107 protein-coding genes and 3 tRNA genes (2 of these 110 only partly in view) are annotated in these 113,022 nt (G+C 60.9%); 68 read left to right on the forward strand and 42 right to left on the reverse strand.

Features of this window, described 5'->3' with window-relative positions:
• A protein-coding gene (locus tag EI293_RS15790) for a LamG-like jellyroll fold domain-containing protein (RefSeq protein ID WP_125439508.1) crosses the window boundary here: on the forward strand, positions 1-1,124 show its 3' end. The gene continues 4,966 nt to the left of window position 1, outside the view; the window shows 1,124 of its 6,090 coding nt (coding positions 4,967-6,090); its start codon lies beyond the left edge, outside the window; its stop codon occupies positions 1,122-1,124.
• Positions 1,125-1,196: 72 nt separating this feature from the next.
• Here the strand turns inward: EI293_RS15790 and EI293_RS15795 are convergent, their stop codons facing one another.
• The 4 genes from EI293_RS15795 to EI293_RS15810 form a co-directional block, all read right to left on the reverse strand.
• Positions 1,197-1,538: a hypothetical protein gene (locus tag EI293_RS15795; RefSeq protein WP_125439509.1), complete on the reverse strand. Its 342-nt coding sequence runs from the start codon at positions 1,536-1,538 to the stop codon at positions 1,197-1,199.
• 77 nt (positions 1,539-1,615) lie between these two features.
• Positions 1,616-2,173, reverse strand: a complete 558-nt coding sequence (locus tag EI293_RS15800) for a YceI family protein (RefSeq protein WP_125439510.1) — start codon at positions 2,171-2,173, stop codon at positions 1,616-1,618.
• 46 nt (positions 2,174-2,219) lie between these two features.
• Positions 2,220-2,738 (reverse strand): hypothetical protein, encoded by a 519-nt coding sequence (locus EI293_RS15805; protein ID WP_125439511.1) that lies wholly within the window; start codon positions 2,736-2,738, stop codon positions 2,220-2,222.
• Positions 2,739-3,112: 374 nt separating this feature from the next.
• Positions 3,113-4,300: a helix-turn-helix domain-containing protein gene (locus EI293_RS15810; RefSeq protein ID WP_170170398.1), complete on the reverse strand. Its 1,188-nt coding sequence runs from the start codon at positions 4,298-4,300 to the stop codon at positions 3,113-3,115.
• A 64-nt stretch (positions 4,301-4,364) separates the two neighbouring features.
• Between EI293_RS15810 and EI293_RS15815 the strand changes: the two genes are divergently transcribed.
• From EI293_RS15815 to EI293_RS15845, 7 genes are all read left to right on the forward strand, one after another.
• Positions 4,365-4,832 (forward strand): hypothetical protein, encoded by a 468-nt coding sequence (locus EI293_RS15815; RefSeq protein WP_125439513.1) that lies wholly within the window; start codon positions 4,365-4,367, stop codon positions 4,830-4,832.
• 195 nt (positions 4,833-5,027) lie between these two features.
• A complete protein-coding gene (locus EI293_RS15820; RefSeq protein WP_125439514.1) occupies positions 5,028-5,888 on the forward strand; it encodes an AraC family transcriptional regulator in 861 nt (286 codons plus the stop codon).
• Positions 5,889-6,020: 132 nt separating this feature from the next.
• Positions 6,021-6,431, forward strand: coding sequence for a DUF983 domain-containing protein (locus tag EI293_RS15825; RefSeq protein ID WP_246010676.1), 411 nt, complete (start codon positions 6,021-6,023; stop codon positions 6,429-6,431).
• Between the two features lie 87 nt (positions 6,432-6,518).
• Positions 6,519-7,844 carry a carboxylesterase family protein gene (locus EI293_RS15830; RefSeq protein ID WP_125439515.1) on the forward strand — a complete coding sequence of 442 codons (1,326 nt, stop codon included), beginning with the start codon at positions 6,519-6,521 and terminating at the stop codon, positions 7,842-7,844.
• Positions 7,845-8,110: 266 nt separating this feature from the next.
• On the forward strand, positions 8,111-9,598 hold the full coding sequence (locus tag EI293_RS15835; protein WP_125439516.1) for a serine hydrolase: 1,488 nt from the start codon (positions 8,111-8,113) through the stop codon (positions 9,596-9,598).
• 198 nt (positions 9,599-9,796) lie between these two features.
• Positions 9,797-11,146 carry an alpha-amylase family glycosyl hydrolase gene (locus EI293_RS15840; protein ID WP_125439517.1) on the forward strand — a complete coding sequence of 450 codons (1,350 nt, stop codon included), beginning with the start codon at positions 9,797-9,799 and terminating at the stop codon, positions 11,144-11,146.
• 43 nt (positions 11,147-11,189) lie between these two features.
• Positions 11,190-12,086 (forward strand): WG repeat-containing protein, encoded by an 897-nt coding sequence (locus EI293_RS15845; RefSeq protein ID WP_125439518.1) that lies wholly within the window; start codon positions 11,190-11,192, stop codon positions 12,084-12,086.
• A gap of 11 nt (positions 12,087-12,097) precedes the next feature.
• Here the strand turns inward: EI293_RS15845 and EI293_RS15850 are convergent, their stop codons facing one another.
• The 3 genes from EI293_RS15850 to EI293_RS15860 all read right to left on the reverse strand — a co-directional run bounded on the left by EI293_RS15850 (position 12,098) and on the right by EI293_RS15860 (position 15,447).
• The gene (locus EI293_RS15850; RefSeq protein WP_125439519.1) at positions 12,098-13,681 is read right to left on the reverse strand and encodes an N-acyl-D-amino-acid deacylase family protein; all 1,584 of its coding nucleotides are present in this window, start codon (positions 13,679-13,681) and stop codon (positions 12,098-12,100) included.
• A 330-nt stretch (positions 13,682-14,011) separates the two neighbouring features.
• Positions 14,012-14,800: a class D beta-lactamase gene (gene blaOXA / locus EI293_RS15855; protein WP_170170399.1), complete on the reverse strand. Its 789-nt coding sequence runs from the start codon at positions 14,798-14,800 to the stop codon at positions 14,012-14,014.
• 68 nt (positions 14,801-14,868) lie between these two features.
• Positions 14,869-15,447 (reverse strand): YdeI/OmpD-associated family protein, encoded by a 579-nt coding sequence (locus EI293_RS15860; RefSeq protein WP_125439521.1) that lies wholly within the window; start codon positions 15,445-15,447, stop codon positions 14,869-14,871.
• A gap of 136 nt (positions 15,448-15,583) precedes the next feature.
• Between EI293_RS15860 and EI293_RS15865 the strand changes: the two genes are divergently transcribed.
• From EI293_RS15865 to EI293_RS15875, 3 genes are all read left to right on the forward strand, one after another.
• Entirely contained in the window at positions 15,584-16,537 is a 954-nt protein-coding gene (locus tag EI293_RS15865; RefSeq protein ID WP_125439522.1) for an aldo/keto reductase, read from the forward strand.
• Positions 16,538-16,805: 268 nt separating this feature from the next.
• Positions 16,806-17,303 (forward strand): GNAT family N-acetyltransferase, encoded by a 498-nt coding sequence (locus tag EI293_RS15870; RefSeq protein ID WP_170170400.1) that lies wholly within the window; start codon positions 16,806-16,808, stop codon positions 17,301-17,303.
• Between the two features lie 99 nt (positions 17,304-17,402).
• Positions 17,403-18,116, forward strand: a complete 714-nt coding sequence (locus EI293_RS15875) for a DUF421 domain-containing protein (protein ID WP_125439524.1) — start codon at positions 17,403-17,405, stop codon at positions 18,114-18,116.
• Between the two features lie 12 nt (positions 18,117-18,128).
• Here EI293_RS15875 and EI293_RS15880 read toward each other — a convergent pair whose 3' ends face one another.
• Positions 18,129-19,304 (reverse strand): serine hydrolase domain-containing protein, encoded by a 1,176-nt coding sequence (locus EI293_RS15880; RefSeq protein ID WP_125439525.1) that lies wholly within the window; start codon positions 19,302-19,304, stop codon positions 18,129-18,131.
• Between the two features lie 75 nt (positions 19,305-19,379).
• Here EI293_RS15880 and gloA2 point away from each other — a divergent pair, with 75 nt between their 5' ends.
• On the forward strand, positions 19,380-19,769 hold the full coding sequence (gene gloA2, locus EI293_RS15885; protein ID WP_125439526.1) for an SMU1112c/YaeR family gloxylase I-like metalloprotein: 390 nt from the start codon (positions 19,380-19,382) through the stop codon (positions 19,767-19,769).
• A gap of 55 nt (positions 19,770-19,824) precedes the next feature.
• Here the strand turns inward: gloA2 and EI293_RS15890 are convergent, their stop codons facing one another.
• Entirely contained in the window at positions 19,825-20,169 is a 345-nt protein-coding gene (locus EI293_RS15890; RefSeq protein ID WP_170170401.1) for a hypothetical protein, read from the reverse strand.
• 108 nt (positions 20,170-20,277) lie between these two features.
• Positions 20,278-20,472, reverse strand: coding sequence for a hypothetical protein (locus EI293_RS15895; RefSeq protein WP_125439528.1), 195 nt, complete (start codon positions 20,470-20,472; stop codon positions 20,278-20,280).
• Positions 20,473-20,600: 128 nt separating this feature from the next.
• On the opposite strand from EI293_RS15895, the gene serA reads away from it, so the two are divergent.
• A complete protein-coding gene (gene serA, locus EI293_RS15900; protein WP_125439529.1) occupies positions 20,601-22,502 on the forward strand; it encodes a phosphoglycerate dehydrogenase in 1,902 nt (633 codons plus the stop codon).
• Positions 22,503-22,597: 95 nt separating this feature from the next.
• Here the strand turns inward: serA and EI293_RS15905 are convergent, their stop codons facing one another.
• A complete protein-coding gene (locus tag EI293_RS15905) occupies positions 22,598-22,693 on the reverse strand; it encodes a T9SS type A sorting domain-containing protein (protein ID WP_125439530.1) in 96 nt (31 codons plus the stop codon).
• 89 nt (positions 22,694-22,782) lie between these two features.
• Here EI293_RS15905 and EI293_RS15910 point away from each other — a divergent pair, with 89 nt between their 5' ends.
• Positions 22,783-23,376, forward strand: coding sequence for a macro domain-containing protein (locus EI293_RS15910; RefSeq protein ID WP_125439531.1), 594 nt, complete (start codon positions 22,783-22,785; stop codon positions 23,374-23,376).
• A 60-nt stretch (positions 23,377-23,436) separates the two neighbouring features.
• Positions 23,437-23,928 carry an FG-GAP repeat protein gene (locus EI293_RS15915; protein ID WP_125439532.1) on the forward strand — a complete coding sequence of 164 codons (492 nt, stop codon included), beginning with the start codon at positions 23,437-23,439 and terminating at the stop codon, positions 23,926-23,928.
• 81 nt (positions 23,929-24,009) lie between these two features.
• On the opposite strand, the gene EI293_RS15920 is transcribed toward EI293_RS15915, so the two are convergent.
• Both EI293_RS15920 and EI293_RS15925 read right to left on the reverse strand, forming a co-directional pair.
• Positions 24,010-24,288 carry a T9SS type A sorting domain-containing protein gene (locus tag EI293_RS15920; protein WP_125439533.1) on the reverse strand — a complete coding sequence of 93 codons (279 nt, stop codon included), beginning with the start codon at positions 24,286-24,288 and terminating at the stop codon, positions 24,010-24,012.
• Positions 24,282-25,658, reverse strand: coding sequence for a D-alanyl-D-alanine carboxypeptidase (locus EI293_RS15925; RefSeq protein ID WP_125439534.1), 1,377 nt, complete (start codon positions 25,656-25,658; stop codon positions 24,282-24,284). The genes EI293_RS15920 and EI293_RS15925 overlap by 7 nt, the downstream gene beginning before the upstream one ends.
• A gap of 132 nt (positions 25,659-25,790) precedes the next feature.
• Here EI293_RS15925 and EI293_RS15930 point away from each other — a divergent pair, with 132 nt between their 5' ends.
• The 3 genes from EI293_RS15930 (at position 25,791) to EI293_RS15940 (ending at position 29,778) form a co-directional block, all read left to right on the forward strand.
• Positions 25,791-26,651 carry a T9SS type A sorting domain-containing protein gene (locus EI293_RS15930; RefSeq protein ID WP_125439535.1) on the forward strand — a complete coding sequence of 287 codons (861 nt, stop codon included), beginning with the start codon at positions 25,791-25,793 and terminating at the stop codon, positions 26,649-26,651.
• 142 nt (positions 26,652-26,793) lie between these two features.
• Entirely contained in the window at positions 26,794-27,354 is a 561-nt protein-coding gene (locus tag EI293_RS15935) for a hypothetical protein (RefSeq protein ID WP_125439536.1), read from the forward strand.
• 33 nt (positions 27,355-27,387) lie between these two features.
• On the forward strand, positions 27,388-29,778 hold the full coding sequence (locus EI293_RS15940) for a GAF domain-containing protein (RefSeq protein ID WP_125439537.1): 2,391 nt from the start codon (positions 27,388-27,390) through the stop codon (positions 29,776-29,778).
• 156 nt (positions 29,779-29,934) lie between these two features.
• Here EI293_RS15940 and EI293_RS15945 read toward each other — a convergent pair whose 3' ends face one another.
• The 3 genes from EI293_RS15945 to EI293_RS15955 form a co-directional block, all read right to left on the reverse strand.
• A complete protein-coding gene (locus EI293_RS15945) occupies positions 29,935-30,609 on the reverse strand; it encodes a phosphatase PAP2 family protein (protein WP_125439538.1) in 675 nt (224 codons plus the stop codon).
• Between the two features lie 117 nt (positions 30,610-30,726).
• Positions 30,727-30,808 (reverse strand) — tRNA-Leu (locus tag EI293_RS15950).
• A gap of 131 nt (positions 30,809-30,939) precedes the next feature.
• Positions 30,940-31,656, reverse strand: a complete 717-nt coding sequence (locus EI293_RS15955) for a phosphatase PAP2 family protein (RefSeq protein ID WP_125439539.1) — start codon at positions 31,654-31,656, stop codon at positions 30,940-30,942.
• A 76-nt stretch (positions 31,657-31,732) separates the two neighbouring features.
• On the opposite strand from EI293_RS15955, the gene EI293_RS15960 reads away from it, so the two are divergent.
• Positions 31,733-32,383: a class I SAM-dependent methyltransferase gene (locus EI293_RS15960; RefSeq protein ID WP_170170402.1), complete on the forward strand. Its 651-nt coding sequence runs from the start codon at positions 31,733-31,735 to the stop codon at positions 32,381-32,383.
• A gap of 144 nt (positions 32,384-32,527) precedes the next feature.
• Complete coding sequence (locus EI293_RS15965; protein ID WP_125439541.1) at positions 32,528-34,360, forward strand: M61 family metallopeptidase; 1,833 nt, start codon at positions 32,528-32,530, stop codon at positions 34,358-34,360.
• Between the two features lie 129 nt (positions 34,361-34,489).
• Here EI293_RS15965 and EI293_RS15970 read toward each other — a convergent pair whose 3' ends face one another.
• Complete coding sequence (locus tag EI293_RS15970) at positions 34,490-35,656, reverse strand: glucose-1-phosphate adenylyltransferase family protein (RefSeq protein ID WP_125439542.1); 1,167 nt, start codon at positions 35,654-35,656, stop codon at positions 34,490-34,492.
• A gap of 75 nt (positions 35,657-35,731) precedes the next feature.
• Positions 35,732-36,385, reverse strand: a complete 654-nt coding sequence (locus EI293_RS15975; RefSeq protein ID WP_125439543.1) for a hypothetical protein — start codon at positions 36,383-36,385, stop codon at positions 35,732-35,734.
• Positions 36,386-36,504: 119 nt separating this feature from the next.
• Between EI293_RS15975 and EI293_RS15980 the strand changes: the two genes are divergently transcribed.
• From EI293_RS15980 to EI293_RS16030, 11 genes are all read left to right on the forward strand, one after another.
• The gene (locus EI293_RS15980) at positions 36,505-37,074 is read left to right on the forward strand and encodes a hypothetical protein (RefSeq protein WP_125439544.1); all 570 of its coding nucleotides are present in this window, start codon (positions 36,505-36,507) and stop codon (positions 37,072-37,074) included.
• Between the two features lie 108 nt (positions 37,075-37,182).
• Entirely contained in the window at positions 37,183-38,199 is a 1,017-nt protein-coding gene (locus EI293_RS15985; protein WP_125439545.1) for an MBL fold metallo-hydrolase, read from the forward strand.
• Positions 38,200-38,348: 149 nt separating this feature from the next.
• Positions 38,349-39,830 (forward strand): sodium:solute symporter, encoded by a 1,482-nt coding sequence (locus EI293_RS15990; protein WP_170170403.1) that lies wholly within the window; start codon positions 38,349-38,351, stop codon positions 39,828-39,830.
• 112 nt (positions 39,831-39,942) lie between these two features.
• Entirely contained in the window at positions 39,943-40,425 is a 483-nt protein-coding gene (locus tag EI293_RS15995) for an energy transducer TonB (RefSeq protein ID WP_170170404.1), read from the forward strand.
• A gap of 134 nt (positions 40,426-40,559) precedes the next feature.
• A complete protein-coding gene (locus tag EI293_RS16000; RefSeq protein WP_125439547.1) occupies positions 40,560-42,392 on the forward strand; it encodes an ABC transporter ATP-binding protein in 1,833 nt (610 codons plus the stop codon).
• 21 nt (positions 42,393-42,413) lie between these two features.
• Positions 42,414-43,103, forward strand: coding sequence for a hypothetical protein (locus EI293_RS16005; RefSeq protein WP_125439548.1), 690 nt, complete (start codon positions 42,414-42,416; stop codon positions 43,101-43,103).
• Between the two features lie 38 nt (positions 43,104-43,141).
• Positions 43,142-43,645, forward strand: a complete 504-nt coding sequence (locus tag EI293_RS16010) for a hypothetical protein (RefSeq protein WP_125439549.1) — start codon at positions 43,142-43,144, stop codon at positions 43,643-43,645.
• Positions 43,646-43,719: 74 nt separating this feature from the next.
• Positions 43,720-44,151 (forward strand): YcxB family protein, encoded by a 432-nt coding sequence (locus EI293_RS16015; RefSeq protein ID WP_125439550.1) that lies wholly within the window; start codon positions 43,720-43,722, stop codon positions 44,149-44,151.
• Positions 44,151-44,699 carry a hypothetical protein gene (locus tag EI293_RS16020; protein ID WP_125439551.1) on the forward strand — a complete coding sequence of 183 codons (549 nt, stop codon included), beginning with the start codon at positions 44,151-44,153 and terminating at the stop codon, positions 44,697-44,699. Before EI293_RS16015 ends, EI293_RS16020 begins: the two co-directional genes overlap by 1 nt.
• On the forward strand, positions 44,699-45,232 hold the full coding sequence (locus tag EI293_RS16025) for a hypothetical protein (protein ID WP_125439552.1): 534 nt from the start codon (positions 44,699-44,701) through the stop codon (positions 45,230-45,232). The genes EI293_RS16020 and EI293_RS16025 overlap by 1 nt, the downstream gene beginning before the upstream one ends.
• A gap of 111 nt (positions 45,233-45,343) precedes the next feature.
• Positions 45,344-46,237 (forward strand): DUF2911 domain-containing protein, encoded by an 894-nt coding sequence (locus tag EI293_RS16030; protein ID WP_125439553.1) that lies wholly within the window; start codon positions 45,344-45,346, stop codon positions 46,235-46,237.
• Between the two features lie 156 nt (positions 46,238-46,393).
• Here the strand turns inward: EI293_RS16030 and EI293_RS16035 are convergent, their stop codons facing one another.
• From EI293_RS16035 to EI293_RS16045, 4 genes are all read right to left on the reverse strand, one after another.
• Positions 46,394-48,079 (reverse strand): sodium:solute symporter, encoded by a 1,686-nt coding sequence (locus tag EI293_RS16035; RefSeq protein ID WP_125439554.1) that lies wholly within the window; start codon positions 48,077-48,079, stop codon positions 46,394-46,396.
• Between the two features lie 181 nt (positions 48,080-48,260).
• Positions 48,261-48,896, reverse strand: a complete 636-nt coding sequence (locus EI293_RS16040) for a phosphatase PAP2 family protein (RefSeq protein WP_170170405.1) — start codon at positions 48,894-48,896, stop codon at positions 48,261-48,263.
• Between the two features lie 10 nt (positions 48,897-48,906).
• Complete coding sequence (locus tag EI293_RS22135; RefSeq protein WP_170170406.1) at positions 48,907-49,323, reverse strand: hypothetical protein; 417 nt, start codon at positions 49,321-49,323, stop codon at positions 48,907-48,909.
• A 41-nt stretch (positions 49,324-49,364) separates the two neighbouring features.
• A complete protein-coding gene (locus tag EI293_RS16045) occupies positions 49,365-52,019 on the reverse strand; it encodes a PIG-L family deacetylase (protein WP_125439556.1) in 2,655 nt (884 codons plus the stop codon).
• A gap of 579 nt (positions 52,020-52,598) precedes the next feature.
• On the opposite strand from EI293_RS16045, the gene EI293_RS16050 reads away from it, so the two are divergent.
• The 6 genes from EI293_RS16050 (at position 52,599) to EI293_RS16075 (ending at position 58,718) form a co-directional block, all read left to right on the forward strand.
• The gene (locus EI293_RS16050) at positions 52,599-53,006 is read left to right on the forward strand and encodes a helix-turn-helix domain-containing protein (protein ID WP_125439557.1); all 408 of its coding nucleotides are present in this window, start codon (positions 52,599-52,601) and stop codon (positions 53,004-53,006) included.
• Positions 53,007-53,102: 96 nt separating this feature from the next.
• On the forward strand, positions 53,103-54,761 hold the full coding sequence (locus EI293_RS16055; protein ID WP_125439558.1) for a S8 family peptidase: 1,659 nt from the start codon (positions 53,103-53,105) through the stop codon (positions 54,759-54,761).
• 219 nt (positions 54,762-54,980) lie between these two features.
• Positions 54,981-55,913 carry a YitT family protein gene (locus EI293_RS16060; protein ID WP_125439559.1) on the forward strand — a complete coding sequence of 311 codons (933 nt, stop codon included), beginning with the start codon at positions 54,981-54,983 and terminating at the stop codon, positions 55,911-55,913.
• A 216-nt stretch (positions 55,914-56,129) separates the two neighbouring features.
• Entirely contained in the window at positions 56,130-56,957 is an 828-nt protein-coding gene (locus EI293_RS16065) for an MOSC domain-containing protein (protein WP_125439560.1), read from the forward strand.
• Positions 56,958-57,140: 183 nt separating this feature from the next.
• Positions 57,141-57,950: a DUF547 domain-containing protein gene (locus EI293_RS16070; RefSeq protein WP_125439561.1), complete on the forward strand. Its 810-nt coding sequence runs from the start codon at positions 57,141-57,143 to the stop codon at positions 57,948-57,950.
• 93 nt (positions 57,951-58,043) lie between these two features.
• Complete coding sequence (locus EI293_RS16075) at positions 58,044-58,718, forward strand: DUF2461 domain-containing protein (protein WP_125439562.1); 675 nt, start codon at positions 58,044-58,046, stop codon at positions 58,716-58,718.
• Between the two features lie 106 nt (positions 58,719-58,824).
• Here EI293_RS16075 and EI293_RS16080 read toward each other — a convergent pair whose 3' ends face one another.
• Complete coding sequence (locus tag EI293_RS16080; RefSeq protein WP_125439563.1) at positions 58,825-59,448, reverse strand: deoxynucleoside kinase; 624 nt, start codon at positions 59,446-59,448, stop codon at positions 58,825-58,827.
• A 123-nt stretch (positions 59,449-59,571) separates the two neighbouring features.
• On the opposite strand from EI293_RS16080, the gene EI293_RS16085 reads away from it, so the two are divergent.
• Entirely contained in the window at positions 59,572-60,039 is a 468-nt protein-coding gene (locus EI293_RS16085; RefSeq protein WP_125439564.1) for a hypothetical protein, read from the forward strand.
• 78 nt (positions 60,040-60,117) lie between these two features.
• Here EI293_RS16085 and EI293_RS16090 read toward each other — a convergent pair whose 3' ends face one another.
• On the reverse strand, positions 60,118-60,801 hold the full coding sequence (locus tag EI293_RS16090) for a DUF6565 domain-containing protein (RefSeq protein ID WP_125439565.1): 684 nt from the start codon (positions 60,799-60,801) through the stop codon (positions 60,118-60,120).
• A 155-nt stretch (positions 60,802-60,956) separates the two neighbouring features.
• Here EI293_RS16090 and EI293_RS16095 point away from each other — a divergent pair, with 155 nt between their 5' ends.
• Positions 60,957-61,469, forward strand: a complete 513-nt coding sequence (locus tag EI293_RS16095) for a GNAT family N-acetyltransferase (RefSeq protein ID WP_125439566.1) — start codon at positions 60,957-60,959, stop codon at positions 61,467-61,469.
• 63 nt (positions 61,470-61,532) lie between these two features.
• Complete coding sequence (locus EI293_RS16100; protein ID WP_125439567.1) at positions 61,533-61,811, forward strand: CDGSH iron-sulfur domain-containing protein; 279 nt, start codon at positions 61,533-61,535, stop codon at positions 61,809-61,811.
• A 103-nt stretch (positions 61,812-61,914) separates the two neighbouring features.
• Here EI293_RS16100 and EI293_RS16105 read toward each other — a convergent pair whose 3' ends face one another.
• Complete coding sequence (locus tag EI293_RS16105) at positions 61,915-62,166, reverse strand: acyl-CoA-binding protein (protein WP_125439568.1); 252 nt, start codon at positions 62,164-62,166, stop codon at positions 61,915-61,917.
• A 154-nt stretch (positions 62,167-62,320) separates the two neighbouring features.
• Between EI293_RS16105 and EI293_RS16110 the strand changes: the two genes are divergently transcribed.
• Positions 62,321-63,616: an amidohydrolase family protein gene (locus tag EI293_RS16110; RefSeq protein ID WP_125439569.1), complete on the forward strand. Its 1,296-nt coding sequence runs from the start codon at positions 62,321-62,323 to the stop codon at positions 63,614-63,616.
• Positions 63,617-63,689: 73 nt separating this feature from the next.
• Positions 63,690-64,349, forward strand: a complete 660-nt coding sequence (locus tag EI293_RS16115; RefSeq protein ID WP_125439570.1) for a hypothetical protein — start codon at positions 63,690-63,692, stop codon at positions 64,347-64,349.
• Between the two features lie 126 nt (positions 64,350-64,475).
• On the opposite strand, the gene EI293_RS16120 is transcribed toward EI293_RS16115, so the two are convergent.
• On the reverse strand, positions 64,476-65,519 hold the full coding sequence (locus EI293_RS16120) for a hypothetical protein (protein WP_125439571.1): 1,044 nt from the start codon (positions 65,517-65,519) through the stop codon (positions 64,476-64,478).
• 163 nt (positions 65,520-65,682) lie between these two features.
• Here EI293_RS16120 and EI293_RS16125 point away from each other — a divergent pair, with 163 nt between their 5' ends.
• The gene (locus tag EI293_RS16125) at positions 65,683-66,930 is read left to right on the forward strand and encodes a zinc dependent phospholipase C family protein (RefSeq protein WP_125439572.1); all 1,248 of its coding nucleotides are present in this window, start codon (positions 65,683-65,685) and stop codon (positions 66,928-66,930) included.
• A gap of 103 nt (positions 66,931-67,033) precedes the next feature.
• On the forward strand, positions 67,034-67,762 hold the full coding sequence (locus EI293_RS16130; protein ID WP_125439573.1) for a peptidylprolyl isomerase: 729 nt from the start codon (positions 67,034-67,036) through the stop codon (positions 67,760-67,762).
• A gap of 47 nt (positions 67,763-67,809) precedes the next feature.
• On the opposite strand, the gene EI293_RS16135 is transcribed toward EI293_RS16130, so the two are convergent.
• On the reverse strand, positions 67,810-68,166 hold the full coding sequence (locus EI293_RS16135; protein ID WP_125439574.1) for a hypothetical protein: 357 nt from the start codon (positions 68,164-68,166) through the stop codon (positions 67,810-67,812).
• A gap of 140 nt (positions 68,167-68,306) precedes the next feature.
• Positions 68,307-70,421: a M13 family metallopeptidase gene (locus EI293_RS16140; RefSeq protein WP_170170407.1), complete on the reverse strand. Its 2,115-nt coding sequence runs from the start codon at positions 70,419-70,421 to the stop codon at positions 68,307-68,309.
• Positions 70,422-70,607: 186 nt separating this feature from the next.
• On the opposite strand from EI293_RS16140, the gene xseA reads away from it, so the two are divergent.
• The 8 genes from xseA to EI293_RS16180 all read left to right on the forward strand — a co-directional run bounded on the left by xseA (position 70,608) and on the right by EI293_RS16180 (position 76,057).
• A complete protein-coding gene (gene xseA / locus EI293_RS16145) occupies positions 70,608-72,098 on the forward strand; it encodes an exodeoxyribonuclease VII large subunit (RefSeq protein ID WP_170170408.1) in 1,491 nt (496 codons plus the stop codon).
• 16 nt (positions 72,099-72,114) lie between these two features.
• Positions 72,115-72,336, forward strand: a complete 222-nt coding sequence (gene xseB, locus EI293_RS16150; RefSeq protein WP_125439576.1) for an exodeoxyribonuclease VII small subunit — start codon at positions 72,115-72,117, stop codon at positions 72,334-72,336.
• 86 nt (positions 72,337-72,422) lie between these two features.
• The gene (locus tag EI293_RS16155; RefSeq protein ID WP_125439577.1) at positions 72,423-72,812 is read left to right on the forward strand and encodes a hypothetical protein; all 390 of its coding nucleotides are present in this window, start codon (positions 72,423-72,425) and stop codon (positions 72,810-72,812) included.
• 156 nt (positions 72,813-72,968) lie between these two features.
• On the forward strand, positions 72,969-73,508 hold the full coding sequence (locus tag EI293_RS16160; RefSeq protein ID WP_125439578.1) for a hypothetical protein: 540 nt from the start codon (positions 72,969-72,971) through the stop codon (positions 73,506-73,508).
• Between the two features lie 81 nt (positions 73,509-73,589).
• Positions 73,590-74,003: a hypothetical protein gene (locus tag EI293_RS16165; RefSeq protein ID WP_125439579.1), complete on the forward strand. Its 414-nt coding sequence runs from the start codon at positions 73,590-73,592 to the stop codon at positions 74,001-74,003.
• A 1-nt stretch (position 74,004) separates the two neighbouring features.
• A complete protein-coding gene (locus tag EI293_RS16170) occupies positions 74,005-74,769 on the forward strand; it encodes a hypothetical protein (protein WP_125439580.1) in 765 nt (254 codons plus the stop codon).
• Between the two features lie 53 nt (positions 74,770-74,822).
• Positions 74,823-75,635, forward strand: coding sequence for a sensor histidine kinase (locus EI293_RS16175; protein WP_125439581.1), 813 nt, complete (start codon positions 74,823-74,825; stop codon positions 75,633-75,635).
• Complete coding sequence (locus EI293_RS16180) at positions 75,632-76,057, forward strand: response regulator (protein WP_125439582.1); 426 nt, start codon at positions 75,632-75,634, stop codon at positions 76,055-76,057. The genes EI293_RS16175 and EI293_RS16180 overlap by 4 nt, the downstream gene beginning before the upstream one ends.
• A gap of 82 nt (positions 76,058-76,139) precedes the next feature.
• On the opposite strand, the gene EI293_RS16185 is transcribed toward EI293_RS16180, so the two are convergent.
• Positions 76,140-78,884: a TonB-dependent receptor gene (locus tag EI293_RS16185; protein ID WP_170170409.1), complete on the reverse strand. Its 2,745-nt coding sequence runs from the start codon at positions 78,882-78,884 to the stop codon at positions 76,140-76,142.
• Between the two features lie 126 nt (positions 78,885-79,010).
• Complete coding sequence (locus tag EI293_RS16190) at positions 79,011-79,367, reverse strand: MGMT family protein (RefSeq protein WP_246010679.1); 357 nt, start codon at positions 79,365-79,367, stop codon at positions 79,011-79,013.
• A gap of 250 nt (positions 79,368-79,617) precedes the next feature.
• Between EI293_RS16190 and EI293_RS16195 the strand changes: the two genes are divergently transcribed.
• The 4 genes from EI293_RS16195 to EI293_RS16210 all read left to right on the forward strand — a co-directional run bounded on the left by EI293_RS16195 (position 79,618) and on the right by EI293_RS16210 (position 85,896).
• The gene (locus EI293_RS16195) at positions 79,618-80,784 is read left to right on the forward strand and encodes an efflux RND transporter periplasmic adaptor subunit (protein ID WP_125439584.1); all 1,167 of its coding nucleotides are present in this window, start codon (positions 79,618-79,620) and stop codon (positions 80,782-80,784) included.
• Between the two features lie 112 nt (positions 80,785-80,896).
• Positions 80,897-83,980, forward strand: coding sequence for an efflux RND transporter permease subunit (locus EI293_RS16200; protein ID WP_125439585.1), 3,084 nt, complete (start codon positions 80,897-80,899; stop codon positions 83,978-83,980).
• Between the two features lie 56 nt (positions 83,981-84,036).
• Positions 84,037-85,461, forward strand: a complete 1,425-nt coding sequence (locus tag EI293_RS16205) for a TolC family protein (RefSeq protein ID WP_125439586.1) — start codon at positions 84,037-84,039, stop codon at positions 85,459-85,461.
• A gap of 249 nt (positions 85,462-85,710) precedes the next feature.
• On the forward strand, positions 85,711-85,896 hold the full coding sequence (locus tag EI293_RS16210; protein WP_125439587.1) for a hypothetical protein: 186 nt from the start codon (positions 85,711-85,713) through the stop codon (positions 85,894-85,896).
• 120 nt (positions 85,897-86,016) lie between these two features.
• On the opposite strand, the gene EI293_RS16215 is transcribed toward EI293_RS16210, so the two are convergent.
• On the reverse strand, positions 86,017-87,288 hold the full coding sequence (locus tag EI293_RS16215; protein ID WP_170170410.1) for a zinc dependent phospholipase C family protein: 1,272 nt from the start codon (positions 87,286-87,288) through the stop codon (positions 86,017-86,019).
• Positions 87,289-87,548: 260 nt separating this feature from the next.
• Between EI293_RS16215 and EI293_RS16220 the strand changes: the two genes are divergently transcribed.
• From EI293_RS16220 to EI293_RS16235, 4 genes are all read left to right on the forward strand, one after another.
• The gene (locus EI293_RS16220; protein ID WP_125439589.1) at positions 87,549-87,965 is read left to right on the forward strand and encodes a hypothetical protein; all 417 of its coding nucleotides are present in this window, start codon (positions 87,549-87,551) and stop codon (positions 87,963-87,965) included.
• Between the two features lie 241 nt (positions 87,966-88,206).
• On the forward strand, positions 88,207-91,368 hold the full coding sequence (locus EI293_RS16225) for an efflux RND transporter permease subunit (RefSeq protein WP_125439590.1): 3,162 nt from the start codon (positions 88,207-88,209) through the stop codon (positions 91,366-91,368).
• A 120-nt stretch (positions 91,369-91,488) separates the two neighbouring features.
• Positions 91,489-92,733: a TolC family protein gene (locus EI293_RS16230; RefSeq protein WP_125439591.1), complete on the forward strand. Its 1,245-nt coding sequence runs from the start codon at positions 91,489-91,491 to the stop codon at positions 92,731-92,733.
• A 174-nt stretch (positions 92,734-92,907) separates the two neighbouring features.
• Entirely contained in the window at positions 92,908-94,071 is a 1,164-nt protein-coding gene (locus tag EI293_RS16235) for an efflux RND transporter periplasmic adaptor subunit (RefSeq protein ID WP_125439592.1), read from the forward strand.
• 136 nt (positions 94,072-94,207) lie between these two features.
• Here the strand turns inward: EI293_RS16235 and EI293_RS16240 are convergent, their stop codons facing one another.
• The 7 genes from EI293_RS16240 to mltG all read right to left on the reverse strand — a co-directional run bounded on the left by EI293_RS16240 (position 94,208) and on the right by mltG (position 99,172).
• On the reverse strand, positions 94,208-95,461 hold the full coding sequence (locus tag EI293_RS16240; RefSeq protein ID WP_125439593.1) for a PAS domain-containing protein: 1,254 nt from the start codon (positions 95,459-95,461) through the stop codon (positions 94,208-94,210).
• A 34-nt stretch (positions 95,462-95,495) separates the two neighbouring features.
• Positions 95,496-95,855 carry a hypothetical protein gene (locus EI293_RS16245; RefSeq protein ID WP_125439594.1) on the reverse strand — a complete coding sequence of 120 codons (360 nt, stop codon included), beginning with the start codon at positions 95,853-95,855 and terminating at the stop codon, positions 95,496-95,498.
• Between the two features lie 207 nt (positions 95,856-96,062).
• Positions 96,063-96,147, reverse strand: a tRNA-Ser gene (locus tag EI293_RS16250).
• 78 nt (positions 96,148-96,225) lie between these two features.
• Positions 96,226-96,312, reverse strand: a tRNA-Ser gene (locus EI293_RS16255).
• 143 nt (positions 96,313-96,455) lie between these two features.
• A complete protein-coding gene (locus EI293_RS16260) occupies positions 96,456-97,415 on the reverse strand; it encodes a YihY/virulence factor BrkB family protein (RefSeq protein ID WP_125439595.1) in 960 nt (319 codons plus the stop codon).
• A gap of 102 nt (positions 97,416-97,517) precedes the next feature.
• A complete protein-coding gene (locus tag EI293_RS16265; protein WP_125439596.1) occupies positions 97,518-98,003 on the reverse strand; it encodes an acyl-CoA thioesterase in 486 nt (161 codons plus the stop codon).
• 92 nt (positions 98,004-98,095) lie between these two features.
• Positions 98,096-99,172, reverse strand: coding sequence for an endolytic transglycosylase MltG (mltG, locus tag EI293_RS16270; protein WP_125439597.1), 1,077 nt, complete (start codon positions 99,170-99,172; stop codon positions 98,096-98,098).
• Between the two features lie 180 nt (positions 99,173-99,352).
• Here mltG and EI293_RS16275 point away from each other — a divergent pair, with 180 nt between their 5' ends.
• Together EI293_RS16275 and EI293_RS16280 are read left to right on the forward strand one after the other, a co-directional pair.
• Positions 99,353-101,290 carry a Calx-beta domain-containing protein gene (locus EI293_RS16275; RefSeq protein ID WP_125439598.1) on the forward strand — a complete coding sequence of 646 codons (1,938 nt, stop codon included), beginning with the start codon at positions 99,353-99,355 and terminating at the stop codon, positions 101,288-101,290.
• Positions 101,291-101,512: 222 nt separating this feature from the next.
• A complete protein-coding gene (locus EI293_RS16280; RefSeq protein ID WP_125439599.1) occupies positions 101,513-102,142 on the forward strand; it encodes an L-threonylcarbamoyladenylate synthase in 630 nt (209 codons plus the stop codon).
• A 77-nt stretch (positions 102,143-102,219) separates the two neighbouring features.
• On the opposite strand, the gene EI293_RS16285 is transcribed toward EI293_RS16280, so the two are convergent.
• Together EI293_RS16285 and EI293_RS16290 are read right to left on the reverse strand one after the other, a co-directional pair.
• On the reverse strand, positions 102,220-103,107 hold the full coding sequence (locus tag EI293_RS16285; protein ID WP_246010681.1) for a lysophospholipid acyltransferase family protein: 888 nt from the start codon (positions 103,105-103,107) through the stop codon (positions 102,220-102,222).
• Positions 103,104-103,985: a hypothetical protein gene (locus EI293_RS16290; protein ID WP_125439600.1), complete on the reverse strand. Its 882-nt coding sequence runs from the start codon at positions 103,983-103,985 to the stop codon at positions 103,104-103,106. Before EI293_RS16290 ends, EI293_RS16285 begins: the two co-directional genes overlap by 4 nt.
• Before the next feature lie 286 nt (positions 103,986-104,271).
• Between EI293_RS16290 and EI293_RS16295 the strand changes: the two genes are divergently transcribed.
• On the forward strand, positions 104,272-104,919 hold the full coding sequence (locus EI293_RS16295) for a WbqC family protein (protein WP_125439601.1): 648 nt from the start codon (positions 104,272-104,274) through the stop codon (positions 104,917-104,919).
• Positions 104,920-105,042: 123 nt separating this feature from the next.
• Positions 105,043-107,664: an ATP-dependent Clp protease ATP-binding subunit gene (locus tag EI293_RS16300; protein WP_125439602.1), complete on the forward strand. Its 2,622-nt coding sequence runs from the start codon at positions 105,043-105,045 to the stop codon at positions 107,662-107,664.
• A 124-nt stretch (positions 107,665-107,788) separates the two neighbouring features.
• On the opposite strand, the gene EI293_RS16305 is transcribed toward EI293_RS16300, so the two are convergent.
• The gene (locus EI293_RS16305; RefSeq protein ID WP_125439603.1) at positions 107,789-108,325 is read right to left on the reverse strand and encodes a hypothetical protein; all 537 of its coding nucleotides are present in this window, start codon (positions 108,323-108,325) and stop codon (positions 107,789-107,791) included.
• Positions 108,326-108,513: 188 nt separating this feature from the next.
• Here EI293_RS16305 and EI293_RS16310 point away from each other — a divergent pair, with 188 nt between their 5' ends.
• The 4 genes from EI293_RS16310 to EI293_RS16325 all read left to right on the forward strand — a co-directional run bounded on the left by EI293_RS16310 (position 108,514) and on the right by EI293_RS16325 (position 112,728).
• Complete coding sequence (locus EI293_RS16310) at positions 108,514-110,082, forward strand: acyl-CoA carboxylase subunit beta (RefSeq protein ID WP_125439604.1); 1,569 nt, start codon at positions 108,514-108,516, stop codon at positions 110,080-110,082.
• A 9-nt stretch (positions 110,083-110,091) separates the two neighbouring features.
• Positions 110,092-110,613, forward strand: a complete 522-nt coding sequence (locus EI293_RS16315; protein WP_125439605.1) for a GNAT family N-acetyltransferase — start codon at positions 110,092-110,094, stop codon at positions 110,611-110,613.
• Positions 110,614-110,659: 46 nt separating this feature from the next.
• On the forward strand, positions 110,660-111,730 hold the full coding sequence (locus EI293_RS16320; protein WP_125439606.1) for a M42 family metallopeptidase: 1,071 nt from the start codon (positions 110,660-110,662) through the stop codon (positions 111,728-111,730).
• 194 nt (positions 111,731-111,924) lie between these two features.
• Positions 111,925-112,728 (forward strand): ABC transporter substrate-binding protein, encoded by an 804-nt coding sequence (locus tag EI293_RS16325; protein ID WP_170170411.1) that lies wholly within the window; start codon positions 111,925-111,927, stop codon positions 112,726-112,728.
• Positions 112,729-112,744: 16 nt separating this feature from the next.
• Here the strand turns inward: EI293_RS16325 and EI293_RS16330 are convergent, their stop codons facing one another.
• Positions 112,745-113,022, reverse strand: the 3' portion of a protein-coding gene (locus EI293_RS16330) for a hypothetical protein (protein ID WP_125439608.1). The gene runs 250 nt beyond the window's last position; only the last 278 of its 528 coding nucleotides appear in the window; its start codon lies beyond the right edge, outside the window; it ends in the stop codon at positions 112,745-112,747.

Here is a 113,022-nt window from a genome sequence, read left to right on the forward strand (position 1 = left end):
CCGGTCTGGCATCGTACCTGCAGTTCAACGATGCCGGCACGACGACCACCGATATTATTTCGGGCGCCGTGGGCACACTTGCGGGCGCAACCCGCGTGACCAGCACGGCCCCCGTAGGAGCCGGGGTCAGCAATCTGCAGTCAGTTACCGGAACCGGCAATTACTCGTTCACGGGCACTAACGTGGCCATCAACTTCACGGCCGTTGCCGGAGCGCCGTACGACGTGGTGGTGGCTCGTCTGGAAGGCACGCCGCTGGGCACGCAGGTCAGTGACCCCAACCTGCGCAGCACCCACACCCGGGCCTACTGGATTGTGAATAAGTACAATGGCAACAGCTTCACAGCCAACATTACCTACACGCTCGACCCGGGCCTGATCAGCGTGGGTGATGCGGCGGCTCCGGCCAACCTGAAGCTCTACAAGCGTGGCAGCAACGCCGACGGAGCATTTGATGCACCCATTTCGGCTACGGCAGCCAACGCGGCGGCCAGCACCGTTACCTTCCCGGTTACCTCGTTCAGCCAGACGTTCATTGGCACCTACGGCAACTCGCCGCTGCCGGTAGAGCTGGTACGCTTCACGGCGGAGCGCAAGGACAACGACGCGCTGCTGCAGTGGGCTACGGCTCAGGAGCGGAACAACAACTACTTCGAGGTGGAGAGCAGCGTGGATGGACGCACGTTCCGGGCCGTGGGCCGCATAACGGGCCACGGCACCAGCAATCAGCCTCATGAGTACACGCTCACGGATGCCAACCTGGCGCGTTACGCCCGTTCGGTGGTGTACTACCGCTTGCGGCAGGTAGATATGGATGGCACCAGTTCCCTGTCGGCCGTGCAAACGGTACACGTGCCCAACGTTGCCTCGGCGCTGACGGCCCTGGTGTTCCCGAATCCCGCCACCAACCAGTTGACAGTTCGCCTGAGCGGACCATACGGCAAGGCCCAGGGCTGGCTGTTTGATGCCCAGGGCCGGACGGTGCAAGAGCTTAGTAACCCGCTGACTGCCGCTGCCGGCTCAGACATTCATTTGTCAGTAGCTAATCTGCCTACTGGCGTGTATACGCTCCGTCTGGTTCTGGACGGACAAGTGATTCACCAGCAGGTTATGGTGCAGCACTAACCAGCCACGCCTAACAGAAAGCCCCGACACGGTAGCGTGTCGGGGCTTTTTTTGTGCCGGATGCGAGGCGGGCTAGCTCACTTTCAGGTTGCCGGCGGCGGTGATGAGCGTCTGGCCCAGGTGGCGGAGCTGGTCGCCGGTGGCATCGTGGAGGTTGCGGGCAATGAGGGACGTTTCCTGGCCCAGGTGCTGCAGCGAGGCCGCAATGGCCGCCCGGTCGTCGCGCTCCACGTAGCCGCGCAGGTTGCGCAGCTCGGTTTGCAGGCCGGTCAGGGCCGAGCCACCGAGGCCGTCGAGGGCCGAAATCCAGCCATCGATGTAGCCGATACCGTTTTCAACGGGTTGGTTATGGTGGTTTTCCAGCGCATCATAGATGTTCTGGATGGTTTCTTCGATGCGGGCGTTGTGATTCATAGGGCAGTGGGTTGAGGGACGGAATACGGATGTCAGAAACTGTACGCCGCCCGGGCCGCCGACGTTGCCCGTAGCCCTCACTGGCGGGTCGCTACCACATCAAAAGCCAGCGTGAACTCGTTGCGGATGGCGTAGCTGCCCAGGTTCTGGAAAAAGCTGCTGGAATTGTGGTTGATGCCGAACTGCGTGCGGTCGAGGGTAACGGTGCCGGTGGCGCGGAGCGGCCCGCCGGGGAGCGGGGTCAGCGTGAGCGGAAACTGTACTGGTTTAGTGATGCCACGCAACGTGAGCTGCCCGCTGGCCCGGCCGGCCCGGACTTCGCTCAGCACGAAAACGGCCGTTGGGTGAGTAGCTACATCGAAGAAATCGGGGCCGCGCAGGTGCTCGGCCAGTTGGGCCTGCTCCTGCTCGATAGTGCGCATATCGAACTCGAACCGGCCGGCCCGCAGCGTACGGCCATCGTAGGCGAAAGTACCCCGGCGCAGCTGCACGGTACCGGAAGGCGCATAACTCCCCACTTCGGCGTAGCCGGTCCAGGTGACGCGGCTGGCGGCGGGGTTGATCTGGTAGGTGTCGGTGGCGGGCCGGGCGGCGGCCAGTGCGCAGATGAGCAACAAAGCAAGAAGCACTTTCATGGCGGAGTGATGTAAGAGGGAGGATGGATAGGGAGTATTGCCTGCTTTAGCGCGGGGTAGCTTCGGTTTCAATCAGGCCCATGCCTTTGTAGAGGGTGCCCGCCGCGTCGCGGGCCAGGATGTACCAGAGTGCGTCGCCGCCGTAGAGCTGGCGGGCGTTATCGGCGAAGCGGTAGTTTTTGGCGAAAGTGTAGGTGCGGCCAGGCAGCAGCCGGCCGCCGGGGCACCGGAACAGCTCGGCAAACTCGGCGGGCGTCTGGGTCAGGTTCTGCTTCCAGCCGGTGTCGTCGTACCAGATAAAGCTGCCGCACTCCACTATCGTCAACTCCCCTACTTCAGCGCGCAGCATCGTGCTGTGTTTCCACACGTAGCCACCCGGCTGCTCGGGGTTAGGCTCGGGGTAATTGGGATTGGGCGAGTGCCAGAGCGTGAGGCCCACCGACACCTGCCGCAGCTTATCGGGCAGCACACGACGGTGGTCGGTCCAGGCGGAAGGGGTGGTCTGGGCCAGCAGCGGGGTGGCGGCCGGGGCGGCCAGGGCCAGCAGCAACAGGAGCGTCTTCATGGGGTTCGGGAGTGGTTGTTGAACGACCCAAAGGTGCCGTGCTCATCCCCCGCAAACGCCCCACATACCGCTCCGGGACGCCCCAATTCATGATGTGGAACCTGTTTTAGGGTGCGAGCGTGAGAGGGTAAGGGGGTAGGAAGGTGTGAGGGTAAGGGGGTATGAGGGTAGGAGTTGTCATTGCGAGCAGCGCGAAGCAATCCGTCCTTTTCAGGGCACAAAACATCGACCTGTGCAAAAGCCCCTGACGCCAGCACGGACGTCAGGGGCTTTCTGCATTTCAAGGTTTTGCGTTGGGTGAAGGAAGGATTGCTTCGCGCTGCTCGCAATGACAACTCCCACCCTCACACCCTCCTGCCCTCAACCCTCAAACCCTACCCCTGCCACTCCCGGGGGGCTACACCGGTGAACTGCTTGAAGATGCGGTTGAAGGTGGTTTTGGAGTTGAAGCCACTCTCCAGCGCAATGCCCAGCAGCGTCAGGCGCTGGGCATCCGGGGTGGCCAGGCGGCGCTTCACCTCCGCCACCCGGTAGCCGTTCACCACGTCGTTGAAGCTCTGGCCGAAACCCTGGTTGACGGTGAAGGAAATAAGCCGGGGAGCCAGCCCCGTGTGCGCCGACAGCTCGGCCAGCGTGAGCGTCGGATTCAGAAACAGCTTTTCCTCCTCCAGCGCGTGCCGGATGCGAGCCAGCACCGCCGCATCCACGGCCGGACTGATAGGCGGGTCGGCGGATACCGGGGCTTCCGCCGCAGTGGGTAGCGGCAAAACTTCCCCGGCAACTCCGGTTTCTGCCGCAGCTCTGGGTGGCCTGTTTGGTTCCGGCTCTGCATCCGGCTCGAACCGGACGGCCTGCATATCGGCCTGGCGCAAGCCCACTATCCCCACCAGAAACAGTACCCCGCCCAACAGCTCGGTGGAGTAGTCGTACTCGTAATACAGCCCGAAGAACTCGCGCAGCACTACTTCAAGCAGCCACTGCGCACTCACCACCCCCACCAGCACCAGCAACACCCGCAGCCACCGCAGCCGCAGCCGGGAAACTTCTGAGAAGTTATCTGCCAGCCACCGCCGGTACCCGCGCAGCACCCGCAGGCTCAGCAGCAGGTACAGCGTGAGGGAAATCCAGGTGCCGATAAACTCCACCCGGTACGTCACGGGCCGGTGTACCTGCTCCCAGAACCACAACCGCTCAGGGTAGGATTGCAGCCGCAGCCACCCGTACAGCGCCGCCTGCACCAGCACCGGCCCGAAATGCACCAAGTGCCGGCGCGTGAACCGAAAATCATGATTGACCAGGCTGCGCACGTAGAAGTACAGCAGCGGACCAAAAGCAAACGAGTAGTAAATGGGCGCGAAATACCAGTTGGCATTCTGGCCGTAGATGTTGGCCACCCGGAAAAACCCATCGAGCAGCCACAAAGCAATACTCAGCATCAGCAGGGCCAGAAACCGGTTGGGCAGGCGGTTGGCCGGGGCCACCCACAGCAGGCCGGCCGCCAGCAGGGCCTGCGCCACCACGGCCCAGAGCACCAGCACCAACGGAGTAAACGGGATTTGCATAGCAGCGGGCGGCGGTATCTTTGACCGGGGCCGGCAAAGTAGCCGTTTCTTTTTTCCAGTTCGCATGAAGGCGAAAATCCGCGAGTGGGCGCGCCGTTACCTGCCGGCCGAGGGACTCTCGGTGGTGGCCACGCTGGCCGGGGCGGGCTTGGCGTGGCACTTGGCGCCGGGGCAGGAATTGCGGGCGGCCCTGGCCGGTACCTGGGCCGGCAACGTGGCCTACTTCGGGTGGCTGCTGGGCCAGGATGTACGCCAGACGCGCCGCCACCTGCGCGCCGCCGGCCGCCGCTACACCCGCCGCACCCTGGGCCAGAACCTGCGCGCCCTGGCAGTCGAGTTCGGCCCGGCGGAGGTGCTCGACAGTCTGCTCATCCGGCCGGCCCTCATGTACTGGCTACCCCGCCTCACGGGCAGCCGCAGCGGCGGCATCCTGCTGGCCAAACTCCTGGCCGACGTGACGTTCTACGTACCGTCCATTCTCAGCTACGAGCTCAGCAAAAAGCGCCTGCGCCGGTTTGAGGGAGAAGAGTAGAGTGGCGGCTGTGGAACAGCGCGGGATTGTCGTGTTGAGAGAAGCCGAAGCAGCGCTACCACTTTATCTGGTCCACCGCCATAAGATCTGTCTGATTACCATTACAACGTCCGCACGCGAGATTCCTCGGCAAGCTCGGAATGACGTGCTGTTAATTTATACCCTCCTACCTTCATACCCTCTCACCCCATCCCCATGCCTCTACCCGTTTTCACGCTGGAGTCGTTTCCGCAGGGGCGGGCGCGGCGGCCGTGGTACCTGGAGCGGCTGGCCCGGCACGTCGCCAACTTCCCCGGCGTGAGTCAGCCCCACGCCCACGATTTTTACCTGCTGCTCTACGTCACCCACGGCCAGGGCACCCACACCATTGATCTGGTAACCTATGAGCTACAGCCGGGCAGCGTGTTTTTCATGACGCCGGGCCAGGTGCATCACTGGCAGCTTTCCGCCGATGCCCAGGGCTACGTGGTGCTCTTCGAGGCGGAGTTCTACCTGCTGCGCCACCCCGGCAACCGTCTGTTCGAGTACCCGTTCTTCGACCACGCCCACGCCCCGGCCCTGCAGCTCCCGGCTCCCGATAACGAGCTACGCCCCCTACTGGAACAGATGTGGCAGGAGCACACCACCCCCGCCCCCCAGCAGGACGAGGTATTCCGGGCCTACCTGCTGCTGGCGCTGGAGCTGGCCGCCCGCCACTATCCCGCCACCCCGGCCCGGCTCACTGAAGAGCCCCGCCACGCCCAGCAGCTCTTGCGCGAGTTCGGCAGCCTGCTCAACCAGCACTTCCGCCAGCAGCGCGCCGTGCAGCAGTACGCCGACTGGCTCCACGTCTCGCCCAACCACCTCAACGCGCTGTGCCGCCGCCACCTGGGCAAAACCGCCAGCGCCCTCATTCAGGAGCGGGTGCTGCTGGAAGCCCGCCGCCTGCTGCGCCACACCGATGCCACCGCCGCCCAGGTAGCCGACACGCTGGGCTTCGAGGATGCCTCCTACTTCGGCCGCTACTTCCGCAAACACACGGGCCAGACCCCGGCGGAAGTGAGAAGTGAGAAGTGAGAAGTGAGAAAAAGAACGTCATTCCGAGCTTGCCGTTGATTTGTACCAGATAAACCCGTAAACGGCTCTTACGGCCGCGTGCGGTTGGTTTTACCTTTGTCATGAAGCTCCAACGGCTTCGCCCCCTCGCTCATGGCAACCCTCGATTCAACGGCCCTGTCCCTATTGCAGCAACGCTGCCCGCGCTGCCACCAGGGCCACTTGTTCACTACCTCTGCCCTCCATATTACGCGCTTCGCCGAAATGCCCGCCGACTGCCCCGTGTGCGGGCAGCACTACGAGCCAGAGCCTGGGTTTTTCTGGGGCGCCATGTACATCAGCTACGCGTTTTCCACGGCCATTATGCTGGTAACGGGCTTTCTGGTGTATCACCTGCTCCACGATCCGGCCGTGTGGGTGTACGTGACCAGCGTGGCCGTGGCGGCCGTGCTGCTCACGCCTCTGAGCCTGCGCTACTCCCGCACCGTGCTGCTCTACCTGTTCGGCGGTATTGATTACGACCCGCGCTACCGGACCGAAGCCGCCCCCGCCATCCGGCGGTAAACCGGCCGGGCGGCTCCGCTCCCGGCAACCCCACCGCCCGGACAGCGGTATGCAGGACGGCCCCGGCCGATTTGTTTATCCTCCTGCATGGCTGATTCCGCTCCCCTGTTCCTGACTTCCGACGGCCCGCTGCTGGGCTACCACCACGCCGGCTTGGTGCGCGCCAGCGGCATCCGCTACGCCCGCGCCGCCCGGTTTCAGCCCCCCGTGGATGAGCCGCCTTATTCCGAAACCCACCCGGCCACGGCCCCCGGCCCGGTCTGCCCCCAGGTGCCCGACCCCGCTTTGCAGGAGGCACTGGGGCCGGCCCTGGCCGGGCGCGTTTTCGATGAGGACTGCCTACGGCTGAACGTAACGGCCCCGCCCGACTACCAAACGGGGCCGGCGCGGCCGGTGCTGGTCTGGATTCATGGGGGCTCCTACGTGAGCGGGGCCGGCGACCTGGCGTTCTACGACCCCGCCCCGCTGGTACGCGAGCAGGGACTGGTAGTAGTAGCCGTGAATTACCGCCTGGGCATGCTGGGGTTCCTGGGCCACCAGCACGCGCCCGCCAACCTGGGTCTGCTCGATTTACTGAGTGCTTTGCGCTGGGTGCAGCGCAACATTGCCGCTTTCGGGGGCGACGCGGGTAGCGTCACGCTCCTGGGCCACTCCTCGGGCGGCGACGCGGCGGCCCACCTGATGCTGACTGAAGGCGCGGCCAAGCTGTTCCGGCGCGTAATTCTGCACAGCGCCCCGCTAGGGCTGGCTCCCGGCCGCGCCCGCATGACGCGGGCCATGGCGGCGGCCGTAGCGCCGCTGCTGCCCGACGCGCCGCTGCAGCAGGTGCTGGCCACTCAGCCACGAGCGGAGCGGGCCGCGCGGTGGTCGGGCCTGAAGGCCGGGATGCCGTTCGGGGTGCAGTACGGGGCATTTCCGTTACCGCCCGAAGCCTCTGCCGCTGCGGTTTGGCAAGCCGTGGCCCCGCAGTTTGATGTGCTGATTGGGGCTACGGCCGATGAGCTGCGGTTCTTTGCCGTCATTGCCCCCCGCCTGCGCCGCCTGCTCACGCTGCCCCGTCCGGCTCCGGATCTGTTGCAGGCGCTCATCAGGGCCGGCTCGCGGCGGATTTACGTGGGGCCAGCCGCCGCTTTTGCCCGCCGCCACGCCCGGGCCGGCGGCCGGGCTTACCTGTTCTCCGTTCCTTACCACCCGCCGGGCAGCGAGTTTGGCGGAGCCCACACCATCGATTTGCCGCTGCTGTTTGGCTCTGCCGAAGCCTGGGCGCCGGTGCCCTTACTGGGCGAAGCGGCCTGGCCCGAGGTAGAAGCCGCCGGCCGCCCCATCCGCCAGTTCTGGGCCGATTTTGCCCGCACTGGTCAGCTTCCGGCCGCCATTCACCTGCCCGGAGTTCTGGATGTGCGGCGGGTGTAACGCTTAGCAGACGCCACTTCCCTTTTGTCTGGTGTTATCAGACCGTGGCAAGTATGGTAGCGGTGGGTATGCATGCTGTTTTATCAACTCGCAGGAGGCTGTGGCTGGGTAGCCAGGGCCTCCTGCGTTTTTATTGAAAAAAGTAATCAGCATCTTATATATATGACCTAGCAATTGGGCACCTGCTAACGCTGACAGCCCATCTATCCTGGCAGGTGCCCGGTTATAGCCGCCCAAGGCACCGCCACTCCTTCTTCCACCGCACTATGAAAACGCGTTTCCGCTCCCTCTGCGCCGGCCTCTTCGGCAGCACCCTAACACTACTGCTGGGTATTTCCGCTCCTGCCACCGCTCAAACCGCCGCCCCCGACAGCGTGGATATGCTGGTGCAGCAGGCCATGCGGCAGTTGCGCATTCCGGGCCTGCAGCTGGCGGTGGTGCGCCACGGGCAGGTAGTGAAGCTGGGACAGTACGGCCTGGCCAACGTGCAGGATTCCGTGCCGGTAACCGGGCAGACGCGCTTTTTCCTCAACTCCATCACTAAGGCCTTCGTGGGCGTGGCGGTGATGCAGTTGGTGGAAGCCGGCAAGCTGGACCTCGGCGCGCCCATCGGCCGCTACCAACCCGAGCTGCCTGCCCCCTGGCACCCCGTAACGGTGCGGCAGCTGCTCACCCACACCTCCGGCCTGCCCGATATTATGGGCGAGGACGCGCTGGTGACGGAAAACAACGAAGCCGCCACCTGGCAGCAGGTGCAACAGCAGCCCCTGGAATTCAAGCCCGGGGAGCGGTTTGCCTACAACCAGACCAATTACCTGCTGCTGGGCCGCCTCATCACCCAGCTCAGCGGGCAGCCGTTTGCCGAGTTTATTCAGCAGCGGCAGCTGAACGTGGTGAAGATGCCCCGCACCAGCTTCGGCGACGCCCACAACGTGCTGCCCCACTTGGCCCGCGGCTATACCTTCACGCACTACCAGAACGGAGCACCGCGCCGGGGCAAGGAGCTGCGTAACCTGTTCGAAGTGTTTCCGCCCTCCCTGCGCACGGCAGCCGGCATGAGCTCCACGGCCCAGGAAGTGGCCAACTGGCTTATAGCCCTGCAACAAGGTCAGCTGCTTCAGGCCCCAAGTCTGGCCACGCTCTGGACGCCCGGCCGCCTTACCGACGGCTCCACCCAAAGCTTCGGCGGCAAGCTCAATGGCTACGCGTTGGGCTGGCCCACGGCCGGCCGCCCCGAGCACCCGGCCGTGGCCCCGGTGGGCGGGGGCCGCTCGGCCGTGTTTGTGTACCCGCAGGATGAGCTGGCCATTGTGGTGCTGACCAACCTGCAGGGGGCCAACCCCGAGCGGTTCGTGGATGCTTTGGCTGCCTGCTACCTCCCCGATATGCGCGTGGCCGATGGGTTCGGGCTGCCGCCCTCCCTGCGCACATTGCACCGCACGCTGTGCCGGCGCGGCTTCTCTTATCTGCCGGAAGAAGTCAAGAAAGCCCGCCGCCAGAACCCGGCTTACGAACTGCCCGAAACGGCCGTCAATGCCTGGGGCTACTCCCTGGTAGAGCAGGGCCAGCTCACCGACGCTTTGACCGTGTTCCAGCTCAACGTGCAGCTCTACCCCCAAAGCGCCAACACCTACGACAGCCTGGCCGAAACCTACGCTGCCCTTGGCAATAAGAAACTGGCCGCCCAGCACTACACCCGCACCCTGGCCCTCAACCCGAAAAACCGCGCCGCCGCTGAGTATCTGAAGCAGTAAAATATAAAACGTCATTCCGAGCTTGCCGAGGAATCTCGCGTGCTGATGTTGCCAAAGTATTCTAACGTCAGCATGCGAGATTCCTCGGCAAGCTCGGAATGATGTTCCTGTTTTCAGCAGAAGTCTTCACTACCCACACCATTTCCTGAAAGAACATCTGCCGCTTCCCGTCGTTCAACCGCATGAAACACACCTGCTATGTCTGCCGAAGAACCTTTGCACCCTCAGTCGCACCTGTTTCGGGTGCGCCACCCCGAGTGGGCTGCCAACGCCACCATCTATGAAGTAAACCTGCGCAATTTCACTCCGGAGGGCACCTTTCGGGCCTTTGAGGCGCATTTACCCCGGCTGGCGGCCATGGGCATCAGCATCGTGTGGCTGATGCCGGTTCACCCGATTGGGCAGGTGGAGCGCAAGGGCACGCTGGGCAGCCAGTACGCCGTGCAGGACTATTTCGGGGTGAATCCGGAGTTTGGCACCCTCGACGATTTGCGCCACCTCGTGCAAACGGCCCACGATTTGGGCCTGCGCGTGCTGCTCGATTGGGTGGCCAACCACACCAGTTGGGACAACCCATTGGTGCAGGAGCACCCCGAGTGGTACCAGCACGACGCCCACGGCCAACTGGTGCCACCCGTAGCCGACTGGACCGACGTAGTAGCCTTTGATTACACCCAGCCCGGCCTGCGCCGCTACATGACCGACGCCCTGCTCTACTGGCTGCGCGAGGCCGGCATCGACGGGTACCGCTGCGACGTGGCCGGGCTGGTGCCCACCGATTTCTGGGACGAGGCTCGCTTGGAGCTGGACGAAGTGAAGCCGCTGTTCATGCTGGCTGAGTGGGACGAACTCTACCCTTCGGGCGGCCTGAGCTGGGAGGAATTCAACTCCGACACCAAACTGCTGGAGCGGGCCTTCAACATGAGCTTCGGCCTGCGCCTGCACTACCTGCTCGACCACATTGCCGAGGGCAAAGCCCGCCTCGCCGACATCGACGGGTACCTAGCTGCCGAGCGGGCCAAATACCCGCCCTCGGTGTACCTGATGCACTTCACCAGCAACCACGACGTGAACAGCTGGGACGGCACCGAGTACGAGCGACTGGGGCCGTTGGCTTTGCCGTTTGCCGTGCTTACGGTGCTGCTACCTGGCATGCCGCTGGTGTACTCGGGCCAGGAAGCCGCCCTCAACCGCCGCCTGCAGTTCTTTGACCGGGACACGATTGACTGGTCAACCATTCCGCTCCAGGAGTTCTACACGAAGCTGCTGCAGCTCAAGCGCCGCCACCCGGCCCTGCGCAACGGCGACCCGGCCAGCCGCTTCCGCCGCCTCCCCGGCCCCGAGCAACTGTACGGCTTCCTGCGCGAGAAAGAAGGCGCGGCCGTTCTCTGCGTCATCAACGCCGAAGCCCGGGAAACGGCCCTGCTCCTACCTGCCGAAGCCGCCGGAACGTGGCAGGACGTATTCAGCGGGCAGCAGCTGATGTTCCAGCCCGGCAACGAGCTGCCGGTACCCGGCCACGGCTGGCGCGTGCTGGAACGGGTGTGAATTTAGTTGCCGTACCAACGTTGACTGTAGTTCTTTGCACTGTATGCGCTACGGTTTCCTGCTTATTCTTTTAGGTATTTCCGGGGTAGCTTCCGCTCAGCTGCCGGATTCTGTCGTGTCCCGTTACCGGCAGCGGGGTTTCTTCCTTGCTACCAACAGAGCAGAACCTCCTTTTCGGGCCTATAAGCTTGGCGAGAATGGTAGCCTGACAATTGGTGGGGAGTCTTCCGCCGTGTATTACCTCGACCTGCAGGGACGAATTATTCCCGGCAGTCCTTTCGATGCTGATTCCCGGGATTTTGACGCGCAAGGATACGCACTGGTGAAGAAGAATAACCGCGCAGGCATGATCAATCAGCAAGGCCACCAAGTGCTGCCGTTTCAGTACGAGGAACTCGTTCCGCTTCATCATCCCCGACAATGGCTGGCCGCGCGGATAAATGGCCGCTGGGGAGTACTTGACGCAACGGGTCAGCTCGTGGTACAGCCGGTGTATGATGAGGTAAAACCGTTTTCGGAGGGCATGGCCGCAGTGAAACAGGGAGCCAAGTGGGGGTTTATCGGGGAGGATGGACAGGAAAAAATCAGGCCCACCTACGCATATATCTGGCAGGATTTTTCCGAGGGATTTGCGGCTGTCAGCACCGTTGACGACCACTCTGTGGGCTTCATCACCCCGCAAAACCAAGCCATTACGGCTTTCACGTATGCGTATCCACTGTGCCTGAATCGGGATAATGCGCACTTCCGGGATGTTGCGCCGTATTACCGGTTCCACCGTGGCTTTGCGCTGGTTCGCAACAAGCGGTGTGAAATTGGCGTGTTGAACACACGGGGTCAGGAGGTACTACCCCTGCGTTTTCATCGAGTAGCCTTTACGGACTCTACCATCGTTGGCTACCGGGGTAAGCAGCAGCAGGTGTACCGGCTGCCTCATTAAGTGGCCCCGCGCTACTGTTTCCCTGGTCCGTAGAGCACCTGCCCGGCACGTTGGCCGGTATGTTGACCTTCGCGCACGGTGAGGCGGCCGTTGACCAGCACGTAGCGCATGCCCACCGAATACTGGTGAGGCTGCGCAAATGTGGATTTATCGGCCACCGTGACGGGGGCGAATACCACAATATCGGCCGCGAAACCGGGACGCAGCAGGCCCCGGTCGGAGAAACCGAATGTTTGGGCGGGCAGGCTGGTCATGCGCCGGATGGCTTCCTCCAGGGTGATGATATGCAACTCGCGCACGTAGTGGCCCAGCACCCGGGCGTTGGAGCCGTAGCCGCGCGGATGCGGCGCGCCTTCCTGCCACACCCGGATGCTGGCATCGGAAGCCACCATGTTCTGGGGGTAGCGCAGGATGTTCTGCACATCTGGCTCACTCATGCCGTGAAACACCATGCCGGCGTCGTACTGTAACACCAGGTCCAGAATGGTAGCTGCTTCGGCGCGGGCGGTGTGCGGGCGGCGGCGCAGGTGGTTGATTTCCTCCAGACTGCGGCCCTGATAGCCGGGCTCGGGCGGAAAGCCGGCCACCACGGCGTAGCTGAAATGCCGGAGGCCTTTGCGCTTCAGCCGCTGCACCAGAAACTCCTCTACCGCGCGGCGCGTGGCCGGGCGGGCCAGCCGGACGCGCAGGGAGTCACGGCCATCGGCCTGCACATCGTCGGGCAGTAGGGTGCTGAGACTGGTGGAGCTGGCCGTGTAGGGGTACTGGTCGATGGTGACGGGCTGGCCGCTTTGGCGGGCGGCTTCAATCAGGCGCAGCAGCTCATCAGTGTGTCCCCAGTTTTGCTGGCCGCCCAGCTTGAGGTGGGAAATCTGCACAGCTACCCCCGCCTCACGGCCTACCTGCAAAGCCTCCTGAATGGCCTGCCGGACGCTGTCGGATTCGTTGCGCATGTGGGTGGCGTAGAGGCCGTGGTAGCGGCCGGCCACCCGCGCCAGCCGCACCAGCTCGGGCGTGCGGGTGTAGGTACCGGGAATATAAATCAGCCCCGACGACAGGCCCACCGCCCCGGCGCGCATGGCGCTGTCCACCAAGGCCTCCATACGGGCCAGCTCCGCCGCCGTAGGCTGCCGCTGGGCCCGGCCCAACACCGCCTTTCGCACCGTGCCCTGCCCCACTAATGAGGCCACGTTTACAGACAGGTGCAGACTATCCAACTGGCGGAAGTAGCGGCGTAAATCGGGGCGGGAGGAGCCGCAGTTGCCGGTTATTACCGTCGTTACGCCGTCGTAGAGGAAGTTATCGGCGGTAGGCTGGCGCACTTCGTCGTCCTCAATGTGGGTGTGTACGTCGATGAAGCCCGGGGCCACGGCCAGGCCGTGGGCATCCAGCACGGTATCGGCCGGATAATCGGCGGGCAGGCGGCCCACAGCCACAATGCGGCCGTCACGCACGGCCACGTCACCCAGCGTCCAGGTGTTGCCGGTGCCATCATACAGGCGGCCGTTGCGAATGAGGATATCGGCCCGCCGGGGCGTTTGGGCGGCCAGCAGCTGAGCCAGCAACAGCAACGAGAGTAACAGGAGAAGGCGCATGTTGCTGGAGCTATGAATAGACGGCAAACCGGATAGTATCTGAACTAGGCCGTGTCTGAAAAGTCGGTTTCAATTCGCTGAACGTCATGCTGAGCTTGTCGAAGCATCTCTACTGCTTCGCCTGAGCCGTTAAACGAAGCGGTAGAGATGCTTCGACAAGCTCAGCATGACCGTTTGGGAGTTTTCAGACACAGCCTAATCAGAAACGTCATGCTAAGCGGAGCCGAAATAGCTCTACCTCTGGCTAATGCTCAACGTGATGCTGAGCGAAGCGGCCGAAATGCGTCGGCTTCGCTCAGCATCACGTTCCGGTTAGCTTCGGATTACTTTCTACAACCACTTCAGCTCCCGCAACACGGCCTCCGTCACGGCCCGGCGGCTGGCAATGAACTGGTCGTCGTTGATGGGGCCGGGCTGGGGCTCCACGTTGAGGGCGAAGAAGGCGCGGCGGCCGTCGGCGCGCTCCAGCCAGCCCACCAGCCAGCCGTTGTCGGGGTTACGGGCGGAGCGGAAGCGCCAGCCGGTTTTGCCGTAAAGCGTGTATTCGGGCGTTTTGCGGAGGATGAGCAGCTGCTTCACGGCCCGCTGGTGACGCTTTTCCACGGGCAGCGTTTCGGCCTGCAGACGGCGCAGAAAATCCACCTGCTCAACCTGACTAATCTGCGACTTACCCCCGAGCCAGAAGGTATCCAGCGTGGCGGGCGTCACCACCATACCGGGGTAGCGCAGGCGGCGCAGCCACTGTTGGTAGCGCGCCACACCAATGCGCCGGGCCAGCTGCTGGTAGCACGGCACGCACGAAACCCGCAAAGCCCGGGCGTAGGTCATGTCCTGATTCCACTGCGGGAAGCTGCGCGTTACCCCGTCCCAGCGGCAAATTTCGGCGGTATCGGGCAGGGCGCCGGTTTGTAGCCCGATGAGCGTGTTGGGGATTTTGAAGGTGGAAGCCGGCAAAAACCGCTGGCGGCAGCGCTTCAGGTTATAGGCCACGTACTGCCCGGCCGGCTCATCGTAGAGTAGAAACGAGCCCTGCACGCCGTACCTCGCAAACTGTGGCTGGAAATCCCGCTCCACCACCGCCGGGAGCGGCGGGGCGGCGGCGGTGATCAGCAGGAACATACTCAACAGCAAACCGGGCAGCCAACGCATGGCGCGAAGATACGGCAACCCACCTACTGAGCGCTGGTTTACACGGCCCGCTCGTTGCGGGCGGCTTTTTCTATGATGCGGGTAATGCGCTGCTGCCGGGTTTCGGCGCGCTTCAGGGCTATCAACTGCTGCAATATGTGCTTGCGGGCACTGGGCGGAAAAGCCAGAAAGTTCTGGTACGCGGCATCCTGGGTGGCAAAGGCGGCGGCCAGATCGGGCGGGAGTTCCAGCGCGTCCACGGCGTCGAGAGTCGCCCAACTGCCGTCCTGTTGCGCGGTTTCTATTTTGGCCAAGCCGGCCGGGTGCAGCTGGCCGGCAGCTTGCAGGGCCACAATCCGCCGCTTGTTCAGCCCCGACCATACGCTGCCCGGTTTGCGGGGCGAGAAATACTGCTGGTAACACAGTGCATCCACCTTGCGGGGGACCGAGTCAATCCAGCCAAAGCACAACGCTTCTTCCACGGCTTCGGCGTAGTTCAGGTAGCCCGGCCCTTTCGCTTTCTTGTAGAGCGTGAGCCAGATACCATCCGGCTGGCTGTGGTGATTGGTCAGCCAGGCGCGCCAGTCCGCGCGGGTATGGGCATTTAGTACGGGTAGCGTATCGAGTTTGCGGGCCATAGCCGAAGATACGCGGGCCACCCGTTACTGCCAGGGCTGCGGTGAGCAATAACCATCGGGCGCGACTGACAGTTATACCAACTCGTATTCGCATACCTTTCTGCTACCACCCTTCCTCCCCTTTTCGATTCGCTTTATGCAACACCGTGAACTGGGCCGCTCCGGCCTGCAACTTGCGCCGCTGGTTTTGGGCGGCAACGTCTTCGGCTGGACGGCCGACGAAGCCGCTTCCTTCCGCGTGCTCGACGCCTTTGTGGTCGGCGGCGGCAATGCCATTGATACCGCCAACGTGTACTCGGCCTGGGCCCCCGGCCACCAGGGCGGCGAGTCGGAAACCGTACTGGGCAAGTGGCTGAAGCAGCGCGGCCGCCGCGACGATGTCCTCATCCTCACCAAAGTGGGCATGCAGATGGGCGATGGCACCAAGGGTCTGGCCAAAGACTACATCCGCCGCTCGGTGGAAGCCTCGCTCCAGCGCCTGCAGACCGACTATATCGACCTCTACCAGAGCCACCAGGACGATGAGACGCTGCCCGTGACCGAGCCGCTGGAAGCTTACGCCGAGCTGATCCGGGAAGGCAAGGTGCGCGCCATCGGGGCCAGCAACTTCTCGGCGGCCCGCCTGGGCGAGGCGCTGGCCGCCAGCGCGGCCCACGGCCTGCCGCGCTACGAAAGCCTGCAGCCCGAGTACAACCTCTACAACCGCGCCGATTTTGAGAAAGAGTTGCAGCCGCTGATTCTGGAGCACGGCCTGGGCGTGATTCCCTACTTCGGACTGGCCTCGGGTTTCCTCACGGGTAAGTACCGCACCGAGGCCGACCTCGCCAAAAGCATCCGCGGCAGCAGCATCGGCCCCAAATACCTCAACGACCGGGGCCGCCGCATTCTGGCCGCTCTTGATGCCGTGGTGGCCCGCCACGCCGGCTCCTCGCCCGCCCAGGCAGCCCTGGCCTGGCTGATGGCCCAGCCCGGCCTCACCGGCCCCATTTCCAGCGCCACCACCCCCGGGCAGGTGACGGAGCTACTCAAAGCCATGCAGCTGCACCTCTCAGCCGATGATGTACAGGAGCTGAACCAGGCCAGCGCGTAGTTCCGCCGCTGACTGCAGTTCGGCAGGCAGTAGCGCGAACTTTGCAGTCCGCGTCCCTAGGCCGTTATAACCAGCCGAACGGCGCGGGGACGCGAACTGCAAAGTTCGCCCTGCTGCTCATCTACACCTAAAAGCCTCCGGTAGCCGCATGTGCGGCCGGGGGCTTTTGGCTGCCCGGGCAATGCCGGAGTTGGATTCTTTTCCGGCCGGCCGTTGGGTTGTCCGCCATCCGTCCGCATCTTGCCACTTCGCCCGCTGCTTTCCCCGCATGATTATTCGCCCGGCTACCCGCTCCGATTTGCACGCCGTGTACCGCCTATGGTGTGAGCTGATGGATTCCCATCACGCCTACCACCCCATTTTCGGCTATCACCGCATGGCCGAGGTGGAGCTCAAGCAAGCCCTGCTCAGCCGCCTGCGGGAACCCTACACGCGGTTTTTCGTGGCCGAAACCCCCGACGGACTGGCGGGCCTGCTGATTGCTATGTACCAGATCGGCAACAACGGCATGCACTACAAGCGGCGCGGCTACATTGCCGAAACCATGGTGCGCCCGCCCTTCCGGCGGCTGGGCATCGGGCGGGAGCTGTTTGGGGCGGCCCGCGAGTGGCTGCTGCGCGAGGGAGCCGACCACCTGGAGCTGCAGGTGGCCGTGGCCAACGAGGTGGGCCACCGGTTCTGGGCGGCCATGGGCTTTGCCCCCACCACCTACCACCTGGTGCTGCCCCTGCTGCCCGCGCCCGGTCCCCACGACTGGCCCGATTAGGCCCCGGATAGGCGGCCGGCGACGCCCGCGCCCAACTCCCGCGCCCGCCCTGCGTTAGACCGGCTACCCGTTCCTCCGTTCGTTAGCCGCTCCCTGCTTATGTTTCTTGCCGCCGCTATCCAGCCCTTCGACTGGAACCGGATTCTGTTTTCCGACGAAGCCCCGCCGCTGTTTCTGCTGGAAGTGGTGCTGCGCTGCGTGCTGACCTACCTGATGATCATCGGGGCATTGCGCGTGACGGGCCGGCGCGGGGTACGGCAGCTGTCCATCTTCGAGCTGAGCATCATCCTGGCCCTGGGCTCCGCCGCCGGCGACGCCATGCTTTACCACGATACTCCGCTGCTGCATGCGGCCGTGGTGTTCGGGGTGGTATCGGGGCTGTACCTGCTGTTTAACCGCCTCACCGAGCGGTTCCCAAAGTTCTCTGACTGGCTGGAAGGCGCGCCGGTACTGTTGGTGGAAGACGGCGAAATCAACCTGCCCAACTTTACCCGGCAGAACCTCACCCAGAAGGAGCTGTTCGGGGAGCTGCGGCTGCGGCAGGTGGAGCACCTGGGCCAGGTCCGCCGCGCCTACATTGAGGCCACCGGCGAGGTCAGCATCTATTTCTTTGCCGATGAGGACGTGCGGCCCGGCCTGCCCATTCTGCCCGAGCGCAAGGCCGACAAGCGCCACCGCGTGGAGCAGGCCGGTACCTACGCCTGCGCCTGCTGCGGCCACGTGCAACCCATTGCCAAAGGCGAGCAGGCGCAGTGTACCAGCTGCCACGAGGGCGTCTGGATTCCGGCCTGCGACGCCCGGCGGATTGCGTAGGCCGGCCCCACGCTATTTCTCCGCGTAGTTGTACGGCACGTAGTTTTCCCACTGCCAGGGCGTGGCCGTATCGCCGAGCAGCTGCGCCAGGAGCGGCCGGAAGATTTTGTCGGCATTGGCGCTGTTGCTTAGCAGAAGCAGGGCTTTTTTCTGTTGGGGAAAAACCACGCTGTGGTTTTCCCAGCCGTCGTCGTGGCCCTCCTTAAAGTAAGCCGGCCCGTAAGGGGTCTGAAAAACGCCCCAGCCCAGCCCGTAGGCCAGCTGCACTGTGCGGTTGCTATCCGGCGCGGCCACCGTGGCCAGCGGCCCGAACTGCGCCCGGAAGGGAATCCGGATCTGGGGGCGGGTCATTTCGGCCAGGGCGGCGGGCGGCAGCACCCGGCCCTGCATGAGGGCGGCCAGAAACGCGGCGTAGTCGGCGGGGGTGGTTTCGAGCGAGCCGGCGGCCTGGGCGGTGTGGCGGTGGCGCTTTTCCAGCGGTTGGCCCTGCTCGTCGTAGCCCAGCGCGTAGTTGGCCTCGAAGGCCGGCTGCCACACGTAGCTGGTGCGCGTGAGCCCCAACGGCTGCCACAACCGTTCTTCGCTGAGTTGCAGCAAAGGTTTGCCGGCAATGGTTTCCACCACCACTTGTAGCAGCTGCAGGCCCTCGCCGGAGTAGCCATAGCGCGCCCCGGGCTCGAATTTGAACCGCAGTTTTTTATCGGGCTCAATCCAGCGCCAGTTGGGCAGGCCGGTGGTGTGGCTGAGCACCATGCGGGCCGTGAGCCGGCGCCACCGCTCATCACCGGCCAAGTCCTGCCAGCCGGGCAGTTCCGGAATCGGCCGGCCCAAGTACTCGTGCAGCGGCTTGTCGAGGTTGAGCTGCCCGGTCTGCACCAGCTGCATCACCAGGCAGGCAAACACGGCCTTGCTCAGGGAGGCCCCGTACATAGCCGTGCCGGGCTCCAACGGAGCTTTTTCGGCCACGTTGCGGTAACCGAAGGTACGCAGGTAGCGCACTTGGTTGTTTTCCAGCAGGGCCACCGCCAGCCCCGTCACGCGGGCCGAATCCAAGAGCTGCCGTACGGTGCGGTCCACGTCGGCGGGGCGGAGCGTACGGCCATCGAGGGTGTGAAACGGCCGGGCCGGCTGGGCCGCCAGGGGCTGGGTGGCCGCCCAAAATCCCGCAAGGAAGAGAAGTGCTTTCATACTGCCCGAGCTGGTTAGTTACCGGACGAAGGAAAGATTTTCCGGCGATATTGCTCGCTGAACTTTCCGCGCCTTATGCTCCCGTTGCTGCACATCCACCACCTGGCTATCATCGGCTCCGATTACGCCCGCTCCAAACGCTTCTACACCGAGGTACTGGGCCTGCGCGTCCTGCGCGAAGTGTACCGCGAAACCCGGCAGTCGTGGAAGCTGGATCTGGCCCTGGGCGAGCAGTACGTTATCGAGCTATTTTCGTTCCCCGAGCCGCCGCCGCGCCTCACCCGCCCTGAAGCCGCCGGCCTGCGCCACTTCGCCTTTGCCGTCTCAGATATCGAGGCCACCGTGCGCCACCTCACCACCCACGGCGTGGCCTCGGAGCCCATCCGCACGGATGAATTTACGGGCCGCCGCTTCACCTTCATCGAAGACCCCGACGGGCTGCCGCTGGAGTTTTATGAGGTGTAACTGACCGCAAAGTTTACAGAACGATACCCGACCAGCTTGCGGAGCTTACCGGCCGCTACTTCGGGGCCGCTGCCACCGTGAGCCGCCAGTAGGTCATGGCTCCCTGCCGCCCGCCCGGGTATTCTTCCCGCTTCAAATACAGCGTGTTGGCGTCCGTCCAGAACAGCTCCTCCGGCTCCCAGCTGGTGGGCCGCATTTCCCAGAGAGGCCGCAATACGCCCTGCTGCAGCCGGAAGATTTGCACGCTGTTCGGCTGCCCGCCGCCGTATTCCAGTCCCGGACACATAACAGCTATGCTCTGCTGACCGGGGGCGTACTCCGGCGACCCGTACAGTGTCAGCCGCCGGCCTTCCGGGCTGATGAGCCACCATTCGCCGGTTTCGCAGAAAGTCACCTCCACCACGTACCGCCGAAATCCGGGCAGAAAACCGTGATAGGTGTAGCGCGTAGCCGCATCTTCCGGAATATTCCTGGCAACAGTTTCCTCAATGGTAATGTCGCGGAAGGTCTAGGGGCCGGCGGTGGTCGGAATCACCAACTGCCCGTTGAGGGCCTTTACCGGGAACGTGGTCGGCACTTTTACCGACTGAGTCGTACGCTGGGCCTGGGCGTAGGTGGCGGCCGAAATCCGGTGGAACGTAACAGCAGCGGCCGGGGCAGAAGGAACCGGTAGCAGCGGAAGCAGGAGCGCGAGGAGTTGCATGGCCTAAAATACTGCCAAAATCTGTTCGGTTAGAATCGGCTGGTTCGTTCTTTTCCGGTTGGAAATCGTAGAACGGGCCGGTTCCGGCGGTTGGCCCATTGCCCGCCGCCCCCTACCTTGCCCCCGCTATGCCCGATACCCCCGCACCACTCCCCTACCTCATCATTGATTTCGACAGCACGTTTACCCAGGTGGAAGGCCTCGACGAGCTGGCCGACATTGCCCTCACCGGCCAGCCTAACCGCCAGGAAGTAGTAGCCGCCATCCGCGCCCTTACCGACCGGGGCATGAGCGGGGAGCTGAAGTTTTCGGAATCCTTGCGGGAACGGCTGGCGCTGCTGCCGGCCCGCCGCGAACATATTGCGCTGCTGGTGGAGCGGCTGAAGGGCAAGGTGTCGGAGAGTATCCGGCGCAACCGGGGCTTCTTCGAGCAGTTTCCGGGCCGGGTGTACATTGTCAGCAGCGGCTTCCGCGAGTTCATTGAGCCGGTGGTGGCTGAGTTCGGCATCACCCCGGAATTTGTGCTGGCCAACACCTTCACCTTCGACGCCGAGGGCCGCATTACGGGCTTCGACGCCACCAACCCGCTCAGCCAGGACGGCGGCAAAATCCGGCAGCTCCAGCTGCTCGACCTGCATGGCCCCGTGTACGCCCTCGGCGACGGCTACACCGACTACCAGATCCGCGAGGCCGGCCTCGCGGACCGTTTCTACGCCTTCACCGAAAACGTGACCCGCGACGCCGTGGTGGCGCGCGCCGATGAAGTGCTGCCCTCTTTCGACGAATTCCTCTACCAGAACAAGCTCCCGATGACCCTCTCGTATCCCAAGAACCGCATCAAAGTCCTCCTCCTCGAAAACCCCGACCCGCGCGCCGCCGAGCTGTTCCGCCAGGAAGGCTACCAGGTGGATACCGTGCCCGGCGGCCTCGACGAGGACGAGCTGGCCGCCCGCATCGAGGGCGTGAGCATTTTGGGCATCCGCAGCAAAACCCAGGTGACGGCCAAGGTGCTGGAAGCCGCCAACCGCCTCATGGCCGTGGGCGCGTTCTGCATCGGCACCAACCAGATTGACTTGGTGGGCTGCATGAAAAAGGGCGTGCCGGTGTTCAACGCGCCGTTTAGTAACACCCGCTCGGTGGTGGAACTGGCTTTGGGCGAAATCATCATGCTCGCCCGCCGCATCCCCGAAAAAAACCCCAAAATGCACCGCGGCGAGTGGGATAAGTCGGCCGGGGGCTCGTTTGAGGTGCGCGGCAAGAAGCTGGGCATCGTGGGCTACGGCAACATCGGGAGCCAGCTGTCGGTGGTGGCGGAGGCCATCGGCCTGCAGGTGCTCTACTACGACGTGGCCGAGAAGCTGCAGCTGGGCAATGCCGTGAAGTGCCGCACCCTCGATGAGCTGCTCCAGCAGGCCGACATCGTGACCCTGCACGTGGATGGCCGCCAGGAAAACACGAACCTCATCGGCACCCGCGAGCTGGCCCTGATGAAGCCCGGCGCGCTGCTGCTCAACAACGCCCGCGGCCACGTGGTGGACGTGTCGGCCCTGGCCGCCGTACTCCGCTCGGGCCACCTGGGCGGGGCCGCCGTGGACGTGTTTCCGCATGAGCCCAAAACCAACCAGGAAAGCTTCGAGAGTGAGCTGCGCGGCCTGCCCAACGTGCTGCTCACGCCCCACATCGGGGGCAGCACGGCCGAGGCCCAGCGCAACATTGCCGAGTTCGTGCCCGAGCGGATTATGCAGTACGTGAACACCGGCAACACCCAGCAGAGCGTCAATTTCCCCAACATTCAGCTGCCCGAGCAGCAGGCCCACCGCCTCATCCACATTCACCACAACGTGCCCGGCGTGCTGGCCCGCATCAACAACGTGCTGGCCCAGCACCACGTCAACATCCTGGGTCAGTACCTGAAAACCAACGAGCACATTGGCTACGTCATCACCGACATCGACAAGCAGTACGCCCCCGAAGTCATCCAAGCCCTGCGCGAGGTAGAGCATACCATCAAGTTCCGGGTGCTGTATTAGCGGCTATTTTCCAGCGAATCAAGTTCGCCAAATGCCAACCGGCCGCCCCGAAGTAATTTCGGAGCGGCCGGTTGGCGTTTGGTTATGAGGGGTACCTAGCGGCGCACTACGCGCTGGGCGGTGCTGCCGGTGGCGGTGGTGAGGCGCAGCACGTACACGCCGGCTTTCAGTTGGCCTGTAGCAAATGACAATAGAAGAGTTGTCAGTACCTCATTAGCGTGTTCTTCTGAAAGACGTATTTTTGAGCTTCAGTGGATTTAGCTATTCAAGACTCTCTTCTATGCAAAAACTCCTTTTAGTCGACCCCAATACTGAATTGTGTAATGCTTGGCAACAGGCTTTTGCCCATTATCCTGAAGTCGAAATAATTAACAGCCGCTTTGAACAGATACCGAACTTTGATTGCATTGTCAGCACGGCCAATTCTTTCGGGCTCATGGACGGCGGGGTTGATTTGGCCATTACCCGCTTTTTTGGTCCTGAGCTTCAGGTACGGATACAGAACTATATTATAGCCCATTACACCGGTGAACAGCCTGTTGGCACTAGCTTCATCATTGAAACTACTCATCCCCGGCACCCATATGTGGCACACACTCCCACCATGCGCGTGCCCATGCCCATACATGCTACGGATAATGTGTACTTGGCTATGAAAGCCTTACTTGAGGCTGTTACCGCTTTTAATGCTCTACAGAAGCGTATCCAAGTAGTTGCGTGTCCGGGTCTAGGTACTGCAACGGGCCGAATGCCCGTGGAAGAAGCTGCACGCCAAATGGCCTTGGCATACCGTTACTATCTAGATCCGCCTCAAGCTATTACATGGTCTTATGCAGCCGCACGAAACCGAGCTGTCATTGGTAGTACTGAATAAAGTATACCCCATCGACTAATCAGTTAATACGTTTCATTACTCCGCTATTTTCCCACTACAATGCTCTGTTTAGCTCTTTCTGCTGCTTTATCTGCTACTCCTGCACAGCTGCCTGCGTGGGCACAAACGGTTTGGCAACAAGCTCACCTTGACCGAACGTATGTACGCAGTACGTATATCCGGCCAAGCTTTCTGCAGGCTGATTTCAACGGTGACGGGAAACCGGACATAGCTATACCGGTAGCTCACCGCGCCTCTCCCAGCCGAGGACTGGTCATTTTCCACCAGGGTCAGAGCAAACCATCTATTCTGGATATGGAGGGCAAAGCAAGTACTGAGCCCCCAGAGGCTAGTTTCGATTGGGCCGGCCAATGGAAGCTCTATACCAAGCGCAGCACATTTGAGGTTACAACTGATAAAAATGGAGAGTTAAACGATACCAAAGTAGTGCCGCTCAAGTATCCTGCTATCGAGTTTATCAGTGATGAAAGCGGCCGTGGTATGCTCTATTGGACTGGGCGCGCCTACCGCTGGCTATACCAAAGCTGCTGATATTCGCGCTTCCCCAAACGCCAACCGGCCGCCCCGAAACTACTTCGGGGCGGCCGGTTGGCGTTTGGTTATGAGGGGTACCTAGCGGCGCACTACGCGCTGGGCGGTGCTGCCGGTGGCGGTGGTCAGGCGCAGCACGTACACGCCGGCTTTCAGGGTGGGCAGGCCGGGCAGCAGCTGGGCTACCAAGGAAAGTACCGACTGGCTGCGGTACACCTTCTGGCCGGTCAGGGTGCTGAGGGTCACCGTGGCGGGCTGGGCCTCAGCGCCGGCGGGCAAAGCCACCAGCAGCTCGTTTTCGAAGGGATTCGGGAAAGCCGTGAGGGTGGCAGCGGCTGGACCGACGCAAGCCTCTACCACCGTTCCCGCACCTGCGTAAGAATGCGCTCCATTTCCCGGCGCACCTCGTTGGTAGTGGCCACATGGTTATTATTCAGGAAGCTGAACGCCAGCAGCCGGCCCGATTTGGTCCGCAGGTAGCCCACCAGGTTGTGGTTGTTGGTGAGGGTACCGGTTTTGCCCCAGAGCCAGGGCTGCCCCGCCACCGGCCGGTACACGCGGCGTAGGGTGCCCTGACCGCCTCCCGCTGCCAGCAGGCCCAGCAGACGCGGCTCGGGCACCTGCTGGTGCAGCGTCAGCAGCAAAGCCACCAGGCTGCGGGGCGTGGCCAGGTTCAGGCGCGAGAGGCCGCTGCCATCCACCCACACCGGGGCATCGGGCAATTCGCGCAGGTAGTTGAGCTGCATGGCCCTTATGGCCCGCCCCGTACTCAGCGAATCGGTACTGAGCGAAGAAGCGCACATGAGCAACAGCTGTTCGGCCAGGAAATTGTCGCTCACCCGCAGCATGCGGCGGTAGAGCGAATCGACGGGCAGCCCGCGCAACGTGCGCACCGAGTCCTGGGGCCGCAGCCGCAGCGAGGCCAGCAGCACCGGGCGGCGCAAAGTATCCTGGAGTAGCTGGAGCAGCAGGGCGGGGCTGGTCCGAAACGGGGTTTCATCTACCCAGCTGCCGGTGGAAGGCAGCACCGTGAACCGGTTTTCCAGCGCCGGGCGGCGCACGTGGTCCTCGGTGGGGTTGGGCGTGCCGGCGGGGGCGAGCTGGGTGAGGGGCCGGAAAAACAGGGGCAGCACCCGGGGCATAGGCTGGCCGGCCCGGGCGTAGAAGCGCACCGTGTGCCCGTAAATCGGGAAGGGGCCGCGCTCCGGCTGGAAATAGTAGTTGTAGTCGTCCCAGCTCCAGCCGGGACCGAAGGCGGCAGCTGTGGGCACCTCGGCGTACACCAGCTTTTCGGGCCGATTTTGCAGAAACGTGAAGGCCCGCCGCGAGGGCACGTCGCCGTGCAGCAGCGTGGGGTCGCCGGTACCCCAGAACAGCAGCGTATCGGGGCGCAGCACGTAGTGCAGGCTGGGCAGCGAGTCGGGCAGCAGCCGCAGGCCGGCGTAGAGGCTGAATAGCTTCATGGTGCTGGCCGGCGTGAAGTACCGGTCGTCGTTCAGCCCGAACAGCTGCTGGCCGGTGGTAACATCAGCCACGCACACGCCCACGTGGTGCCTGCGTAGCACCGATGATTCGCGCACTAGCTGCTCCAGCCAGGCCGGATTAGGAGCCGGCCGAAGCGGGGCGGTTGGGGCCGGCGTCTGGGCCGGCGCGTGGGTTGCCAACGAGAGAAACAGGCTCAGCGGCCCCAGCCACCAGCAGGCGGCCCCACGGGTCAGAATAACGGGCATATTACGGGCAGGATGGCAGATTGAGGGGATGAATCGGGCCGGTTCGTCGGGTTTTTAGGGCCCGCGTTAAACCGGGGCTGCAAATTGGCCTCTATTCCGGTATCCGTCACCTTTTCCCCCTTGTTATTCGCTATGCAGCTGCCTGCTTTCTCCGCCTTCGCCCTCAATCTCCTGCTGCTATGCACGGCTCCCGTTGTACTGGCCCAGGCCGCTCCCCGCCCCGCTACCACCCAGCCCGGCCGCCCCGAAATCCGGGCCTACGTGCAGCAACACGTGCTACCCGCCGTGCGCCGGCAGCGCCAGCAGCTGGAAACCCGCCTCAGCACCTCCGATAAAGCCCAGCTGGCCGTGTACCGCGCTCAGTTCCACGACCTGCGCCAGCGCGGCCAGGCGTTGCGCGCCGAAACACAGCCGAACGGGGCTACGGCCCGGCCGGTCCTCACCGAGGCCCAGCAGCAGCAGCGCCAGCAACTGCGCACCGAAACCCGCGCGTTACTGCTGCGCGTGAGCGAGCTGGCCCGCCCCCACGAAGCCGATATTGCCCGCCTGGCCCAGGAGCTGAAGCCGCAACAGGAAAAGTGGGCGGCCGACATACAGGCCCTCACCAGCCAGTCGGCCAACCCCGAACCAACGGCGCGCCATTCCCGCCGCAGCCCGGGGCAGCGGCTGCTGCGGCCGGTGGCCTTTCTGCTGCTGGAGCCGGTGGCCGCCCCGGCCGCGCCCACTGCCCCGGCCGGGGCCGAAACCCGCGTGTACCCCAACCCTACCGCCACCGCCACGCAACTCGACTACGAGCTGCCCAAAGCCGGCCCCGTAACCGTGGAGCTGCTCGATGGCCGGGGCAACACTTTGCGTACCGTGCAGCCGGAAACTAAGCAGGAAAAAGGCTCCCACACCCTCCCCCTGGACGTGGCCGATTTACCGGTGGGCACCTACTTCTTCAAAATCACCACCCGCGCCGGGGCCGAAACCCGGCGGTTCGTGAAAGAATAAGCTGCCCCCCGCCGCTCAATATTCCGAGCCGCCCGGCGTTCCGGAGCCGACCCGTTTGTACGGGTCGGCTTTTTTGTGCCGCAGCCGGTTTCGGCCCCGGCCGGGGCGTATTGCTCCGGAAACCACTCTATCTTTACGCCCTATGGTGCGCTCCTTTTTTACCTGGCTTCTTCTCCTCACTACCACGGCCCTGCTGACGGCCTGCTGCGGCTCCACGGCCTGCGAGTGCAACGACGAATTCGCCGACGCCATCGGCCTGCGCCTCAGCACCGATACCCTGAGCACCGGCCCCCGGAAAGGGTTTCTCTCGGCTGAAGTTGCTACCGTGTACCTGGTGCGCGTGCCCCGGGATACGGCCCAACGCCCCCGGGCCGATACCGTAACGCTGACCCGCTCCCGCCTCCAGGCCGTTACCCAACCCATCGTCATCAACAACGCTACGCCGTTCACCCGGGCCGGTAACCGCAACCTCGACCAGTATAGCTACCAACTATATCTGGCTCCCAGCCGGACTGCGGCACCTACGTTTCGCTACCTGATTAACCGCGTGGAGCTGCGTACCGATTACGAGGCCGATGGCTGCTGCACCTGCTTCCAGAACAGCAACAAGCTGGTGTACGTGAACGGCAGCCCCACCCCACTCAACCAGACCGACCCCACCGGCGAGAACCAACTGCGCCTGATTGACGTGACCCGGCCCTAGGTAACAGTTTGCTAACGTCCGGCCGCCCGGTTTTTGCCGTATACCCTCCCGCTGCCGCGCCGCCTGTTTCCGGTGGCGGGCACCGTGCCTTCGCCTGCTATGCTGAAAGAACCTACCCCGGCCGTTTCGCCCACCTTCCCGTTCCGGACCACGCTCAGCCTGGAGCCGCTGATTGCATACTGGAAAGCGGGCGAGGTATCGTTGAACATGGGTATTGCGTTGCTCTCCCGCGCCGTGGGCGAGCAGGTAGCCGCCGCCGACTGGGTGCGGGGTCCGCTCACCGACCTCACCCAGCTGGAGTGCAACTGCGACCTGGTGGAGACGCTCATGCTGGCCGTGTTTCCGCCGGCTTCCTTCGCCATTGATATTGTGGGGGCCATTGCGCCGTTTCAGCGCCAGAGCTTTTACTACACGCCCCGTTTTGATGAGGTACTGCTTAACGCAGCCCACATCATCAAGCAGCCGCTCAACATTGATATGCGGCAGCTGGAGCTCTACACCACCCGCATGGCCTACCAGCTGATTCTGGAGAAGGTGTACGGCGTGCAGCTGCCCTTACAGGGCAACGTCATCTTCACCGTGCCCGATTACAGCATCGGCCTTTACCGCCATTACAGCGTGGAGTTTATTTCCACGTTTCTGGAGGTGCAGGTCCACGGCGAGAAGCCCGCGCTGACGCCCGAGCAGCTGGATTTCCTGAGCCGCAACCCCCAGCGCACCGAGGCGTGGCTGGAGCTGCTGCCGCCCGAGCATTTCGAGTTAGTGGGCTTCAATATTCTGCACCTGGTAGATGTCACGGAACAGGAAATTCTCTCGGAGCTGAAGTACGACTTGCTGGAACGCGACGTGCTACAGGCCTCCGACCGCCTGGAGCAGATTCAGGAGAAGCTGCGGGTGCTGTTCGGCAAACCGTTTCTGCAGCTGGGCATTGCCGCCTACGACGAGAAGAAGCGGGCTTTCGTGGATTTCGGCCGCAAAATCAACCACAGCTTCCTCACCAAGCAGCTCCACAACCCCGACGCCAGCTCCGGCTTCCGCCAGATTTACAGCCAGCTCTGGCAGCACCGCCAGCCGCTGGTGATTGAGGACGTGGAAAAAGCCGACATCCCCGAGGACCTGCGCCAGCAGATTCTGAGCCTGGGCATCCGCTCCGCAATTCTGGCTTTGCTGCCCTACGGCGACGATACCGTGGGCCTGCTGGAGCTGGGCTCCCCCAACGTGGGCGACTTGAACGAGTTCAGCCTGGAAAACGTGAACCAGTTTGTGCCCCTGTTTGCGGTGGCCGTGAAGCGCAACGCCGAGGACATTCAGACGCGAGTGCAGGCCATCATTAAGGAGAAGTTCACGGCTATTCACCCCACCATGGAGTGGCGTTTCACCAACGCGGCCCAAAACCTGCTGCAAAAGCTGGAAGACGGCAACAAAACCGCCGAAATGGAGGACATCGTGTTTCACGACGTGTATCCGCTGCACGGGTCCTCCGACATCCGGGGCAGTAGCGTGGCCCGCAACGAGGCCATCCAGGGCGATTTGGTGGAACACCTCACGATGGCCGGCAAGGTGCTCAAAAAGGCCTCCGAGTTTCAGCAGTTGCCTATTCTCGACGAGCTGAAGTTCTACGTGAACAAAAACCTGCGCCGTTTGCGCCAGGGCATGCTGACCGGCGACGAGGTGAACATCTTCGAGTCCATCCGCACCGAGATGGAGCCGCTCTTCGAGTACCTGAGCCAGAACACGCCCGAGCTGCAGCCCGTCATCCGCCAGTACTGGTCCAACATCGACCCCGAGCTGGGCATCCTCTACAAGCGCCGCAAGGCCTTCGAGGAAACCACCACCCTGCTCAACGACGCCGTCAGCACCTACCTCGATGAGGAGGACGCCAAGGCCCAAGCCATGTTTCCGCATTACTTCCAGCGCTTCAAAACCGATGGCGTAGAGCACAACATCTACGTGGGCGCGGCTTTGGTGGAGGACAAGCCATTCGACCTAGTGTTCCTGAAAAACCTGCGCCTGTGGCAGCTGCTGGTGATGGTGGAAATTACCCGCCGCACCGCCGCCCTCAAGCCCACGCTGCCCATTCCGCTGGAAACCACCCAGCTCATCCTCATCCACAGCCAGCCTTTGAGCATCCGTTTCCGCCAGGATGAGCGCCAGTTCGACGTGGATGGAGCCTATAACATCCGCTACGAAATCATCAAGAAGCGCATCGATAAGGCCACCGTGCAAGGCACCGGCGAGCGGCTCACCCAGCCCGGCCTGATTGCCCTAGTGTACAGCCAGCAGCGCGAGGCCGACGAGTACCTGGAGTACATCGACTACCTCCAGGACCGCGGCCTGCTCGAACCCGAAATCGAGGAGCTGGAGCTGGAAGAACTCCAGGGCGTAAAAGGCCTGCTGGCGCTGCGGGTGAAGGTAAAGTTGTAACGAGTTGATGAAGAGCTAAAAGAACGTCCCGGTCCGGCGGCTGCAAGCCGTCGGGCCGGTTGTCGTCAGGGCCGTTAGCGCAACACCGTCCTAACATCAGCTTACGGCAACCGGCCCGACGGCTTGCAGCCGCCGGACCGGAACGCCCTCCCCCATTCACTTCATCACCTGCTGTTCCTCCCGCCAGAACAGGCGCAGGGCGGTGCGCAGCAGAATCAGCCAGAGCAAACCGCCCGCAAAGCCGGCCGCTACATCGGTGGCGTAGTGTACGTGCAGGTATACCCGCGTGAGGCCGATGCAGAGGGCAAACAGGAGCAGCAACGCGGCCCAGGCCGGGTGCCGCCGATGCCGCCACAGCAGCCAGGCCAGGCAGCCGTACAATGCCAGCCCAATCATGGCGTGGCCGCTGGGAAAGCTCATTCCCGGCTGAAAGTACAGCGCCGAAGACGGCCGGACCCGGTGAAAATGAGTTTTGAGCAGCTGGTTTAGTAGCGCGGAACCCGCCACGGCTAGAAATACTTCCCAGGCTTCGCGCCGGAACCCGCGCCACCGCAGCAGCCCCGGAATACCCACCCCAGCCGCCACCAGCCACGGCAGCGAGGCAAAAAACGTGAGGCTCCGAACCGGACCGGTCAGGCCGGGCACGGAGGCCCGCAACGCATCCAGCTGCCGAAACGCCCAAGAATCAAACTGCACGGAGTGCTCCACGAACACCACCCGCGTGAGGTAGAAAAACCCCAGGGCCGAGCCCATGAACACGCCGCCCACTACCAGCACTTCCAGCGTCAGCAGGCTCCACAAGGCCAGCAGCCGGGCCGTCAGATTCTTCATTCAATCACAGATTTTCGCTGATTACGTGAATGACGCAATTATTGGCTAGTATGACCCGGTCCGGCACCGGACCGGATTAAACACAAAAAAGCCGACCCATTTCTGGATCGGCTTCTGTGCGCTCGGGGAGACTCGAACTCCCACACCTTGCGGAACTGCCGCCTGAAGACAGCGCGTCTACCAATTTCGCCACAAGCGCAGCACTTTTTATCGCCTGACCTCCGTGTGAGTGTCATTTGATGCTGCAAAGATAAGGGCCTTTTTCAACGCATGTCAAGCTTTGGTCTAAAAAAAGGCAGATTATTTTCCGCAAAATATTTCGATTCTGCGCTATGTAGGCTGTTTTTCAGTTGTTTGCACTTGTTTTCGGAAGCGTTTTTTTGTTTGCATTTCCACGCGTTTCAGGACCGGAATGGCCACCACCAGCCACGCGGCTCCCGCCGTGAAGCCCGCCAGTACATCGGTGGCGTAGTGCACCCGCAGGTACACCCGCGTGAGGCCAATAAGCAGCACGATGCTCACCAGCAGGGCAATAAGCCCGTAGCGCCAGGCCGGGCGGCGCACGTGCGTCCAGACCAGGTACATGAGCAAGCCGTAGAACGAGGCCGAAATCATGGCGTGGCCGCTGGGGAAGCTCAGGCCCGAGGCCGACACCAGCGGCAGCAGCGGCCGGGGACGGTTGTAGAACTGCTTCAGCACCAGGTTTAGCGTGATGCTGCCCAGCGCCACGACGGGCACCAGCAGAGAATACCAGCGGTGTCGCCGCATCAGCAGAAACCAGTTGACCAGCAGCCCCGCCGCCCCGGTGATAAAGTTGCGCGAGGCCAGAAACGTAATGCCCTCTACCCAGTCCTGCCGGTTGGGTCCCAGCAGCCGGCGCGTCCAGCGGAACGCCTCCGCATCAAAAGTGGCAGCATCCTGATCGAACACCTCCCGGCCCAGGGCCAGAAACAGCACCACTCCCAGCGTCCCGAGGGCCAGGGTAATGGCAAATTCCGTCAGAAACAGGGTAAAGCCGGCCACTAGCCGCCGCAGAGGGTTGGTCATGGATATGGCATACGCAAAAACCGGTGGCGCGGTATCCGGCGGCGCGGGTGCATCTTGCCGGCTGTTTGTTGCTGCTATGCCTTCCCTTCCTGATTCCGGCTTTGATTTCGTGGCGGCTTTCTACGATCCGCTGGCCCAGCTAGTGTACGGCCCGGCATTGCGCCGGGCGCAGCAGGCGGTCCTGACGGCCGGCCTGCCGACGGGGGCGGCCCGGGTGCTCATCATCGGGGGTGGTACGGGCTGGGTGCTGGGCGAGGTGCTGCGGCGCAACCCGGCGGCTCGCCTGCTGTACCTGGAAGCCTCGCCCCGGATGCTGCACCAAAGCCAGGAGTGGCTGCACCGACGTCTGCCACAGCACGCGGCGCAGGTGGAGTTTCGGCTGGGTACGGAGGCCGCCCTGCAGCCGCAGGAGCTGTTCGAAGCGGTACTGACGTTTTTCTTCCTGGATCTGTTTGAGCCCACCCGGCTGCGCGACATCGTGGGGCGGCTGCGGACAGCATTGGTACCCACAGGCGTTTGGCTGCTGGCCGATTTCGGACCACCCAAAGCGTGGTGGCACCGGCTGCTGCTGGGACTGATGTACCACTTTTTCGGGCTGACTACCGGCATCAGCGCCCGCCACCGGCCGCCCATTGAGGCCGAGTTGCACCGCATCGGCCTGATGCCGGAAGCGGCCGGGCAGTTTTTTGGGCGAATGGTAGAAGCCAGCGTGTGGCGAGCGGCGTAAGGTATTGGTTATTCGTTTTTGGTTATTGAGTTGGAATGACGTTCTACCAAAAACCAAGAACTAAAAACCGACAACTGGCAACCGGCAACGGAAAGCCGTAGGTTCGCGTCTGTATCCATCTTCTACCTGTTTCCTGACTGAGTTATGCGGAAAACCGCCGCCCTGCTTCTATTAAGCCTGCCGCTGGCCCTGGGCCGCCCCGCTTTGGCCCAGGCTCCCGTACAGTACTCTTTGGCCTTCCCCAACGCCGTCCATCACGAAGCCCGGGTGACGGTTACGTTCCGGGAGGTGCCGGCCGGACCGCTGCAGGTGCGTATGGCCCGCTCCTCGCCCGGCCGCTACGCGTTGCACGAGTTTGCCAAGAACGTATATGACGTGCAGGCCACCGACTCGAAAGGCCAGGTCTTGTCGGTGGTCAAACCCGACCCCTACGGCTGGGCCGTGGCCGGCCACGACGGTACGGTGGTGTTCACCTACACCCTCTTCGGCGACCGGACCGACGGCACCTACGCCGGCATCGACCAGCGCCACGCCCACCTGAACATGCCCGCCACGCTGGCGTACGCCCAGGGGCTGGAGCAACGGCCCGCCGCCGTGCAGTTTCAGTTGCCCGAGGGCTGGACGGTAGCCTCCCAGCTCAAGCCCGAAGCCAACGGCACCTGGACCGCGCCGCACCTGCAATACCTGATGGACTCGCCTACTTCACTGGGGCCGCAGCAGGTGCGCAGCTGGCAGGAAGCAGGCCGCACCATCGAAATGCAGGTGCTGCACGATGGTACGCCCGCCGAGCTGGATGCCTACGTAGCCAATACCAAAAAGGTGGTAAAGGAAGCCGCCGCCATCTTCGGGGGGCTGCCGGAGTACGATTTCGGCCGCTACACCTTCGTGGCCAACTACCTGCCCCAGACCAGCGGCGACGGCATGGAGCACCGGAACTCCACCAGCCTCACCAGCAACCGCCCCTTGCGCGGCCCCGGGGCCATCGACAACCTGGGCACCGTGGCCCATGAGTTTTTCCATAGCTGGAACGTGGAGCGCCTGCGCCCCCAGGATCTGGAGCCGTTCGACTTTCAGCGGGCCAACATGAGCAGCAACCTGTGGTTTGCCGAGGGCTTTACGCAGTATTACGGCGAGCTGCTGCTGCGCCGGGCGGGCGTGTACACCGATGCGGAATACGCCAAGGAAGCCCTCAGCGGCATCGTGGGCGCGATGTTGCTTTCGCCCGGGGCCGCCCGCTACTCGCCGGTGTACATGAGCCAGCAGGCCCCGTTCGTGGATGCCGCCGCTGCCATCGACCCCAACAACCGCGCGAATACTTACCTGAGCTACTACTACATCGGGGCCGCCAACGCACTGGCCCTGGACCTGGAGCTGCGTAGCCGCTTTAAAACCGACCTCGACACCTACATGCGCGCCCTCTGGCAGCAGCACGGCGCGCAGCAGAACTACGCCCCCGCCAAACCCTACACCCTGCGCGATTTGCAACAAGTGCTGGGTACGGTGACGAAGGACACGGCCTTTGCCGGGCAGTTTTTCCGCCAGCACATTACGGGCCACGAGCTGCCGAAATACGAGCAGCTGCTGGCTCCAGCCGGACTATTGGTGCGCCCGGCCCGCGCCGGCCACACCACACTGGGAGCCCGTCTGCAGTTCAACCCCGACAGCACCGCCACGCTGGGCACTACCCTGCTGGGCAGCCCCCTCTACCAGGCCGGCCTGGACCGGGAAGACGTGGTGCTGAAGCTGGACGGCCGCAAGCCCATCAATGCCAAAGCAATGCAAACTCTGTTGGCCGCCCACAAGCCCGGCGACGCGCTGCCCCTGGAGTACCGCACCCGCGGCCTCGTGCGCACGGCTACCGTCACGCTCCAGGAAGACAACGCGCTGGAAGTAGTGACCTACGAAGACGCCAAACGCCCCGTCACGAAGGCCCAGAAGAAGTTCCGGGAAGCGTGGCTGAGCGGGAAGGCAAGGTAGCTACATGCCCCGGTCTGGCAGGCGTAGCCTGTCGGACCGGTTGAAGTAAGCTGACACCCGCACGACGACGCAACAACATCAGCACGCGGCAACCGGTCCGACAGGCTGCGCCTGCCGGACCGGTACGGCCTACGCGGTTTCCTCGTCGGCGGGGTCGCCCAGCACTTTCACCTTTTCGCCCCACCAGCGGCGGCCTTCCGTCAGGTCGTAACCGGCATCGACCACCACGCGGCGCAGGTGCACGCCGGCGGCTACGTGGGTATTGCCCAACAGCACACATTCTTCCAGCACGGCCCCGGCGGCCACCGTCACGCCCGGTCCCAGCACGCTGCGGCGCACGGTGCCCGCTACCCGACAGCCGGGTGCCAGCAGGCTATCCGACACCTCACTGCCGGCATCCAGCCGGGCCGGGGGGCGCGGCAGGGCCAGAGTGTATAGGGGCCAGTTGGGAGCATCCAGCGGCACACCGTGACCATCGAGCACGTCCATGTGGGCCTGCCAGTACACCTGCGGGATGCCCACGTCGCGCCAGTAGGTGGTCAGCGGATAGGCGTAAGCGCGGCCGTTCTGCACCAGGGCGGGCAGCAGGTAGTCGCCGAAATCCTTGAGGTTGGCGTGCTGTGCGGCCAGTTCCGTGAGCGTGCGGTCGAGCGTGGCCATGTCATAGAGAAAGACCTCCGTGGTAATGGTATCCGACAGCGGCCGGGTGGGCTTGTAGGCGAAGCGCTGCACCCGCCCGGCCCGGGTCAGGCGCACGTTGCCGAAGCGGGTGGCTGTGTCCTGGGGCGGCACGGGCGTGGTGACCATCGTCAGGTGGGCGCGGCGGCGCAGGTGTTCGGCCAGCACCGCCCCAAAATCGAGGGTGTAAAGATGGTCGGCCGAGAGGACCAGCAGCACATCGGGGGCAAACTCCCGGATCAGGGGCAGTTGCCGGTAGAGCGCATCAGCATTGCCGCCGGCAAAGCCGCCGCCTTCGGGGCCAGTGGCGGGCGGTAGCACCCGCAGCCCGCCGTAGGTACGGTCCAAGTCCCAGGGCCGGCCGCCGCCAAGGTGGTCGTTGAGCGTGTGCAGCTCGTAGGATTCCAGCACCCACACGTCGGTGAGGCCGGAGTTGACGCAGTTGGAGAGGGCGAAATCGATGAGGCGGTAGGTGCCCGCGAAGGGCAGCACCGGCTTGGCCCGCCGCCGGGTGAGGGCCCCCATGCGGGAGCCGGCCCCGCCGGCCAGTACCAGCACCAGCACTTTCTGGCCGTGCAGACGCGTGCCACGGGCCTGGTTAAGAACGGGAGTTTGCATAAGCAGATCAGTCGGCGAAACGACTCTGCTTACGCAACCCCTGCCCTAACCGCCGAAACTACCCGTACCCGCGCGCTACCCGCCAGCCAGCAACCGCCACACCACGGACCCCACGAAGCAGACCACGCCCAGAATCAGAATGCGCAGGCCATGCGCCTGATCGGCGCGGCTGAAGGCCGGCACGGTGCGGCCGTCAGGCAGCTGCCGGGTATGCCGGTACAGGTGCCAGCCGATAAACATGGCTACCAAGCCGCCCAACAGAGCCACCGCATAGCCAAACAGCACCCAGGCCTTCTGGGACGGCTCGGGCTGGGCCAGATCATGGAGGCGCTGCTGCCGCAGCCGCTCCAGCAGCGCCGGGCTGACCTGCTGACCGCGCTGGTGCAGAATGCGGCGGGCCAGGGCCACATCGAAACTATTCCATTCATCGGGCTTGAGCAGGACATCCAGCAGCTCTTCCTCCGTGAAGCGAAACAGGTAGTGGTCGGCCGGGGCAGTGGCCGTCAATACCTCATCAGCGGCCCGTTCCAGCGCCCGGACGGCCTCCATATCGGCCGGCCGCACCTGCACCACGAAGTAGGAGTTGGTAGGATTGAACGCAAACGACGGGTCGATGCGGGGCTGATCCAGGAGGGTTTCGTAGGGAATATCGTGCTGATGCAGCAGCTGCAGCAGGGGCTGGGCCACTTCTACATTCGGAAAGCGCTGATACGATTGGAATTCGCTCATGGGTAACTGCAATAGAGTGGCGCAAGGTTGTGTTTTTTCTCCGGCCACGCACCACTTCGGGCCGCTTGTCGTTTCGTACCTTAGCTACTGATTTCACCCGCTGCCCGGCGGCCCCACTTATGATCCGACTTTCTCTGCTTTCGATTGGTTGCCTACTGACCGTCACTGCCCAGGCCCAAACCACCGAGCCTGCCCGGCCACGGCTGGGGCTGCAGCCGCGCTACCACCTGGAGGCCGGGGCCACGTTTGCCGGTCGCTACGGCTCGGCCACCTACCTGAGCCCCACGGTTTCGGTGCCGCTCACGAAGCGGTTCTCGGTGTTTGGCGGCGTTACGTACCTACGTACCACGCCGGGGCTCGCCTACGCGCCATTCGGCGAAAATGGCCGAACCCTGCCAAATGCCACGAACCATTATTTGATTCAGGGCGGCGGGCAGTATGCGCTTTCACCTCGTCTCACGCTCACCGGCTCCGCCTGGAAGGATCTGACGCCCACCAACGGCCTCACCGTAAATCCATACGCCGGCTTCGGGGGCAACCTGGGGACAGGCGTGAATCTGCGGGCCGATTATCACATCACCGAGAATTTCTCGGTATCGGGCGGGGTGCGGGTGAGCAACGGGGCCACGGCATATCCGGGCGGGGCGTATTCGCCATTGTTCGGGTCGGGTACACCACTTGGCTATTGATATTCTGTCCTTCAGGGAACAGGCAAACGGGCAATCTGAACCAGCTTCGGATTGCCCGTTTGTTTTGCTGTTTCTTTGGGACGGTTTTCCGCTGTATTCTTCTCTTTCATGGCTTCTGCTCCCCGTTTCGTCTCCAATCCGCACTTGCCCATCATCAAGCCCAACTACCCCGGCAACAGGATGATCGGGCGCGAATACTGCAATGGGGAGGAGTTGTACGAGCCCGGTTTCGGTACCGTGCTCAAATGGCAGCTCAGCAAAAACCCGCAGAAAGAGGCTAAGAAGGCGGATACCTGGGTGCCGACGGTGGTTGACTGCACCGCTTTTCTGCAAGGTCGTGAGGACGGGCTGGTGTGGCTGGGCCACGCCTCATTTGTGCTGCGGGTGAGTGGCAAAACCCTGCTGTTCGACCCGGTGCTGTTTTCCTCTCTGGGCCTGCGCCGCCGCCATGCGCTGCCTTGCGCAGTGGAACAGCTCACCGGCCTCGATTACCTGTTGCTCAGCCACGGCCACCGCGACCATCTGGACGAGAAATCAGTTAAGCTACTGGCCCGCCAGAATCCGCAGCTACGGGCGTTGGGGCCGCTGGGCATGGCGGGGCTGCTGCGGGGCATGGCCCAGGAGCTACCGGTGCAGGAAGCCGGCTGGTGGCAGCAGTTCGATTTGGGACTGGACGCGCCGTTTGAGCTGTTTTATCTGCCCGCTTCCCACTGGCACCGCCGGGGGCTTACCGATCTGAACACGGTACTCTGGGGTTCCTTCCTGCTGCGCCTGCCCGATGGCCGTACCCTGTACTTCGCCGGCGACACGTCGATGGCCCCGCATTTCGAGGCCATTGAAAAGCAGTTTGGCCCGCTGGATATCGTACTGATGCCAATTGGAGCCTACAAGCCGGCCTACATGATGCAGATGAGCCACGTAAATCCGCACGAGGCCGCCAAAGCGGTGAACCAGCTGCGCGCCGGCCACGTGGTACCCATGCACTACGGCACCTTTGACCTGAGCGACGAGCCGGCCTCCGAGCCGCTGCAGCAGCTCCGGCACGTAGCCCAGGGCGGTATGCTGCGTGGCGAGTTGCATGCGCCCGCCGTGGGGGAAGTGCTCCGCTGGCAGGAGTGGGTATAGGCTGGGTTGCCGGTTATCAGGTAGATGAATAGCGTGTAGTTAGCCGCTTGTTGGTAGCTTTGATACCTTATTTCATCCGTGGCCGACGGCTTGTTGCTTTTTCTCCTCGAACTGGCAACCAGTAACCGGCAACCGGTAACTGCTTCTCCATGTCCCCCACCCTCGTTCTGAGCCTGATTGCGGGCTATTTCGTCGTGCTCATCATCATTGCCTACCTCACTTCGCGGAAGGTTACCAGTGAGTCGTTCTTCATAGCCAACCGCAACGCGCCCTGGTACATGGTGGCCTTCGCCATGATTGGCACCTCGCTGTCGGGCGTCACGTTCATTTCTATTCCCGGCATGGTAGCCTCCCAGAGCTGGAGCTACATGGCCGTGGTGCTGGGCTACATTGTGGGCTATCTGGTAATTGGCACTGTGCTTATGCCGCTGTACTACCGCATGCGGCTGGTGAGTATCTACACCTACCTGGAGCAGCGGTTCGGGTTCTGGAGCTACAAAACCGGGGCGCTGTTCTTCCTGATTTCGAGGGCCGTGGGGGCCGCGTTCCGGCTGTTTCTGGTGGCGGGCGTGCTGCAGTTTGCCGTGTTCGATGGGTTGGGCGTACCGTTTGCCGTGACGGTTACGGTCAGCATCTTCCTGATTTACCTCTACACCTTCCGGGGCGGCCTCAAAACCATCCTCTGGACCGATACTTTCCAGACGCTGGCCATGCTGGTGTGCGTGGCGGTGAGCATCTACCTGATGGCCGACGAGCTGAACCTGGGCTTTGCCGGACTGGTAAAAACGGTGAAGGAAAGCGCCATGTCGCAGATTTACTTCTCCGACCCCAAGGATGATAAGTTCTTCTGGAAGCAGTTCGCCTCGGGCGCGTTCATCACTATCGTCATGACCGGGCTGGACCAGGATATGATGCAGAAAAACCTGAGCTGCCGCAGCCTACCCGACGCCCAGAAAAACATGTTCTGGTTTACGCTGGCCATTGTGGTGGTGAACGTGTTCTTCCTCTCCCTGGGCGTGCTGCTCTATAAGTTTGCCGCCGCCAAGGGCATTGCCCTGCCCCTGAACCCGGCCACCGGCAAAGTCATCGGCGACAATGTATTTCCGCTGCTGGCTACCAACCACTTCAGCCTGTTTGCCGGCATCGTGTTCATCCTGGGCATCATTGCCGTCACCTACGCCTCCGCCGACTCGGCCCTGACGGCCCTGACCACCTCCTTCTGCGTGGACATGCTCGACATCAAACAGTATGATGAGGCCAAGCAGAAGCAGCTGCGCCAGGCTACGCACTTTGGCTTCTCCATTGTACTGATTATCATCATTTTGATTTTCCGGGCCATCAACGACCAGAGCGTGATTACCTCGGTGTTCAAAGCGGCGGGCTACACCTACGGGCCGCTGCTGGGCCTGTTCTCGTTCGGCATCTTCACCAGCCGCGGCCTCACCGATAAGCTGGTACTGCCCGTGTGCGTAGTGGCTCCGCTGCTGACGTGGTTTATCAACAGCAACTCCAAAGCCTGGTGGGGTTATGAGTTCGGCTTCGAGATTCTGATGCTCAACGGGCTGATTACTTTCCTAGGGCTGCTGGCCATTTCGCGCCCCCGCAACCTCGAATTGAACCCCGTGGCGTAGGCGTTGTTTAGGGAGGCGTACCTTTGCGTCAGAGGTCATTCATCAGAATGTTGTGCTGAGCTTGCCAATGCATGACGAACGATTACAATGCCACTTCCAACCTGCCAACCCTATGAAACACGCTTTCTTCATCTTCGGGCTTGTAGCTTTGACCTATCAGGCGGCACAGGCCCAGCAAACGGCTCCGGCTCCCAAACAGCCCGTGGAGCTGCAGCCCGGCCGGATGCAAGCCCAGGCCAAACCCGCCGCCAACCGCCCCGATGCGCCCCCGCAGTTTCCGGGCGGAACTCAGGGCTTAAGCACGTTTTTTCAGCAAAACCTAAAGTATCCGGAAGCGGCCAGCGTCAAGCAAATCAGCGGCAACGTGGTGATGACCTTCACGGTGGAAGCCGACGGCCACCTCACCAACCCCTCGGTAGTGCAGCCCCTCAGCCCCGAGTGCGACACGGAGGCGCTGCGGGTACTGGGCCAGATGCCGGCCTGGAAACCGGCCACCCGCAAGGGCCAGCCCATTGCCACCCAGGTGCGTCTGCCCATTCCCTTCGGCAATTCCGAAGGCCTGAAGGTAGAGCAGGGCAAGAATAAATTTGAATAGTGAATTGAGACAGGAGATAGTCAGAAGTGAGAAGTGAGTCAATGCTCAGGTGCCCGCACGCAGGTACTTGGGCATTGTCTTACTTCTCACTTCTGACTTCTCACTTCTAAACAGAAATGGCAGCCAGAAGCGGAATGAATACCAGTGGCCAGGCGGGGGCCGATGCTCCCAAGGTCAAGCTTACTAAGGAGAACTTTAAACAGGGGCTGCGGATTTTTCGCTTCGTACTGCCGTACAAAGCTCCATTCATTGCGGGGCTGCTGCTGCTGCTGTTAAGCAGTATTTCGACTATGATCATGCCCAAGATGCTGGGCTATCTGGTAAACATTGCCAATCACCAAACTGCCAAGCTACCTCTGTTTCTGCCCCACACCATCACGGGTATTGCGGCACTGCTCTTCGGAGTTGTGCTGGTGCAGGGCCTATTTTCTTTCGGACGCATCTTCTTTTTCTCGCGGGTCAGTGAGTTTACCGTGCGCGACATTCGCCGCACGCTCTACCAGAAGCTGGTAACGCTGCCCATCCCGTTTTTTGAGCAGCGGCGCGTGGGCGAAATCACCTCCCGCCTGACTTCGGACGTAGCCAACATTCAGGATACGTTTTCCCTGACACTGGCCGAATTTATGCGCCAGATTCTGACGTTATTGGCCGGGGTAGCGTTCATTATGTGGGAGTCGTGGCGACTTTCGTTGTTTATGCTGGCCACGTTTCCGCCGCTGGTGCTGCTGGCGTTCCTGTTCGGGCGCAGCATCCGGAAGTTCTCCAAGCAAACCCAGGACGAGCTGGCTAAGACCAACGTGGTAGTCGAGGAAACGATGCAGGGCATCAACTCGGTAAAGGCCTTTACCAGTGAGCAGCACGAGGTGGAGCGGTACGGGGCCGGCCTAAACCGCACCGTGCAGTTTGCCCTGAAATCGAGCATTTACCGCGGCGCGTTTGTGTCGTTTATCATCGTGGCCATCTTTGGCGGCATCTTTCTGGTGCTGTGGCGCGGCGCTACGTACGTGGAACTCCCCCTCTCCGACCCGCGCCACTTAGACATGGGCGACCTGGTATCCTTCATCCTGTACACCATGTTCATCGGGGCCTCAGTAGGTGGTTTGGGCGAGATGTACGGCAAGATTCAGAGCAGCCTGGGCGCTTCGGAGCGGATTCTGGAAATTCTGGACGAAACCTCCGAGCCGGTGCACCAGCCCCGCCCGGCCGGCGTGGCGCCCTTGCAGATAGGCGGCGACATCCGCTACGACAACGTGCAGTTCCGCTACCCCACCCGCCCCGATTTAGCGGTACTCAAAGACATCAGCTTTCATATTAAAGCCGGTGAGAAAGTAGCCCTGGTGGGGCCTTCCGGGGCCGGCAAAAGCACCATCGTGCAGCTGCTCATGCACCTGTACCCGCTCAGCGGCGGCAGCATTTCAGTAGACGGCCGCAATATTGATGAACTGGATCTGACCGAGTTGCGCCAGCACATCGGCATCGTGCCTCAAGAAACCATGTTGTTTGGTGGCACCATTGGGGAGAACATCCTCTACGGCCGCCCCGGAGCCTCCGAGGCCGACATCATCGACGCCGCCCGTCGGGCCAATGCCTGGCAGTTCATTCAGTCGTTCCCCGAAGGGCTGGATACCTTGGTGGGCGAGCGGGGCATCAAGCTCTCGGGCGGACAGCGCCAACGCATTGCCATTGCCCGCGCCATCCTGAAAAACCCCGCCATCCTGCTCCTCGACGAAGCCACCTCGGCCCTCGACTCGGAAAGCGAGAAGCTGGTGCAGCAGGCCATGGATGAGCTGATGCAGAACCGCACCAGCATCATCATTGCCCACCGCCTGAGCACCATCCGCAAGGTGGATAAGATTCTGGTTATCGACGGCGGCCGTATTGTGGAGCAAGGCTCTCACGAAGAGCTCAACAACGCCGAAAACGGCCTCTACGCCAACCTGCTGAAATTGCAGTTTGAGCTAACGTAAAGCACGGATTTCACGGATTGCATGAAACGGGCGGCGCGGATGCGTTGCCCGTTTTCTTTTCCTGATATATTTCAGGCAAGTACAGTCCAAAATCCACCACGGCCGACCTATACCATGACACACCGACTACCACGTATCGAGTTGCTGCGGCCGGAACTAGGGCTGTGGGGCGGGTTGCTGTTACTGCTTAGCACTCTGTTCATGTCTTCGGCCAGATTTTCGGCTGATTTACCGGTTGTACAGCTACCAAGCAGTGTCAATGACTGTTGGCGGCTACCGCCGACCCAGTTCATTTTCTCCCTGGATGCGCAGAAACGGCTATACATGCACGCCAGCACCGCCAAGCTCCAGACAAAAGCCATTGAACTGTTGAGCCAACAGTACGGCTTGCAGCTATCCGCTGAACAACTGCAACAGGTGCCGCTGCTGCCATACCTGGGCTCTGATATTCGGCAACTACCGGACTGGCTGGCTACCCCAAGCTGGGAGCGAAAAAAACCGACGGAGGGCATTCCCTATTCCGCTCCAAACGACCAGTTAACGGCATTGCTCCGGGTGGCTAACCAAGCTGCTTATGCCATTCACGGCCACCGCGCCATTATATGTCTGCGGCTGGATGAGCGACTACCTGCCTCGGTTGTTATGCCTTTCCTACACCAATTTCAGCGGCTGGGCATTAACCACACAGTGCTGGTTGCGGAATCTGAATAGTGCGTAAAACTCCTACTGCGGCCTTTATCTTTGGGCTGATGCAAAGCACCATTACTATCCCCGACATTCAAATTTCCTTCCTGGAGTTCCGCCAGATTCAGCAACATATGTTGCTCAGGCAAAGATGGTGGATCTACGTTTTACTACTGGGCTACTTGCTGTATACAGCTTGGTTTGCCGATACAGCGTCTACATCGGTTCCTTTTAAAATAGGTTTAACTGCTTTTTTTATTGCGCTGCTGGTTGGAATGCTTGTGTTTGCCAATCGGGTGCTCCTGAAGCGCAGCTTCAACAAAATACCTTTGCACCAGCAGCCAGTCACCTACACGCTGTCGGAAACCGGTATTGCGCTGCATAGCAGGGCTTTGCAGAGCACTAGCGCCTGGCATACGGTACACAGCGCCCGGAAAGTGGGTGACTGGTATTTTCTCGCAAATAAAAACCAGCAAGGCTACCTGCTGGACAGCCGCCGGATTCAGGCCCCGGCCACCGAGGCTGATTTACGGGCGTTGTTTCAGCAACACGGTATTGTTATCCAATAAGCACCTGTATTTCACCAATGTCCCTGATTATCCCCAACGTCCGGCTCTCGTTCTGGCAGTACCTGCTTCTGTCCTTGCGCTTCACCTTCCAAACACGGCCACTTGCGTTGGTTATGCTGCTTCCGGTTGCCTGTACCTTGGCGGCACTAGGGCTGTCGGGATTTAGCTGGCAATCAATAGTGGATTTTTGGCACGATGCCCCGTTGGCTTTATTGTTTTCCGTAGCCCTGCCCGTATTGCTAATCTGGCCTACGTGGCAGCAGTACCATCGAAGTACGTTTCTGCAGGAAGCCGTTACTTATACCTTGGACGATGATGGCGTGCAGGTAACGGCTCCGTCGTTTCGCACCAAATTGAGTTGGGAGGCAGTGGTACAGTTGCGTCACTTTGGTAACTGGCTGTTGCTGCAAACGTCCACGCAAACGGCATTTTTTGTGGACTTGCGCCGGGTGCAGTCCCCGGCTACGGCGTCCGATGTCTTGGATTTCTTCCGGCAATCCTCCTGATGCCCCCAATCAACCTCCCCACCACCCCGCCCACCTTCCCGGAGTACCAGCTGATTCACCAGACGCAGCAGCGGCAGCGGTACCCGGAATTAGCTGATCAGCCCAGGCCAGCCGCCTCCAACCCTTGGAAGCGCACTGTGTTGTTTTGCCTGGGCCTTACAAGTGCGGCTTTTTCCCTGTATGCACTCAGGCAAGGAATTGTCATGTACGTTTTACTGCTTGTCATTTTCACGCCATTAGGCCTGCTGCACCAGCGGAGAAAATACCGCCGAGCATTTCGGGAGTTTCAGGCGCAGCCCCGGCCGCTGAGCTTCCGGGTTTCCGAAACGGGCCTGGCGGTGCAGTGGCCCCAGGGCTGGCAGCGGCTGCCCTGGTACAACCTTACCCGCGTGCAGCAGGTCGGCGACTGGCTCCTACTCTACCCCGGCCCCGATTTCTGCTATTACCTGGATTTGCGGCGGGTGCCGGCCCCGTATACGCCCGTGGACGTGCTGGCCCTGATTGGGAAACGGGAAGAAAGCGGCTCAGCGGCTACCTTCGCCCCCTGATGAAACCAACCCCCATTGTGCTATCCGGCGTGCAGCTGTCTGCCGAGGAATTTGTGGCCGTGAACTTCCGGCTCTGGCGGGCTCGTCCCCGCACCCGCCTCAACCACTGGATTCTGGGCGCGGCCGTGGCGCTGCTGGGCGTGAGCGTGGGGCTGGACTTGTACCAGCACGGCCAACTCACCCAGCCGTCTACCCTGGTTTTTCTGGCCGTGGCGGTGCTGTACGCGCTGTTCCGCGCGGGGCTGGTGCGCTACCAGCTGCGCCGGGGCTACGCCAAAAACCCAACGCTGCAACAGCCCGTGGAGTTTACCCTGACGGCTACCGAAATCATCGGGCGTAGCGCGCTGGGGCAGTTTTCCGGCAAGTGGGCGCTGATTCGGCGGGCGGTATGGGTGCAGCCGCATTGGCTGCTGCTCTACCCCACCGAGGCCGCCTGCTACTACCTCGACCTGCGCCGCCTGCAACCGCCCGCAACGGCCTCCGAGGTGGCCGCGCTGCTCACCCGCCACAACATTCCGCAACCGCAGCTCTAGCCGCAACCCGCCGGGCAAGTGCCCGTCTGTAAGCCGGCATTCTGCACGGCGTACCCGGGCAGATTTGCCTACTTTCGCTTCGAATTCCCAACGCCATTTTTCTCTTTACGAATGATTACTTCGACTTTTCGCACGTCTTCTTCCCGCGCCCTGAGCGCCACGCTGCTGGTAAGCGGCCTGCTGCTGAGCGCCGCCGCCGAGGCCCAGATCAGCACGCCCCAGGCCAGCCCCAAAAGCACCATTCAGCAGCGCGTGGGCCTCACCGATGTTACCCTGACCTACTCCCGCCCCGGTCTGCGCGGCCGCACGGCCTTCGGCAACCTGGTTCCGTTCAGCAAGCGGTGGCGCACCGGGGCCAACGCCACCACCAGCCTCAAATTCTCCGACGACGTAACCATTGAGGGCAAAAAGGTGCCCGCCGGCGAGTACGGCCTCTACACTATTCCCGGCAAAACCGAGTGGATTGTGGTCCTGAACAAGAGCACCAAGATGGGCGCCAACGTAGACGGCTTCAAGGACGACGAGGACGTGGCCCGCTTCACCATCAAAACCTACAAGGTGCCCACCAAAGTGGAAACCTTCACCATGAACTTCACCGACCTCACGCCCGCCACCGCCAACGTGGACATGCAGTGGGAAATGACCGGGGCCAAGTTCAAAATCACCTCCGACGTGGAGCCGAAGGTGATGGCGCAGATTGACGAGAAAGTCATCAAAAACGCCAGCCCCAGCAACGGCGACCTGGCCGCCGCCGCCGTCTACTACCTCGACAACGACAAGGACCTGAAGCAGGCCCTGGCCTGGATGCAGAAGGCCAACGCCACCGACCCCAAGTTCTGGAACGTCCTCACCGAAGCCAAAATCCGGATGAAGATGAAGGACTACAAAGGCACCATCACGGCCGCCGAGCAGTCCAAGAAACTGGCCCTCGAAGCCAAAAACGCCGACTACGTGAAAATGAACGAGGACCTGATGATGGAAGCCAAGAAAGCCGGCAAGCTCTAAGATCAGAGGGCTAAAAAGCTAGTTCCCCTCCTTGAAAAGGAGGGGTTAGGGGTGGTTGATTTTATGTTGAACGATACTAGAATCTAATTTCTAGAAACCGTTCAACGGTTGTCAACCACCCCTAACCCCTCCTTTCCAAGGAGGGGAACTAGCTTTTTAGCCTTTTGTAGTCTTGCGACCCAACAGACTCCCCAGCACCACCACGCCGCAGCCGATGATGTTGAACCAGAGGTAGCCGATATCGGTGGTAAAGAACAGGGTCAGCACCACGGCCTGAGCCACTACGGCGGCCCAGAAAACAGCCCGGCCGCCCACGGCTTTCAGGAAGAAGGCCACCATGAAAATACCCAGAATGGTGCCGTAGAACAACGAGCCCAGGATGTTCACGGCCTGAATCAGGTTTTCGAGGCGGGCGGCGAAGGTGGCAAACCCGATGCCCAGCACGCCCCAGCCCACGGCCGCTGCCCGCGACGCCAGCACGTAGTGCGCCTCGGACTGCCCCTGGCGGCGCGGCTTGTACAAATCGACCACCGTGGTAGAGGCCAACGCGTTGAGGCCGGCGGCAGCCGAGCCCAAAGCGGCACTCAGCACTACGGCCACCAGCAGCCCCACCAGCCCCTGGGGCAGGTAGTTGAGCACGAAGGTGAGGAACACGTAGTCGGTATCCTTGGCCTCGGTGGTGGGCTCGGCCTTTTTGAGTAGTTGCTGGGCCTGCTGGCGCAGCCCGAGGTTGGCGGCCTGGGTGGCCTGGAGGTGGGTTTCGGCGGCGGCAATGGCGGCGGGGTTTTCGCCTTTGAGGGCCTGCACCAAGCGGCCGGTGGCGCGGCGGCGCACCTCGAATAGGGTGGCGTGTTCGCGCTCCAGCTCCCGCAGCGCCGGCCCGTACTGCTCGGAATGGGCCACCTTCATGTACACCGGCCGGTTGAAGGTGAGCGGGGCGGGGTTGAACTGGTAGAACACGAACAGCAGCACGCCCAGCAGCAGAATCCCGAATTGCATCGGAATCTTGAGCAGGCCGTTCATGAGCAGGCCCAGCCGGCTTTCCGTCACGTTGCGGCCGGTGAGGTAGCGCTGCACCTGGCTCTGGTCGGTGCCGAAGTACGAGAGGGCGAGGAACAGGCCGCCCGTCATGCCCGACCAGAAGTTGTACCGGTCGGTGGGGTCGAAGTGGAAGTCGATGAGGTTGAGTTTACCCTGGTGGCCGGCCACGCGCATGGCATCGGTAAACCCGACTTCGGCCGGCATATAATGCACCAGCAGGTAGCCCGCCACCAGCAGCCCCACGAAAATCACGGCCACCTGGCCCTGCTGAGTCACCATCACGGCCCGCGTGCCGCCCGATACGGTGTAGGCAATCATCACGGTGCCCAGCAGCCACACCGTCAGCTGAATATCCCAGCCCAGAATAGCCGACAGCACCAGGGCCGGCGCGTATAAGCTCAGTCCGTTGCTCAGGCCCCGCTGCACCAGAAACAGCAGCGCCGCAAAGGTGCGGGTGCGCCGGTCAAAACGCCCTTCCAGGTACTCATAGGCCGTAAATACCTGGAGCCGGTGGTAGATGGGTACCACGAAAATGGCAATGAGCACCATGGCCACCGGCAGCCCCAGGTAGAACTGGATGAAGCGCATGCCGTCGTCGTAGGCCTGGCCGGGGGTGCTCAGAAACGTAATGGCCGAGGCCTGAGTGGCCATGATGCTGAGCCCGATGGCCCACCACGACGCCTGCCGCCCGCCCAGCAAATAGCCGTCCAGCGACTCGCCGGCGCGGCGGGTGCGCCAGGTGCCGTAGCCCACAATGAACAGCAGCGTTCCGCCCAGAATCAGCCAGTCGAGCCCGCTCATGCAAACGCCCGGGTCAGGTACACGAACAGCCCGATTTCCACGCCCAGCGCGCCCAGCACCAGCCAGTACCACGCCCTCCATGAGGGCAACAGCGGCGGTTTTTCGGTTTCGGAAGCCGGTGAAGTAGGATGGTGCAGCACAATGGAAAGGCTAGGACGAAGAACAGGTGCAAGATACCTACTCAGGAGGCATTCGGCACCGGTGAAGTTGCCTGAATTATTGGAACAGGCTGGAGCCAGCCGGTAGCCAGCTCCCAGATGCAGGTGAGCAGCAGGCCCAGAGCGGCCCCGGCTACCACGTCGCTGAGCCAGTGAAACTCCAGCACTACCCGGCCCAGGCACACCAGCCCCAGCCAGCCCAGCAGCCAGGGCCGCGCCCGGGGGAACCGCAGCGCCCAGGGTAGCAGCAGCCCCGCCGCGTTGGCCGCGTGCCCCGAGGGAAACGCATTGAATCGGCCCGCCAACTGCCAGAAATCAGCGTTGGCGGCCAGGTCTCCGAATACCTGCCACGGCCGGGGCCGGTGGAAGTACAGAGCCATCATATTGCGCAGTCCCTGGCTGCTCACAAACGTCAGCAGCGCCACCAGCCAGATGGTGCAGTGGGGCCAGCGTCGCAGCCGGGCCACGGCAAACACCAGCAGCAGCGCCAGCCACAGCCACGGCGTCAGCAGCGGGGTGGTGGTGGCATCGTGGACCCACATAAAGCCCACAAAAAACGGCCGCAGCAGCGCGCCATGCCGGTGCAAGAGCCCGGCCAGCGGTTCGTCCACGGCTACTATCAGCAGCAGAATAAGCGGTACTGAACTTAGTACCAGCAAACTACCAATGCTAATCCTGTTTAAAGCATAAGCCTTGTAAATTTTCATCATAGAATACGCTTGTATATTCTCCCTCCTTCCTGTTGATTCGATTTCCATTTATCACTATTGCATCCGATTGAGCCAATTCAAGATCTATTGGAAACCTTCTGTCTTGAACGTAATAATCTTGCAAACTGAATTTATAACACCTACCTACCTTTATGCATTTTTTATTTCTTTTATCTTCTACTTCTGAAAAAATCCTGTATTTATAATTCCCCCTCCTAAGATATAATATATACACCCCACTATTTTTGGGATAATCATCATTATGCATAAATTCAATTTTATCAACAGAATAACATAATTTATCAAGCAAATAATCATTATTATCAAGTAAAAAACAACACCTAATACTTAATAACAGCATGTTTAAATAATTCATATAATTTGTTATACAGAAGAATTATGCATTAAACAATGGGTTTATTTCCCCAACGACACCATATTGGTCAGCAGCCGGTACGCGCCGGGTACGCCGGCGGGCAGCTCCCGGAACAGGCTGAGGCCGGTGTAGATGTAGTGGCCTTTGCCATAATCGGCGACTAGGATGGCGCTTTCCTTGGCTTTCTCGCCGGGGTCGGCGCTGCTGAGCACGGTTTTGTATTTGGGGTCCCACTGCGAAGGGTAGTAGAGGCCCTGCTCCTGCACCCAGCCCTCGAAATCCTTGCTCGTGATTTTGTTGGGAGTGTTGAGCAACGGCTGGCTGGGGTTGAGGAAAGTAACCGGGGCATTTTCCACCGTTACCCGGTCAGTACTGAGGGTGAGCGGGTAGGGGCCGATTTGCGGCAGCACGGTGCCCCGGCTCACGGTGTACTGCACCACCAGGTTGCCGCCCTGCTCCACGTACTTCAGCAGCGTGGGTTGCAGGGTTTTGAGGCGGTCCAGGGTGTTGTAGGCGCGCACACCCAGCACCACGGCGTCGAAGCGGCGCAGGTTCGGCTCGGTGAGGTCCTCGGGCTTGAGCAGGGTTACGGTGTAGCCGATCTGGCGCAGGGCGTCGGGCACCTCGTCGCCGGCCCCCATCAGGTAGCCGATTTCCTGGCCCTTGCGCCGCAGGTCCAGCTTCACCAGCGGGGCCACGGCTTCGGGAAACAGCGTTTGGGTGGGAATGTGGGTGTATTCGATGGTTTGGTAGCCGCGCGAGTACGCCTGGCCGTCCACAGTAGCCACGGCCCGCAGCTCCGATTTGCCTTCCGCCGCCCCCGCGCCGGGCTGCACCCGGAACTGCACGGTTTGCTCGGCGTCTTTGGCTCCCAGCTCGAAGGGAATGCTGGCGGGCTCGGCGGTCCAGCCTTTGGGCAGGTTCAGGGCCAGGGTACCCTTCACCCCCGCTTTGCCGGCGCGCAGCGTCACGGGAATGATTTTGGGCTGGTTATCGGCAAACACGAAGGCGTGGCCGCCAATGTTCACGGCTACGGGCGGTACCACCGTCAGCAGGCGGTACTTCTCCCCTTCCACCGGGTCGGTGCTTTTGTATTGGACGGGAACGTCGAAGGTTAGAGCTTGCCCTAATACCTGAATCCTGACGATGGCAGTAGCCGCAGGATAGCCCTCTGCGTTGCCCCTCTGGCGTGGCTCTACAACTACGTACATGCCCGTAGTTCCTGTCTTTTGCAGCCAGTAAGGTTGAGATTTCAGTTCATTCCAATAACCAACTTGAGAACTACGAATCTTGGCTTTTTCATTGCGCATCAAGGTTGTTGGCTCTTTACGCAATGACGGAGCTTGATGAGCAATATCTTTGTTGTTATCGAATTGTCCTTCATAATCATTAGGCTCGACAGCTACTGATATTATTTTTACATCGATTGATGAACGGTTTATTATTTCGACATCAACCTTGATGGTATTATCGATTCCACCTACAATATTTTTATTCATTAAAGGTACCGTGGGAGCTTCGGCTGTTGCTTCTAGATGAATACCTAAACAAGCACGAATTAGCTCCTCATTTTGCTGAATTTTGTTTTGAACCCAGAAATGAGCTTCGGCTAACTCATTTTCAGAGCGTATCCTAATTGCTTCGCTCGATATTTCCTTTGACTGATGAAAGTCGGCAGCCCTCTGGAATAACGAATTAATAGCCTCCCGCACCTTCAGCAGCCCAGCCACACTCGCCGACGGATTGGCCGGGTCGTACTTGCGAATCACCTCGTCTACCAGCTTGCCCACGGCCGCGCCGCCGGGCACCCGGTTCCAGGTCATATCCACACCATCGAACAGGTCGGTGGTGGCTTTGTCGCCTTTCAGGGGCTGGAAATACTCCAGGGCCTCGCCGCGCTGGGCGCTGCTGCCGAAGCCCTGGCTACGGTGCTGGGAGCGGCTACGGGCGGCAATTTCGCCGTAGCTCTGCCCCAGCAGCGGGTTGTAGCCGCCGGCATCCAGCTTCAGGTACTGGCTCATGTCCTCGCCGGCCTTCACGAAGAAGCTGCCGGTGTTCCAGAGCAGCCGCTTGGCCTGCCAGGGCTGCACGTATTGGAGCTGCTCAGGGAAACGCTTGGGGTCGGCGGCGGCCGAGAAGGCCTCGATGGCCAGCATGGCCGAGGCGGTGTGGTGGCCGTGGCCGGCCCGGCCGTCGGGCGGGAAACGGGTAATCATGACGTCGGGGCGGCGCTGCCGGATCACCCAGACCATATCGGCCAGCACCTGCTCCTTGTCCCAGATGGTGAAGGTTTCCTCGGGCGTTTTGGAAAAGCCGAAGTCGTTGGCGCGAGTGAAAAACTGCCGGCCCCCATCGATGCGGCGGGCCGCCAGCAGCTCCTGCGTCCGGATAACGCCCAGCCCCTCGCGCAGTTCGGGGCCGATGAGGTTCTGGCCGCCGTCGCCGCGGGTGCAGCTGAGGTAGCCGGTTTCCACGAGGCGGCCGTTGGCGAGGTAGGCAATCAGGCGGGTGTTTTCGTCGTCGGGGTGGGCGGCCACGTACAGGGCCGAGCCCAGCACATTCAGCTTCTTCAGCCCCAGCAGAATCTCCGACGACGACCAGGTTTTGGGGGCCTGGGCGTGGGTTGTGCCAATTAGTAATGAGTAATTAGTAATTAAGAATGCCGCCAGGGCGGTGCGGAAGTAGCGGAAGCGCATGAACGAGGCAGATGAAGTGGCCGGGCAGTAAAGATAGGCGACCGGCCGGGAGGTTGCAGCCCCCCGCCTGCTCCGGTCCGGCAGGCACAGCCTGGAAAGTCGCTTGCAACCGGCTGAGCGTCATGCTGAGCTTGTCGAAGCATCTCTACCGTTTCGTCTGACGATTCATGCGGAGCGGTAGAGATGCTTCGACAAGCTCAGCATGACCGTTTCGGGCTTTTCAGACACAGCTTACAGCAAGGTTAGAAACCGATTCCGCACCCTACATCCTGTCCCTTTCCTTCTATATCCATTCAATTGACACCTAAATCCTGCATGCTAATTCCTATATCTTATCCATTACTTCCTAAAATCTATCAACAGCCAACTAAATCCTGCCAATAGAAACCTAAAGTCTTTTAACCGCACCCTAAATCTTTTCCGGCGATATGTTTGGCGTATCGCCCACTGTATTCAGTGTTTGGCAGGCATTTTTCATCTTATCAACCTTGACTTTCATCCCGTACTTTCCTATGTTCGTTGCATGCCGTGGGGCTGCCGGGGTGGTGGCTGGGGCGGCGGGTGTTTTTGTTGAAGTGTATGGCTGATGAGGTACCCGCCGAGGCGTCGGCTCCTTCCGTGGTGGAATTGCTGGCCCAGCGCATTGCCCAGCGCAGCCTGCCCGTACCCATTCCGATGACGCCCGAGGCCATCCGGGAGCGTCTGGGGCGGGCGCTGGGGCGGTTTGTGGGTTCCCGCGACCCGCGCCGCCGCCGCACCTTCGGGCGGCTGGCCTACGCCCTTATGGCTACGCCCGAGGGCACCAACGCCGAGCTGGCCGCTGTGGTGGGCATCTCGCCCCAGGCCCTGCAACGCGCCGCCGATGTGCTGGCCGAAGCGGGTTTGCTCACTATATCCTACCGTAAAAACATCCGCTACCAGGCCCTGAACGAAACCGGCGAAATCTGGCTGCTGCCCCACGCCCAGGGCACCGCCCCGGCCCAGTAAGGTGCCCCCGATCCGGAAAATCGGGGCGTACCTTTGAGGCTACTGGCCCGGTGCTTGCGTATAGCGGGGTTCCGTTTCGTTTCTGACTTCTTTTCTATGGCATATCCCCTCTCCGCCCGGCTCCGACTGCTGGGGCTTTCCTTCCTATTTCCGGTACTGGCTGCGGCCCAGAGTACGCCCCCGTCGGTTTCGGCCCCTACTACTGAGGCGGCTCCGGTGCCCGTGGTGTCTCCGCAGTGGTACCTGCTCGATGCCCAACAGGATGGCGGCGTGATGGGGGTGAGCGTGACGCGCGCTTACCAGGAGCTGCTGCAGGGCAAAGCCTCCACGCCCGTAATAGTAGCCGTAATTGATGCCGGCATCGACACTACCCACGCCGATTTGCGGCGGGTGCTCTGGCGCAATGCCAAGGAAGTAGTGGGCAACGGCCAGGACGATGACCGCAACGGCTACGCCGACGACGTGCGCGGCTGGAACTACCTGGGCGGGGCCGATGGGCGCAACATCAACCAGGAAACCCTGGAAGAAACCCGCCTGCTGGCCCGGCTCCAGCCCCTCTACAAGGGCAAAACCCGCACCGCCGTGCCCGCCGCCAAACGCGCCGAGTACGACCTCTACCTCAAGGTAAAAAAGAGCTACGATGCCAAGGTGAAGGAGAACGTGGAGCAGCTCCGGAACTACCGCCAGGCCTACGCTGAAAACGCGCAGGGGGCCGAGGGCCTCAAGGCGGCCCTCGGCGTAACCCGCCTCGATACGGCCACCCTGCGCACCCCGCCTACCCAGGACCCCGAGCTGCGCCAGGTATCAAAGGGTATTTACCAGATGCTGGTGCAGACCGGCTTCGCCTCGATGGATGACGTGCTGGTGGAGATGAAAAAGGGCCTCCAGGAAACCGAGGACCAGCAGGAGTACGGCCTGAACCTGCAGTTCAACCCCCGCCCCGTAGTGGGCGACCAGCCCGACAACGTGCAGCAGCGCAACTACGGCAACCGCGACGTAACCGGCCCTGACGCCCTGCACGGTACCCACGTAGCCGGCATCATCGGGGCCGACCGGGAGAACCGGGAGGGCATCCTCGGCATTGCGCCCAACGTGCAGCTGATGGCCGTGCGCGCCATTCCCGACGGCGACGAGCGGGACAAGGACGTGGCTAACGCCATCCGTTACGCCGTGGACAACGGGGCTCAGATCATCAATATGAGCTTCGGCAAGTACTACTCGCCCCAGCGGCCGGCCGTGGAGGAAGCCATCCGCTACGCCGACACCAAGGGCGTGCTGTTGATCCACTCGGCCGGCAACGAGAACAACGACCTGGATAAGACGCTGCAATACCCGGCCCCGGTGTTCCGGAGCGGCCAGCGCATTCCGAACATGATTACCGTGGGGGCCTCGTCCCGCCTCAACGACGAATCTTTGGCCGCCGACTTCTCCAACTTCGGCAAGACGCAGGTGGATGTGTTTGCGCCCGGCAACCAGATTTACTCCACCCTGCCCGGCGGCAAATACGGTAACCTGAGCGGCACCAGTATGGCCGCGCCGGTGGTCACGGGCATTGCCGCCACCCTCAAATCGTACTTCCCGCAGCTGACGGCGGCGCAGCTCAAGCGCATCATTCTGGCCTCGGCCCAGCCGGTCCACACCAAAGTGCGCCAGCCCGGCACCAACAAGCTGGTAGACTTCGCGGAGTTGTCCAGCACGGGCGGCATTGTGAACCTGTACCGGGCCGTGCAGCTGGCCCAGCAGCCCACGCAGTAAAGGCCCGATTCGCGGCCGGCACGCAACCCTGCCCCTGTCACCGGGTCGTTAAAAAGACGGCGCGGCGGCCGGGGCAGTTTGCTTTTTTAGGGGTGCGGCGGCTCCGTTGTAGCGGCTGGCTGGTTGGCTAAAAATTAACGTTGCGGCTCAAATACGCGTATCCTTGTTAAGCGGCTTCTGCTGTTTGGCCCGATTTCTCATTTCCTGTTTCTGTACAGAATGCTTCCACCTGCTACTATCACACCGCCTGCTCAACCCGCTGCTTCCGCCCCAAAAAGTCCGCCCCGCGACCGGCTCTGGTGGCGACGACAGATTACAAATACGCTGATGATGGTAGCGGGCGTGCTGTCGGCGGGCTTTGGCCTGGAGAGCTTTCTGCTGCCCGGCGGCTTTCTGGATGGCGGCGTGACGGGTATCTCGCTGCTGCTGGTCCAGATTTTCGGCTGGCCGCTGCCGGTGCTCATTGTGCTGCTCAACTTCCCGTTCGTGCTCATGGCCTGGCGGCAACTCGACCCCGGCGTGGCTATTCGTACGCTGCTGGGCATCGTGGCCCTGGCCCTGGTGCTGGCCCTGGTGCCCTACCCCATCATCACCCACGATAAGCTGCTGATTTCCGTGTTTGGTGGGTTCTTTCTGGGGGCCGGCATCGGACTGGCCATGCGGGGCGGCGGCGTGCTCGATGGCACCGAAATCATGGCCATCTTCTTCAGCAAGCAGTCCAGCATGACCATCGGCGACATTGTGCTGGTGTTCAACATCGTCATCTTCGGCGTGGCCGCCTACGTGCTGTCCCTGGAAACGGCGCTGTATTCCATTCTGGCCTATTTATCCGCTGCCAAAACCATCGACTTTGTAATTGACGGCCTGGAAGAGTACACCGGCGTCACCATCATGTCGGGGCAGGCGGATGCCATCCGGCGCATGATTACCGAGAAAATGGGCCGGGGTGCCACCGTGTACAGCGGCAAGGGCGGCTACGGCACTCACGGCCACCAGGCTAATGCCATCGACATCGTTTTCACCGTCATCACCCGTCTGGAGCTCACCAAGCTCAAAGCTGAAGTCGAGCAGATTGACCGCAACGCCTTCATGGTGATGCACAGCGTGAAAGAAACCAAAGGCGGCATGATCAAGAAGCGGCCGTTGCATTAAACTGTCACTGCGAGCAGCGCGAAGGAATCCGTCCTGTACGCAGATAGAAGCCCTGACCTGTTCCAAAGCCCCTGGCGTCCGCTCGTCAGGGGCTTTGTGCTTGCCGTGGGTTTGTGTCCTGACAAGGAAGGATTACTTCGCGCTGCTCGCAATGACAGTTCACCACTTCAACTATTCAACACTCCAACACTCCAACAATTCAACAATCTTTGCAGCATGGCTGCTCCTCTCCTGCTCTCCGATCTGTACATCTATCCGGTAAAATCCCTGGGCGGCATTCGTCTCACCGAGGCCACCGTGGAACCGCGCGGCCTGCGCCACGACCGGCGCTGGCTGATTGTGAATGCCCGCAACCAGTTTATGACGCAGCGGCAGACTGCCGCCATGGCCCACCTGAAGGTAGCGCCGGCCTACAACGGGTTCCTGCTCAGCCACCAGCAGCGCCCCGAGCTGCTGCCGCTATACGTGCCCTTCGAGGCTACGCCCGAAAGAACCCTGTTCGTGACCATCTGGGACGATATGGTGTTTGCCTGGCGTGGTAAGCCCGCCTGCGACGCCTGGCTGACGGAGGCCCTGGGCGAGGAGTGCAAGCTGGTGTACATGTCGGATATGGTGCGGCGCGACGTGGAGCCCGAGCACAACCCCGAGGGCCAGCTGGTGAGCTTCGCCGATGGCTATCCGTTTCTGCTGATCGGGCAGGAGTCGTTGGCCGAGCTGAACGCGCGGCTGGCCGAGCCGGTGGCCATGGACCGGTTCCGGCCCAATCTGGTGTTCAGCGGCGGCGAGGCGTTTGCGGAGGACGGCTGGGCCGACTTCCAGATCGGTGACACCACCTTCCGGGCCGTGCGCGCCTGCGGCCGGTGCGTGCTCACCACCATCGACCAGGCCACTGCCCGGAAAAACCCCGCTGGTGAGCCGCTTCGCACCCTGGCTACCTACCGCACGGAGGGCAGCAAAGTCATGTTTGGACAGAACGTGACCAGCGGGGGCCGGGGCACCGTGCGCGTCGGCGATGCGCTGGCCGTGGTCAGCCATAAGGCGTAGCCCGGGCCGGCTGCTTGCGGCACGTTGGCTGGCGGCGGCGAATCCTATATATTTGTTTCCCTCTTTTCAATCTTGGATAAACGCAACGTTGAATCGAGGCCAGCAAGCTGGCAGCAGGCCTTCGGATGATTCTGGGTCAGCTGCTTATCTTTGTTTATTCTACGCGCCCCTTCGTTCTTGCTCATGCCGTTGCTGCCCCGTCTGGTTTCCCGCTTTTTCCTGGCCTTTCTGCTGCTGAGCTGGTGGCCGGCCCTGAGCTACGCGGTGGCAAACCCGGACCTGGAAAAGCTGCAGAAACCCTGGAATCAGCTGTTGCAGCACCACGTCACCACCGATGGCCGCTTCAACTACGAGGCCATGCTGGACGAGGAAACCCAGCTGCTGGACTACCTGCAGAGCCTGCGCAAAGTAAAGCCCGACCCGCAAACCTGGTCTCCGGACGATACCAAGGCCTTCTGGATTAACACCTACAACGCCGCCGCCGCGTCCCTGATTCTGCAGTATTACCCGCTGGCCAGCATCAATGATATCCGGGTAAAGGAAATTGGGGGTCTGAAGTCGCCTTGGGAAGCACCGGTGGTGAACGTGGGCGGCCAAGTGTACTCGCTCAATCAGATTGAGCGGGAAGTGCTGCGCAACCAGTTTCACGACCCGCGCGTCCACTTTGCTTTGATGTACGGCGCGGCCTCCTGCCCCCCGGTGCTGGCCGAAGCCTACACCGGCGCCCGCCTCAACGAGCAGCTCGATGCCCAGGCCAAACGCTTCCTCAACGACCCGGCCTTCAACCAGCTCACGCCGCAACAGGTGCAGCTTTCCGGCTTATTCGAAGCCTACTCGGCGGAGTTTGGTCCCCAGGCCCATGTTATTGAGTTTGTGAACCGCTACGCGCTGGTGCCGGTGCTGCCCACGGCCAAGGTGGAGTACCTCTCCTTCAACTGGGCCCTCAACGACCGGACCGGCTTGAGCAACTCGCAGGCGCTGGGCAAACACTAGTCGCCGCCAACCCGCACCACGGCCGCCCCGTACCGCTTAGCGGTGCGGGGCTGCTGCTTTTCAGGCCCCTCCCGCCTTTCCCTACTGCTGCTTATGAACCTTGCCTTCGTTCTGGATTTCCTGCGCGCCCTGGCCGCCAACAACAACAAAGCCTGGATGGACCAGCACCGCGCCGACTACCACCAGGCCCGCGCCGAGTACACCGCCTTTATTGCGCACCTGCTACGCGAAGCTTCCGCCGACCTGGAGCCCGGCCTGCGCAGCCTCTCCCCTTCCGAGGTGATGTTTCGCATCAATAAGAACGACCGGTTTCAGCAGAGCGATGAGCCATACAAACGGCACATGGGCGCGGGCATCAAGCCCGGCGGCCGGCACAGCCCCCAGGCCGGCTACTTCATTGCTTTGCAGCCCGATGGAGAAACCTACGTGGGGGCTGGCCGCTGGATGCCCGAGCCCCAGCAGCTGGCCGGCATCCGCCAGGAAATCCACTACAACGGAGCAGCCTTCCACGCCATTCGTCAGCATCCCGAGCTGGTGCGCCATTTCCCCCACGGCCTCGACCAGTCGCAGGCGCTCAAAACGGCCCCCAAAGGCTACGACAAAACCGACCCCGATATCGAGTGGCTGCGGCTGAAAAGCTTCTTCGTGTGGCGCTCCTTCTCCGACGCCGACGTGCGCCGCCCCGATTTTCCGGCCCGCGTGCTGGAAGCCTGGCAGGCCGCCAAACCCTTCGTACACTTCCTCAACGAAGCCATGGTGGCGGAATGAGAATACGCAAACGTGCCCCCTGTCATCCGGAACACAGCGAAGGACTTTTCGTTGTGTTCCGGATGACAGGGGGCACGTTTGCGGTGCTTATCCTCTCCGGCTGTGCTTAAAAGAAGCCGAACAGCTTGCTGTTGATCATCTCAATGATGACGCTCAGGTCCTCGGGGTTGTTCACGTAGTCCAGGTTGTTTACATCCACGATGAGCAGCTTGCCGTGGTCGTAGCCCTGAATCCACTCCTCGTAGTGCTCGTTGAGGTGCTTGAGGTAGTCAATTTTGATGTTGTTCTCGTAGTCGCGGTTGCGCTTTTCAATCTGCTGCACCAGTTTGGGCAGATCGGCGCGCAAATAGAGCAGCAAATCCGGCGGGTTCACCATGCTGATCATGGAGTTGAACAGGCTCAGGTAGTTTTGGTAGTCCCGCTCCGACATGAGGCCCGACTGGTGCAGGTTGGCCGCGAAGATGTGGGCATCTTCATAAATGGTGCGGTCCTGAATCACGCCCTTACCGGTTTTTTGCAGCTCCTTGATGCGCTGCGTCTGCTGGAAGCGGCTATTGAGAAAATACACCTGCAAGTGGAACGCCCAGCGCGGCATATCGTCGTAAAAGTCCTTGAGATACGGATTGTGGTCGACGTCCTCCAGGAATACTTCCCAGTTGAAGTGGTGGGCCAGTTTATTAGCCAGCGTGGTTTTGCCGGCGCCAATGTTGCCGACGATTGCAATGTGCATGAGCGAGGTGCAGAAAAAAACGGAGCCGCAAAAATAGGCAACCCAAGTGAACCCAACGCTACACTGCCCCCGCCGTAGAAGCATATAGTATTCTCTATACACGTTTGCTCTGCACCCATTCTTATGTCATTTCCGCTTTTAGAGCCGGTAGGCACCGTTCCGGATACCAATGGCAATCCGTTGGCAGACCTGTTGCACGCGCCGGGCCAGCACGTATTATGTGCGCGCTGGTATGGCAACCTCACGGGCCGGGAGGTGATGCGGGTGGCCCAGGAGTACCTCAAGGTGGAAGCTACGCTACATTATCCGTTGCTGCTCAACGATAAAAGCCAGGCCACCGGCGACTGGAGCGAAGCCATGGACTGGCTGGAATACGAGTGGCTCCCGCAGGCTATGGGAAACGGACTGCGGGCCGTCGCCTACGTTTTCTCGCCCGATATGCACAACCAACTGGCCAGCCTGACTTTCTTCGAACGCGTCCGCCAGCACATGCCCATTCAGATGTTCTATGATGTGCCTTCCGCCTGGCAGTGGCTTCGCACCCAGCCCCGGCCGCTGCACAAGCCGCCTCCTACCTCCGACGCAGCCTGACCCACCCGGAACCAGCCGCGCCCGCTGAACTACCTGGTTCAGCGGGCGCGGTGGCGCGTAAGCAGTAACGGAAGGGAGTTACTCGCGGATTACGTCTTTCACGTCGCGGGCTTTTTCCAGGGTTCGGAACTCGCCCTGCAGCGTGCGGATGCGCAGGCGTTCTTCCAGCGGAATCTGGTCCCGCACCTGCTCGTAGCGGGTGTTCAGGCGGGTCAGCACGGCACTGGCGGCGCTCCAGTCGGCCTGGGTCCAATTCTGCTTATCGGCCCGCATGGTTTCAATGAGGCGGAAGTACAAATCCGACAGCTCGGTGGGGCGGGCTTTGCTGATGTTCACGTCCTCGTTCAGGAGTCGGCGCTGGGCCTGGTCGGCGGTGGCGGGGCGGCGCGCGGCGGCATCCAGGCTATCCTGTCGGGTGGCCCAGCGCTGATAGCGCACTTTCTGGGTGCTGTACTCCCGCTTGCCTTCCACGGTCAGGCTGTCCACGGCCTTATCAATGCGCGTGCTCTGGCGGTCAAACTCTTCACTGATGCGCGGCAGCTCCCGGCGGGCGGTGCTGGCGGCGCGGTCCACTTTGTCGTTCACCCAGTCGCTGAAGTCGCGCAGGTCGCGCTCCAGGCCCTGAGTAGTGGCGGTAGAGGTTTTCGAGGTGGAAGCCGAAGGCTTGGTAGTCGTGGATTTGGGCGTTTGCTGGGCGGTGGCTACCGTAGCAACCAGCAGGCCGGCGGCCGTCAGCAACGTACCCGAAAATGGAAGTTTCATAGAGCAGGATTTGTCGGGGTGGGTGATGGAGAGGAAATTCAGGAACGGCCCCGGCACCGAACCCGTATAGCGCATCGGGCAATTTCCGGCCCAAAACGCGTAAAAGCGGGACTGAGGTTCGGTTTTACGCCGAATAATGCCGTTTTTTGCCTGCTATGTCAGTTTCCGCCGTGCCTTCCATTCGCATTCAGCCCGCTACCCTGGCCGATGTTCCGACCATTGTAGCGTTGGCTGAAGCCACTTGGGAGCCTACGTACCGGTTCATCATCTCGCGGGAGCAGTTGGAGTACATGTACCGGGTTATCTATACGCCGGCTTCGCTGGAACGGCAGATGGCAGAGCAGGGCCACACGTTTCTGCTGGTGTACGTAGAAGGGCAGCCCGGCGGTTATGCTTCCTTCTCCGCCCAGCCTGAAACGGGCTTCTATAAGCTGCATAAAATTTACGTACTGCCTTCGCATCAGGGCCAGGGCCTAGGCCAGCGACTGGTAACGGCCGTGGAGCAGGCTGTGCGGGCGGCGGGCGGCCATACTCTCGATCTGAACGTAAACCGCCATAACCCGGCCCAGGCCTTCTACGAGCATTTAGGCTTTCATCGTCACCACGAGGAAGACATTGCCATCGGCCCCTACTGGATGAATGATTACGTGATGCGCAAAGTGCTATAGCCCTTCGTGGCTGTACTTTGACGTATATACCAACTGTTTTCTCACCTTAATTTCCCCCGCCCCATGGCAACCAAACTTACCGTCCTGAGCAATGGCTCTTTGCGCGTTGATGGCAACGATTTCGAGCTGGTAGATGCCCAGGGCAACCCCTACGGCCTCGCCGGCCGGGAGCGAATCAGCATCTGCCGCTGCGGCCTCTCCAAGAACAAGCCCTTCTGCGACGGTTCGCATAAAGGTCACTTCGAGCACGACGCCACCGCCTTCGACCTGCCCGCCCCCAAGCCCGCCGCCCCCGTAACGCCCCCCGCTGCACCCGACGCCGGCGCGGCTCCGCTGGCGTAACTACTTTCAGCTACAAGCGACAAGCCCTCAGCTACAAGCTGCAAGTACCTTCTCTGAGGCTTGCAGCTTGTAGCTGAGGGCTTGTCGCTTCCTAACGAAAGGCTTAGAACAGGGAGTTCACGAAATCAACGTACTCCTGGCGGGCTTCTTCCTGCGACTTGCCGCGCAGGCCGGCCCAAGCGTCGTACTTGGCAATGGCTTTGAAATCGAACCCGCCGGGCCGGTCGCCGCTGATGTCGCCTTCGCTGCCTTGCTTGTAAAGGGCGTATAGTTTTAGCAGGGTGGTGTTGTCGGGCTTGGCGGGCAGCTCTTTGCTGCGGGCGGCGGCGGCTTCAAATTCTTCGGGAGAGGCCATAAGGAAAGTGGTGAGAGGGTGAAATAGTGAGTGTACCGTTCAGGAGGCCCGGACGGGTGCCAAAAGGTACGAAATGCCGTGACTTTAGGCTGCATGCAGCGTTTATTTCCGCTGTATCTTCCGCCTCGCTTCACTCCTTTCCCGGCTCCCGGCTATGCGCTTCTCCTTTCGTTTGCCTCTGGCCCTCGGCGGCCTGCTTGTTGCCGCTACGGCGGCGCACGCCCAGAAAACCTACCTCCACTGCGGGCGTCTGCTGGATATGCGCTCCGAGCGGGCCCAGACGGAAATGACGCTGGTGGTAGAAAAAGGACGCGTAGTGGCCGTGGAGCGGGGCTACTCGGTGCCGGCCGGGGCGCAGGATAAGGTCATCGACCTGAAGAACCGCACCGTACTGCCCGGCCTCATCGACTGCCACGTGCACCTGGAAAACGAAACCAGCAAGGATAACTACCTCAAGGAGTTCACCCAGAACCCGGCTGATGTGGCGTTTGGCTCCCTCGACTACGCCCGTAAAACCCTGCTGGCCGGCTTTACCACGGTGCGCGACCTGGGCGGCTCCGGCGTGAACATTGCCCTGCGCAACGCCATCAACCGGGGGCAGGTAACGGGGCCGCGCGTGTTCACGGCGGGCAAGGCCATTTCGGGTACCGGCGGCCACATGGACCCCACCAACGGCTACCGCCTCGACCTGATGGGCATGCCCGGCCCCGCCGACGGCATTGCCAACGGCCCCGACCAGGGCCGCCAAGCCGTGCGCGAGCAGTACAAGCGCGGGGCCGACCTTATCAAAATTGCCAGCACCGGCGGCGTACTCAGCGTGGCCAAGGACGGCTCGGCCCCGCAGTTCACGGAGGCCGAAATTCGGGCGGTGGTGGAAACGGCCCGCGACCTGGGGCTGGCCGTGGCCTGCCACGCCCACGGCGCCGAGGGCATGAAGCGCGCCATCCGGGCAGGCGTCACCAGCATAGAGCACGGCACTTTGATGGACGACGAAACCATCGGGCTGATGAAAAAATACGGCACCTGGTACGTGCCCACCATCACGGCCGGCAAATCGGTGGCCGACTCGGCCAACATTCCTAACTATTACCCGCCACTAGTGACGCCCAAGGCCTTGGCCATCGGCCCGAAGCTGCAGGCCACGTTTGGGCGGGCGTACAAGGCGGGCGTCAAAATTGCGTTTGGCACCGATGCAGCCGTGTTCCGGCACGGCGTGAATGCCCTGGAGTTCCGCTACATGGTAGAAGCCGGCATGCCGCCTGTGGAGGCACTACGCAGTGCCACCGTGCGGGCCGCCGAGCTGCTGGGCCAGACCAGTAACTTGGGCACGCTGGAGCCCGGCAAGCTGGCTGACGTGGTGGCCGTGCAGGGCGACCCCACCCAGGACATCAACGCCATGCAGCAAGTGCGCTTCGTGATGAAGCAAGGCGTAGTGTACCGGCAGGAATAATTCGGCGAAGAAACCGGGCATTCTGGCCCTGTATTTGCCAACGACTATATAGCCACACTTTCTACCCTATTTCATGCGAAAATTATCTACGCTTTTGCTGGCCGGTGGGCTGGCATATCTGACTACGGGCCAAGCCCTGGCCCAGACGGAATTGAACAGCGTCCCGCAGCCCGGTAACGCCTCTCAACCGGCGGCTCCAACGCCCACGTATCCGCAACTACCCCAGCGCCCGGCCGCCGACGCCGCGCCGCGCTACCAGGGCAGCCTGACGCTGGAACTGGGTTGGGGCGCACCCTATGGGTTTGGCGTTTCTTACGCGCACCATCTCTCGCCCAATTGGGATATCAACGGCGGACTAGGCCTGGGCGTAGGCGGCAAGATTGGCATTGGAACCCGCTACTACTTCAACCCCGACTGCCCATTCACGCCTTACGTGGGGGCCAACCTAGTGCGCACCGGTCGCATTAGTGACGTTTCGGTGGAACTGGATGGGGAGCAGGCCGTGTACTCCATGAGCCCCAGCGGCACGCTGCACCTGCGCGGCGGCCTGCGCTGGCAACCCGGCCGCATCGGACTGCTGGCCACGGGCGGCTACGGCATCCTGCTCACCGGCGACCCGGTGACGTATGATGTCGGCTACAATCCGTCGCAACGGTTACGGAATGTGGTGCAGATCATCAATCCCGGCGGCGTGGAGGTTTCGGTGGGCCTGGTTATCGGACTGGGTAGGTAGCACTACTATTTTTGCACTTGATATTCGCGCCGGTCCGGTGGCAGTAGGCCGTCGGACCGGTTGTCGTTAGCTGCCCGTGCTATTGGGCCACCTTATCCGAACGGCCAATCCATCGGATGGTGCCTTTTACCCTTCCAGCGCCTTATTGGGAGCCAGCAGCATGATTTTCAGGTTGAGGCGCACCACGTCGCCCATGCTGCGGCAGCGGCTGAACTGCTGGGTGCGGTGGTGTTGGTTGAGCTGCTGACGAAGCTGTTCCACCTTTTCGGGTGGCGACACCTCATCGTGGCGGAGGCAGTCCATCAGGTCCCTGAGGCGGTGGCGCTCCGAGCGCACCCGGCGCGCCATAAGGGTGCGCTCCTCGGTCTGGTACTGGCGGATGCTCTCGGGCGTGAGCAGGCGGCCACACAGCATCACCACGGCCCGGTTATCCTTGAAAAACTGGGGCATGTACATGGTCTTTTTGCCCTCGTAGCACTGCTGGTCGAAGTCAATGGCCCGGACGCGGTACTGCTCGTCCTCGAAATCGGGCGTCACGTCGATGACGTAGTTGTAGGCCCGCATATCGCCCAGCAAACGGGCAAAGCACCGCTCATTGAACTTCACGAACTCCTTGGCAATGCGCACCTGGTTGAGGTGGGGCCGCTGCAGATGTTCCCGGATGAAGTCGTCGCCGGGAATACCGGCAATGTGCTCCTCAATCAGCGAGTCGCCGTGAACCAGATAGTTCATGCTGTTGGGGCTTAGCAGGTGCTCCAGCTCCAGCCCGTACACGCGGGAGGCATCGGCCCGCTTCACGTAGAAGTAGTCGTAGTTGTCGTTGAGCTGGTTCACGATGCGCACCCGGAACGGGTGGCTGTTGCCGAAGCGGCAGTAGTCCACCCGGTCGGCCACCAGATGATCGGTGAACGACAGGTCGCCGGCAGTTTTGAGCAAAGCGTACACCTGGGCCAGTCCTTCGCTCAGCTCGCGCAGGGCCTGGGGCTCGTAGTACACCGTTTCCCAGAGCGTGTCGCGGCCCTGGCGGTTGAGCAGCGGAAACGAGCCAGTAAAGCGCGTCAGGTCGAGGTAGGTGACGGGCAGGTGGGTTTCCCGGTCGTACTGGTGCAGGTACTGGCGCAGCTGTCCGCCAATGCGGTAGTTGATTTTCTTTTTGGAAATAAGCGTCATGGGCGGGTGGGCACGGGAAACTACGGTACGGGGTCAGGTATAATACTACGGCTTTACCGGGAGTTGCGGGGGCGAAGCCAAACCGGTAACGCGCAAAAAATCAGCGCGTCAATCGGCTGTATTGTACCTTCGTCGTTCGACTTTTGCATGCCCGGTCTGCCCCATGAAAAAACTACTACTTGCCCTTCTTATCGTGCTGTTGTGCCCGGTGTTGTCACCGGGCTGGGGTTTTTTTGGCCATCGAACCATCACCCAGCTGGCCGTGTACGGTCTGCCTTCCACCATGCGCGGCTTTTATTACCGCAATCTACCCCGGCTGATTAAGCTCAGCACGGCCCCCGATGAGCGCCGCGACCAGGACCCGCTGGAAGCCGGCCGCCACTTCATCGACATCGACCATTACGGCGACGACCCGTTCGGCCTCATGCCCAAAGCCTGGGACAAGGCCGTGGCCAAGTACACCGCCGACACCCTGCGCAAATACGGCACGCTGCCCTGGGCCATTCTGGAAACCAAGCAGAAGCTCACCGAAGCCTTCAAGCAGCGCGACACTATCGCAATTCTGGCCCTCTCGGCCGACCTGGGCCACTACGTAGCCGATGCCTACGTACCGCTGCACACTACCGAGAACTACGACGGCCAGCTCACCAAGCAGGAAGGCATTCATTCGCTGTGGGAAAGCAAGCTGCCCGAGCGCAACATTGGCAAGTACAAACTGGATAACGAGCCCGGCCGCTACGAAAAAGACCCGCTCAAAGGTATCTGGCAGGTGATTCAGGAATCCTACGGCTTTTTGGGCGACACCTTTGACAAGGAAGAGGAAGTGACGCGCAAGTATACTCCCGAAACCAAGTACATCTTCAGCCACAAATACGGCAAAACCCGCCGCTCCTACTCCGATGCCTTTGCCGATTCCTACCACGAGAAAGTGGGCGGCGAAGTGGCTTTCCGGTTGAAAAAAGCGCCTTCGATGGTGGCATCCATGTGGATTACGGCCTGGAAGGATGCCGGTTCGCCCGATCTGGATGCCCTCATGAAGAAAGTCCCCGACAAGGAAGAAAAGGAGAAGCTGGCCGTTGAGTTGGATGCTTGGAAAGATAATCTGCTTGTGGAGCAGGGCCTGCTGCTGGCCATGCAGAAAGTGAAAGCCGAGGAGCGGCCCGACCTCATCAACGCCGCCCGCGACATGCAGCCGCTGCCCGCCGAGCCCGAAGCGCCCAAGCCCGTCACGACGCCCGGCCTCGTTCCCGGCGCCCCTGCTTTGCCCGAAGGCACTACCAAAGTCAAAACGAAAACCAAGCCCGCCGACGGCCCCGCCCAGAAGGAAAAAACCAAAGCCGACAAGCCCGCCAAATCCAAGAAAAAGCCCGCTTCCGACGGCTGGGATACCCCCAGCGGCTCGGGCTGGTAAGCAACCAGGACCTTCATCTGGATTCCGAAAGTGCGGCTCTGCTACGGCGGGGCCGCACTTTTTTGGTTTCTTGCACCTCTCTCCCCCTAGCCTTTCCGCACCTATGCTACTCCGTTTTTGCTGGATACCTGTCCTCAGCCTGCTGGCCGCCTGCAACCAAACCGCGCCCGATAATGCCGCTACTATCGCCCCGCCCCCCATCCCCGGCCCCGACCTGCGCGCCCTGACCGACTCCAACGCGGTGCCGCTGCTCACCGCCTACGGCCGCCAGTACCCGGCCCGCGAGGTAGTGCTCCAGACGCGCCATGGCAACCTGCGCATCCGGCTGTACGAGGACACGCCGCTGCACACCGCTAATTTCCTGCTACTAAGCCGCAAGGGCTACTTCGACCAGACTGTGTTCAACCGCGTGGTCAAGGGCTTTGCCATTCAGGGTGGTACTTCCGATAAGCTGACGCTGCAACTGAGCCGCTACGTGCTGCCCCCGGAAATCCGGCCCGGGCACTTCCACAAGCGCGGGGCCGTGGGCATGGCCCGTTACGACGATAAGCAGAACCCCGACCGCATGTCCTCCAGCCACGACTTCTACATTGTGCAGGGCCGGAAGCTCACCGAATACGAAGCCAAGGCCAGCGCCGGCCGGCCGCTCACGCCGGATCAGCTACGCACCTATACCACCGTCGGTGGCCTGCCCAGCCTCGATGGCCAGTACACTGTGTTCGGCGAGGTAGTAGAAGGCCTCGATGTCATCGACAAAATAGCCGCCGAGCCCGTCGGCAGCGACAACTGGCCGACTCAGGACGTCGGCATCAAGGTGAAAGTAGTGCAGTGAACAATGAGCAGTTGTCATTGCGAGCAGCGCGAAGCAATGACAATGGGTTACCGCAGCACTTCTACCAGCCGGGCATGGTTCACGTCGCCGGATTGCTCTTGGAGGAGTTCCAAGGCTTCGGCGCGGGTGTACGTTTCAGTAGTGGTGGAGAAAGTGGCGGGAGCAGGCGGCGCGGCCGGTAGCTCAGGCACGGGCTGACGGGCGGCCGTCAGGTCCACCGTCTCGGGGCGCACGGTTTGCACACGGTACAGGTAAAACTGCGGCTTAGGGCTGCCCGGCGGCTGAAACTGCACCACGTACACGTCGCCGACCTGCGGCTGCTGCACCAGTTCCTGCGTATTGGGCCGGCAGGCCGTTAGCAGGAGCATACTTCCGCCCAACAAGGCCCGAATGAGGTTTTGCATGCAGCAAGATAGGGCCGTTCCGCAAACGACGTTTCGGCCCAGTCCCGGCCCGAAGCACGAAAAAGGCGTTCCGTGCAGTGTACGGAACGCCTTTTTCTTCAACGATTACTAACAACCAAAAGCTGTCAGCTAAATGAGTGCTACCAGATTTTGGCACGGTCGGCCTGCGCCCGCACCATTTTACCCTGGTCTTTGCAGCCGAAGGCTTCGAAGAACTCGGGCATGTTCATGAGCGGACCTACCGTGCGGTACTGGGCCGGGGAGTGCGGGTCGGTCATTACCTGCTGGCGCAGGTATTCGGGGCGGGCGTTGGTACGCCACACCTGGGCCCAGGCCAGGTAGAAGCGCTGCTCGGGCGTGAAGCCGTCGTACTTTGGGCGGGGCCCGGTGCCGTACTGCTTGGCCAGCTGCTTTTCCAGGGCCGAGTAGGCCATGGCCAGCCCGCCGAAGTCGGCCAGGTTTTCGCCCATCGTGAGCTTGCCGTTCACGTACACCGAATCCAGCGGCGAGAAGGCGGAGTACTGTTTGCCCACCATTTCGGCGCGCTGCTCAAACTTGGCGGCATCCTCCTTGGTCCACCAGTCGCGCAGGTTGCCCTGGGCGTCGTACTGGCGGCCCTGGTCGTCGAAGCCGTGGGTGATTTCGTGGCCGATAACCGCGCCCATGCCGCCGTAATTCACGGCATCATCAGCGTTGGGGTCAAAGAACGGGGGCTGCATGATACCGGCCGGGAACACAATTTCGTTCATCGACGGGTTGTAGTAGGCATTCACTGTGGGCGGGGTCATGCCCCACTCCTGGCGGTCAATCGGCTTGCCTAACTTGCTGGTGTTGTCGTTGTAGGCCCACTCGCGCGAAGCCAGTACGTTCTGCAGGTACGATTCGCGCGAGATGGTCAGGGCCGAGTAGTCCTTCCACTTATCGGGGTAGCCGATTTTCACGGTGAAAGCGGCCAGCTTCTTCTGGGCCTCCGCCTTGGTCACGTCGCTCATCCAGTCCAGCTGCTGGATATGCTCGCCCATGGCTTCCTTGATGTTGTTCACCATTTCCAGGGCCTTGGCCTTGGTGGCGGGCGTGAAGGCTTTCTCTACGTACACCTGGCCGAAAGCTTCGCCGAGGGCGCCGTCGGTGGAACGCAACATGCGTTTCCAGCGCGGCTGCTGCTTTTTAGCGCCCGTGAGCACCTGCGCAAACCGGAACGATTCGTCGCCGTAGGCCTTGGGCAAAGCCGGGGTCAGGGACGTTACCAGATGCCAGCGCATGTAGGTTTTCAGGTCGCCGAGGGGCTCCTGCTTCATCATGGTGCTTACTTCCTTGAAGAAGGCGGGCTGCCCCACAATCACCGTTTTGGCGGCTCCCAGCTTCATCTGGGCCAGCGTGCCGGGCAGGTTCAGGTTGGGAAACTGCTTGGCGGCCTCGGCCACCGTCATCTTGTTGTAGTTGGCGTTGGGGTCGCGCAGGTCTACGCGGCTTTTGCTGGCTTTCGCCAACCGGGTTTCGAGGCGTATTACGGTAGCGGCGTTTTTAGCCGCCGTAGCTTCGTTGTCGCCCAGCATCTTAAAGGTATTCACCAGGTAGGTGGTGTAGGCCGCCCGGATGCCTTTGGAGCGGGCGTCGTCCTTCAGGTAATAGTCCCGATCGGGCAGGCTCAGGCCACCCTGATACAGGTTCACGGCGTACTCGTCGCTCTTTTTGTCGTCCTGGCCCACGTAGCCGTTGTAGAACGCGCCGGTCTGGATTTTCTGGGCGCGCACTACCTCGTTCTGCAGGCCTTTCAGGTCCTTCACGGCGGCCAGGCGGTTCAGCTCGGGCTGCAGATACTTCAGGCCGGCTTTTTCGATGGCCATCGAATCCATGGCCGAGGCGTAGTAATCGCCTACTTTCTGGGCGTTGGTGCCTTTGGCGGCCGAGGTGTTGGCGGCGGCTTCGTCCAGAATCTGCCGCATCACGGCGTTGTTCTTGTCGGCCAGCTCGTTGAACGCGCCCCAGCGCACTTCAGCGGCCGGAATCGGGTTGTTTTTCAACCAATTACCCGAAGCAAACTGAAAGAAGTCGTCGCAGGGGTTTACCGACTGGTCGATGTTGGCCACGTTGAGGCCGGTGCCTTTGGGGTCGGGGGCCGGCGCGGGAGCAGCGGGTGCAGTTTCAGTAGTGGCTGAGGCCGTAGGCGCCGCCGTTTTGCTGGAGGCGCAGCCGGCCAGCGACAGGCCAGCGGCGGCCATAGCAGCCAGCGTCAGGGTATTACGGTTTTTCATAGGGCGAGTAAGAGGGAAAGTGGGACCATGAAACGTTCGGGCAAGGTAAAAGAATTTCCCGTTGCCATTTTTGGTTGAAGGGGTGAACTGGCCGCCGGTCGAATGGTTTAACTGGCAGATTAACGTTGCGAGGGGTGTGCCATGTCAAGCCAGACCAACTATCCAGGCGCTATCTTTACACCTATAATGCCACTACATAACCGCCGGCCCGAGCCGGGCCTCACTGCTGCCAAACCGTTGCCTCCGGCCGCCATGCCGCTGAGCGAGCTGCTGGCCCGGGTGCGCCAGACGCTGAGTGAGCGGTTTGCCGATTCCTACTGGGTGGTGGCCGAAATTTCAGACCTCACTTTGCCCCGCTCTTACGGCGCGCACTGCTACCTTACCCTCACCGACCAACATACCACCGCCCGCGGGGCCCAGCTCAAGGCCCAGGCCCGCGCCACCATCTGGAGTGCGCGCTACCAGCAACTGGCGGCGGCTTTTGAGGAGCAGACTGGCCTCACGCTACGCATCGGGCTGAAGGTTATGCTGCGGGTGCAGGTGAAGTTTCATGAGCAGTTCGGGCTGAGCCTCGACGTGCTGGCCCTCGACCCCACCTACACCGTGGGCGACCTAGCCCGCCTGCGCCTGGAAACGCTGCGTAAACTCCAGGCCGAGGACCTGTTGGAGCGCCAGAAACGCCTGGCGCTGCCGTTGGGCATCCAGCGGGTGGCCGTTATTTCCTCGCCCACGGCCGCCGGCTGGCAGGATTTCGTGCAGCAGCTCCAGGAAGCCCCCTACGATTTCGCCCTCACCCTGTTCCCGGCCCTCATGCAGGGCGACGACGCCCCGACCAGCATCCGGGCGGCTCTGGACAGCATCCGGCCCCGCCGCCAGGAGTTCGATGCGGTGGTGATTATCCGGGGCGGGGGCTCCAAAACCGACTTACTGGCTTTCGATGATTATGGGTTGGCGGCGGCCGTAGGCTCGTTTCCGCTGCCCGTACTCACCGGCATCGGCCACGAGCGGGACGAGGCCGTGGTGGACCTCACGGCCCACACCGCTCTGAAAACCCCCACGGCCGTAGCGGCTTTTCTGATTGAGCAACTGGCCCGGCTGGAAGCGGCCCTGGAAGGCTACGGCGGCCGTATTCGGGAGCTGGCTCAAGCTCAGGTGCAGCAGCATGCCGCCCACCTCAGCCGACTGCTGCGCCACGCCCACCTGGCGGCCCAGAACCAGCTACAGGACCAGCGGCAGCTACTCCATCAGCGCATCCGACTGGCAGCGGCGGCCCCCCGCGCCCACCTGCGCCACCAGGAGCAGCACCTCACGCGACGCCGCCACCAGCTGCACCGGGCCGCCCGCGCCACCCTGCGCCACCAGGAGCAAATGCTCCGACAGCGCGGGCGGGGGCTGGCCCAGCGCTTCCGCCGGCTGCACCGCCGCCGCCGCGAGCAGCTGCTGCGGCAACGATTTGCCGTGCAGCTGGCCGCCCTGAAGCTGCTGCACCGCCAGGAGCTGCGACTGGCCCAGTTGCCCGCCGCCCCGGTAGCCGGTGGCTCCATGCGGCTGCTCACGCCCAAGGGCCGGCCCTGGCAGGGGCCGCTGCGGCCGGGCCAGGAGTTTCTGCTCCGCCTCCCCGACGACGCGGTGGTGCCGGCCCGGGTGGGTGGGCAACTACCGCTGTTTCTTCCGTAACGCTGTTTTTTCGCCTATGTCACCCCAGAATATCACCTACCGCCAAGCCGTCGAAGAGCTGGAAACCATCCTGCGCGCCCTCGAAACCGACGCCGTGGACGTGGACGACCTCACGGCCCGCGTGCAGCGCTCCGCCGAGCTTATCCGCCTCTGCAAGCAAAAGCTCCGCTCCGCCGAAACCGCCATCGACCAGGTGTTCGAAAATCTGGAAGAAGAGGATGAGTTGGAAGATCAGTAGTCCGAGATAGTAGGGAAAGGTAGACGGGGGGCTATATTTGAATCCATCAACCGGCTCTTTCTACCATCCTATTTTTCGCACACCGTATGGATTCTCTTTCCGAAGCTCCCAAACAACCATTCACTCTAGAGCAGGCCGGCGACTGGACGCGCCGTTTTCGGGAACAAAGTGAGCACGCCGTAAAAGGCCACTTGTTCGACCGGGCAGTGCTGGAAACTTTGCTAGCCCGCTCCGAAGCAGCAGGCCTGCGCTTTTATTACGGCCGCGACGAAGAAAATCAGCCGCAACTGGTGATGGTGGCCGTAGATGCTGATGGCAATGATTTGGTAAACTCCACACCCCAGCGGATGCCCGCCGAAACAGAATCAATGCTTATGGCTACTGCCAGCCTGAGTAGTTCTGACGACGAAACGATAGTAGGGCCGGGTAAAACCTGCCCGCCCTGCTGCAGCACAACTAACCTGCTTAACAGCTAAATGACCGACGGTGCCCTAGCCACCTGGCTACCGCGGGTAGCAGATTATCTCGAGGTGCTGGCCTACTGTAGCCTCAGCATCCCGGCAGGGGTGGCATTAGTCCACTGGCAACGGCTTACAAGGCCGGTACAACTCTTGGCCGTTGTACCGGCCTTCATGTTGCTACTTTTCACACTGATGCGCCTGACGGTGGCCTTTGGCCTGCAAAATATCTGGCTGGCGCACTTCGCCGCCATTGGCGAAACGGTATGCTACATCTGCGCCTTCAGCCTGCTGCTACCCCGGCTGCGGCCGTGGCGGCGGTGGCTCCTGGGCGGCTTCCTGGCCTTTGCGGTTCTCGATTCCCTGTTGCTGGAAGGAATGGCCCAGCTCAACAGCTACACCATTGCTCTGGAAAGTTTTCTGGGCATCCTGCTGGTACTGCTGTATTTTGAACAGGAAATCCGCCACTTGGCCCCAACGAATACCCAACGTCGGCCGCTGCTGATTGCCGGTACAGGCATCGTATTGTATCTGGCCGGCACGGTCGCCATTTACTTGGGTAGCAACACCTTCCTGCAAACCGATGATGGAGTAGGCATGTCACTGCTGTACTCCATTAACAGCTTACTACTATTTGTACTGGCTGCTTTCTTCACGCGGGCCTTCTGGCTCAGTAGCCGGTTACCGACTACTAGTTTAGCAGTCACTCGATGAGCATGACTAAGAGGTTATAGTTTTCATGTAGATAATTCTATATTACCTCGCAATCTCTCTTCTTCTCCCTACACACACCGTATGCTTTCTGAAACCCCCATTCCCGGGTTCAACCCCAATGCCGGAGCGCCCATCCCATCCGCTGAAGCTGAGCAGTGGACCGCCAACTACCGCAACCAGCCCCAAACCCAGGAAGAGCTGGCCGGCCGCAAGCGCACCAAGGCGTATTATTTCGGTTCTGCAATGCTCGACACCATTAAGCAGCAGCCCGGTTGCGTGGGCATCCGCTTCTACATGGGCCTGGAGCAGGACCTGACCGGCAACAAAAGCAAAGATGAGTACCAGCTACTGGCCGTGGGCGTAGACGTGAATGGCTACGACTTGGTGCCCCGCACCGGCCCAACCGGCGAATTGTTGAATGAAGATGGTATTGTGGGAGATGGTTCGCTGAAATGCCCCAACGTATGTGATCCGACGAGCCCGATGAGTAACTGAGGTGACCGACTACCTGAATAATCTGGTGGCGTTAATTCGTATCTGCACTATCCTAACTGTGGTTCCGTTTACCATTTGTACCGGTCGGAAGCCTTTGCAGCAGCAAAGTTTTCGGCCGGTATATTTTTATTTAGCAGGCGACATAATTTGCCTGTTTCTAGACATGTTTGGTCGGGCTATTTTACATAATAACAGCTTTGTTTACCACCTTTCTACCGCTTTCGATATAACTACGCTCTGTTGGCTATTCGGCGGGCTGCTTCCTCGCAAGCAGCGTGAAGTACTTGGTTGGTGCTGGGCCGGATTTGCACTGACGGCTTTGGTTGATGCTTTATGGCTGGATCCGTTCATGAGCAGCATCAACGTGGTCAGCCGCATAACCGGCAACTGCCTCCTGACAATGCTGGCCATGTACCACGTCTGGAATTTGCAGCCGGCCGGACCACCGGAAAAGAATCCAGAGCTTATTCTGGGAGCAATGGTCTTGTTGTATTACCCTTGCTCGACGCTGGTTTTTATTGTGCAGGAACTATTGCCCGCTGACCTTACCGCCCGCTTTCCCAAGCATAGTCTAGCCATCAACAGCATGCTGTTGTACCCGCCGCTCCGCGTGCTACAAGTTGGGCTACTAATTTACCTAATAACCATTCTGCCGGGCGGCCCAGCTCCCCGGCAAGCGTTGCCCAAGTGGCTGCGCTTCCGCTTCGGGAAGCGGCCAATCCCGCTTCATTCGCCGATTTCCTCACCGGTTAACCGCTCGAAATAAAAGCGTTTAGTTTACTTTAGCCGAATAGTTATGCAGCTGCCTGCTTTTCTTCAATGCCCGACGCAATTCTACCCCTGGTTCTGGTGACGCCCATCCTGCTTTTACTGGCACTGGGCATCGTGGGCTTTGTGGTACGCTACCAGCGGCGGCTGATTCAGCAGCAGCAGGAAGTGCAGGAGCTGCACGAAAGTGCCCAGCAGCAGGCCCTGGAGGCTGCTTTGCTGGCCCAGGAGGAGGAACGCCGCCGCATTGCCGCCGATTTGCACGACGGCGTGGGCACCACCCTGGCCATCGTGAAGCTGCACCTGAACACACTCAACCAACCCGACCTCACCCAAGAGGCCACCATCCTGCTCGACCAGGCCATCAACGAGGTGCGCCGGATTTCGCGCAACCTGCTGCCGGCCGCACTCCAGAAATTCGGGCTTTCTTTCGCGCTGGAAGCCCTGGCCCGCACCATGCCCGCCGACGGCCCCACGCAGGTGGAAGTTGAGCAACAGGGCATGCCCCGCCGCCTCGACCCCAAGTACGAACTCATTGTGTACCGTGTGGTACAGGAGCTGCTGGGTAACGGCCTACGCCACGCCCACGCCAGCCAGATTCACATTACCGTTGATTTCGGATCCGATTTCCTGGCCCTGCGCTACGCCGATAACGGCGTGGGCTTCGACCCCACCGTACCCGACCAGCCACCCCTGCCCGGGGCCCGTACCGGCCTGGGGCTCACCAACCTGCGCAGCCGCGTAGGAGTTTTGCGCGGCACCCTGCGCCACGAGTCGGCCCCGGGCCAGGGCACCCAGGTTTGGATTTCCCTTCCCCTGCCCTATCTTGTTACCAATCAGCCCTCTAGCCTTTCCCTCGCATGAGCACACCTGCCATCCGCTTAGCTGTAGTCGACGACCATATTCTGTTTCGCAAAGGCTTGCGGGCTTTGATCAGCGGCTTTCCAGGCATGGAAGTACTGTTTGAAGCCGGTGACGGCCAAGAGCTGCTGGAACGCCTCGACCAAGGCACTATTCCGGACGTGATTCTGATGGACCTGCAGATGCCCGTGCTGGACGGCCTGCAAACCGTGCGCCTGCTGCGCGCCCAATACCCGCAGGTGCGCTCCATCATCATTTCCATGCACGATGAGCCCGAGCTGATTGACTCCCTGCGGGCCGAAGGCGCACATGGCTATCTGCTCAAGAATGCCAGTCCGGAGGAAGTGCTCGGGGCCATTCAGCACGTCATTGATACCCGCCCGGGCTCCGGGACTTCCCGACCCATTCTTACCGCTTCCTTCTAGCTCCGGCATTTCTGCAAAACGATAAGCGCCGTTCCTGTAGCAGGAACGGCGCTTATCGTTTTCAGGGCAGACTATATTCAGCTTACAGTCCTACTGCCATACCCAGCGTGAACGTGCGGCCCCGGTTGAAGAAGGCCTGCAGGTTGTTGGCATCGAACACGTTGGAGTTGCTGCGGTTCGAAACGTCAGTAAAGTAGAACTCATTCAGCACATTCAGGACCGAAGCCCGGAAGCTGATGCGCACCTTATCCTGGTACACCGGCTTCAGCTCGTAGCCGAAGTGCAGGTCCAGGTTTTTGCTGGTGGGCAGGCGGTAAGCATCGGTACGGGAAGCTTCTTCCAGAATGTTATCGGGGTTGAAGGCAGCGTAGTACTTCGAGAACACGAGGAACGAGGGCCGGATGTACAGGCCCCGGATGGGCTCGTAGCGCAGCCCCAGCTGAAACTGATTCTGCGCCGCGTCGCCTACGTGTACGCCCTCCAGAAATACCGGCTGGTCGATCGGGTTTACCTGCACGTTGGATTCCGTTACCTGGTTGAGCAGGCCTTTCCCTTTCCAGCGCCAGTCGCCCAGCGCAATTGCAGCGTTCAGCTGCAGGCTCCGGCTGATTTCCTGGGCCACGCTCATTTCTACGCCCATGTGGCGGGCATCAATGTTACGGACGGTGCTGTACACTGCTTCGCCGGTAGCCGTGGAAACCGAGTTGGTCGATTTATTGGCCCACAGGGTGTAATAGGCATTCAGAGTAGCTTTCAGGCTGGGGTAGCTAATGCCATAGCCCAGCTCCATGCTGGTGATGCCTTCGGGCTGTACATCCTTGTAGCGGATGCCCTGGGAGCTGTATACCTGATTGAAAAAGGGCACCTTGCTGTTGTAGCCCACGTTCACGAACAGGTTGTTGCGCTCGGTCACGTTGTAGTTGGCCCCGGCTTTCACGCTGTATCCTGTGAAGCTGGCCCAGGGCGTTTCCACCGTCTGGCCATCGGCGCTGGTGTACGTGCGCCCGTTAATAGTCTGGGTCTGGTTGAAGCCTACATCGTAGCTCTGCCCGTCCACGGTTACCTGCTTGGCCCGGAAATAGTCGATGCGCTTATAACGGATTTGGGAGAGGGTACCACTCACCACGGCCGACAGCACGGGCGTTTTGTACTCCAGTTGGGCATAACCGCCCAGCCACTGGGTTTTGCCGTCGTAGTTGTAGCTGATTTTATCACCCTCATACAGGCGGGTTGTTGGGTCAGCGTTCAGGTTGCCAATGGTACGGGCGTAGTCGCCGCCCAGCAGGTCGCGCACTTCCCGGTAGTGCAGGCCCCGGTACAGGCGGCCATCTACCCCGGCCGAGAAAGTCACCTTGTCGTTGAGCGAATAATCGGCCCCCAGTACGCCGCCGTACCAGCGGTGGCTGTTCACGTTGTTCACCAGAAACGAGCCTGACTGCCGCTGCTCGGTAAACAGCGTATCGTTGCGACGGGTGGCGGTGTTGAAGATGAACGGGTAGTTGCGGACGTTGTTATTATAAATGCCCTGGAAATTCGTCTGGCCATCAACCGTCTGGCTGAGCGTGGACGAGTTGCCGCTGGTCAGGCCGGTCACCCCGCCCCCATTACCAAAGGAGGCATACGCCACGGCACTCACAAACAGCTTGCTGTTCACCTGCCAGTAGTCGTTGAGGTTGATTTGCGGCTTGTGGTAGTAGTTGCTCCGCTCGTTCAGCACTTCCGAACCCTGCACATTACTTACCTGCCGGGTAGTAGGGTCCCGGTCGTAGCGCGTGAGCGTACCCCAGTACGGGTTGTAGGAGAAACCCTTATTGCCGCCAGCCACGGGAGAAGCACCAATTTCGGCGGCTTTTTCGGTGGAGTACAGCCCAACCTGTGCCTGGAAGGAGCGGGTGCCGTGACTCTGCGGGGAGCCCATTCCGGTGAGCGAAAGGCGGTGGTTGCCGGTCCGTTTGCTGATATTGCCGAAATACGTCCAGGCATCATCAAAGGCCTTGTCCACCCAGCCATCGGAGGTACGGCGGGAGCCGTAGGCGGTAAAGGCCCAGTCGCCCTTCAACGTGCCGCTGCTGAGCATGAGGGAGTATTTCTGGTAGTTGTTGGAACCGGTTTCAACCCGGGCCAGCACCGCCTTCTTGTCGTCGAAGCCCTTGGTGAGGACGTTGATGGTGCCGCCCACGGAAGGCACTGAAATCTTGGAAGCCGACAGGCCGCGCTGCACCTGCAGGCTCTTGGTCACGTCGCCCAAATCCCAGTTCGACCAGAATACCTGGCCAGTTTCCATATCGTTCACGGGCACCCCGTTTACCAGCACAGCCACGTTGCGCTGATCGAAGCCCCGGATGTTGATGCGGGAGTCGCCGGTACCGCCGCCGCCCTGGGTGGCGTACACGCCGGGCGTCTCGTTGAGAATCATCGGCAGGTCGCGGTTGGAGAGGGTTTCGCGCAGCTTCACCTCATTCACAGCCGCAAACGCCACCGGCGTCGAGCGTTCCACCGCTACGCCCAGCGAGCCAACCACCTGCACCTCGTTCAGGGTAGCGTTGTCGGCCACCAGGTTGAAGGTAGCCGTGGTGTTCTGGTTGCCCACCGTCACCTGCTGTTCCAACACCTTATAGCCGATAAAGGAGGCACGCACGGTGTAGGTACCGGGTTTCAGGCCGCCCACGGAATAGGTGCCGTTATCCTCGGCCCCGCCACCGGTATTGGCCCCGTTGCCCACCACTTGCACGGTGGCACCAGGCAGGCCCTCCCCGGTTAATTTGTCCAGTACGCGTCCTTTGATGGAGTAGGTGGTTTGTGCCACCGCCACCACGGAGGTAGTCATCAGAGCTCCAGCAAGTAAAAAGTGCTTCATGAAAAAGGAAAATACGACCCGCAAAGGAAATTGAGGGTGTAAAGGTAAGATTTTGACAGGTAGCACGAAGCAGAAAATACCGCCGCCGCCGGCCCCTTATTCCAGCTCCGTGGCCGGATCCCAGAAGCGGGTTTTGAAGTCCCGCACCTGGTCTTCCAACACCGTCACCCCTTCGGCTTCCAGTGCCTCCTGCATGGCCGTGGGCGTGGCGAAATGGTGCTTGCCGGTGAGCAACCCGTTGCGGTTGATGACACGGTGAGCCGGCACGTACTCGGTGGCCGTGTGCGCGGCCATCATGGCCCAGCCCACCATGCGCGCCCCGTGCCGGGCTCCCAGGTAGTGGGCAATGGCTCCGTAGGTAGTCACCCGGCCCGCAGGCACTAGCCGCACCACCTCGTGTACCTCTTGAAAAAAGTTACGCTGTTGCTCCGTCGGGTTGCGGGGAATGGACACAGTGGTGAAATGGTGAGGTGGTGAAATGGTGATTCAGCGAAGGTGGCCGATAAAGGTACTGGCCATTCCCCAACTCACTAAATCACCGATTCACCAACTCACTTATCCCCGCGCAACCCGGCGGCGCTTTTGGTGTCTTACCCCCATCTTTCCCTTCCGGCCCCGACGTCAACCAAAACCAGGTGGTTCGCGTTGTGGCAGTTGCGCCCCGCCAACCGCTACCGGTGAAGGCCCCACCCGAAGTAACCCCATGCAAACCCAGGAACACCCGACCGAAGAAGTAACCGAAACCCGCTCCGGCTCCGCGGGCCGCCGCATCCTCTGGCTGCTGGTGGCACTGGCCGTAGTGGGCGCGCTGGCATTCATCAAAATCAAGTATTTCCCCTCTCAGAGCGCCGAAGGCAAAGGCGGGGGCGGAAAAGGGGCAGCCGGAGCCCCGGGCAAAGGCGGCCCCGGCGGAGCGGGCGGCAAGGGCGGCGGCGGAGCACTACCAGTGCAGGTGTACATAGTGAAAGCCACCAGTCTGGCCGATGAGGTAGCGGCTACGGGCTCCATTCTGGCCGAGGAATCGGTGGTTATCAAAAGCGAAATTTCGGGCAAGATTACCAGCCTCAACATCCGGGAAGGCCAGCCGGTGAGTAAGGGCCAGTTGCTGCTGAGCATCAACGCCGACGAGATTCAGGCAGCCCTGAAAAAGCAGGAGTACAACATCAAGCTCTACCGCGACCAAGAAAAGCGCCAGCGTACCTTGCTGGATAAGGAATACATCAGCGCCCAGGAGTACGAGCAGTCCAATAACCTGCTGCTCACGGCCCAGGCCGACTTGCAGTCGTTGCGGGCTTCTTTGGCCAAGGCGTACGTGCGGGCGCCGTTTGCCGGCGTGCTGGGCCTGACCACCGCCACGGTGGGCACCTACGTGAGCCCTGGGGCCGAAATCACCACGCTTTCTAAGGTGCGGCCGGTGAAAATCAACTTCACGGTGCCCAGCCGCTTCTCCAGCCTGGTGCGCACCAATGACCCTATTACCATCACCGACGAGGCTTCCAACAAAAAATACGAAGCCAAGGTGTACGCCCTCGACCCGCAGATTGACCCCGTGAGCCGCACCCAGACGGTGCGCGCCCGCTACGCCAACACCCGCGACGAGCTGCGCCCTGGCGCGTTCGTGAAAGTAAACCTACAGCTCAGCCAGACCACCGACGCCTTGCAGGTGCCCACCGAAGCAGTAATTCCGGAAGCCACCGGTTACAGTGTGTACACCGTGCAAAAGGGCAAAATGGTCCCGAAAAAAGTAAAAATCGGGGTACGCTCAGACCGCCTCATCCAAATTACCGACGGCCTAGCCGTGGGTGACTCCGTGATTCGCACCGGCATCCTGCAGGTGAAGCCGGGCGATGCGGTGAAGGTGACCAAGTAAGATTTCTCGCAGTGTTTCGCAGTGGAAGGCGCAGTGTTTCGCATTGTGCTGACGACTGAACACTGCGAAACACTGCGCTTTTCCACTGCGAAACACTGCGAGAAACAAACGTATGAGTCTTTCCTCAACCAGTATCAACCGCCCGGTTCTCGCCATTGTGATGAGCCTGGTGATTGTGATTTTCGGGGTCATCGGCTTCCGGTACCTGAGCGTGCGGGAGTACCCGAGCGTGGACCCGCCCATTATTACCGTGTCGGCCAGCTACACCGGGGCCTCGGCCGATGTGATGCAGGGCCAGGTGACGGAGCCGCTGGAAGAAGCCCTCAACGGCATCCAGGGCATCAAGAACCTGACCTCTAACTCCCGCGACGGCCGCACCCAGATTACGGTGGAGTTCGACCTCGACGCCGACCTGGAAACGGCCGCCAACGACGTGCGCGACAAGGTTTCGGGGGCGCAGGGCCGCCTGCCGCGTGACATCGACCCGCCCATTGTGAGCAAGGCCAACGCCGACTCGCAGCCCATTGTGATGACCTACCTCAGCTCCAGCAAACGCACCCTGCTGGAACTGACCGACTACGCCAACAACACCCTCAAAGAGCGCCTGCAGACGATTCCGGGCGTATCGGAGGTGCGGGTGTACGGGGAGCGGAAGTACTCCATGCGCCTGTGGCTGGACCCGGTGAAGCTCTCGGCCCTGAGCGTGAGCCCGGTGGATGTGCAGGCCGCCCTGACGCGCGAAAACGTGGAGCTGCCCAGCGGCTCGGTGCAGGGCCAGGCCACCCAGCTTACGCTGCGCACCATGGGTCGCCTGAGCTCGGTGGAGGATTTCAACAACCTGATTATCCGCAAGGATGAGTCGTCGCTGGTACGGTTATTGGACATCGGCTACGCCGAATTGTACCCCGAAAACGACCAGACAATCTTTAAAGTAAACGGCGTGCCGATGGTGGGCCTGGCCGTTATTCCGCAGCCGGGCTCCAACCAGATTGACATTGCCGACGAGTTTAACCAGCGCCTGGAGTTGTATGGCAAGGATCTGCCCAAGGACTTAGTGCTCAAGCCGGGCTTCGATAACTCGGTGTTCATCCGCAAATCCATCACGGAAGTGGAGCACACCATCATCGAAGCCTTCGTGCTGGTGGTAATTATCATCTTCCTGTTTCTGCGCGACTGGCGCTCCACCATCATTCCGGTGGTGGCCATTCCGGTGTCGTTGGTGGGGATTTTCTTCGTGATGTACCTGATGAATTTTTCCATCAACGTACTCACGCTGCTGGCCGTGGTACTGGCCATTGGTCTGGTAGTGGACGACGCCATTGTGGTGCTGGAGAACATCTACTCCCGTATTGAAGGCGGCGAGGACCCCAAAACGGCTGCTATTAAGGGCTCCGAGGAAATTCTGATGGCCGTTATCAGTACCACGGTAGTGCTGGCGGCGGTGTTCCTGCCGGTGGTGTTCCTGACGGGTATCACGGGCCGGCTGTTCAGGGAGTTTGGCATTGTGGTGGCCGGCTCGGTGCTGATTTCGGCCTTTGTGTCGCTCACGCTTACGCCCATGATGTGCTCGGTGCTGCTTAAGCGCGAGGAAAAGCACAACTGGTTCTACCGCAAAACTGAGCCCTTCTTCGAGAAGATGATTAACGGCTACAAGGGCAGCCTCGAAACGTTCCTGCGCAACCGCTGGCTGGCCTGGCTGGTGGTGGCGGGTACGGGCGTGGGCATCTGGTACTTTATGGGGGCCATTCCCTCCGAACTGGCCCCGGTGGAGGACCGCAGCCGCATCAACCTGAACGCCACCGGCCCCGAGGGCGCCTCGTTTGAGTTCATGGATGCCTACATGACCCAGCTCACCCAGCTGGCGATGGATTCGGCTGGCCCCGGCAACCTGAGCAGCGTGTTTGCCGTGACGTCGCCGGGCTTCGGGGGCGGCTCCAACTCGGGTACAGCCCGGGTGCTGCTGCTGGAAGCCGATACCCGCGCGTTGCCCCAGCCCGTTATTGCCGATAAGCTGAGTGCCGGCGTGAAGAAGCTCACCGCCGCCCGTACCTCCGTCAGCCAGGATCAGAGCATCGGGGGCGGCGGCGGCGGCCTGCCGGTGCAGTTCGTTATCCAGACCCAGGACTTCGAGAAGCTGCGCGAAGCCGTGCCTAAGTTCCTGGATGCGGCCCGCCAAGACCCCACCTTCCAGTTCGTGGACGTGAACCTGAAGTTCAACAAGCCCGAGCTGCGCGTGAACATCGACCGGGAAAAGGCCCAGAGCCTGGGCGTATCGGTGCAAAGCATTTCCCAGACGTTGCAGTCGGGCCTGAGCGGGCAGCGCTACGGCTACTTTATCCGGGAGGGCAAGCAGTACCAGATTATCGGGCAGGTGGCGCGCGAAGACAGGAGCCAGCCGCTGGACGTGCGCCTGCTGTCGGTGAAGAATGCCAATGGGGAGCTGATTCAGCTGGATAACGTGATTCGGCTGGAAGAAAGCAGCACACCGCCCCAGCTCTACCGCTTCAACCGCTACAACTCGGCTACTTTCTCGGCCTCTCTGGCCCCCGGCCGCACCCTCGGCGACGGCATTGCCGCGATGCAGGCCTTGGCCGAAAAGAACCTCGACGACACGTTCAGCACCGAGCTGGCCGGCTCCTCCCGCGACTTCCAGGAAAGCTCCAGCAGCCTGGTATTTGCCTTCGGGCTGGCCCTGGTGCTGATTTACCTGGTGCTGGCAGCGCAGTTCGAAAGCTTCCGCGACCCGGTGATTATCATGGTGACGGTGCCGCTGGCCCTCTCGGGCGCGCTACTGAGCCTGTGGTACTTCAACCAGACGCTCAACCTGTTCTCCCAGATCGGCATTATTATGCTGGTGGGGCTGGTGACCAAGAACGGTATCCTCATTGTGGAATTTGCCAACCAGCAGGTAGAAAACGGCAAGGATTACATGACCGGCCTGATTGAGGGTGCCACCGCCCGTTTCCGCCCGATTCTGATGACCAGCCTGTGCGCCATTCTGGGCATTCTGCCCATTGCCGTGGCTACCGGCGCGGGCGCGCTCAGCCGTCGGGCTATGGGCATTGGCGTAGTGGGCGGGCTGTTTTTTGCCACGGCCCTCACGCTGTACGTGGTGCCCGTGATGTACTCCTACTTCGCCACGGCCAAAAAGCACAAACATGCGCCGGTAGAGGAGGATGAAGCCGTGGCCGCCTAGTGCCGCACCGTTTTTCGCTTCTCCCACCGCGCCTTTTTCAGTTGTTGATTTCCTCCATGCCTCGTTTCTCTCTGTTCGCGCTGCTGCTGGCCGCTCCCCTCCCCCTGCTGGCGCAGCAGCCCGCGTTGCCTTCCCGCCCAGGCACTACGCAGCCGCAAAGCAAGCCCCAGACCGAAAAGCCCGAAACTGTGTCCTCGGCTCCCGGCCTGACGCTGGCGGAGGCCATCCGTATCGGCATTGAGAACAACTACAACATCCGCCTTTCGCGGCAGGATGTGCGCGTGGCCGAGAACAACGTGACGCGCGGCAACGCCGGGCAGCTGCCGGTGGTAAACGGCAACTTCACCCGCACCTTCAACCGCAACAACGTGCGGCAGGAATCCTCTAGCCGGCCCGAGCCCAGCATTGCCAACGGAGCCAAATCGAACGGCCTGAATGCCAACGTAGCGGCCACCTGGACCATTTTTGATGGCTTCGGGATGTTCATTGCCTATGACCGGTTGCAGGCGTTGGAGCAGAGTCAGCAGCAGCTTACGCGGGCTACCGTGGAGGAAACCGTGGCCGGCATCACCGACGCCTACTTTGTAGTAGTGCGCGAGTCGGGTAAGATCAACTCCATTGAGGAAGCCCTGAAAATCGGCCAGGCCCGCATCGACCTGACCCAGGCCCGGGTGGACGTGGGCGTGGCGGCCAAGGTGGAGGTGCTGACCGCCCGCGTGGATTACAACGCCGACCGCTCCATCCTCATCCAGCAGCAGGAAGCCTTGCAGACGGCGAAAATTTCGCTCAATAACCTGCTGGGCCGCAACCCCAACCTCAACTTCCAGCCCCAGGACTCCATCGTGGTAGCCCAGGATTTGCAGCGCGACGCCGTGCTCCAGTCCATCCGCCAGAACAACCCGCGTTTGCAACAGGCCCGCACCAACACTGAGGTGGCCACCTACGACCGGAAACTGGTGCGCGCCTCCCGCTTCCCGCAAATCGGCCTGACTTCGGGCTACGGCCTGAACCGCAACATCAACGGGGCCGCCTTTTTCGGCACCCAGCTGGTCACCAACACAAGCCGCCAGTTCGGCTTAAACTACGGCGTGGTAGCCTCGGTGCCCATTTTTGATGGCTTCAACCGCACCCGCCTAGAGCAGAACGCCCGCATTGTGGAGGAGCAAAGCCAGCTGCAACTCGACCAGACCCAGCTCCAGCTGGATGCCGAAGCCGAGCAGGCCTGGGCCCAGTACCGGAACCGTTTGCAGCTGCTGGAGCTGGAAGAATCCAACATCCTGCTGGCCCGCGAAAACGTGGCCATTGCCCTGGAACGCTACCGCCTGGGCCTGCTCACGCCCCTGGACCTGCGGGTGGCCCAGCGCACCCAGCTGGATGCCGAAGTGCGGCTGCTGGATATTCGCTACCAGGCTAAACAGGCCGAAATCGTCCTCCGTCGCCTCAGCAGCGGCCTGGTGCAGGAAGGCAACAAAACCCCGTAGTGCTCCGGTCCGGCAGCTGCAAGCTGTCGGGCCGGTTGTCGTTTGGGTTATTTGAACGACGGAATAGAACCACCCCGGCCCCAACAGGTCGGGGCGGTTGCTTTTGGGCGGTGGGCGGAGCCGTTCAGATAAAAAAAACAGGGGTTCGGAGAGGAAGCACCCCAGTCGGGCGAAGGGTTACGGAAGGCGCAGAACGGCCCCGTAGCTTTGAGGCATCAACAACCCCAGACACCTCTTCACCTGCTGTATATGCTCGCTCGCCTCCTGAAACTCAGCCTCGTTTTGTTCGTTCTTTCGTTCTGTGTTTCGGCCCCGGCTGAAGCCCACGACCTGTTCGACCGGCGCTGGTTGCCTACGGTGAAGGCGAAGATGAAAGGCCAGCACCACGTACACCGCCCCAACTACCGCCGTTTCCGGGCTTACCGCCAGTACTAACCAGCAGCCGGCTCCCTTCAACGCAGCCGTACCCGCCCCAAAAAAGCCCGCCGTCCCGGCCCGCGCTACCAGTCTGGTAAGCAGCGGGCCGGGACGGCGGGCTTTCGGGCAGTAAGCTGCTTACTGCGGCTTCAGCGCCTTAAGCTGCTCCAGGGCCTCGATGGTGGCTTTACGGTTGTCCTTTTCCTTCTCGTCCTCATCCACCGGCTCGCGGGTAGTAGGTGTGCTGAAAAAGGCCAGAATGTGCTGCTGCTGCGAAGTCGTAAGGTTTTCGAACTTCTTGTCGGCCAGCTTGCGCAGCCACTCGCCGTAGGTTTCGTCGGTCAGGGCATACTCGCCGAGTTTGGTGGGCTTACCGGTGTCGAAGTCGGCGTTGGGCAGCGTGGGGCGTTGGGTGGCAAGGGTGTCACGGGGTTCTTTTTCTACCAAAGCACAGTAGTTATTCATCACCGTGCGGAAGCTGGCCCGAAACAGCGCCTGCGCTTCGGGCGTGGGCGTTTTGAAGGCGAAAGGCTTGAGCGGGCCGATTTTGGGCAGTACCCGCACGAAGTACGAGAGCACCCGCGCCCCGGTGCCGGGGTGGTCGTAGCCGCTGCCGTACCGTTTCTGGTACTCCTCCTCGCTTTCCTTATACACATATTCGCGGCGGCGGGCCTGGGGGCTCACCTTGCGGATTTCCTTTTTCTGCGACTGCCACGCGGCCCGACTGGCAATCGGAATGAGGCTGCGCACGGCAAACCGAAACGACGCCACCGACAAATCCACGTTGAAAATCACCTGGCCCAGCTCCATACCGTACGTTTTCAGGAAGGCCCGCTCCAGCACCGGCTTGCTCACCTGAAACCCGATGCTGCGCTGGTATTCGGCGGTGCGGTAGCGGCCGGCCGCCACCTGCATTACATCGAAGGCAAACTCCAGTTGGGTGTGCTGAATAGGCGCTTCCTCGTAGGTGATACTATTGCCGAATTTGGCTTGCAGCTCAGGGTACACGCGGGGCATGGCGCGGTTGGTGCCTTCGGGGTGGCCGCTGAGGTCGGCTGCGTAGTGGGCCAGCGCGCCCAAAGCAAAGGCGTACTCGTTGCGGTTATGGGCCTCATCGAGCAGATTGCGCACAAAGTCGCCGGAGCGGACGTAGTGGGTGAGGTTGGTGAACAGTTCGGAGCCGAACGGGTAGTAGCCCATATCCTGCAGAATGGAGCCGCCGTAAGCAAAGCTCTTGGCCTCGATGAGCTGGTCGTCGGAGGCGCCGGGGTAGCGTTGTTGCAACAGCTGCACCATGCACCGCTGCCAGCACGAATCCACATTGGCCTGGTGGGTGAGTACTGAATAGGCCGAAGCCGGGCGCGCAGACAAGCCCAGCAGGACCACCACGACTACAATCCATTTCCACATACGCAAAAGCACCCGGCCGGGCGCATAAGCTCTGCCGTGGGTGCCAACACGTACGCACGGCCTACGGCCGTGGTTGTTACGCTGGTGTAGGTACATGGGTTAGCCCTTGATCCAATACTTGCTCCTGCGGTCAATTCACCGGTTTTTAGGGCGTGACCCTATTCGATTTTTCGCCTCACCTGAATTCAGACCGGTTCCAAATTTCTGCTTGAATGGGGTTTTCTGCCTGATTCCGCAGTTTGGCTCCTACCTTTGCTATCATGAAACCGGTGGTAGCCTTCCTTCTGGGACTCCTGATGCTCGTGAGCGGCCTCGTGCCCCAGAACGACCTCTCGGAATTGGGCAAATTGCCCGAGCTGGCGGGGCACTACCGCTACCACCGCGCCCTGGCGGGCGGCCACCTCTCGCCGCTGGCGTTTCTGGCGCTGCACTACGGCCCCCACGGCACCGACCACCGCCGGCACCCCTACTCCCAGCGCGATGCTCAGGACCACCACAAGCTTCCGCTGGAGCAACACCACCACGACTGCGTGATGGTTAGCTTCGTGCTGCCGGCCGGACGCGTGGCCTTGCCCCCGCGCCCCCGCACCTGGCCCGTCGCCGCCTACCGCGTGGCACCCGGCCCGCTGTACGCCTTCTGCGTCAGCAACCCGCTGCTCCAGCCGCCCCGAGCGTAGCTACCTGAAGTCCCCGGGCGCAGTGCGCCCCGCCGCTTCCCGTAGTCTTTCCGCTCATTCCGCTGGCTTCACTATGTAGAGTAGTGAGTAGTTGGTATTGAGTATTTAGTACTGGGTATTGTGTGTTGAAAATCGAACGGCACTAGCTATTCCATACTCAATACCCACTACTCCATACCCACTACTCCATACCCAATACTCCATACCCAATACTCACTAGCCGGCGGCAACCCATTTTCCTATGCTTTCCCGCATTATCCGGGCCAGCATCCACAACAAGCTGTTTGTGGTGCTGATGATCCTGGCGTTGCTGGCCTGGGGTGGCTATTCGGCCTCCACCCTACCCCTCGACGCCATTCCCGACGTTACCAACAACCAGGTTCAGGTTATCACCCAAAGCCCCGCGCTGGCCGCCCAGGAGGTGGAACAGTTGCTAACCGTGCCGCTGGAGCTGGCCCTGCGCACCGTACCCGGCGTGACGGAAATCCGCTCCACTTCCCGCTTCGGGCTGTCGGTGATTACCGTGGTGTTCGACGACGACGTGCCCACGCTTCAAACCCGTCAACTGGTAGCCGAGAAGCTGCGCACCGCCGAATCGGACCTGGGCCCCGACCTGGGCCGCCCCGAAATGGCCCCCATCACCACCGGCCTGGGCGAAATCTTCCAGTACAGCCTGGGCGTGAAGCCCGGCTACGAGAAAAAGTACTCATTGGCCCGCCTACGCGAAGTGCAGGACTGGGTGGTGAAGCGCCAGCTGGCCGGCGTGCCCGGCGTGGTGGACGTGAGCAGCTTCGGCGGCTTCGTGCGCCAGTACGAGGTAAGCGTGAAGCCCGAGCGCCTCAACGCCAGCGGCGTGACGATGGCGGAACTGTACACGGCCCTGGAGGCCGGCAATGCCAACACCGGCGGCAGCTACCTGGAGCGCGGCCGCAACGCCTACTTTATCCGGGGCGAAGGCCGGGCCGGCTCCTTGCAGGACATTGGCAGCATGGTCATCAAGCAGGTAAACAACGTGCCCCTGCTGGTGCGCGACGTGGCCGACGTGCGCTTCGGTCACTCGGTGCGCTACGGGGCCATGACCCGCGACGGCCAGGGCGAAACCGTGGGCGGTATCGTGCTTATGCTCAAGGGCGCTTCTTCGGAGCAAACCATCAAGGGCGTGAAGGCCCGGGTAGCCGAAATCGACAAGCAGCTACCCGCTGGCCTGTTCGTGAAGCCGTTCCTGGACCGCACCAAGCTGGTGGACACCGCCATTCATACCGTGGCCCAGAACCTCATTGAGGGCGGCGTGATTGTGATGGTCGTGCTGCTGGTACTGCTGGGCAACTGGCGCGCCGGCCTCGTGGTAGCCTCCATGATTCCGCTGTGCATGCTGTTTGCCCTGGGCCTGATGAAGACCTTCGGCGTCTCGGCCAACCTGATGAGCCTGGGCGCGCTGGACTTTGGGCTGATTGTGGACGGGGCCGTGATTATCGTGGAAGCCATGATTTTTCACCTGGTGCATTTCCGGACCCGCGCCGAAAACGAGACCATGGACCAGGTAGCCGAAACGGCCGCCACCCGCATGATGCGCTCCGCCTTGTTCGGCCAGCTCATCATCCTCATCGTGTATCTGCCCATTCTTGCCCTCACCGGCATCGAGGGCAAGATGTTCCGGCCCATGGCCCTGACCGTGAGCTTCGCCATTGTGGGCGCCATGCTGCTGTGCCTGACTTACGTGCCAGCCGTATCGGCCTGGGCCCTGCGCAAGGATATCAAGGAGGAAGGCACCGTGGCCGACCGCATCATGAAGTTTCTGTACCGCGGCTACCGGCCCATCATCCACGGGGCGCTGCGCCTGCGCGGGGTGGTGGCCGGGGCGGCCGTAGGGCTGCTGGTGCTGGCGGGCGGGGTATTTGCCAGCCTGGGCGGCGAATTTATTCCGCAGCTGGACGAGGGCGACTTTGCCGTGTACATGGGCCTGCCGCCCGGTTCCTCGCTGGCCCAGAGCATTGCCACCACCACCCGGGTCCAGCAGATTCTGCTGAAACAGTTTCCGGAAGTAGAGCAGGTAGTGGCCAAAATCGGTACCTCCGAAATTCCCACCGACCCGATGAGTCTGGAGGATTCCGACCAGATTCTGGTACTCAAGCCCCAGAAAGAGTGGACCTCGGCTCACTCCCGCGAGGAACTGGCCACTAAGATGAGCGAGGCGTTGGCCGGCGTGCCCGGCGTGAGCCTGGAGTTTCAGCAGCCCATCCAGATGCGCTTCAACGAGCTGATTTCGGGCGTGAAGTCCGATATCAGCATCAAGATTTACGGCGACGACCTAGACCTGCTATTCGAGAAAGCCAACGAGGCCGCCGCCCTCATCCGCCCCCTCGCCGGCGTGGGCGACCTGAAAGTGGAGCAGATTGCGGCCCTGCCCCAGCTGCGCGTGACCTACAACCGCCAGAAAATGGCCCAGTACGGCCTGCGCGTGCAAGACCTGAACACGCTGCTGCGCGCCTCCTTCGCCGGCGACGTGGCGGGCCAGGTGTACGAGGGCGAGCGGCGCTTCGACCTGGTGGTGCGCCTCGACAGCGTCAGCCGGGGCGGAATTCAGGACCTGCGCGCCTTGTACGTGGACCTGCCCGGCGGCCAGAAAGTACCGCTGGAGGAAGTGGCTCAGGTGGATTTCCGCAACGCCCCCACCCAGGTGTCGCGCGATAATGCGCGCCGCCGCATCAACATCGGCGTGAACGTGCGCAACCGCGACGTGGAAAGCCTGGTGCAGGAAATTCAGCAGAAGCTGGACGCCGGTCTGAAGCTCCCGGAAGGCTACAGCATGCAGTACGGCGGCCAGTTCGAGAATTTGCAGCAGGCCAAATCCCGTCTGGCGGTGGCCGTGCCGGTGTCGTTGCTGCTGATTTTCGTGCTGCTCTACCTTTCCTTCCGCTCGGTGAAGCAGGCCGGCCTCATTTTCACGGGCATTCCGCTGGCGGCCATTGGCGGCATTCTGGCCCTGTGGCTGCGCGGCATGCCATTCAGCATCTCGGCCGGCGTGGGCTTCATTGCCTTGTTCGGGGTGGCAGTGCTCAACGGCATCGTACTGGTGGCCAGCATCAACGAGCTGGCCCTGGCCGGTATCGACTCCGTGCGGGAACGGGTGCTGAAAGCCACCCACGAGCGGTTCCGGCCGGTGCTGCTCACGGCGGCCGTAGCCTCCCTGGGCTTCCTGCCGATGGCGCTCAGCTCCTCGGGCGGGGCCGAGGTGCAGAAGCCGCTGGCTACCGTGGTTATCGGCGGGCTGATTTCGGCCACACTACTCACGCTGGTGGTCCTGCCCGTGCTCTACACCTTCTTCACCAAAGACGGCGAGCCCAGCCCCACCGACCCTACCCCCGAGCTGCTGGCCGAAATCAAGGAAAACCACGAGTTATAATCCCGAGTGGTGTTGAGGCGCGACCCTGCGCGTCTGTCGGCAGAACGATACCACCTGCCCACAGCCGCTCAACGGGAAGACGCGCAGTGTCGCATCTCCACATGCTGACTTTCATTTCCCATGAAATACTTTCTGTTCATTCTGCTGATTCTCCCCTGTTTTACCCAGGCCCAGACCACGCCCCGCACGCTGCCGCCACCCGCCCCGGCGGCCCCGCCCGGCGGGCCGCTTACTCTCACGCAGGCGCTCCAAACCGGCCTCGGCCAGAGCCTGCTGGTGCAAACCGGCGCGCTGGAAATTGAGCGCCAGCGCGCTTTGGCCCGCACCGGCTACGACCTGCCCCGCACGGTGGTGGACTATCAGGTGGGCCAGATTTCGGGCCCTTTGCGCGACCAAAGCTTCAACATAGTGCAGCAGTCGGCCCTGCCGGGGCTGTACCGGGCGCAGCGCCAGCTGCTGGAGGGCCAGGTGCTCACGGCCGAGCAGCGGGTGCGCCAACAGCGCCGTGAGCTGGGCCGCAGCATCCGCGGTACCTACTACGAGCTACTGCTGAGCTACCGTCGCGCCGCCTTGCTGCGCCGCCAAGACAGCCTGTACCAGCGCGCCGCCCGGGCCGCCCGCATCCGCTACCAGACCGGCGAAACCAACCGACTGGAGCAAGTATCGGCCGAGGCGCGGCGGCTGGAGCTGCGCAACCGACTGGCCGGAGTGCTCACCGAGCAGCAGGTGCAGCGGCAGCGGCTGGGCGTGCTCCTGAACCTGGGCCGCCCCGCCGACATCGACACGACCACCCTACCGGCCGTAGCCCTGCTGCCCGCCGATACAGCCGGCCTCTCGGCCGCCACCAATCCCACCCTGGCCCTGCTGGAACAGGAAGTGGATGTAAGCCGCCGCCAGACCCGCGTGGAGCAGCTGCGCCGTCTGCCTGATATACGCCTGGGCTATTTTACCCAAACCATCAACAAGGAAAACGGCTTTCACGTGGCTCAGGCCGGCGTGGCGGTGCCGCTGCTGGGCGGCGTGCAGAAGTCGCGCATTCAGGCTTCCCGCTTGGGTGAGCAGGCCGCCGAAGCCCAGCTCCGCTATGCCACCACCCAGCTCGACGGGCAGCTGGCGGGCTTGCGCCAACTGCTGACCCGCGCCCGCGCTTCGCTCACGTACTACGAAACCACAGCCCTGCCTCAGGCCCGACTGATTCTGGATACGGCCGAGAAAAGCTTCCGGGCCGGCGACGTGGAATACGTGGAGTACGTGGTGAATACGGAGCCGGCCTGGCAGATTCGGGCCGCTTACCTGGACCAGCTGCGCCAGTACAACGAGCTGGCCCTCGACCTGCTCACCCTCACCGGAGCCGACACCCAATAAGTCAGCCCAACCCGGTCCGGTGGCTGGAAGCCGTCGGGCCGGTTGACGTAAGCTGATGTTGTGACTTCAGCTGACGGCCTCGTTCAACCGGCAACCGGCCCGACGGCTTCCAGTCGCCAGACCAGGACGCCTCTTCCCATTCAGCCTTCTGGCTGTCCCTCTACTGTAGATTTCATGAAACCAACGTATTTTCTGCTGATTGCCGCGCTGCTGACAGCCTGCGGCTCCGACAAATCCACCGAAACTGAAGCCGCAGCCCCGCCGGCAGCCCCGACCCCACCACCCAACCCTGAGGTGGTGCAGATCAGCCCCACCCAACTGCAGGCCACCGGGCTGGAAACGGGGTCTTTCGTCTGGAAAAACATGACCACCGACGTGCAGGCCAATGGCAGCATCGACGTGCCGCCTCAGAACCGGGCCTCGGTATCGGCCGTGATGGGCGGGTACGTGCAGAGCGTGGCCGTGCTGCCGGGTCAGCAGGTGGCCCGCGGTGGCGTAGTGGCCGTGCTGCGCCACCCCGATTACCTCAAACTCCAGCAGGAATACCTGCAAAGCAAGGCCCGCGTGCGGTTTCTGGAGCAGGAGCTGAAACGCCAGCAAACCCTCGATGCCGAGGACTTGGGGGCCAAGCGCAAGCTCCAGCAGGCCCAGAGCGAATATACCTCGGAGCAGGCACTATTGCGTTCTACCGCTGGCCAATTGCGCATGTTGGGCCTGTCGATGGCGAGCCTGGACCGAGGCGAGATTTCGCCCACCGTGCCGCTGGTATCGCCCATCAAGGGCTACGTGAAGGCCGTGAACATCAACCCCGGGCAGTTTGTGAACCCCCAGGACGTGCTGGTAGAAGTGGTGGACCGCTCCGACCTGCACCTGGAGCTGAAAGTGTTTGAGCGGGATATTGCCCGGGTGAAAATCGGTCAGCGCATCCTGTTCAAGATTCCCAGCCGGGGCTCCAACGAGGATATGGCGGCCCGCGTGTTTCTGGTGGGCCGGGCCTTCAACGACGATGGCCGCACGGTGAGCGTACATGCCCACCTAGAACCCGAGCGCGCCGACGTGCTGCCGGGGCAGTACGTGGCCGCCCACATCCAGACGGCCGGAGCCCGCCAGCGCACCGTACCGGAAGATGCGCTGGTGCAGGCCGGCGAATTCAGCTACCTGTTCGCCCAGACCGGCCCCACCACCTTCCGGCGCTACAAAGTCAAAACCGGGGCCACCGACGCCGGCGACGTCGCCGTTACCCTGCTCGACGCTGGCGCCGATACCACCCGTCTCGTTCGCCACGGCGCGTATTTCCTTGATGCCGAGCTGAAAAAAGGCCAGGATGCGGAAGAATGAAAAGCCACTGGCAGACAAGTCCTGATCCTGGCCTGATGTGCTGACTCAGGGTTGCACGTTGTTTGTTGCAGTCCACAAAGAAGCCGGTGATGCATTTTGCACCACCGGCTTTTTATTGGCCTTCCGATTCGTTCATCTAGCTGTTCAGACGCTGACGCAGCTGCTGTACTTCCCGTTCTAGATCAAGTGTCCGGAACATTACTTTAGCTTCCAGGTCGGCGTAGGCGCGTTCCAGCTGGTCCTGGAGTTGCTTCTGTTCGGTTACATCGGTATTGGTGCCGCACCATCTTACCACTTGGCCGTCCTCGTTACGGACAGGCAGCGCCCGGCTCAGAAACCAGCGGTACTCCCCGTCGTGGCGACGGAGCGGAAACGTATCCTCCCAGGTCTGGCCCTGGGCTACGGCCTCGCGGAAGCCGGCGCTAACGGCCTCTACGTAATCAGGATGATGCACTTTCTGCCAGCCCCAGCCCACCATCTCTTCCTGCGTAGCACCAGTGAAACGGAACCACCGGTCATTGTACCAGAAGATGGAGCCGGTTTCGTCGGCCATCCAGGCCAGCTGGGGAATAGCGTTGGCTAGGGTGGTAAAATCCTGTTCCCGCTTCCGCAAAGCCAGCTGCTGCATTTTCTGGTCGTGGATATCAGTGCAGGTACCAAACCACTTTTCAATTTCGCCGGCCGCGTTGCGCACTGCCACGGCCTGCCCCAGAAACCAGCGGTACTCGCCCTGCTTTGCCTTAAACCGGTATTCGATTTCGTAAAACTCGCCAGTGGCCAGCGAGTGTCCCCACACCTGCCGGGCCAGTTCCCGGTCGTCGGGGTGCAGCAGATTATTCCACATATCGGGCCCCACGCTATCCGCCAGAGTGTAGCCGGTGAAATCGGTCCAACGCTGGTTGAAGTAGGTATGGAAGCCCGTAGGGTCAGTAGTCCAGACCAGCTGCGGAATCAACTCAGCCAGAAAGCTGAAGTCATGCGCTGAGTCGTTGCGACCTTCCGTTTCCCGCAACAGTTCCACGTCGACGGTACTGACAATCCAGTGCTGCACCTGGCTTTGCTCGTCGAGCTGTGGGTAGCCTGTACTGCGCACCCAGCGGTACTCCCCATCGTGGCGGCGCAGGCGGAACTCGAGTTGGTAAGTACGGACCGTGGCTACCGCCTGGCTCCATTGCGCGGCAGCACGTTCCTGATCGTCGGGGTGAACCAGCATGAGCCATTGCCTGCTTAGGTTCTGCAGCGTAAGCCCGCTGAATTTCAGCAGCTGCGGGCTGGCATACGTCAGGCTACCTGTAGCATCGGTAGTGCCCACCATTACCAGCGTGGTATCAATAGGCTGAGAAAAGGGTTGAGGCTTCAAATCCGGCGTGTCAGAAGTGAGAGGAGCCATGCGAAAATCGACTGGTTGAGCGGATACGAACGGGTTACGGCTGCGTGAGCTGCATTTCCATACCCGACTGAAAATAAAGATTCAACTGGCTTTCTGCGCCATTACGGGAACGACGCAGACGCGTTACCAGTGCCCGGGTTTGCTCCTGCCCCAGTTGCAGCTCCAAGTACGGACGGTTGAGCAGGGCGTCCCGCTGCACCAGCCAGTGGCCGGTATCCTGCTGGCCCGGAGCCTGTATATCCACCCGGCCTGGCTGCAAGGCAAATTGCTCGGCGCGGGCCAGCATACTGGCGGGGTCTGTCTGGTTTAATACCCGGTCGGCTACGCGCCAGTTGCCCGTCAGAAATTCATCGGGCAGCTGCTGCAGGTTTACGTCGAAAAGTACTTCGGTCATAGATACGAGCAACGATAGAGCTGGCGAACAAGCAAAAAACACGCCAGCTGGGCCACAGCGCCCTCACAACAGCAAGTCTGTCTTTAAGGTTGCGGACTTGTGAAAAAGCCCTTTTCGCCGGTTTCGGAGGTGAGTTCCAGGCAAAGAAAAAGCCCTCCGATTTGAACCGGAGGGCTTTTTCTTTGCCTGGAGCGCAGAGCAGTTTCGCAGAGGAGGAGGGATTCGAACCCCCGGAGGTTTAACCCTCAACGGTTTTCAAGACCGCCGCAATCGACCACTCTGCCACTCCTCTGAATAGAGGAACTAAAGTGCGTTGCCGCTGTGCTCACCAGAAAAAAAAGGCTTTTTCGAGCGATGAAAAAGCCTTTCGCAGAGAGGGGGGGATTCGAACCCCCGATACCCTTGCAGGTATAACGGATTTCGAATCCGTCGCATTCGACCACTCTGCCACCTCTCTGTAAGGGTCCCAAATGAGTGGTTTGGGATGGCAAAAGTAGAGACGATTCGGAAATGAACAAGCTGCTCCGCCAAATATTTCTTGTCCGATGGGCTTACCTGCTCATTTTCAAGGACAAATTCTTCTCTCCCAGTTCGTTCAGCTCAGGCTTTCCCCAGCGCGGCCGGCCGCTTGAGGCGCCCGGTCACGGCATCAATGCTCACGTTTATCTCGAAGCCCAGGATCAGGGTCATGCACACAAAATCAAGCCATACCATGAAGCCCACCAGCGTGCCAATGGAGCCGTAGAAGTGGTTATAGCTGTCGAAAATCTTGACGTAAAGAATAAACAGGAAGGATACCAGAAAAATCAGCAGCGTGGCTACCACCGCCCCCGCCGAGATGAACGGCCATTTATCATGCACCGGGGGCACATAATAATACACCAAGCAAGTGGTGAGCAGAAACAGGCTGATAACCGAGCCATAACGCAGTACGCCGGTCAGCTGATCGGTCATGGCTTCAGGCACGATTTCGTGGTATACCAGCGCATCAATGATATAGGTGCCAAAGAAGATACCCGCCACCGCAAACAGCAGCACCGACGACAGCACCACCGTGAGCAGCGTGGCAATAACCCGCTTGCGCAGATAGGTGCGTTTCTTGAACGAAGGATACTTCTTCTCAAAAGCATCAAGCAGGGCCATAATGCCGTTGGAGCTCAGCACCAGGGCCGTAGCAAAACCGAAGGACAGCAACCCGCCGTGCGGAATGTTCACGATATCCTCAATAGTGCCGGAAACGGCCATGTACATTTCCCGGGGTATCAAATCAGCCAGAAACTGGAGAATATCCAGATTGAGGTTGGGCACCGGAATGTACGGGATGAGTGTGAACAGGAAGATGATGGTGGGGAAGATGGCAATGGTGAGGTTGAAGGCCATATAGCTGGCCCGCTTGGCCAGGCCATCTAGCCGGATTTCCTGCAGCAGCCGGTCTACCACATCATACACGGAGGCCCGACCTTTGGAAAACCGGAGCTGCTTCAGAAACACGATGGCGCGCCGGTAACTGCGGCGGCGGCGCACATCGGGCATATGATAACGGCGGACAGGCAAACGCATGAAGGCAGAGTAACTGAGTGGCGGAGTAGTAACTGTTCTGGCGGAGCAATGTGCGCCGTGTGCGCTGTAAAAATTACTCAGAAACTCCGCCACTCAGTTACGCTACTTTAGAAAGGCGGCGGGCGCGGGGGCGTTTACTGGGGCTTTGGGGGGCGTGAGGGGGCCGGCAGTTTCGTCGTCGGTGAAGTAGCCGGACAGCTTCTGCTGGATGTGCGGCGGGATGGGCACCGGCCGGCCGGTGCTCATATTCACGAACACCATCAGCGTGTGGCCTTCGGTGAGCAGTTCCTGGGCTTCGTTATAGATTTCGTACTCGAACAGCACCCGCGAGCCTTCGGCGGGCTGCTTAAGTAGCAGGCGCACCGTCAGCAGGTCGTCGTAGCGGGCGGGCCGGCGGAAGCGGGTCCGGATTTCGCCCACCGGCATGCCCACGCCCTCGGCTTCCAGGTCTTTGTAGCTGATGCCCAACTGCCGGAAGGCCTCGGTGCGGCATACTTCAAAATACGCCGCGTAATTGCCGTGGTACACGTAGCCCATCTGGTCGGTTTCGGCGTACCGCACGCGGATCTGGGTGTCGGAGGAGTACATAAGTGAGTTTGTGGTTGATGGTTTTTAGTTTTTAGCGTTTTGAAAAAGGCCTGGGGACAGAAACCAAGGACTACCAACCAAAAACCGGAATCCTACTTCATAATTCCACTCCGCGTCAAAGCGGCCTGATAGCGGCGGGCATTTACCAGATGCTCCTGCTCGTTGCGGGCAAAGGCGTGGTAGCCGCTGAAATCCTCCTTGGCGCAGAAATAGAGGTAGTCGTGGCTTTCGGGGTTCAGCACGGCATCAATGCTGGCAATACTGGGCAGATTGATGGGACCGGGCGGCAGGCCGCCGTATTTATACGTGTTGTAGGGCGAATCCTTGGCCAGGTGCACGTTGAGCACCCGCTTGATGGTGAAGTCGTGGTTGGCGTATACCACCGTGGGGTCGGCCTGGAGCTTCATGCCGCGTTTGAGGCGGTTGAGATACACGCCCGCCACCCGGGGCCGCTCGTCGGCGTGCTGCTGCTGCTCGGCCTCCACGATGCTGGCCAGGGTGCTCACTTCGGCCCGCGAGAGGCCCAGGGCCTTGCGCTTGACGTCGCGGGCAGGCGTCCAGAACTTCTCGTACTCCTTTTTCATGCGCTGCATGAGGTTCTCGGCGGAGGCGTTCCAGGGCAGCTCGTACGTGTTCGGGATGAACATGGTGAGGATGTTGGTGGTATCGAAGCCTAGGCTTTTGGTGTAGCTGGGCGAGGTCAGCAGGCTGTCGAACCGGCCGGGGCGGGCATCAATGGTAGTAGCCAGCTTGCGGGCCAGGTCTTCGCGCAGCCGAATATTCTGGAACGTGAGGCGCAGCGGCAGGCGGTTGCGGCCGGTGCGCAGGTCGTTGATGAGCTGACGGTTGGTATAGCCCTCCTTTAGCTCGTAGCGGCCGGGTTTCACCAGCTGCTCGTACTTCATCACCTTGGCCACAAAGCGCAGGCTGAGCTTATCCACGATAACGCCGGTGGCATCAATGGAGTCCAGCACCTCCCGGGCCGACTCGCCCCGGCGCACCACCACGTAGGTTGGGCGGCCCTTGGTTTCCACGTTCGGCGTGAAGAAAACCTGGTAGAAATAATAGGAGAAGGTAATGAGCAGCAGCCCGAAAATGCCGGCCGTGTAGGCGAAACGGTTACGGCGGCGGGTAGCCTGCGCTTTGTAGTCGATGCGGGTTTTGGCCATGAGGCGAGAAGTGGTAACAAAACGGTAACATTGCTCACTACCCCATTTGTGGACGGGACCAACAATCAGGGGTAGCTTTGCGGTCCAAAAGTACGTGGTTTCCCTGGGTGTGCCACTGCGCCAACCTTTCCGCCGAAACTGCGTCTGTTTAGTCAACTTACCACTTACCTTTTCTTTTCCATGAAACAATCTTACTCTTCCTGGTTGCAGCGCGCAGCCTTCCTGGCTGCGCTGGGGGGCCTCAGCATGGCCGCACAAGCCCAGACTCCGGTGGCCTTCACCGGAACTACGTACAACCAGAACTTTGATGGCTTCCTACCGACCGGCACTGCTTACCCGGATGGCTGGACAGGTATTCGCCTGGCTGGCACTGGTACCCTGAACGCTACCCTTACTCCCGCTGTACAGGCGGATAACAGCAATGCTGGCACTACCTACAATGCTGGTCCGCTGACCGGCACCAATACTGACCGGGCTATCGGCAGTATTTCTTCGGGTAGCACAGTACCCGCATTTGGCGCCGCTTTCACCAACCAAAGCGGGGCTGCTATCAGCCAGCTGACACTAGCGGGCCGCGCCGAACAATGGCGCTCCGGCGATAATGCAATAGTTGAGGCCTTGGCGTTTGAGTATAGCACCGATGCTACCAGCCTCAGCACGGGCACTTGGACGGCAGTAACCGGTCTGGACATCCGGGAACTTGCTACCACTGCTACTACCGCTGCCACGCTCAACGGCAACGATGCCGCTAACTCAGCCGCCATTACCGCTACGTTCCCCATTACCTGGGCTGCCGGCTCCACCATCTGGATTCGGTGGAAGGATACCAACGATGCAGGTGCTGACGCACTGCTGGCCCTGGACGATTTCTCCCTGGCCACGGCCACTGCTCCGGCAGCTCCTACCGTGTCGTTTGGCACGGCCACGGCTACGGCCGCTGAAAGCGCCGGCACTGTACAGATTCCGGTAACGTTGAGCGCCGCCAGCACCCAGGTGGTTACCGTTCAGGTGGCCTTGGCTACTGCAAGTGGCACCGCTACCTCCCCCTCCGACTACACCTTCACCACGCAGACGCTGACGTTCCCGGCTGGTAACACCACCCAGAACGCCACCATTACGCTGGTTGATGATGCCGTGTTCGAGCCCTCAGAAACGGTGATTTTCAGCTTGCAGAATGTGCTGCCTGCCGGCGCAGCCACCATTGGCACCGGCACCTACACGTTGACTATCACCGATAACGACGTTCCGCCCGTCACCCCTATTGCCACGCTCACAACCAACGATGCCGCTGGTGTACCATTGCTGAATGGTCAGACGATATCGGCCCGGGGAACGGTGTATGGCACTAACCTGCGTACCGCTGGTTATCAGATTTCACTTATCGACAACACGGGTGGCATTGGCGTATTTGCCTCGGCCAACATCGGCACGAACACGCTGGCGGAAGGTGATTCGGTAGAAGTAATCGGGACGCTGGGCCAGTTCAACGGCCTCACCCAAATCAATCTTACCGGCATTACGGCCAAAGGTCGTGCAAGCCGCACTTACCAGCCACGCGTAATCACCGCGGCTCTTACGGAAGCTGAGGAGTCGGAGCTGATCCGCATTCCCGGCCCGCTCACGTCCGTTGACCCTGCTCAGTGGGTAACCAATTCCACTGCTTCGGGCTATAACGTAGATGTGACTAGTGCCACCGGTGTGGCGTACCAGCTCCGCATCTACCGTGGCACTACACTTTACAACGCACCAGCTCCGGCGGGACCATTCTCGGTTACCGGCATTGGCAGCCAGTTTGATGGCTCATCGCCTTATACGGAAGGCTACCAGATTGCCCCCCGCAGCCTCGCCGACATCACCCTGAAACAGCGTGAGCCAGCTTTCGCCAAGTCTGTAACGCTGTATCCGAACCCGGTTAGCAACCGCCTTACGGTGGTAGTAGGCAGCCTGGGCCGGGGTGCTACGCTGGAGGTGTTTAACGTACTGGGTCAGCGCGTGAAAGCTACCGCCGTTACACAAGAAGAAGCTAACGTGGACGTAAGCACACTGAAAGCCGGCGTGTATTCCGTTCGTCTCACCACCAAAGACGGTAGCGTCACCCGTTCGTTTGTGAAGCAATAAGGATTGCACAGCTATTCTTATTTTAACATCTGTAAAAAGCCCCCCGACCAAGCTGGTCGGGGGGCTTTTTTGGTACTCACGCAGTCTTTCGCCTTTTGGCAAGCAACCCCGCAGACGTTTTTACCGAAAACGGTAGCAGGCTACCGTATCCACGTGTACCTTGACCGCTCTCGCTGCCCGCCGGCGCGGGGCCAACCGCTCACTCATCTTCTGCTTTTCGCTATGGCCGCTACGCTGCTTCGCATCCACCCCGATAACCCACCGCTGAACCGGATTCAACAAGCGGTAGAAATCATCCGCAAAGGCGGCATTGTCATTTACCCTACCGATACGATTTACGGACTGGGCTGTGATATTCACAATGCCCGGGCCGTGGAAAAGCTGTGTCGCATCAAAGGCGTGCACCCGGAGAAGGCTAACCTGTCGTTCATCTGCTCCGACCTCTCGCACATCACCGACTACGCCAACGGCATCACCACGCCGGTATATAAGGTTCTGAAAAAAGCCCTGCCGGGCCCTTTCACGTTCATCTTCGAAGCCAATACCAAAGCGCCGAGGTATGGAGGCGTAAAACGCAAAACGGTGGGCATCCGGGTGCCGGACAACCAGATCTGCACGATGCTGGTGCGCGAGTTGGGCAACCCCATCATCAGTACTTCCATCCGCGACGACGACGAGATTCTGGAGTACAGCACCGACCCCGACCTGATTTTCGAGAAGTATCGCCCGTTGGTTGACTTGGTTATCGACGGTGGCTTCGGCAACAATACCGCCAGCACCGTAGTCGACTGCACCAACGAGGACTTTGAAATCATCCGTCAGGGCGCTGGTGATATTGAGCAGTATCTGTGAAATGGTGAGTTTGCTGTTCCGTTTGTGCCATCAGCACGGATTAAACAGTAGACTCTCTATTTCACCAACTCACCATTTCACCGTTTGTGCTTCCAGCGGCGGTGCGACCACAGATACTCCGAGGGGTTGGCCTGGATGTCACGCTCCAGATGTCGGGCGAAGGCCTCGATGAGCGTGTGCTGTTCCGGTACCAGCGGCTTTTCGCCGTCGTGCAGCTCCGAGAAGGTGACTTCGTAATAGCCTTGCCGGGCACGCCGGATGCTGATGAAGACGGCCGCGCACTGGAACTGGGCCGCCAGCTTATCGGCACCGGTATAGAACGGGGTATCCTGATGCAGAAAATTGGTCCAGTACGGGTGGTCCTCGGGACCGGCGGCCTGGTCCGACAGCAGGCTGAGCGTCCGACCCGTCCCTCTATGCTTTACAAAGTCACGCAATGTGTTGAGCATGGGCACTAGGTGCGCCCCCAGCCGAGTCCGCAGCCGCAGCATGAACTGCTCGAAAAACGGGTTTGTCAGGGGCTTATACACACCTCCCGCCTTGCCCGGATACTCCAACGCGGCGGCGGCCAGCAGCCACTCCCAATTGCCCGCGTGTGAGCCAAGCGTCAAAACCTGCTTGCCTTCCGGAAAAAACCTACCCAGCACCTGTGGGTTTGTGAATCGCACGCGCCGCCGCACCTCCTGGGCCGACATGGTACGCAGTTTCAGAATCTCTACGATGACCTGCGCAAAGTGCCAGTAAAAGCCCTTTGCCTGCTGCCTGATTTCAGCTTCTGTCTTCTCTGGGAAGGAGTTGCGCATGTTTTCCAGCACCACCCGCTGCCGGTAACGCACTACGTAGACCATCAGCCAGTATAGCCCGCGGGCTACCCCATAGAGCACCGGCAGCGGCAGCGCGGAAATGCCAAGCAGCAGCCACTCCAGCGGCCGGTAGTACCAGGAATAGGATTGGCTTCGACTCATCGGGGCATAACGGCCCCGGCCGGAGCATAATCGGCAGTATTACGATTCACAGTGGTAGTCTGAGTAGTCAGCAACTGGTTTTTAGCACTTCGGACTTCTACGGTCAACATATATTCGCCGGTAGGCACCTTACTTAGGTCCAGCGTCCCGGCCAGCACGGTGGGCCTGCCGTCGGCTCCCTGCACAGCGTGCTGACCGCTGGCGGCTTCCTTAGCTGCCTTGGCAGCCCGGAGCCGGTAGCGCACCGTCAGGGGCTGGCCAGCGGTGGCATTGTACAGCTCCGTATAGAAGAACAATTTGTCTTGTCCGCGCGCGTACAAGCCACCGGCTGCCCGCGTCAGGCTCAGCCCGTTGCGCATGAAATTATTCGGCTCAACCGCCGAGCGGCTGGCTGGTTTGGCCAACAGCACTACATCACTCAGTACGGGCTTGGTCACGCCGAATTCCACCGTCAGGGGTTCCTCCACAATGTCGGTAGAGCCGGCCCGGTACAGGTCGCGCATCTGCCCCCGAAGCGTGTAGCGGCCATCCGGCAGGTTCAGGCGCTTCTGAAAGCTGATGGGGTTTTTGATGACGGCCGTAGTATCGCGCAGCACCGGTGGCTTCAGCGTGACAGTTTCCTGATAGGCGGCCGTACCGTCGGGGCGCACTACTTCCAGCGTGACAGTAGCCCCGGCCTGGAACATTTTCGGGCCGCGCTTCTGATAGGCCAGGCTTTTGCCCGCTACGGTAGCGTACACTTCCACTACCCCACCTTTCACCGCTATGTCATCGTTCCGAAAGCGGGCAACATCAAGCTGCAGCTGGTGCTGAGCACCTGCCGAAAGGCTGGCAGCTACCAGAAAAACAACGGGCAGAAGGCGACTGAAGAAACACATAGTGTCAGATTGGCGGTAAAACTGAGGCCGGCTGGCAGTTCCGGCAGATTCTATTTTGAGGCCAACACCTCCGCAAAAAACGGTATTTTTCGGTTAGCTCGCTCATCAACACCGGTGCCGGCCCACACATTACACATCCCGTGTCCTACTTCGACACCCGCCCGTACCATAATCGGACACGCAAGCCCCAACAGCCTGGTTTTGGCTACGCAATCCGGAATTAAGCGTGTTCTTTGGCGCCGTTCACTTTTCCTCTCGTCCCAACTCGGGGCCGGTTCCCGTCCGTATGTCTGCTGTTCTGTTTGAATCTCAATATAACCCACCGGCCGCGTTTTTCACCGAACTCCTTGGAGCCGAAGCCCTCTGGCTGGAAGCCCACGAGCATTATCGTAAGCAAACCTACCGTAACCGCTGCCTGATTCTCACGGCCCAGGGCGTGCAGCCGCTTACCATCCCCGTTATCGATGGCAACCGCAGTGAAAAAGTCCTGACCTCGGAAATCGAAATTGACTACCGCCAGAACTGGGTCCACCGCCACTGGCGCACGTTGCAAACCGCTTACGGCGGTACCCCGTACTTTGAGTACTACGCCGAGTATCTGCACGATATCTACCTGCAGAAGCCGCAGCGGTTGTTTGAGTTGAACCAGACGTTGCTCCGGTTCTACTTTCGTTGCCTGCGCCTGCGACTGCCTGTTCATCTGACTACCGAGTACCTGACTCTTACCGCCGCCTCACAACCTCACAACTTCACAACTTCCCCTCTGCTGGACCGGCGCGATTGGCTGACGCCCAAGGCAGTTGTTTCCCCTGAACCTGACAGGACGTCGGTAAGGCCCTATCCTCAGAGCTTTGGTAAAGATTTTGTACCGGGGCTCAGCATCTTAGACCTGCTGTTTATGCAGGGTCCGGCCGCCGGCAGTTTTCTTTCGTAGTGCATACTGTCGCCCCCGAACCAACGCCCGGTTCAATCTGTTTTCAGATTACATCGGCCAAACCCGCAAATTGGGCCCTATTTGGCCTTGCGGGGTTCCGTTTTTCTTCACTACCTTATCTGCATGGAAGCTAAATTCTCAAACAGAGTCAAGGAGGTCATCTCCCTGAGCCGGGAAGAGGCCATCCGGCTCGGGCACGACTATATCGGTACAGAACATCTGCTACTGGGTATGATCCGCGAGGGGGAGGGCACAGCCATCGGTCTGCTCAAGAAGCTGGGCGTATCGGTTGACGAGCTTAAGTACGCCCTCGAGCAGGCTACCCGCAACACGGCCACGCAGGGCACGAGCATTACTGGCTCCATCCCGCTGACCAAACAGACCGAGAAAGTCCTCAAGATTACCTACCTAGAGGCCAAGATCTTCAAGAGCGAGATTATCGGGACGGAGCACCTGCTCCTTTCGATTCTGCGTGATGAAGACAATATTTCGTCCCAAATCCTGAGCAAATTCAACGTGAACTACGAATCCGTCCGCGATTCGCTGGACTACCACGGTAACTCGGCGAACAACCCCACCTCCGGCCCTGAGGCCGATGACGACGACAACGACCGCCTCTTTGGGGGCAGTGCAGGCCGCGGCGGAGCCGGAGCTGGCGCTACACCCAAGAAAGGCAACGAGAAGTCGCGTACCCCAGTACTCGATAATTTCGGCCGCGACCTGACCAAGCTGGCCGAGGAAGACAAGCTCGACCCCATTGTGGGCCGCGAAAAAGAGATTGAGCGCGTTGCTCAGATCCTGAGCCGCCGCAAAAAGAACAACCCGATCCTGATCGGTGAGCCTGGCGTTGGTAAAACGGCTATTGCCGAAGGACTCGCCCTGCGCATCATCCAGAAGAAGGTGTCGCGCGTGCTGTTCGGTAAGCGCGTCGTTACCCTCGACCTCGCGTCGCTGGTAGCAGGCACCAAGTACCGGGGCCAGTTCGAGGAGCGCATGAAGGCCGTGATGAACGAGCTGGAGAAGTCGCCCGACGTGATTCTGTTCATTGATGAGCTGCACACGATTGTGGGTGCTGGTGGAGCCTCTGGCTCGCTGGATGCCTCCAACATGTTCAAGCCGGCTTTGGCCCGCGGCGAAATCCAATGCATTGGTGCTACTACGCTCGACGAGTACCGTCAGTACATTGAGAAGGATGGTGCGTTGGCCCGTCGTTTCCAGATGGTAATGGTGGACCCTACCACGCCCGAGGAGACGATTGAAATCCTGAACAATATCAAGGACAAGTATCAGGACCACCATCACGTAGTGTACACCGACAAGGCCATTGAGGCCTGCGTAAAGCTGTCGGACCGCTACATGTCGGACCGGTTCCTGCCCGATAAGGCCATCGACATTCTCGATGAGGCCGGTGCCCGCGTGCACATCAACAACATCGTGGTGCCCGAAGATATTCTCAAGCTCGAAGAGCAGATTGAGAACATCAAGGGCGAGAAAAACCGCGTTGTGAAGTCGCAGAAGTACGAGGAAGCCGCCAAGCTCCGCGACACGGAGAAGAAGCTTATTGATCAGCTCGAACTAGCCAAAAAGGACTGGGAAGAGGAGACCAAGAAGAAGCGCTACACCGTGAAGGAGGAGAACGTGGCCGAGGTTATTGCCATGATGACCGGCATTCCCGTTTCGCGTGTGGCCCAGAAGGAAAGCTCCAAGCTCCTGAACATGGGCGAAGAGTTGAAAGGCAAGGTAATCGGGCAGGACAAGGCCATCAAGCAATTGGTGAAAGCCATCCAGCGCACCCGCGTTGGCCTGAAAGACCCCAAGAAACCCATCGGCTCCTTCGTATTCCTGGGCCCCACGGGCGTAGGTAAAACGGAGCTGGCGAAGGTGCTGGCTACTTACCTCTTCGACAAGGAAGATTCGCTGGTGCGGATTGACATGTCGGAGTACATGGAGAAATTCAGCATCTCGCGCCTGGTGGGCGCGCCTCCCGGCTATGTTGGTTACGAAGAGGGCGGTCAGTTGACGGAGAAAATCCGCCGTAAGCCGTACTCGGTTATCCTGCTGGATGAGATTGAGAAAGCCCACCCGGACGTGTATAACATCCTGCTCCAGGTGCTGGATGACGGCATTTTGACCGACGGCCTGGGCCGCAAGGTGGACTTCCGCAATACCATCATCATCATGACCTCGAACATCGGGGCACGTGACCTGCAGGACTTCGGCGCTGGTATCGGTTTCGGTACCAAGGCCCGGCAGGAGAACATGGACGAGATGACGAAGGGCACTATCACTAACGCCCTGCGCAAAACCTTCTCGCCCGAGTTCCTGAACCGCTTGGACGACGTGGTGGTGTTTAACTCGCTGGAGAAGTCGGATATCCACAAGATCATCGACATCAGCCTCAGCAAGCTGCTGGGCCGCATCCAGACGCTGGGCTACCGCGTGGAGCTGACCGAAGCCGCCAAGGACTTTGTGGCTGAGAAAGGCTACGACCCCAAATACGGTGCACGTCCGCTGAACCGGGCCATCCAGAAGTACATCGAAGACCCGATTGCCGAGGAAATCCTGAAGGCGGAAATTGCCCAGGGTGACGTCATCACCGCCGACTACGTAGCCGGCACGGAGGAATTGGTCTTCGCCGTTAGTAAAAGCGGTGAGCAGACCAACCTCGCCAGCGACGAGCGGCCCGAGGAAGCTCCTGAACCTGACAACGACGAATCCACAGACTCGAAGAAGAAAGGTGAGTAATTAAGTTTGCTTGTGAATAAAACCGGCCGGTTCCTGTAGAGGAGCCGGCCGGTTTCGTTTACAGACGAAATATCAAGTAGAGAACGTATTAAATCATGAAGCCAATAACAACAATTGACAAATCCTACATTCCATTGAATGACAGTGCGCTAAACTGTTTTGTCGATGGATCAAATAAAGCACCCCAATAATTAGAGCCACCATCGCAGACTACTATGAGATTAACAGTAAGATCGGTATGTAACTCACTATATAACTCAACATCTCTGATCGGAAAAGCATTTACATAAACAAACTTCTTTCCTTTTATAACTACGCCAATATATTGGAAACCAAAATTTTCCATGCTTTGCACCTTTTTACTCAGTAAACAACATTCAGTAGCAATTATACTATTGATATTTCCAAAGTTATTCTCTAATAGCAGGATATCTTCTTGCATAGGATACCAGTAATTTTTTATATTTTTTGGCACATAACGTGAGCATTGCACGAAGCGCTTATGAGCATCAAACTTATTCAATACAATACTAAACAACGGCTTAAACTCCAATGATTGAGCATTGACTCTGTATTGAATAACAATCAGAAGTAGAGCTACCAGCAAATGTTTTATTCTCATAAATTCGGTTACTATATTCAAAGAGTGAATGGTGAACACAGCACTATACTAGCAATTTAAAATTAAAATATATGATTTATGCCCATGTGTAGTATAAGTTATGTTTGCATCAGATTATGCCAGCTAAGCTAGTGGATACCGCCTCGGAATTCTGGTGCGGCTTTTCTGTACCCGAGCGTTACCTTTGAACCTGTTCCCAAGTAGCTACCCTGACCTTCCCACCCACGATGTCTGATCCGCACGCTGACGCCCAACTAAGCAAAACCGAAATTCTCGCCCGCAAAAACGCCGAAGCCCTGCTCGGCGGGGGCCAGGCCCGCATTGATGCCCAGCATAAGAAAGGCAAGCTCACCGCCCGGGAGCGGATTGACCTGCTGTTTGATGAAGGCTCGTTTGAGGAAATCGGCAAGTTTGTGATGCACCGTTCCAAGGACTTCGGTCTGGACAAGGAGTATTACCTCGGCGACGGCGTGATAACGGGCTACGGCACGGTGAACGGCCGGCTGGTGTACGCGTTTTCCCAGGATTTCACGGTGTTTGGCGGATCTTTGAGCGAAACCCACGCCGAGAAAATCGTGAAGATCATGGACCTCGCCATGAAGAACGGCGCCCCAGTGCTCGGCCTCAACGACTCCGGCGGAGCCCGGATTCAGGAAGGCGTGGTGAGCCTGGGCGGCTACGCTGATATCTTCTACAAGAACACCCTGGCCTCGGGCGTGGTACCGCAGCTGTCGGCCATTATGGGGCCGTGCGCGGGCGGCGCGGTGTACTCGCCGGCCATTACCGACTTCATCCTGATGGTGGAGGACACGAGCTACATGTTCGTGACCGGCCCGAACGTGGTGAAGACCGTCACCCACGAAAACGTGACTAGCGAGGAGCTGGGCGGGGCCAGCACCCACTCGGCTAAGAGCGGCGTGACGCATTTCTCGTGCGCCAACGAAGTGGCCTGCATCAACCACCTCAAGCAGCTGCTGAGCTACATGCCCCAGAACTGCGAGGAAACGGCCCCCATGGTGCCCTACGAGGCCGGCCAGGACGAAAGCCGGGCGGTGCTCGACACCATCATCCCCGACAACCCGAACCAGCCCTACGACATGCGGGAGGTAATTGACGGCCTGATCGACGCCGGCTCCTTCCTGGAAGTGCACCAGAATTTCGCCGAGAATATTGTGGTGGGTTTTGCCCGTCTGGGTGGCCGCAGCATCGGCATCGTGGGCAACCAGCCGGCGGTACTGGCCGGCGTGCTTGATATCAACGCCAGCACCAAGGCCGCCCGCTTCGTGCGGTTCTGCGACTCGTTCAACATCCCGCTGCTGGTGCTGGAAGACGTGCCCGGCTTCCTGCCCGGCACCGACCAGGAGTGGCGCGGCATCATCACCAACGGGGCCAAGCTGCTCTACGCCTTCTGCGAAGCCACCGTGCCGCGCATCACCGTGATTACCCGCAAAGCCTACGGCGGCGCGTACGACGTGATGAACAGCAAGCATATCGGAGCTGATATGAACTACGCCTGGCCTACCGCCGAAATTGCGGTAATGGGCGCTAAGGGCGCGGCCGAAATCATCTTCAAGCGCGAAATTGCCGCCTCCGAAAACCCCGAAGCCAAGCTCCAGGAGAAGGTAGACGAGTACCAGCAGAAGTTCGCAACGCCCTACCGCGCCGCCCACCGGGGCTTCGTAGACGAGGTAATCCTGCCCTCCCAGACGCGCCAGAAGCTGATCCGCGCCTTCAAGATGCTGGAAAACAAGGTGGACACTCTTCCCCGCAAAAAGCACGGCAACATTCCGCTGTAAGAAGCTGCCATGTCCATCACCATTCGCCCTTTCACGCTTCAGGATGCGCCCGCCATTCGGCAGCTGTACCAACGCGTATCAGCAGAAAGCGGCGGGCTGGCCCGGCAGCCCGAAGAAATAACTGAGGAGTACGTTCACCATTTTCTGACGCGCAGCCTTGACAAGGGCGTAGGGCTGGTGGCGGAGCGTAACGGCGAGCTGGTGGCGGAAATTCACGCGTACCAGGCGGGCCTACAGATATTCGCTCACGTGCTCGGCGACCTGACGGTGGCCATTGATGTCTCGGCACAGGGCCAGGGTTTGGGGCGGCGGCTATTTACTGAGTTGCTGAGCCAAACGAAGGCCCGGTTTCCAGAGGTAAGCCGCGTGGAACTGCTGGTGCGCGAAAGCAACACCCGCGCCATTGCGCTGTACGAGAAGCTGGGCTTCCGCCAGGAAGGCCGCTTCGAGGGACGCGTAGCCGGCGCGCAGGGCCTGGAAGCGGATATTCCGATGGCCTGGCACGCGCCGGGGCCGCCGGACACTACGTAAACCATTCGGCCCGGCCGTTGTATTTTATCTTTTGATTCCTCATTCCATGCGTCTAGAAAGCTTCGACTTCCTCCAGAAATACCTCAACAATCCCTCTCCCACTGGCTTCGAGATGGAAGGCCAGAAAATATGGCTCGACTACCTGAAACCGTATATCGATGAGTACTTCGTGGATACCTACGGCACAGTGGTGGGCGTCATCAACCCCGAGGCCGAGTACAAAGTGGTGATTGAGGCCCACGCCGACGAAATCAGCTACTTCGTCAACTTCATCACCGAATCGGGCTTCCTGTACCTGCGCAAGAACGGTGGCTCCGACCCTTTGGTGGCCCCAAGCAAACGGGTAAACATCCACACCAAGAAGGGCATTGTGAAGGCGGTGTTCGGCTGGCCGGCCATTCACGTGCGTAAGGTGGAGCAGGATAAAGCCCCCACCATCGAAACCGTGTTCCTGGATTGCGGCGCCTCCTCCAAGGAAGAGGTGGAGGCAATGGGTATTCATGTGGGCTCGGTGGTGACGTTTGAGGACGAGTTTACGGTGCTTAACGACCGGTTCTACGTGGGCCGGGCGCTAGATAACCGCATCGGTGGGTTCATGATTGCCGAGGTGGCCCGCCGCCTCAAGGAAGAGGGCAAAAAGCTACCCTTCGGCCTCTACATCGTGAATGCGGTGCAGGAGGAAATCGGGCTGCGGGGCGCGGAGATGATTGCCCACCGCATCAAGCCCGACGTGGCCATCGTGACGGACGTGATTCACGATACCCAGTCGCCGATGTACGAGAAAAAGACTTCCGGTGACCTGTTCTGCGGCAAAGGCCCCGTAATTACCTACGGCCCGGCCGTGCAGAACAACCTGCGGGAACTCATCATCGAAACGGCCCAGAGTGCCGAGATTCCCTTCCAGCGCGCCGCCGCCACCCGCGCCACCGGCACCGATACGGACGCCTTCGCCTACTCCCACTCCGGCGTAGCCTCGGCCCTGATTTCGCTGCCCCTCAAGTACATGCACACCACCGTGGAAACTGTCCATAAAGACGACGTGCAGAGCGTAATCAATCTGATTTACGAAACGCTGCTCCGCATCGAGGACAAGCACGATTTCCGCTATTTCAGCTAATCACGGATTTTTTCGGATTTAGAATGATTAGTCGGATTAGTCGGATTAGTCGGATTTCGTGGACGATTCCTTGGGTCTAACTACTCACAGACGGAAGCAGATTTGTCCTGACACATGCAGAGTCTGTATACCGAAGCCGCAGCAGGTTGCTGTGGCTTCGGTAGTTTTGGTATTTCCATTATCCATGCAATCTGATGAATCTGCCTGAATCCGTGATTCCGCTCACCGTAACCGACCAGATGGACCGGCGGGTGGCCGTGCCGTTTCCGCCCCGGCGGATTGTGTCGCTGGTTCCCTCGCAGACGGAGTTGCTGTTTGATCTGGGGTTGGGGGAGCGAGTGATGGGCATCACGAAGTTCTGTATTCATCCGGCCGAGGCCCGGCAGTCGGCCACCGTCATTGGCGGCACCAAGAACTTCGATTTCGACAAGATTGACGCCCTTCGGCCCGACCTCATTATCGGCAACAAGGAAGAAAACTACCAGGCCGGTATCGAGCAGCTGGCGGAGAAGTACCCGGTCTGGATGAGCGACATCAGTACCCTGCCCGATTCGCTGAGTATGATCCGGCGCGTAGGCCTGCTCACTGGCCGCCAGGAAGCCGCCGACGCCCTGGCTACCGAAATTGCGGCTTCTTTCGTGGCCCTTCCCCCGATGGCCAAGCCTGTATCGGCGGCGTATTTCATCTGGCGCAAGCCTTACATGGTGTCAGCCGGCGGCACCTTCATTGATGAGATGCTGGCGCGGGCTGGCTTCCAGAACGTATTCAGCCACCTGGGCCGCTACCCCGAAATAACACCCAAGCAACTGCAAACCGCTGCGCCTCAGCAGATTCTATTGTCCTCCGAGCCTTACCCCTTCGGCGAAAAGCACGTCGCGGAGTTCCAGGAAATCTGCCCCACGGCCTCTATCCGCATTGTGGATGGGGAGCTGTTCAGCTGGTACGGCAGCCGCCTGCGTCACTCCGCCGCCTATTTCCGCGAGTTGCGGGCACGATAGGTCGTTACACCGGTTGTTAGCGAATAAAAATAGAGCCCGGGGGATGCTCCTTCTTGGGCATCCGCTTCAGCCATATATCAACCACCGTTGCCGATTGCGTGTCTGTTGGGTGAATGATGTGTAGTTGCGCAATTGCCACCGGAGTTATACGCAGCTTACTTGTTGCCTCTGCACTCAACCAATGGCCGTCAATGGCAAACTGCAATGGCCCCGGCAGCTTCAACCGTCGTCCCAGCTGTGGCAAAGATTCTGTCGGCACTCGCCGCGTTGAGTTAATAATCAGTACCCCCGTTG

The sequence above is a fragment of the Hymenobacter perfusus genome (assembly GCF_003944765.1).
In the GTDB taxonomy this organism is placed as follows: Bacteria; Bacteroidota; Bacteroidia; order Cytophagales; family Hymenobacteraceae; genus Hymenobacter; species Hymenobacter perfusus.

Bases quoted from the DNA above. Each gene is read 5' to 3' on its own strand.
- EI293_RS15935 (WP_125439536.1), top strand. From the start codon at position 26,794: ATGGTGCGCTCCTTTTTTACCTGGCTTCTTCTCCTCACTACCACGGCC.
- EI293_RS16105 (WP_125439568.1), bottom strand. From the start codon at position 62,166: ATGGCCTCTCCCGAAGAATTTGAAGCCGCCGCCGCCCGCAGCAAAGAG.
- EI293_RS15825 (WP_246010676.1), top strand. From the start codon at position 6,021: ATGGCAACCCTCGATTCAACGGCCCTGTCCCTATTGCAGCAACGCTGC.
- EI293_RS15840 (WP_125439517.1), top strand. From the start codon at position 9,797: ATGTCTGCCGAAGAACCTTTGCACCCTCAGTCGCACCTGTTTCGGGTG.
- EI293_RS16095 (WP_125439566.1), top strand. From the start codon at position 60,957: ATGTCAGTTTCCGCCGTGCCTTCCATTCGCATTCAGCCCGCTACCCTG.
- EI293_RS16135 (WP_125439574.1), bottom strand. From the start codon at position 68,166: ATGCAAAACCTCATTCGGGCCTTGTTGGGCGGAAGTATGCTCCTGCTA.
- EI293_RS16120 (WP_125439571.1), bottom strand. From the start codon at position 65,519: ATGACGCTTATTTCCAAAAAGAAAATCAACTACCGCATTGGCGGACAG.
- EI293_RS16295 (WP_125439601.1), top strand. From the start codon at position 104,272: ATGTCTGCTGTTCTGTTTGAATCTCAATATAACCCACCGGCCGCGTTT.
- EI293_RS16240 (WP_125439593.1), bottom strand. From the start codon at position 95,461: ATGGCTCCTCTCACTTCTGACACGCCGGATTTGAAGCCTCAACCCTTT.
- EI293_RS15960 (WP_170170402.1), top strand. From the start codon at position 31,733: ATGCCTTCCCTTCCTGATTCCGGCTTTGATTTCGTGGCGGCTTTCTAC.
- EI293_RS15910 (WP_125439531.1), top strand. From the start codon at position 22,783: ATGCAAAAACTCCTTTTAGTCGACCCCAATACTGAATTGTGTAATGCT.
- mltG (WP_125439597.1), bottom strand. From the start codon at position 99,172: ATGGCCAAAACCCGCATCGACTACAAAGCGCAGGCTACCCGCCGCCGT.
- EI293_RS15880 (WP_125439525.1), bottom strand. From the start codon at position 19,304: ATGAAAGCACTTCTCTTCCTTGCGGGATTTTGGGCGGCCACCCAGCCC.
- EI293_RS15995 (WP_170170404.1), top strand. From the start codon at position 39,943: ATGAAACACGCTTTCTTCATCTTCGGGCTTGTAGCTTTGACCTATCAG.
- EI293_RS16300 (WP_125439602.1), top strand. From the start codon at position 105,043: ATGGAAGCTAAATTCTCAAACAGAGTCAAGGAGGTCATCTCCCTGAGC.
- EI293_RS16100 (WP_125439567.1), top strand. From the start codon at position 61,533: ATGGCAACCAAACTTACCGTCCTGAGCAATGGCTCTTTGCGCGTTGAT.
- EI293_RS16005 (WP_125439548.1), top strand. From the start codon at position 42,414: ATGAAACGGGCGGCGCGGATGCGTTGCCCGTTTTCTTTTCCTGATATA.
- EI293_RS15970 (WP_125439542.1), bottom strand. From the start codon at position 35,656: ATGCAAACTCCCGTTCTTAACCAGGCCCGTGGCACGCGTCTGCACGGC.
- EI293_RS15870 (WP_170170400.1), top strand. From the start codon at position 16,806: ATGATTATTCGCCCGGCTACCCGCTCCGATTTGCACGCCGTGTACCGC.
- EI293_RS15800 (WP_125439510.1), bottom strand. From the start codon at position 2,173: ATGAAAGTGCTTCTTGCTTTGTTGCTCATCTGCGCACTGGCCGCCGCC.
- EI293_RS16110 (WP_125439569.1), top strand. From the start codon at position 62,321: ATGCGCTTCTCCTTTCGTTTGCCTCTGGCCCTCGGCGGCCTGCTTGTT.
- EI293_RS16180 (WP_125439582.1), top strand. From the start codon at position 75,632: ATGAGCACACCTGCCATCCGCTTAGCTGTAGTCGACGACCATATTCTG.
- EI293_RS15965 (WP_125439541.1), top strand. From the start codon at position 32,528: ATGCGGAAAACCGCCGCCCTGCTTCTATTAAGCCTGCCGCTGGCCCTG.
- EI293_RS15815 (WP_125439513.1), top strand. From the start codon at position 4,365: ATGAAGGCGAAAATCCGCGAGTGGGCGCGCCGTTACCTGCCGGCCGAG.
- EI293_RS16325 (WP_170170411.1), top strand. From the start codon at position 111,925: ATGAATCTGCCTGAATCCGTGATTCCGCTCACCGTAACCGACCAGATG.
- EI293_RS16275 (WP_125439598.1), top strand. From the start codon at position 99,353: ATGAAACAATCTTACTCTTCCTGGTTGCAGCGCGCAGCCTTCCTGGCT.
- xseB (WP_125439576.1), top strand. From the start codon at position 72,115: ATGTCACCCCAGAATATCACCTACCGCCAAGCCGTCGAAGAGCTGGAA.
- EI293_RS16310 (WP_125439604.1), top strand. From the start codon at position 108,514: ATGTCTGATCCGCACGCTGACGCCCAACTAAGCAAAACCGAAATTCTC.
- EI293_RS15915 (WP_125439532.1), top strand. From the start codon at position 23,437: ATGCTCTGTTTAGCTCTTTCTGCTGCTTTATCTGCTACTCCTGCACAG.
- EI293_RS16260 (WP_125439595.1), bottom strand. From the start codon at position 97,415: ATGCGTTTGCCTGTCCGCCGTTATCATATGCCCGATGTGCGCCGCCGC.
- EI293_RS16030 (WP_125439553.1), top strand. From the start codon at position 45,344: ATGATTACTTCGACTTTTCGCACGTCTTCTTCCCGCGCCCTGAGCGCC.
- EI293_RS16065 (WP_125439560.1), top strand. From the start codon at position 56,130: ATGGCTGCTCCTCTCCTGCTCTCCGATCTGTACATCTATCCGGTAAAA.
- EI293_RS22135 (WP_170170406.1), bottom strand. From the start codon at position 49,323: ATGAATTATTTAAACATGCTGTTATTAAGTATTAGGTGTTGTTTTTTA.
- EI293_RS16080 (WP_125439563.1), bottom strand. From the start codon at position 59,448: ATGCACATTGCAATCGTCGGCAACATTGGCGCCGGCAAAACCACGCTG.
- EI293_RS16070 (WP_125439561.1), top strand. From the start codon at position 57,141: ATGCCGTTGCTGCCCCGTCTGGTTTCCCGCTTTTTCCTGGCCTTTCTG.
- EI293_RS16140 (WP_170170407.1), bottom strand. From the start codon at position 70,421: ATGAAAAACCGTAATACCCTGACGCTGGCTGCTATGGCCGCCGCTGGC.
- EI293_RS16090 (WP_125439565.1), bottom strand. From the start codon at position 60,801: ATGAAACTTCCATTTTCGGGTACGTTGCTGACGGCCGCCGGCCTGCTG.
- EI293_RS16200 (WP_125439585.1), top strand. From the start codon at position 80,897: ATGAGTCTTTCCTCAACCAGTATCAACCGCCCGGTTCTCGCCATTGTG.
- EI293_RS16010 (WP_125439549.1), top strand. From the start codon at position 43,142: ATGCAAAGCACCATTACTATCCCCGACATTCAAATTTCCTTCCTGGAG.
- EI293_RS15830 (WP_125439515.1), top strand. From the start codon at position 6,519: ATGGCTGATTCCGCTCCCCTGTTCCTGACTTCCGACGGCCCGCTGCTG.
- EI293_RS15975 (WP_125439543.1), bottom strand. From the start codon at position 36,385: ATGAGCGAATTCCAATCGTATCAGCGCTTTCCGAATGTAGAAGTGGCC.
- EI293_RS16025 (WP_125439552.1), top strand. From the start codon at position 44,699: ATGAAACCAACCCCCATTGTGCTATCCGGCGTGCAGCTGTCTGCCGAG.
- EI293_RS15805 (WP_125439511.1), bottom strand. From the start codon at position 2,738: ATGAAGACGCTCCTGTTGCTGCTGGCCCTGGCCGCCCCGGCCGCCACC.
- EI293_RS16155 (WP_125439577.1), top strand. From the start codon at position 72,423: ATGGATTCTCTTTCCGAAGCTCCCAAACAACCATTCACTCTAGAGCAG.
- EI293_RS16060 (WP_125439559.1), top strand. From the start codon at position 54,981: ATGCTTCCACCTGCTACTATCACACCGCCTGCTCAACCCGCTGCTTCC.
- EI293_RS15925 (WP_125439534.1), bottom strand. From the start codon at position 25,658: ATGCCCGTTATTCTGACCCGTGGGGCCGCCTGCTGGTGGCTGGGGCCG.
- EI293_RS15810 (WP_170170398.1), bottom strand. From the start codon at position 4,300: ATGCAAATCCCGTTTACTCCGTTGGTGCTGGTGCTCTGGGCCGTGGTG.
- EI293_RS16125 (WP_125439572.1), top strand. From the start codon at position 65,683: ATGAAAAAACTACTACTTGCCCTTCTTATCGTGCTGTTGTGCCCGGTG.
- EI293_RS16205 (WP_125439586.1), top strand. From the start codon at position 84,037: ATGCCTCGTTTCTCTCTGTTCGCGCTGCTGCTGGCCGCTCCCCTCCCC.
- blaOXA (WP_170170399.1), bottom strand. From the start codon at position 14,800: ATGTTCCTGCTGATCACCGCCGCCGCCCCGCCGCTCCCGGCGGTGGTG.
- EI293_RS15945 (WP_125439538.1), bottom strand. From the start codon at position 30,609: ATGAAGAATCTGACGGCCCGGCTGCTGGCCTTGTGGAGCCTGCTGACG.
- EI293_RS16265 (WP_125439596.1), bottom strand. From the start codon at position 98,003: ATGTACTCCTCCGACACCCAGATCCGCGTGCGGTACGCCGAAACCGAC.
- EI293_RS16280 (WP_125439599.1), top strand. From the start codon at position 101,513: ATGGCCGCTACGCTGCTTCGCATCCACCCCGATAACCCACCGCTGAAC.
- EI293_RS15985 (WP_125439545.1), top strand. From the start codon at position 37,183: ATGGCTTCTGCTCCCCGTTTCGTCTCCAATCCGCACTTGCCCATCATC.
- xseA (WP_170170408.1), top strand. From the start codon at position 70,608: ATGCCACTACATAACCGCCGGCCCGAGCCGGGCCTCACTGCTGCCAAA.
- EI293_RS16185 (WP_170170409.1), bottom strand. From the start codon at position 78,884: ATGACTACCTCCGTGGTGGCGGTGGCACAAACCACCTACTCCATCAAA.
- EI293_RS16045 (WP_125439556.1), bottom strand. From the start codon at position 52,019: ATGCGCTTCCGCTACTTCCGCACCGCCCTGGCGGCATTCTTAATTACT.
- EI293_RS16210 (WP_125439587.1), top strand. From the start codon at position 85,711: ATGCTCGCTCGCCTCCTGAAACTCAGCCTCGTTTTGTTCGTTCTTTCG.
- EI293_RS16235 (WP_125439592.1), top strand. From the start codon at position 92,908: ATGAAACCAACGTATTTTCTGCTGATTGCCGCGCTGCTGACAGCCTGC.
- EI293_RS16220 (WP_125439589.1), top strand. From the start codon at position 87,549: ATGAAACCGGTGGTAGCCTTCCTTCTGGGACTCCTGATGCTCGTGAGC.
- EI293_RS15850 (WP_125439519.1), bottom strand. From the start codon at position 13,681: ATGCGCCTTCTCCTGTTACTCTCGTTGCTGTTGCTGGCTCAGCTGCTG.
- EI293_RS16115 (WP_125439570.1), top strand. From the start codon at position 63,690: ATGCGAAAATTATCTACGCTTTTGCTGGCCGGTGGGCTGGCATATCTG.
- EI293_RS16230 (WP_125439591.1), top strand. From the start codon at position 91,489: ATGAAATACTTTCTGTTCATTCTGCTGATTCTCCCCTGTTTTACCCAG.
- EI293_RS15865 (WP_125439522.1), top strand. From the start codon at position 15,584: ATGCAACACCGTGAACTGGGCCGCTCCGGCCTGCAACTTGCGCCGCTG.
- EI293_RS16225 (WP_125439590.1), top strand. From the start codon at position 88,207: ATGCTTTCCCGCATTATCCGGGCCAGCATCCACAACAAGCTGTTTGTG.
- EI293_RS15795 (WP_125439509.1), bottom strand. From the start codon at position 1,538: ATGAATCACAACGCCCGCATCGAAGAAACCATCCAGAACATCTATGAT.
- EI293_RS15860 (WP_125439521.1), bottom strand. From the start codon at position 15,447: ATGGCCCGCAAACTCGATACGCTACCCGTACTAAATGCCCATACCCGC.
- EI293_RS16050 (WP_125439557.1), top strand. From the start codon at position 52,599: ATGGCTGATGAGGTACCCGCCGAGGCGTCGGCTCCTTCCGTGGTGGAA.
- EI293_RS16130 (WP_125439573.1), top strand. From the start codon at position 67,034: ATGCTACTCCGTTTTTGCTGGATACCTGTCCTCAGCCTGCTGGCCGCC.
- EI293_RS16035 (WP_125439554.1), bottom strand. From the start codon at position 48,079: ATGAGCGGGCTCGACTGGCTGATTCTGGGCGGAACGCTGCTGTTCATT.
- EI293_RS16085 (WP_125439564.1), top strand. From the start codon at position 59,572: ATGTCATTTCCGCTTTTAGAGCCGGTAGGCACCGTTCCGGATACCAAT.
- EI293_RS16000 (WP_125439547.1), top strand. From the start codon at position 40,560: ATGAATACCAGTGGCCAGGCGGGGGCCGATGCTCCCAAGGTCAAGCTT.
- EI293_RS16055 (WP_125439558.1), top strand. From the start codon at position 53,103: ATGGCATATCCCCTCTCCGCCCGGCTCCGACTGCTGGGGCTTTCCTTC.
- EI293_RS15820 (WP_125439514.1), top strand. From the start codon at position 5,028: ATGCCTCTACCCGTTTTCACGCTGGAGTCGTTTCCGCAGGGGCGGGCG.
- EI293_RS16215 (WP_170170410.1), bottom strand. From the start codon at position 87,288: ATGTGGAAATGGATTGTAGTCGTGGTGGTCCTGCTGGGCTTGTCTGCG.
- EI293_RS15875 (WP_125439524.1), top strand. From the start codon at position 17,403: ATGTTTCTTGCCGCCGCTATCCAGCCCTTCGACTGGAACCGGATTCTG.
- EI293_RS15980 (WP_125439544.1), top strand. From the start codon at position 36,505: ATGATCCGACTTTCTCTGCTTTCGATTGGTTGCCTACTGACCGTCACT.
- EI293_RS16320 (WP_125439606.1), top strand. From the start codon at position 110,660: ATGCGTCTAGAAAGCTTCGACTTCCTCCAGAAATACCTCAACAATCCC.
- EI293_RS15895 (WP_125439528.1), bottom strand. From the start codon at position 20,472: ATGCAACTCCTCGCGCTCCTGCTTCCGCTGCTACCGGTTCCTTCTGCC.
- EI293_RS15990 (WP_170170403.1), top strand. From the start codon at position 38,349: ATGTCCCCCACCCTCGTTCTGAGCCTGATTGCGGGCTATTTCGTCGTG.
- EI293_RS16315 (WP_125439605.1), top strand. From the start codon at position 110,092: ATGTCCATCACCATTCGCCCTTTCACGCTTCAGGATGCGCCCGCCATT.
- EI293_RS16160 (WP_125439578.1), top strand. From the start codon at position 72,969: ATGTTGCTACTTTTCACACTGATGCGCCTGACGGTGGCCTTTGGCCTG.
- serA (WP_125439529.1), top strand. From the start codon at position 20,601: ATGCCCGATACCCCCGCACCACTCCCCTACCTCATCATTGATTTCGAC.
- EI293_RS16195 (WP_125439584.1), top strand. From the start codon at position 79,618: ATGCAAACCCAGGAACACCCGACCGAAGAAGTAACCGAAACCCGCTCC.
- EI293_RS16285 (WP_246010681.1), bottom strand. From the start codon at position 103,107: ATGAGTCGAAGCCAATCCTATTCCTGGTACTACCGGCCGCTGGAGTGG.
- EI293_RS15845 (WP_125439518.1), top strand. From the start codon at position 11,190: ATGCGCTACGGTTTCCTGCTTATTCTTTTAGGTATTTCCGGGGTAGCT.
- EI293_RS16290 (WP_125439600.1), bottom strand. From the start codon at position 103,985: ATGTGTTTCTTCAGTCGCCTTCTGCCCGTTGTTTTTCTGGTAGCTGCC.
- EI293_RS16175 (WP_125439581.1), top strand. From the start codon at position 74,823: ATGCCCGACGCAATTCTACCCCTGGTTCTGGTGACGCCCATCCTGCTT.
- EI293_RS16020 (WP_125439551.1), top strand. From the start codon at position 44,151: ATGCCCCCAATCAACCTCCCCACCACCCCGCCCACCTTCCCGGAGTAC.
- EI293_RS15955 (WP_125439539.1), bottom strand. From the start codon at position 31,656: ATGACCAACCCTCTGCGGCGGCTAGTGGCCGGCTTTACCCTGTTTCTG.
- EI293_RS15835 (WP_125439516.1), top strand. From the start codon at position 8,111: ATGAAAACGCGTTTCCGCTCCCTCTGCGCCGGCCTCTTCGGCAGCACC.
- EI293_RS16245 (WP_125439594.1), bottom strand. From the start codon at position 95,855: ATGACCGAAGTACTTTTCGACGTAAACCTGCAGCAGCTGCCCGATGAA.
- gloA2 (WP_125439526.1), top strand. From the start codon at position 19,380: ATGCTCCCGTTGCTGCACATCCACCACCTGGCTATCATCGGCTCCGAT.
- EI293_RS16165 (WP_125439579.1), top strand. From the start codon at position 73,590: ATGCTTTCTGAAACCCCCATTCCCGGGTTCAACCCCAATGCCGGAGCG.
- EI293_RS16075 (WP_125439562.1), top strand. From the start codon at position 58,044: ATGAACCTTGCCTTCGTTCTGGATTTCCTGCGCGCCCTGGCCGCCAAC.
- EI293_RS15930 (WP_125439535.1), top strand. From the start codon at position 25,791: ATGCAGCTGCCTGCTTTCTCCGCCTTCGCCCTCAATCTCCTGCTGCTA.